Raw genomic sequence first — 104,797 nt, forward strand, 5'->3', positions numbered from 1 at the left:
GTCCTAATCGGGGCATAAGTAGCTAACTTTGATGGAAGATAAGGTTCACTTTGTCAGTTTGGTTGTTGATTAAAAGTACTCTAAATTTATTTAGCAAATCTAAAGGATGGCAGTGGCATCCTTGCTTGCCAGGGTTCGGCAAGCAAGATATAGCGGACAGCGGGACGACTCGTGTGGTGGGCAGGTCACGGGTGCTCCTTATCACGAAACTGCTTGTTAGAATTACCCTCTTCAAACAAAAAACCCACTCGCTAGGAATGGGTTTTGTGGGATTATTTTAAAAGATACTCTTGCATAAATCGGATAACGGCCAGTCGTTGATAATCGACATTGGCTTTTTTCTTGAAGCCGTGACCTTCGTCTTTGGCCTCGAGGTACCAAACCGTATTGCCTTGTGCTTTGAGTTTGTCGCGCATTTGAAGGGCTTCGGTCACGGGAACGCGAGGGTCGTTGGTGCCTTGAATGATGAATAACGGTTTTTTGATTTTATCTGTATTGTTTAAAGGCGCCATTTTATCAAAAAAAGCGGCCATTTCTGGGATGCGTTCATCGCCATATTCTACTCTTCGCAAGTCGCGACGGTATTCCTCGGTGTTTTTTAGGAAGGTATTAAAGTTGGAAATCCCTACAATATCTACCGAGCATCGGATTTTGTCGGCATAGTGAAAGGCCGTAGCCAAGGTCATATAACCGCCATAACTTCCGCCCATAATCATAATGCGGTCTTTGTCGAGTTCGGGTTGTTGGGCAATCCAATCCAATAGCGCGCCGATGTCTTTTACAGAATCTTCACGTAACATCCCGTTGTCTTTGGCCAAATAGGTTTTACCAAAACCCGCAGAGCCTCGCACGTTCGGGAAAATCATCGCTACGCCCATTTCGTTGGTGTAAAAATTGCTTGCACCCAGGAAAGACGCTTGCGATTGTGCCTCTGGTCCACCGTGAATCTGAATCAGAACGGGTCTTTTTCCTGTGAATTTTGAAGCGGCAGGATAATAAAATCCTGAAATACCCAAGCCATCAAAACTTTTCCATTCGATAAATTTTGGCAATGCCATATCAGATGCTTGCATTTCGCCCAATTCGCTTGCCGTCCATTGTTCGATTTTGCCATTTTTTAGCGAAAGGCGGTACACATCCGAAGCGGTTTGTGCTGTCGATTGCGTAAAAAACAAACTTTGGTTGTCCTTGGTAAATTCTGCTCCGCCAATCAATCCCGTTGGAATATTTTTGACTTCGCTATAGGATTGGTCTTTGGTATTCATCAAATACATTTTGTTGCGACCCGCTTCGTTGGTGATGAACACCAGTTGTTTTTTGTCTTCCGAAAAAGAAAAACTTTCTACATTCCAATTGATTTTAGAGGTTAGATAGTTCACTTTTTTGGTCTTCACATCCAAAATAGCCAAACGCTCAAACTCATTGTCTTTATCAGTCAAAAACCAAATTTCGTTGGTCGAATTTCCAAATTTGGCACTGGTTTGAATCACGCCTTTGGTTGCTCTATCGGTTACTTCGGATAATTTGCCAGAAGCGATATCCAAAGACCAAATATGAGATTCGTTAGCCGAAATGTATTCGCCAATCAACAGTTGTGAATTGTCTTTTGAAAGGTCCAAAATACCCCATCCGCCGCCTTTTACTTGCAGCACCATTTTGACTGCCGAAGGATTTTTGGGGTCCATATAATAAATATCGCGGTCTCCGCCGTTGCGTTTGGTCGAGGAGAAATAAAACCCTTTCCCATCGGCTCTCCAAGTAATTCCTCCGTTTTGTGAACGGCCGCCATCAGTCAGTAAAGTCGATTGCAGCGTTTTAAGGTCTAATTGGTACAATTGCCCAAACTCATTACCGCCCACGTCTTTGGAATAAATCAGATATTCGCCTTTGGTAGGCTCGTAGCTCACGCCACTAACAGGTTCGTCGAAAAAAGTGATTTGCGTTCTCGCGCCCAAAGGTTGCACCACACGATGCAATTGTGCTGTAGAACCAAAACGCGTCGTAATGATAATATCGTTTTTTACGGGATGAATTTCTGCCAAAGAAGCACCACGAGCCTCAGAGTATTTTTTTACCTGAACGGCTAAGTCTTTGGGAATGGCAGCAATGTTCTCGGTAATCAAATTTTCGTTTGGTAAAATACCCGTGTTTTTTTGCTGCGCTTGCACTAAAGTCAAGCCGAGCAACGTCGGGATTAAAATAAATGCATTGAACTTCATATTATTTTAGTTTTTGATTAGTATTCGCTTTCGTTGGCGTTGCATCGCAAAATTAATGATGTACAAGCCCGTTAATGTGACCGTTCCGCCAATAATGATGGCAGCGGTGAGGATTTCGTCAAACAAAAAAGCGCCCAAAAGCACCGCCACAATCGGATTGATATAGGCATAAACGCTACTCAATTCGGTAGGTAAATGTTGCAAGGCATAAATGAAAGCAATAAATGTCAACACCGAACCAACGCCTACCAAATAGGCAATCGCCCACCAAGAAGCGGCAGGAATTTGTGTCAGCGGAATATTTGTGCCTGTAGCTCCAGTGAAAGCAAAAAGGCATATACTTGAAATCAACATTTGTAATCCTAAACTAAAATAAGGATTAAAACTCGCGGCTTTTTTCTTGGTGTACAAGGTACCAAAAGCCCAAGTTATTGTAGCTGCTATGGAAAGGACAATCCCAAACTGAAAATCGGGTCGGATAAAATCGGCCAAATGTTCATAGAAAATAACGCATACCCCAGCAAAAGCAATCAGAATTCCAAAAACCGCCAAGCGAGTGATACGCTCCCCTTTGAAAAAACTGATTATTGCAATCCAAATAGGCACCATAGCACCGATAATGGCCCCTAGCCCACTCGGAATGAATTTCACGCCCCACGTACTTAGCCCATTGCTCAGCGCAAAATTAAGCATACTCAAAATCAAGATGGATTTCCATTGTTTGCCTTTGGGCCAAGTTGTTTTCTTAACTAAAAAGAAACCCACATACAAAGCACCGCCCAAAAACTGACGGATGGCAGCCAACTGAAGTGCAGGCATATGTTTTACGCCTTCTTTAGACGCCAACCAAGTCGTGCCCCAAGCAATACTTACCCAAGCCAAGGCCAACATAGGTAGCCCCAACGTAGTAAAGGGAGCCGTAACGGTATTTTTAATTTTTGTTCTCAAGATAACTAAGGAGTTTCTACAAAAGTATACTTTAAAATCGTTTGTAGTTTATCACTACTAATCCTTTTTCCGGTTCCCGAAGAAGTTGGGTCAAAAGTGGGCGCTATCAATTGCCATTCAAGCGCTTTCTTAGTATAATACTCTTCTCTGGTAGGATGATAAGGCGAGACAGCGTTGAAGGTTTCGTTCCAACACTTCAACTCTAAAATTTTTTGAATGATGCCGATGCAATCCGTTTGGTGAATGAAATTAATAGGCGCCTTGGCATTGGGTAGATTTTCTTTGCCTGCCAAAAATCGAACAGGATTACGGTCAGTTCCTACGAGTCCGCCAAAACGAAGGATAGTGGTTTTAAAATGAGGATTGCTTTGCAAAAGTTGCTCTGCGATTACCAATTGGCGACCGCCTTCGCTATCGGGATTCAAAGGCGTAGTTTCGGTGACCACATCATTATCTTCTCCGTAGACTGAGGTAGAACTTACAAATAATACTTTTTGAACATCTGATTGTTCGATAAACGGAATCAAGGTTTGCATTTTACCCACAAAATCCTCGCTGTTGTTGCTTCTTAATTTGGGCGGAATATCAATAATCAAAATTTCGCTTCCTTTTAGAAATGTAGTGATATCGCCATCAATTGCATTGGGTTGCAATTCCATCAAATACGGAAGAATCCCTAGCTTTTCTAATTGAGTTAGTTTTGAAGAAGATGTCGTCGAACCTTTCACCGAAAAACCGTTTTTTATCAAGGCTTCCGCCAAAGGCAAACCTAGCCAACCGCAACCAAGAATACTAATTTGTGTCATTGTTACCCCTCTTTTTAGGATAACAAAGTTGAGCGAAATTTAATTCATAAACAAATAACCTGCTCTTGAAAAATCTCCCCCAATTTTTAAAACATAGAAATAACTGCTTTAAATAAAATATAAAATTAAACTTACAATATAAACCAAGCATTTTTTCAAAACGACCTGCAATTATTATTATAACCAATTTATTTTTAGCTATTTGCACAAAAAATAATTATATTTGATAGTAGGTCTTTTAAAAATATAAACCCCATTTTGCTATTTTTCTTTCAACAGAATTATGTAGAAGGTACCATAAATGACACTTAATTTTTACAGGTTTAGATAATCCAGTGGTTTTCCTTTGGAGCAAATGCCCAATACATTATACCTATGGTAAAGGATAATCAAAATGCTTTGTTTTTAGGAATAAGAAGCAGTATACACTTATAAAACAATTAGAATGATTTTATAATTACTATTACAATCCATATAAATAATTTAATGAAATACCCTTATTAGCTATTTGTAGTACCATAAATCCGATCAATTATGAAAAACAATCTTAAGTACTTTTTAACGATTCTTGCCTTATCATTCTTTGCTTGTAAGCAAGAAAACACAAACAGTGACAGTGAAAATAAAAGGTATAGTATCTTTTACAACGGAGACATTATTACTATGGCTGGAAAACAACCAGAATATGCTGAAGCCGTTGTAGAAAGTGAAGGCAAAATTGTATTTGTTGGAAATTTTAAAGAGGCTCAAAATCGATTTGGTAAAGAAACCACCCTTGTTGATTTAAAAGGAAAAACGTTACTTCCTGGCTTCATTGATGGACACGGCCATATGTACAATACTGGATTATTAGGAATGGCAGCCAATGTATTGCCTGCTCCGGATGGACCGGGTACTGATTTCGATAACTTAGTAAAAGCTATAAAAGAGTGGACAACAACAGAAGATGGAAAATTTTTGAGCAACAAAATGGGTTGGATTATGGCCAATGGCTATGATGACTCCCAGCTCAAAGAAAAAACTCACCCTACTAGAGAAGTTCTTGATCGAATTTCAACGACTATGCCGGTGGTAGTAATTCATCAATCTGGTCACTTAGCCTGCGTCAACTCCAAAGCTTTGGAAATAATGGGCTACAATAAGGACACAAAAGCTATAGAGGGTGGTCTAATTCGTCGTGATCAAAATGGCAACCCAAATGGAGTGCTGGAAGAAGCAGCATTTTTTAATGGCTTGCTTCCTGTAGTTGCAAAAAAGACAGACGAAGAATTGCAATTAATGTGTGTACAAAAAGGGCAAGAATCTTATGCCAAATATGGTTACACCACCGCTCAAGAAGGCAGAAGTACAGTAGACGCAACAGGAGCCCTTGCAACAGCGTCTAAAAAAAATAAACTTTTTATTGATGTAGTGTCCTATCCTGACATCATTTGGAACAAAGCTGCTGTAACCCCCGAATTTTATAAACCAGAGAGAAGCTATACGAATCATTATCGAATCGGCGGAGTAAAACTCACCCTAGATGGTTCCCCACAAGGAAAAACGGCTTGGTTGACTAAGTGTTACCACGTTAATCCTGATGGCCAGAAAGGATGTTACAAAGGCTACCCGATTATGCCCGATGAAAAAGTTATAGAATATGTAACCACCGCTTTTAAAAACAAATGGCAAATTATGGCTCATACCAACGGAGATGCCGCCATAGATCAATTCATCAAAGCAATTGATGCTGCCATAAAAACCAACGGTTATGATGATCACCGAAGCGTAATGATACATGGTCAGACCCTCCGAAAAGATCAAATACCTGATTTAGTTCGCCTGAAAATACTACCTTCATTGTTTCCTATGCATACTTTTTATTGGGGAGATTGGCACAGAGAGTCGGTTTTGGGTCCAGAACGTGCCGCTTACATTTCTCCTACTCGTGATGTTGTAGATGCAGGATTAACCATTACCTCACATCATGATGCACCCGTTACTTTTCCCAATTCGCTTCGAGTATTAGACGCCACTGTTAATCGAGTGACTCGCAGTGGATTTATTCTTGGTCCTAATCAACGCTTAACGCCTTACGAAGGGTTAAAAACATTAACTGAATGGGCTGCAATCCAGCATTTTGAAGAAAAAAACAAAGGCACTTTAGGAGTTGGAAAACTAGCTGATTTTGTAATCCTCGATCAAAATCCTCTCAAAATAGAGCCGCTTCAAATTAACACCATACAAGTAATTGAAACGATTAAGGAAGGTAAAAGTGTTTACAAAAACACTGCAACTCCACCTCAACAAATTACTGGAGGTTGGGAAGAAATTCCTGTTGATAAAATGGTAACTGAAGCAGCCGTTTTTGCGGTTGGAAAAATTAATGCCACTGCCAAACTCCAACGAGTGATTCTTGCAAAAAGACAAATTGTAAAAGGTTTAAATATGGACCTAACCTTTGCATTGGAAAATGGTTCAATTTGGCAAGCCATTGTTTATCGTGACTTACAAGGAAATTATAGTCTTAAACAACCTCCTGAAAAAAAACAAAAATCATTAGCGGGAGGATGGAATGAAACTGAAATAGATCAAACCTCATTCGATGCGGTAAATTTTATGCTGAGCCGAATGAATACGAATGCTAAACTAGATAAAATTTTGAGTGTCAAAAAACAAGTAGTCAATGGTATAAACTATGACCTCACCTTCAGATTAAAAAACAATAGTGTTTGGAGAGGAACAATTTATCGTGATTTAAAAGGTAATTTTTCAATACTAAAAAAGGCTACTCAGCAATAGAAAGTAGTAAAACACAACTTTCAAACCATCATTAACAACACTATAATTCATAAAAAATAAATCCTTTATGTTCTTGATAACAAGTTTATCATTGACAATTCATTACAAATGATTAGCCGTTGGTTTTATAATCAAGAACATAAAGCATTCTTACAATACATTTAAAAATAAAATCTTATGAACATCAAACATTTTTCCTTCGCAATCGTGCTGTTTTATTTAGTTTTATCCAACAATGTGTTATTTGCCCAATCTAGCCAATGGATAAAAATTGCTGAAAAAACAGTAAACTACAAAGCAGACAAAGATGAAGTGACCCCAACCGGTCAAGAAAAAAAGGTAGATAAAATTAGACTCCGTTGTACCCAAGGAACTGTCAAGATAAAAAAGATTACCATCATTATGGTAGATGGTTCACAAAAAGATTATAAAGCACATGGTACTGGAGTACTTACCAAAGGCAGTGTCTCATTTGATTGGAAAGTCCCTAATAGTGATGTAAACATCCGTAAAGTCATACTTGAATATGATGCCGTAGGAAATATCTTGATGACAAAACGAGGTAAAATTGTAGTTGAAGGTAGACTGAAATGAGAATAAAACATAAGAAAATTACTTTGTTTGAATCTGATTTTGATCTATAAAAGAGGGCTTTTTAAATTCAAATTGGTTGTATCGTATGGTGAAGCTTTTTTCTATTGGGCATAGCAATCAATAGCTTAATTGATAAACAAATAACCTGACTTTGAAAAGCCTTCCCCAATTTTTAAAATATAAAAGTAAGTCCCATTAGGCAACTTGGTGATTTTGGAATCTTCTAAATTACAATTTGAAATTCCAGAAAAAACATTTGATGTGCTGCCATAATTTTGTGTAGCATAGACTTTTCTACCCCAACGGTTGTATATCTCAACCGAATTAGAAAGTCCACATTCTATCAAACCATCAATTCTAAAAAAATCATTAAAACCATCTTCATTTGGCGAAACATAATTATAGATGGCCAATTTATTGCAAGGAGAAATTATGCCAGTATCATCGGTTCGACCGATGGTAAAAATGCTAAAACCAGACACCTCATAAGGCGTAGTTATGGTTAATTTATCCTTATCGACTATACCTCCTTCATCCACCCATTTTTGTGAAGGAACATCCCAACGAACAATTCGTAAGGCTTCGAGTGGTGCTCTAACAATGGCATCTGTAGAGGTAGCATTTTCAAAACTTAAGGTTAGTACCATAGGCACCGCCCCACCAACATTTGAAACTTCCCAATATTCTGTAGTACTAATTTCTTTGATAATCCCTGCACGATTGCTGTGTGGATAAAGATTATTGGAGTTAGCCTCAAAAAACTCACCACTATACATTTGATTCGTTGCTTTTAAGCTACTTATTTTCGCCGAACGATACTGTGAATTTCTTCCTATCGGATACTCAAAATCAGTGGTGCCGTTTTTAAAAGTCTTGCCTTCAATAAAACTGGTATTACTGGCATTATTGGCTAAGGCATTTTCCTCAAAAACGGGAATGCCTATAGTGGGCTGCGCCGTAATAATTCCGTCAATAAAATCTACTTTTTTAAAAAAATTAACTATAGTACTCAACTCAAAACCTTGGGGATTATCGAAAACGGTATGAAACAATCGTATCGCACTTTGACCCGAAATTTGTTGTACATTTTTTCCATTGAAATAGGTTGTTCCTTGTGAGTTGGAGGAGAAAGAAAAATCCCCTTCATTACGTAAATCGCTAGACAAATATAAACTACCATCATTCAAGAATTTTCCAGTGGCAGCATTAGTAAAAGATTCATTACTAAAAACAATAGTATTGGGTAAAATAGTCAGCTGATCATTATTGATCAATTGAGCAAATAGTGGTAATTGCCATAAAATAAGCAGCTCTAAAGTAAATAGATTTTTTTTCATTTGGATTCCATTATAATTTAATCCAACCCGCATCACCCAAAGTGCCATCGCCATTAAGATCATTTACATATACTTCTACTCTTCCTAAATCAGTATTGTAGCGCATTTGTCCAAAAGCTGGTGTTGCAGGTCTTTCTCCCGTAGTACCTGATGGCAGTTGAATCGCTCCCGTTGCTGGCATAATTTTCAAAATTCCTGTACTGCTAAGGGTAACCAATTTATTGGAAGGATCTCCTTCGCTCTTTGTAGCATCTGCAAGTTCCCGAATTCTAACTTTACCCACACCAATATCCAATCTCTCACTGGGTTTGTGTAGGGTGTTGGGATCCAAACCAATGCCCACTTTACCGTTCTTTAAAATGGTTAAGGCGTTTCTTCTTTGCAAAGATCCTGCACCAGTACCATTTCCCACTTGCAATAACGGATCGTTATCATCAACAGCAGCTACATTACCCGTAGTACCATTAATCCCAAGATCTCCTGCTCCCTGAGTAATTGCATTATAGTACCCCAATACCGTTTCTGAATAGGAAGTAGAAAGATTGTTGTTTCCTTGTACAAAGGCATTGTTTCCATTGGCTTTATTGGATTCTCCTAGTACAAAGGCATTTAAATCATATGCAATATTGCTTTTTCCAAAAGCTACACTGGATTGCGCTTGTGCTTCATTGCCTTCTCCTGCTGTGAAAGCATTAATCCCTGTAGCTGATGTTCCAAAACCAAAAGCAGCGCTTCGAGATCCACTAGCAGTGACACCTTGTCCAAAGCCAACAGAATTTGTACCAATTGTACCAGAATTAATATTTCCTCCTCTAACAGCTCCCTCAATATCGAGAGCGACATTGTCAGTTATCGAAGTTTTATTAATCCCAACTCTTCCAGCTTGATAAATATTTTCAGTATTAGTAGAAGCTACTGCATTGCTAGTATTTACTCGCCAAGGTTCTTGTTGCAAAACCGACAAATCAAGCGTAGGATTATTATTGTTCTCATTCGTATAGGTCAGAATCTTGGTGCTACTGTCAAATGCTAAAGTGGTGTTGGTTTCTGTAGCCCCAGTGGCATTAATTACATAGGGATCTGAGACTATACCAGTTCCAGTAATCGTAACATTGGTACCTGCAGTGGTTACCCCTCCCTGACCAGCAGGACCTTGGATTCCTTGAGGACCTTGCGGACCAATAGCACCGTCTGCTCCAGCAATTCCTGGTATACCTTGGGGGCCTTGGGGACCAACAGCACCATCAATGCCATTTGTTCCAGCGGGACCTTGAGGGCCTGTGGCTCCAGTATCGCCTTTTGGACCTTGGGAACCAACTGCGCCATCTATTCCATTTGCTCCAGCAGGTCCTTGAGGGCCTGTGGCACCAGTATCGCCTTTTGGACCTTGGGGACCAACTGCGCCGTCAATACCATTTGCTCCAGCGGGACCTTGAGGACCGGTGGCTCCAGTATCGCCTTTCGGACCTTGGGGACCAGCGGCTAAATTTATAGTAACTGGATTATTCAATTCATTAATATAGGTAAAAGTCCCATTCCCATTGTCTACCATAGTAGTAATGGTTTCTGCTTTTTGTTCTCCTAAATTAATCCATCGATTTAAAAACCAATAATAAAATCCGGGTTGCAACTCCACACTAGAAGTAGTATTAAAAATCAACAACCCATTCACATTTCCCTTTTCTATAGTGGTTTGATCAGTCGCATTTTTAAGCCCTATTCTAGGTATTAATACACCTGCCTTTGATGATGTAACATCAAGTATACTAGAAGAATTAGGAGCAGTAGTGCCTATACCCACTTGAGCTTGGATAGTTCCAAAAAATAAAAAAAAGACAACTACATTTATAACTTTACTATTCATATCAACTGATTTAATCATTAAAAATCAATGTTTCGTATTCCAAATTTTACTGATCGTCAAACTCAAACCCCAAGAATTATAATAATTCCATTTGTTATCCCAAACAAATGCGCCTCCTACTTCCCAATTTCCTGGAATATGCCAACCATATTCCACTCCTAAACGGGTCAATGTTAAGGTTTTTTGATGGGCAATCTCTGCTCCTACACCTCCAATAAAAGACCAATGTTTGCCAGGTTTGTAAATACCAACAGGTACTACTGCCCAAGGATAACTACGCTCGAGCAACTCACTCCCTCCGTGTTCAATTTTAAACGACTCCAAAATGATATCGTTTTGTATTCCGACTGCCCAAGTATTGGACAACCAATAATCATAGTTCAACGTAAAGGAAGGTACAGCCAACCATTCGGTTTTACCATCAATTTTGCCTTCAGACAGATGCGTGTGACCAATACCAAAGGTTAGACGATGACTGCCTTGGCTACTATGTGCCCCATGATGTCCCTCCTCTTGACTGTGGGATATGAGAGCGCTTAATAATAGTACTAAACAAAGGGGTAGTTTTTTCATAAGATTGAAATGAAGATTATTAAATTCTTTCTAATCGCATAACTGCGATATCTCCCACAATAAGATTCAAGGTTTTACCTTGATTGGTAACTGAATAGGAATTCACTTTTTTTAAGGTCTCTAAAAACAAAGTTTCCCCCGTCATATCCAAACACATTTTTCTGGTTAGCGCCATAGCTTCGTCAATTTTGATCGAATTTCCTTCCATACTGCATTTACCATTGAAATTATTACATCCCGAGTTGCCCGCTACTGATTTTTTAGCGGAATCGAAAGTTATGGTTGGTTTTCCCTTTGGAAAAAGTTCATTTAGTTGTTTGGGTGTGTTCATGATGTAATTTACTTCCCAAAGACCATCAATTAAATTGGCTTTCATGCTGCTATTTTCTTTTATAGATGCACTTTTTTTAGTTGAATTGCACGAGGATATAATAATTGCTAGTAGGACTATTAAATATTTTACTCTCATATTTTAAGTTTTGTGTGAGTTTTATTTTCTTTTATAAACTGAATTTCCCTCTTTGATGGTTTCTAACACTTTGATATCCTTCAACTTCAGTGGATCAATCTTCAATGGATTTTGGTCTAGAATTACCAAATCCGCTAATTTACCTTCTTTAAGCGAACCCTTACGATCTTCTTCAAAGAATTGATAGGCTCCCCAAATCGTTAAAGATTTTAGTGCTTCGTAAGGTGTAAGTCGTTCTGCCTGACCCATTACAGAGCCGCTTCGGCTTAAACGATTTACGGTAGTATACATAATCATCATCAGATTCGGTAAGGCAACTGGAGCGTCGGTGTGACTTGTCACCCTAACACCTTTATTAAGAGCTGATTTAATTGGACTAATTTGATTGGCCTTCTCAGGTCCAATAATCTTTTTATACCAGTCTCCCCAATAAAAAGTATGCATCGGGAAAAAGGATCCAATAATTTTATATTTCTTGAGACTATCTATTTGATTCATTCGAATTAATTGGCCATGAATCAACGCTGTTCTTCGCTCTTTTGAGCCTAACTTTCTTTCTACTTTATCAAGCGCTCTGCACAGTTGGTCCAACGAAGCATCGGCATTACAGTGAATAGATAATTGCCAATTATTGGAGTAAGCCTCGTTCACCACTCGCTCTACTTCTTTGTCGTCAGGAAGTGCAGGATATCCTTTGTAGGTTTTAGGCTGTCCATCTGGTGGTAAAATGTAAGGAATCGTTCTCCAAGCGGTTCTTCCTTGTGGCGAGCCATCCAATGTTAGTTTAACTCCTTTAATTCTGTAATGATTTTTATAGTCTTTAGAATTCCATTCGGTAGCCATAAGTTCTTTTGCTACGGTATAATCTACATCAGAATTAACATCAAGTTTGAGCTTGCCTTTGTTAGCATAATCTACAAACGTTTTGTGATTACCGACCATAGCCCTCCCTTCATTGGCAGTAGTATAGCCATAGCTAAGCGCCAATTCTTGCCCTTTATCCATATAGAAATCACCTAACTCTGGGGTTGCGGGTGTTAATATTTTAAGCATATTGGGTATGGATGCCAATTCTTCTAAAACGCCATTGGGTTCTTTAGTACCTGCAACTCTGCGAATTAAACCTCCACTAGGATCTTTTGTATCCTTGGTAATGCCTACTTTTTCTAAACCTTTAGAATTCATCACAGAAAAATGTCCAGAAATATGCACTGCAATGACAGGAATGTCCTTAGAAACCTTATCTAAATCTTCTTTAGTAGGAAAACGATTTTCTTTTAGCGCTGCGTCATCAAAACCCATTCCTACAATCCAACCATTGGTTTTGTCGACACCATTGGCAGCATACCATTCCTTTAGCGTTGCTATTAATGTAGGGATGTCATCACACTTCCCATCTGGATTGGCCAATAAATTGGCCGTTACAGCTTGAGAACCAAAACTCGCAAAATGCGCATGTGCATCAACCATACCCGGTATTAGCGTTTTGCCTTGTAAATCAATCATAGTATGACCTTCGCCAGCAACTTTCATAGCTTCGTCTTCATTGCCTACAAAGGCAATTTTCCCGTCTTTGACTACTATTGCTTCCACATACTGAGGTTGGTCACCTTCCATGGTGATAATGTCTCCATTGTAATATACGGTCGCTGTGGAAGAAGATCTACCACCGTTTCCATTCAGAACACTATCCTTTTTTTTGCATGCCGTTAGTATCAAAACTACAAGGCAAAGAGTCATAATTTTTTTCATATCAATTCGTTTTTGTTACTTTCATTACTATACCAGTCATACCAGCTATCATTCCTATTCCATTTAAAACTATTCCTCCCCAACGCCACCCTTCCGATGGCCATAAGCTAAGCTCTTTCGTAAAGGCTCCATATACCGCAATTCCAGCCATAACAACAGCAACTGCACTAAGCAAAACGTAAGGCCATTTGAGGTTGTTTTTCAAAAAATACCAAAATAGAAAGGCTAAGACTGCACAAAGTCCTGCTCCTAAAGCACTTGCTGTAGGCCCTATAGGTTGTTGACCAGTTGAAATCAAATACAAACCGTAAGAATTCCAGGCTATGCATCCGATGGCCCATAAAATTTGAAAAAATAAAACCATAAGTACTAAAATTTAATGATCCGCATCTTCATGAGCAGCTAGTATTTTTACTACGTGATTTAATGCGGCTTGTGCTAATCCGTCGACATCTTTAGAATAGTTCATTCCCAGAATATCTTTAGTGTTTTTTAAGCTAACAGGTTGTTTTTTGCCTTCTACTACTGTTCCCCATACTTTTATATCTCTAATTTTCATTGCCTCACAACTGATAGGATTATCATATAGAATAGTAAAGTTGGCCAACTTTCCACTGCTAATCGACCCCATTTGATCTTCAACTTTTAAAGAATAAGCCGCATCGATAGTAACTGCTTTTAGAGCACCCTCTCTAGAAACCTTTTGTTCTGGTGCAACCACTCTTCCTCCTGTTGTTAGCCTATTTACACCGCACCACATCAAATACAAAGGATCAGCTGGCGCCATAGGCATATCACTGTGAAAAGAATAGGAGACCCCTGCTCGCTCTACATCTCCCATACGTACCATACTCTCAGCTCTTTGGGGACCCAATCCATTTTTGCTGTAATTATCTGCCAGAGCCACTGGATAGTATGGATTTCCACTTACTACACAACCAAGTTTTGCTAAACGGTCTACTTGATCTTTTGCACTAACGGCAAAATGGACAATTACTGTGCGGTGATCTGTTCTAGGATTGGCTTTTAGGTTTTTCTCTAAAGTATTCAATACACGATCCAAACCGGCATCGCCATTCACATGAATATGAATTTGATAACCCGCATTCCAAAATATTTTAAAAGCTCGCTCAAAAACAGGCAAATCGGTCATCCACTCCCCGTGATGTTTGTCTAAATAAGGTTCTCTAACTTGCATCAATTGAGAATAAATTGCCCCATCCGAAAATAATTTCACTTGATTTTTTGCCAAAGAAGTTTTACCAGTATACCAACTTTCTAATTTTTTGGCTTCTTCAATAACCTGTGCATCATCTTTATATTTATCGCACAAGGTCTTTCCATCCGCCATAAAACTCCATCTAAAAGGCATATCGTTAGACGACATTACACTATTGACACCATCTTGCAAAGGCTTTACTAAGATTCCGCCTGGTTCATTACCAAACGTAATCCCTTTGGAATGCATATAATCTCTAGTGATATACAACCCTTTTTCCAGCTTTTCAGGAGTTGCTAATACGGTAGCTATTTTGGGGGCTACGGCAAACATACCTTGTTCCCAAAAACGCCCTTCGGCTAAGACGGATTGCTTTTGTGGGGTTTCACCCCAAGTCTTAATAAAATCAGCCGTAACATTATATTTTTGAAGGGCAACGGAATTGAGGACAATTTCATGGCAAGAACGTAGCCAAGCTATAATTGGGCGGGTGGTACTGATTTTATCCAAGTCCGTTTTAACCAATTTACCATAAAAATTAGGATGATATCCCCAAGTAACCAAAGGTTCCTCTGGATCCGACATTTTTTTCTCAGCTGCCGCTAGTCGCGTCATAAAATCATTTTTGTCTTTAACCGCCTTGGCTGTACCTTCTGGCAATTCCCAATCTTCAATTGAAAGCACTTCAGAAGCCATAGTCAAAGCTGCTAAAACAGGATGATCGTGTTGTGCAATAAAACCAGGTACAATGACCTTATCGTTAAACGTTTTATCCAAACGCGCTTTTCTATCCCCCAGAATTTTACTTACTTCATCCTTAGTACCTACTGCTATAATCTTTCCGTTTTGAACAGCTACTGCCTCAGCCTTGGGCTTGCTTTTATCCATTGTAAGGATTTCTTTGGCAGTGTAAATGACAATGGGAGTATCAGTTGTCATTGTTCCACTCATGTCTTGTAAGGTCTGGGATGTTACAATAGAACAAAACAAACCCATAGCGAATAGGATGATTTTTTTAGTCATGATGCTTTTAAATTAAATTAATAAATGTGATATCTTTCCTTTCTACAACTCTATGTTTAGAGTAGTATTAATTGTATCGCGAACAAAAAGTATGAGAATAAAAAATGCTGTTATTTTAGCAAAATCTTACTTGAAAACCAGTATAAAACATTGAAAACAAATGCAATACAATAAAATTAACATTTTTTTTAAACTTATAATACTTTATGTAAAATAATTTCAAAAAAAACACCCTACTCCAAATAAGTTGGAATAGGGTGTTTTTGAAAAATTTATAAAATGATTTATTTTTTTGGCAGTACCAAACTATCTTTTGCCACAACCAATGAATCCGTTACAGGAACGACTAACTCTTTTGGAATAATCTGTTGTCCTTTTCTAATTTTTTTGCGAATGACCACAGCATCGTTGAGTACAAAAGGCGTAGGCATCATCCAATTGTCTCTCGGCTTAATGTTGAACAATGGATTTTGCAATAAATCAAAAGAAGATTCCAGTAATTCCATATCGATTACTGCTGAAGCATTGATACTAAAATCGAGTACCAATGGTGCATTGTTAACCACGTAATAGCTCAATAGTTTCTTCCCTTTTCGTTCTAAGGTCGAACTGGTATCCCCTAAATTTCTAGCACCATTGGCTCTAAAATTATAAAAAGTCATCGCCTCATCGGCAAAAATATCATAGCGATTGACTTTTCGATTCGGGATAATTTTGATTTGAATGTGTCGCAAATTGCCAGCTAGACTGTCTTTTGTGAATACAATCAAAGGTTTCTTTATACCTACAACAGCTGTAGTTGCGGCATTAGTAAAACCAGAATTGTATTTGCTAAACAACGGCATATCGTTAAGCGATTTCGCACTTTTAGGATTAGCACCCAAATAGGTTTGGGTCCAATCGTCTAGATTTACATCATACGTCACCCAAAACGCTTGGTTCGTATCTGCATTGTACAAGTACAACAAACTATTGGATTTTGCTTTTCCAATTTCGTAATCAGAATTAAAATGACCTTTGGCAAAAAACAACAAGGACAACACAAACAATCCCAAAGCCCATTTCCCCTTATGTAAAAAAGCACCAAAAACAGGCAACAACAATCCAAAAGTGAGTACGGTTAGGATAGCACTACCAAATAAGATTTTTAATCCTAAACCAACTGGGAACATTTGTATGAATGGCGCCAAAAGCAAAACTGCAGGAATCCCACAGATTAAATTAATTACCCAATTTGATTTTTGTGTCAAAACAAAAGCCCCAAAAGCAATCAAACCAAAATAGACTGGGATGATCAAAAATCCAGCACCCGCGAGTGAATTAGCAATAAATCCATTAATGACCATCCAAACTAGCAATACCATTACATAATGGTTCATCGTCACTTTTTTGGCGGAGAACCAATGGTACATCAAGAAACAAATCGACAAACTCAACAGTACAAAAGCCGCTATATAATCGTGGCCATTATAGGTAAATCCGTTGAGTAAATCGTTGTACTGCGGATACGCCCAAAGCAATCCTTTCCATCCAAAATACGTCAATCCGCCCGCGATACCCAAGGCACCCAAAAGCGGAATCAGTCCTTTGAACAGTTCTCTGAAAGTAAAAATGCGTTTGGCTTTGCCAATGAACAAGAAAAACACAAAAAATACCCCCGCAATAATCGTCATCGGCAATACCCAAGAAAACGGATAACTGATAAACGCAAACGGAATCGTAAAATACACCTCATCTTCGGTAGCTTGCACGGCATCCAAATTGGCATTCGAAAAATACGTCAACAAAGGCATTAAGTAACGACCTTGGTGTGCCAAAGTATTTTTGGACAAATGCTGAGCATCATCCTGCTGGGTGTGGTAATTATAATGGTCGTCGATAAACGCAAAATTCAATCCCTGAATGTTACCTTTTTCTCTAAAAACGGTTAAGTCCGTATCGTTAGGTAACATTTTGTAAATACTGTACATCAACGAATTTGAAACAGGATAGGTCACGCTTGCATTTGAAAATTCGTTCACCAAACCTGCATTCCCCTTGTTGGTTTCCATCAACATATAACTCGGTCCCGAAGAGCCACGCGCTTCAAAATTGAGTGCCAATCCTACTTCTTTAGCCCAAGGATGTTGCGTCACGAACAAAGCAGCTCCGTTTAAGCCCAATTCTTCGGCATCCGAAAAAACAATAATGATGTCGTTTTTATGCTGTTTTTTGGATTGCAAAAAAGCACGAACGCCTTCAATAATTGTCGCTACTCCAGAAGCATCATCACTGGCTCCGTGCGAAAAAGAATGCGGCGCACTATCGTAATGCGAAAGCAACAACAACGCTTTTTTTGAATTCGTTCCCTTAATGCGTCCAATAATATTTTTAGACTGTACCAGATTTCCCCAATCGCTCATCGTGTAGCCTTCTTGCACTTGAGTAGCAATACCCATCGTTTTCAATTCTTGCACCAACATTTGTGCGACCACATCGTGATTGGCAGAACCTACATAATGCGGTTCCTTCGTCAACTTTTCCACCATTTTGAAAGCTCGTTTGGTCGAAAAACTGGCTAGATTTTGATCTTCATATTCAATGGTTTGCGGCATTTGCAAAAAGTAACCTGCTGCCAAAACGAGCAACAGCACAAAAACCGAAAGTAAAGAGGCGTATTTTTTCATAATATTGGGGATGTGGTATTTAAATATCTTTTTTGACTAGCATATAATAGTCATTCTCTAAAATCATATAACCTTGGTCGTACAAAAAATAGTAGGTATTTCCTGTTTTGGTATTCAAAATCGAAGTAAAAAATTCAAAGTCAAAACCCTTGCTCATCAACTTGGCTCGAGTCGTTTTCGTTTTACCTTCTACATTCAATTCTGACAAAATTCGGTAATTTTTGCGCAACTTATTGTTAATATTCCGCATATAATTCGTACTATCCTTATTTATTTTATTGTTGTAGGCATTTCGGCAGCTATCGCTACAAAATTTCTTGTCCTCGCGACCTACAATTTTTTCACCACATTCTAGGCAGGTTTTCATACGCTATTTATTTTATCAATTGACACTTTTTTATTCGAAGCCCAGCAAAAGGCATTATTGGTTATCATTGGTTCCTGCTGTCCTCCCTATCTTTTTTGCCCCGAGAAAAATCGGGCCAAAAAAGGATATTCCCTCCCATCAGGGCTAGTTAGGGAACAGGGTTTTGTGTTTGTTTTGGTTTCTCTATTTATACCTACAAGGTTTGAAAAAAACCTTGCAGGAAATCCAGTGACAAAAACATGCTCCAGCACTACTCGACCTGCGAGGTTTTCAAAACCTTGTAGGTCTTAGAATACAAGCAAACTCCTCATCCCAAAAAATCCCCCTTGTTACTCTCTAACCCCGATAGGAGCGGCATCCTTTTTTTCTAGACCTGACAGGTTTCAAAAACCTGTCAGGTCTAGAAAAAAAGATATAGCGGATAGCGGGACGATGTTTCCTGATAAGCCTTTTGTGCCTGTTCCTAAATAGTCCCCTTCACTATTTCTCTCCGTTTTTTATCTTTTTTATTTCGTACAAATCGGTTCTTCGGTCTTTGAGGATGCGCACGCTTCCGTGTTCGTGCAGTTCTTTGAGCAAATCCAAATCGACGTCGACAATTAGTGTCATCTCGGTGTTGGGCGTGGCTTCGGCTTTGATGCCGTTGCTCGGAAACGCAAAATCCGAGGGCGTAAACACCGCCGATTGCGCATACTGAATATCCATATTGTTGACCTTGGGCAAATTGCCCACACATCCCGCGATGGCGACAAAACACTCGTTTTCGATGGCTCGAGCTTGGGAACAATGTTTGACTCTGGTGTAGGCGTTTTGCGTATCGGTCAGGAAGGGGACAAACAAGATATTCATTCCTTCATCGGCCATTAATCGGGAGAGTTCTGGGAATTCGACATCGTAGCAAATCATCACGCCTATTTTCCCGCAATCGGTATCAAAGGTTTTGATTTCGGAGCCGCCTTTCATTCCCCAATGTTGCACCTCGTTGGGCGTAACGTGAATTTTGGCATACATTTCTGAAGTCCCGTCACGCTTGCACAAAAAACCAACATTATACAAATTCCCGCCTTCTAAATACGGCATACTTCCGGTGATGATGTTGATGTTGTACGAAATGGCAAACTCCTGAAACCGCTTGCGAATTGGGTCTGAATATTTGGCCAATTCGCGAATGGCTTCGGCCTCGGTGAGGTGATTGTAATCGGCCATCAAAGGCGCGGTGAACAGTTCTGGAAACAACGCAAAATCGCAACCATAACCCGAGACCACATCGATAAAAAATTCGGATTGTTCAAACAAGGCGTCGAGATTGGCCAGCGAGCGCATTTGCCACTGAATAAGCCCTAACCGAATCACCGATTTTTCGGTATTGATGAGCTTGGGACTTTCGTCATAATAAATGTTATTCCACTCGAGCAAAACGGCGAATTCCTTCGAATCTTCGTCGCCTACTAAATAATTTTTGATGACGCGCAACACGTGAAAATCGTTGCTCAACTGAAACGACAATACGGGGTCGTGTAGTTGTTTGCTTTTGATTTTGTCGATGTATTTTTTGGGCGACATTTTATCGGCATACTGTCCATAATTGGGAATTCGTCCCGCAAAAACAATTGATTTGAGATTGAGTTGTTCGCACAATTCTTTACGAGCGTCATACAAACGGCGTCCCAAGCGCAGGCCGCGATAATTGGGATGAATAAACACATCGATGCCATACAAAATCTCCCCAAACGGATTGTGGGTCGAAAACGAATAATTGCCCACGATCTCCAAATAATTATGGCGTTTGTCGACCAATTTTTCGTCTACAATCAACGACAAGGCCGAACCCACCACTTTGCCATCGGCCAAAATCACCAACTGTCCCTCGGGAAAAATAGTCAATAAGCGCTCGATGTCCTCGGCACGCCAATAGGAATCGGCCATTTCGGGATAGGATTCCACCATAGAGTTCTTGAGTTGCTTATAATCCTCAAACGCCAAATTGCGCAATTCTACTTTTTTGATTTTCGTTTGCATAGGGTGTGGGGTTTTAAGGGGTTAGTGAATTGGTTTTTTATGACACGGAGTTTAATTTTGATTCGCTTCCACAACGATTGTCTTAGCCCAAAAATTTACTAATTTTTAATTGTATCTATTTTTAGGATACTTAATTTTTCAGATAGATTACTTAAATCAGATGGGAAAATTGAAATCAGTTTTAGATTAAGACTATCAACTAATAATAATTTTTCTTGTGTTTTTTTATCGTAAGCTTCTTCTCCTTTTAAACCAAAATATTCTATAAAATAATCATTAACTTTCCAATCTGCTCTTCTTCTTCCCAATACATTGTATATTGGATGACTAGGGTACATTGGTTCTTTTATGGATATAATATTATTTTCAAATAACCAATTATCAACAAATAATTCATCGAGAGAATTACATTCATTACCACTTTTAGATATACATCTAATACCTCTAGTAGATTTTAAATGGCCATTAGGTAAAACGTTTGATTCGACAAGAGCCTTAAACCAACTTCCGAATTTTTTCTTGAAAATTGAATCAGCCCCTAAAAATTCATTTCCACTAAGGCCAATTTGTAATATCATTTTACTGACTTCAATCCAGTTTTCTTTTTTTACCCTCGAACTAAAGTTATAATTAATTAGGTTAAAATCTGCATTTGGAATGAAGTTTAATAAGCTAACAAGTTGTCTAATTAATACTTTAATTTCTGTTTTATTTTGAGTTTTTTTAGTTGGACATTCAAAACATATTGTATCATTACCATTTGACCCATAATAGACCCAATCAGGAAGATTTATTGGTTTATAAGACTTATCACAAATAGCACATTTTCTAGGTTTGGATTTTTCTAACACTGATTCTACAATTTTCTTATAAATAATATCGTTTTTTAAACGAATAATAGAAATTTTTAGAAAATCATTTTTTATTCTATCAATTAACTTGTTTCTACTTTCTGTCTTTTTATAATATTTTTTGCAACTATTAAGCAAACGATTCGAATTTTCTTCATCATAAAAAAAAGGATGTATTCTAGTTCTAAATATTGCAGAAAGAAATTTTTCGAAAAAAACACCATGTTTATTTACTAAATCTTCAATTAATTCTAAATCGGACTTATTGTGAAACTGTTTAAAAATTTCTTCTCCGTATTTACTCTCCGACAGATCTATGTAATGTGTTTGAATTCCAACTTGATTTTTTTCAATTGTTGGTTTTAAATATTCAGGTATTTTAAAATCTATATTGTTATAATATTCTAATTCTAAATATTTCTTCATAATTCAAGCCATTTAGTAGAATACCAAATATACTCAAAAATTTCCATTTACAAACGGTTACAAACAATTACAACCGAAAGTAAATGGGATGCAACCGACTAATTATCAATCGGCACCGCATCTTTGCCCTGTCGAAATGAAACAACGACCTTGTTGCTCATCCAACACGAACATTTTAATTATATGCCTAACTTTTAAATTTACACGCCATGAATGCAATGAAAAACAGAGTACAATTAATCGGTCACGTAGGAAACGAACCAGAAATCAAAACCTTCGACGGAGGTAAAAAACTAGCCAACCTTACTATCGCCACCAACGACACTTATCGCAACGACAAAGGTAACAAAGTAGAACAAACCGAATGGCACAAAGTAACTGCCTGGGGGAAAACAGCCGACATCATCGAAAAATACGTGACCAAAGGCAAGGAAGTAGCCATCGAAGGCAAACTCACTCATCGCAGTTACGAAGACAAAAACGGGGAAAAACGCTACATCACCGAAGTGATAGTGAATGAAATCCTTTTGATTGGTAAATAAAATCCGAGGCTATGAATGTACAAGTATTTTCCGTTCGGGTAGATGCTCCACATTTGGCGCACGACCAGCAACAGCTTAATGATTTTATCGCCTCGGTAGAATTGGTACAATCTGATACCCATTTCATCGAATCCGATGCGAGCTATTGGTCGGTTTTGTTGCACTATAAAGAGAAAATCAATCTTGCGCCCCGTGAAAAAGAGTCGCTCACCGACTTAACCCAAGACCAAGTCGATAGGTTTCAACAATTGAAAAAATGGCGCAACGAAAAAGCCAAAACTAATGGTTTGAAACCATTTATGGTGTGTCACAACAGCCATCTGATTCAAATAGCGGTGCAACATCCCAAAACGAGTTCCGATTTTCAATGGATTAAAGGATTTGGAGAAAAACGAACACAACACTATGCGGATGAAATCATACAACTATTAGAAAACATTTATCTCAATCAGGAAGAATTAATTTAAAACATATAAGCCATTTGAGTTTTCTATAAGCAGCAGAATTCTTCAAAACCATAGAAGGCATTTAAGGACATAAAAGTTGAGTAAAAAGCTTGAATGTTCTGAATGTCTTTTTGGTTTAATATTTTGTGCTTTGTGAAATTTGTGGTTAATTATTGGTCACGGATGTCGCGGATAAAACGGATGAAACGGATTTTCAATAGAACTTAAATGATTTACTACTTTGCGAACCTTGCGATAATCTTTGCGAACTTTGCGGTTAAACTTCACCAAGGATTTCACCACAAAACTTAAATGACCTTACATCCCTTATATGGTTCAAAAAACCTTCAATCCAAAACTTCAATGACTTATATGTTTCAAATTTAAAGCAAATTAATACAACGCTCTCGCCACTCGGTATGTATTAGCGTGCGCCTCGATTATAGTTTTTATCGCTGGGGAATAACCGCCACCCATACTCACTTGTACTGGAATACCCAATGATTTACAAAGGCCTAAAACATAGCTATCTCGAGTTTTGCAGCCTTCCAAAGTACACCCTAATTTTCCCAATTTATCCGTACCCAAAATATCCACACCCGCTAAGTAAAACACAAAATCGGGACGATGGAGGCTGAGTAATTCTGGAAGGGTTTCTTGTAGAATGGCCAAATAAGTTGAATCATCCGTCTTGTCTGGCAAAGCGATATCGTAATCTGAAGTTTCTTTTCGAAAGGGATAATTACTTTGACCATGCATTGAAAAAGTAATGACATCAGCATTATTTTGAAAGATTTCTGCGGTGCCATTGCCTTGATGTACATCGAGATCTACAATGAGGATTTTATGGCACTTCTTCTGATTGATGAGATACTGAGCTGCAATCGCCTGATCGTTAAGCAAACAAAAAGCCTCTCCTATGTCCGAGAACGCGTGATGGGTTCCACCAGCAATGTTAAAAGCGATACCGTTTTCCAACGCGTGATTACAACCCACAACTGTACCTTGTGCAATGCGCAACTCTCGCTCGACCAATGCTGCTGAAAGTGGAAATCCGATACTTCGAACGGCTTTAGCGTCGAGGGTCAATTCGGTAAGAGCCTTAACATAAGTTGGTGTATGCACAGCATGAACTAAAGATAAATCAATAGGTTCAGGGGAATAAAAATCAGTCGATTCGGCTGTACCTTCGTGAAGTAACTGCTTGGGAAGCAATTCGTATTTGAGCATCGGAAAGCGATGCCCCTCAGGTAGTGGATGTTTGTAAATGGGATGGTTGGCAATAAAAAACATAAAACACACAGTTGAGTGTGCAATGTAGTAGCAATTTTAGAATTACGCTACTTTTTTAATCAAATCAAACATAGGACAACGGCCGCAACGTTTGTTTTCGCCTTTCTCGTATTTTCCGCAACATTTTGACTTGCAGTTTTCGGCAACTTTGATTTTGGCCAAAAGCGCTTTCTTCTTTTGGTCTTTCTTTTCTTTTTTGCCTTTTTTCTTGTCCTTATCTTTGTCTTTCTTACTCATAATTTTGAGTCTTATTTTCAAAGGCAAATATATGTTGTTTTTATCTATTCTAAATAAACTTTAACATAAAAAGGCATAAAAAAACCCGAATATCGTATTCGGGTTAAAAGTTATAAGGATGTATTACTTAGTTGCAGCAGCTGCGGCAGCACTTGCAACAGCAACTTGCTGAATATCGCGGTCAAATAAATACAAACCTCCTTTATCGTCACCAATCAAATTGATTTTATCCAAAATAGATTTTGCCGTAGCTTCTTCTTCAATTTGTTCAGCTACATACCATTGCAAGAAATTGTGGGTCGCATAATCTTTTTCTGCAAAAGTGATATGCACCAATTCGTTGATAGAATTTGAAACAAAAATCTCGTGTTTGTACAATTCTTCAAACATTCCTTGAAAAGTATCATAAGTTGTTTTGGGCGCTTTCAAATCAGTGATTTGTGCGTGACCACCACGCTCATTGACGTACTTAATCAGTTTCAACATATGTGCACGTTCTTCATCGGATTGCGCATACATAAACTGTGCAATACCCTCGAGTCCATTCACTTCGGCCCAACAAGCCATTGATAAATAAATCTGAGAAGACTCTGCTTCTATTCGAATTTGATTATTTAGTGCGACTTCAATATTTTTAGACAACATAGTTTTCTTTTTTAAGTTAATGACAATTTTAAAATACAGATTTGGCAAACACTAAGATACTAATTAGAACACAATAATAAAGGCAAAATATTAAAAACCATCATAAAATTTCTGCATCACAAATTGCTTCAACTTGGTATCGTAATATCCATTAATATAATAATTCTTATGCCTGAAAGTACTTTGCAAAACAGCTTGTGGGTTTTCAAAAGAAAATTGACCTATAAAATCGGTGGCCAAAGGCTCAGGTTTTGAGTTGATATGATTTCCTTTTTTGTCCAAAACACTTTCAAAATAAACATTCAATGGAATAAAATAAGAATTGGTTACAAAGTCACCCCCATTTGGTGCAAACCCTGTAGACAGTTGCTCTATTTCTTGATTACCCCCAATAGTTAGAAACAAATTCTTGGGCGTTTTATAGACCGTAACCCCCAAATCAGTACCCGATAATTGCTTCAAAAACTTGGCCGTGGTTTTCATTACTTTTGGTCGCTGATTCATAACTTGAGCGAACAAAGGTGAGTTTTTGAAAGTGATGGTATCATTTTTTGTCACACTAAATTCTTTGATTACCGCATCGGTTTGAAAGTCTTTGTAGCCAAAGTGTAATTCCTCATCATTCGCAGTTACTTGATATATTTTGTTTTCGTGGTAATAAGAATTTGACAATCCATTTAAACGTTTCAACGGAAATTGTGGAATGCTACGCTCAACGAGTTTTAAGGTCTTGAAATCCAATTGAAACAACTGTGTTTCATTTATGTTATGGTCGAAGGTGAAAAGAATATCGTTCTCTCGTACATAAAATTTGGATTTACTTGTGGCTTTAAACAAAGGATTATAGGCACGTGTTTCTATTTTTTCTAAAGGCAAAACAGACAAAATCATTGATAAACTGATGGCTTCTTTTTTACTATTGACAAACTCAAAACCACTAAAATCAAGAAGATATTGTGTTTTTTCACCTCCTTTAAAAACATAAAGTACTAAAGCTTCGGCAGTATTTTTTTTGGTGAGAACATAAAAATTATTGTTCTCATTAAAGGCGTTGAGCACGGTTTCTCGTTGTAAAGGCAACTGAAGATAATTAGCCGTCGTCGTCTTTGCAACCAAATCATAATGTACTGCAACTATGTTTCTAAAATTAGAATCGGCCCAGTAAATAGTTGGATTTTCATCTGTTCCAAAGGAGTAACCTGCCATCAATTTATAACCAATATCGGGTCTTTTGGTCACCATACTGTCTTTAAAAAACAAGAAGGGACTGTACTTTAGAATCGTTGTTTTTTCTTTATCGGTAGCAAAAACAAAGACATTATCATTTTGCCTATCAGAGGTGTTGATGATTTGATGGTACTCTTTTGCTTTTTTTAATTCTAAAGGATGAGAAGCCAATCTAATTTGACTAAAAGTCAAAAAAGTAGTCCATAGAAATAAAAGAACCCATACTTTTTTCATAATGATTTATATTAAAAATAGTACAATTTTTGCAGCAAAGAGTATACCAGAAATTGAAGACTTACTCGTTCATAATTTGCTGAAAATAATCAACAAATTGTCCCAAATGCAATCCATCCATCAAACCGTGATGTACGTGCACCGACATATTCATTCGCTTGCTTCCATCCTTTTCAACAACCATTTTTCCAAAAGAAATTTTAGGACAACTATCTGGAAAAGTAAAACTTCTAGCGTGCGATAAAGACGAAAAATCCAACCAAGGCAAAGCCGAAAAATGAATTAGATTATCCGAATCAAAAGAACGAGTAAACAAGCCAGTGGTGTTTTGAATGCGTTCGATTTCTTCTAGCGCATTTTTTTCAAAAACAGTAAAATCGGGATGAAATTCAATCAACGAAAAACCAAAAGTTCCATCAGAACGACCAATTGTAGGAGAACCATCAATTCTATCATAAACCACTATAGTGTCGTTTTCTATGCGGTATCTAAAATTTTCAATCGCATTGACCGCTTGTAACGTTTTGTGCAAATAGTAAATAAAAAAAGAAGATGAAATGGATTTGGCTTTTTCGTATGCCTTGGTGCAGTCAATAGCCACAGTAGCACCAAAAAAGGGCTCACTCATTTGTCTAAAAAAATGAAAATGCTCTTTTCTGTTCCAATTTTCAAGGTCAAACAGCTGCTTCATTAAGTTAAAAGTGGAATTATTTCGGTTAATTGTTGCAAAGTCGTAAAGTTAGGATGCTCTACATTGTGGTCTATTTTCTCATGAGCCCAAGTCGTGTGAAAAGGGATATGAGCCGCATGCCCGCCAATGGCTAACACTGGCAATACATCCGACTTAAGCGAATTACCAATCATATAAAACTCATCGGGTTGTATCTCCAAGCGTTTGATCAAATCCAAATAATCGGTTTCTTGTTTGTCTGACATCACTTCAATATGATGAAAATAAGGACCAAGACCTGAATTGTGTAATTTTCGTCTTTGGTCTAATAAATCTCCTTTGGTCGCAACTACTAATTTATATTTTCCACTCAAAGCTTCCAAGGTTTCGGTTACGCCGTCTAGTAAATCAACCGGTTTTTCAAGTAAATCTTTTCCGTATTGTACAATTTTTTCAATCGCTTCAATGGAAATAGTATTATTAGAAATTTTCATAGCTGCCTCTATCATCGATAAAATATAGCCTTTGATGCCGTAGCCATACAACTTTAAATTGGCAATTTCTATTTGAAACAATTCAGAAGAAATCCCTTGATGCGAAAGGTAATCTTCCATCAAACCGCAGAACTTTTTTTCGGTTTCATCAAAATACATTTCGTTTCCCCAAAGCGTATCATCAGCATCGAAAGCAATTACTTTTAGCTTTTTCATCTTCTTCAATTAAAATTTAAAGTTTAAAAGTACAACATTTCATTGGGGTTGCGATGCTTTTGAAAGCAAAAAAAAGCATAAAAAAACCGCCTCCAAGTGAAGCGGTTTAGGTTGTGTTGCGGGTTATAGTGTTTTAAACTAAGTTCGCTGTGATTAAGTATTCTGCAATTTGAATCGTGTTTGTTGCTGCTCCTTTTCTTAGGTTATCAGCCACAATCCACATATTCAAAGTGTTGGCTTGGCTTTCGTCACGACGAATTCTACCTACAAAAACTTCATTTTTTCCTTCAGCATAACGAGGCATTGGATAGGTAAAAGTATCCAAGTTGTCTTGAACTACCACTCCGTCTGTATGGTGTAAAATGTTACGCACCTCAGCCACATCAAAATCATTAGTAAACTCAACATTCACTGCTTCGCTATGTCCACCAACTACAGGTACACGAACAGCAGTTGCTGTTACTTTGATAGTATCATCGCTTAAGATTTTTTTGGTTTCGTTTACCAATTTCATTTCTTCTTTGGTGTAACCATTGTCTTCGAAACTATCACATTGTGGAATACAATTGCGATTGATTTTATATTTATACACCATTTCGCCTTCTATTCCTGCTACTTCATTTTCGAATTGTTGCACTGCTTTTACACCCGTACCAGTGATAGACTGATAGGTAGAAACAATTACACGTTTGATGTTGTATTTTTTATGTAAAGGTGCCAATGCCAATACCATTTGGATAGTAGAACAGTTTGGATTAGCAATGATTTTGTCTTCTTTAGTCAATTGACTAGCATTGATTTCTGGAACCACTAATTTTTTGGTTGGGTCCATTCTCCAAGCTGATGAATTATCGATTACAGTAGTCCCTGCTGCTGCAAATTTTGGAGCCCATTCTAACGAAGTTCCTCCTCCTGCAGAAAACAAAGCAATATCTGCTTTCATATCTACTGCTGTTTGTAAACCTACTACTTTATACGTCTTCCCTTTAAATTCTATTTCTCTCCCTACAGATTTTTCTGAAGCAACAGGAATTAACTCTGTAACTGGAAAATTACGTTCTGCTAATACTTTCAACATGATTTCGCCTACCATTCCGGTAGCACCTACAACTGCTATTCTCATTGTATATAAATTTATAGTGTCTTATTATTGAGCCACAAAAGTACGTAATCTGATAAAGAAAACAACATGATTCACAATTTTTAACAAATTGTTACATTTTAAACAAAAATAATTATTTTTAATTTTTAAGACAAAAAAACCGCCTCTTTTTGGGAAAAGAGACGGTTAAGTTAGACACTAGTGTAGCGGTATTATTTCTTTAATAAATCTCTAATTTGAGTCAATAATTCTTCTTGAGTTGGACCTGCTGGAGCTGCAGGGGCAGGGGCTTCTTCTTTTTTCTTCATACTGTTAATCGCTTTTACCATCAAGAAAATAACAAAAGCAATCACCAAGAAACTGATTACAGCAGCTAAAAATTTACCATACAAAATACCTCCATCGGTTTTTAGACCAGCTAAATCTTCTACTTGAGCTGCTTTTAAAGCTGGATTTAACAAAGCTGGCGTGATGACATCGGCCACCAAAGAATTAACAATAGCACCAAAAGCACCACCTATGATAACTCCTACTGCTAAATCCATTGCGTTGCCTTTCGCAATAAAATCTTTAAATTCTGAAATCATTCCCATAATAGTTCTAAATTTAGTTAATACAAACAAATGTAAATAAAATAATTTTTACTTTACTCTCTGTAAAACACCCTTTTAACGCGTTGGGAAATACTAGTTAAGATTTCGTAGGGAATCGTGTGTAGTTTCTCGGCCATTTCGATTACGGTTGGGCTTTCGCCAAAAACAATCACCGCATCGCCTTCTTGACAATCAATAGCCGTTACATCTACCATTAACATATCCATACAAACACTTCCTATAATCGTTGCTTTTTGCTGATGAATCGACACATATCCCACTCCATTTCCCCAAAGTCGTGCGATTCCATCGGCATAACCAATGGGAATGGTAGCTACTTTGGTAGGCTTTTCGGCCATAAATCGACGACCATAACCTACAGAATCTCCAGCAGGAATCGTTCGGATTTGTGAAATGACAGATTTGAGTGTACTCACATTTTCTAATTCTTTTTGTTCTTCGGCATCATTAGAAACACCATACAAACCAATGCCTAAACGAACCATATCGTATTGCGCTTTCGCAAAATTACTAATCCCCGAAGTATTCAAAATATGTCGAATAGGTTGAATATTTAACTCCGCCATCAATCGGCTGGATAAGTTTTTGAACAACTCGATTTGAGATTCAACAAAAGCTTGATGGTTTAGGTCGTCACTGGTGGCCAAATGCGACAATATACTTTTTACGGAAACCAATGTATTTCCTTTGAGTATTGCAACTAATTCATCAATAGTATCTTTTTCAAAGCCCAATCGGTGCATACCTGTATCGAGCTTGATATGAATGGGAAAGTGTTTTAGTTTCTTTTGTTCAGCAATTTTCAAAAAGGAACGCAAGCCTTTCAAACTATAAATTTCGGGTTCTAATTGATGCTGAATTATCGCAGAAAAACTCGTAGACTCAGGATTCAATACCATAATCGGCAGATGAATTCCTGCTGTTTTCAAGGCAATTCCCTCATCGGCGAAAGCCACGCCTAAATAATCTACTTGGTGGTGTTCTAATAATTTGGCAATTTCAAAACCACCATTTCCGTATCCAAATGCTTTGACCATCACCATCATTTTGGTAGACGGTTGTAACTTAGAACGGAAGAAATTAAGATTGTGACTTATAGCATTGAGGTTGATTTCTAAAACCGTTTCGTGTTTTTTCTCCTCGAGTGCCAAAACAATATCTTCGAAATGAAAACTACGTGCGCCTTTGATTAAAATCGTTTCATTGCCAAAAGTAGCATTATCCAACTGCGCTAAAAAATCGGCTGTAGTAGGATACGTGATGCAATTGACAAACTTGTGTTTAAAAGCGGTTATGGTCGTACCGATGCCAATCACACGATTGATTTTGTTCGAAATAACAAGCTGCGAAACTTTGGAATACAACTCTTCGTTCGATAATCCGCTCTGAAAAATATCGGATAAGATTACTGTTTTTTTCTTGTATTGTTTTTGACTTTCTAAGAAATCCAATGCAATTTTTAAAGACTGAAAATCGGAACTGTAACTATCGTCTATAATTGTGGTGCTGTTGATACCGTCTTTGACCTTTAGACGCATTTCGACAGGATACAACAAATACATTCGGTGTTCGATAGTTACCCTATCATAGCCCAAATGCAAGAGTACCATTAAACAATGAATCGCATTTTCGATAGAAGCATCATCTTGAAAAGGAATGATGATATCAAAAGCATACGATTCTAATTGAATATGCAGTTTGGTTTTATCTAAAATGCTTGATTTCTGAATAAAAACATCGGCAGTAGGGTCTTTGAAACTCCATGAAAAGGTTTTTAAAGAAGGTTTCAAAAATGCGTCAATGGTTTTATTTTTATTATAAATCAGCAAATCACAGTGTTTAAAAAGCTGTAATTTTTCTTTAATTTTTTCACCAATAGAAGTAAACCCTTCGTCGTGAGCCGAACCAATATTTGTCAAAATCCCAAGCGTGGGCTGAATGATTTTTTCCAAATGCACCATCTCATTTACCGTAGAAATTCCCGCTTCGAAAATTCCGAAATTATGTTGCTTGGCAATCGCCAACACAGACAAAGGAACACCTACTTGAGAGTTATAACTTTTGGGACTACGAATAATAGAATAATCGGGGCTTAGCAAGAAATTGAGCCATTCTTTTACAATAGTTTTCCCGTTGCTACCCGTAACTCCAATTACTGGAAAATGAAACAAACTACGATGATAACTCGCCAATTCTTGCAAGGCTGTTAAGGTGTTTTGCACCACCAAAAAATGAGCTTTTCCTACACAATTCTCAGGAATGTACTGCACTACAAAATGAGTAACACCTTGCTGAATCAAATCATTTATATAAGAATGCGCATCGTTATTGGGACCAATTAAAGCAAAAAACAAAGTATGTGGTCCGTTTTGTAAAGAACGACTATCAATAGAAATAGCATCAATAAGTAAGGAAGCATCACCTTCGAACGAGGCATTTATTTGTTTTGAAATCGTAGCAATTGTAAGATTCATCAGCATTGGGTTTGAAAGTAAAATTAGTAAAACACAACTAATCCGAACCGTGGTTTTAATTTTATTTAACGAAGTTCTCTCATATTTCTTGCTACGTTAAAAAAAAGAAGCAAAAAGCTATTTTAGATATATTTGTAAATGAAAACCCAAATGCTTTGAAAAAAACACTTCCTTTCTTTTCGTACCTTTTCCATCCGGTCTTTATTCCGTTGATGGCTACGTTGTTTTATTTCTATTATAACGAAACACTGTTTCAACTAAAAGAAAAAGCATTTGTAGTATTACAAATCACAATTCTAACTATTGTGGTTCCTATCCTTATTTATTTTTTACTCAAAACACTCAACAAAATAGATTCGGTGATGGCATATGACTTGGGACAACGTAAAATTCCCTTAGTTCTTCAGAGTTTTTTATTCATTTTATTGGTAAAAAGAAGTATCACCATTGATCGTTATTTTGAATTGCATTTTTTCTTTTTGGCAGCTTTGATGAGCACTTTAATTGCGCTCTTGTTGCTTTTTGCAAAAATAAAAGCGAGTATTCATATGATTGCTTTTAGTTCATTGACGGTATTTGTTACAGGATTACATTTGCATCATCCAGATCATTTTCCGCTACTTGTTCCTTTTTTAATTTTTATGAATGGCGTTATCGCTTCCTCGCGATTGGTGATGCAAGCGCACACGCCAAAGGAGTTGATTATTGGCTTTTTGTCTGGGAGTATACCTCAGTTGTTGCTCTTGGTAGTTTGGTTATAAGATATAAAATAGTAAGCCAAAATTAAGACTTCGTAGTTGTACTTTTTCAGTACCAATTTGCGCTGATTTAAATAACGAATTTGCCCCATACTGAACGTAAACGTTGAAGGTATTGTAACCTGATGCCAAGTACACTCCATAGCCTAATTTATTCAAATCGGCATTGTTTCGTATTGTTACATTGCCCAGAGCGGCATCATAGGCATTGCGGTCATACACCAAATAACTCAATTTAAAACCCGCATAAATACGCCAAAACTTAGTACTTTCAAAAGTAGAAGTACGCCATCTTAACTCAATAGGCAAATCGGCAGTAAGCGTGGTGAATCGGTTTTTGCTGTAAGTACCATCACCCAAAATAGCATAATTGGGCGATTGATTGGTGCCAGACACCCCAAAGTTGTGATTGTAATTATTGTAGGTCAATCCAAGTCCTGCAGCAATAGCATAAGTCCTGTTTTTATTTACAGGCATATCGCGCAAAAAACCACCCGTAAAACCTGTAGAAATTTTATCTCTGGAATAGTTTGCTGGTCCATTGATTAAATTATTGTATGTAATTCCAATGTAAAACTGATCTTCACGATACAAAGAATCTATTCTCATCCTAGGCCTTTCTTCATTACCAATAAAATCTTGAGCAAAAGCCAAACTCCCATTAAAAAAAACAATAAGAAAGATAAAAACGCGCATACCTTTAGAAATTAAAATGAATGACCAACACTTTTTCGTTGGCTTTGCCAAAAGACAAATATACTACTTTGCACTCAAAATGATTGCGGAGTACAACAACCAACTTCTATTGGTTTTGAAAATCATACGCAGCACCTTGAATTATATTTCGATTAGCAATCTCCTTGTCCATATAATTCTGAATCAATGTTTTCTTTAGTCCCCAATTCGGAGCAATAAGCAAATCCCAATCTGAAATACCAAACAAGCGCTGAATGATGATATCGGGTCTTAGCAACGGAATCAATTGACATACTAAATCAGTATATTCTTCTAAAGTAAAAAGCGGAAAGGGATTTCGTTTGTAATGTACCCCAAGAATGGAGCCTTCTACGATGTGCAGATGATGGAACTTGACAAATTTTATTTGAGGAAACCGGTTAATTTCGTGAATATATTGCAACATCATTTCGATTGTTTCCCCCGGAAAACCAAACACGGTATGTACACACAAATCAATCGGACTATTAGCAAAAAGCGCTACTGCATCAACAAATTCTTGATGAGAACATCCTCTGTTGATTTGCTGCAAAGTGGCATCATAAATAGACTCCATCCCCATTTCGACATCTACATCCCATTGATCACAATACGATTCTAGTAACGCAACTTTTTCCGCATCGAGACAATCTGGGCGAGTTCCTACCGACAAACCAACTATCACATCTGGCGCAACAGCTAAGGCCTCGTCATAGCATTTTTTCAAATACTCCACCGTCCCATACGTATTGGTATTGGGCTGAAAGTAAATGATAAATCGTTCGGCTTTATAGGCTTTTTTGGCTCGTTCTATGCCTTGTAGCACTTGCTCAGTAATGCTGGGTAATTTTCGGGAAAGTTCTGGCGTAAATGAATCGGTATTGCAATACGTACAACCTCCAAACCCTTTGCTTCCATCTCGGTTTGGACAACTAAAACCAGCGTCTACAATTACTTTGTATACCTTTTGTCCGTTGTATTTTTCACGTAAAAAAGTACCGTAATTGTTATAGCCTTTTCGCTCTGCTGTTCCACTTGTTCCCATATTGCAAAAATACTCATTTTTAGGAAGAGGATGCTTTTAGCAATGGAGTTAAATAAAAAAAGCCTCCTTTTTACAGGAAGCTTCAATTTCATTTTTGCAGAGAGGAAGGGATTCGAACCCTCGATACAGTTACCCATATACTAGCTTTCCAGGCTAGCTCCTTCAACCACTCGGACACCTCTCTAATTGGGATTGCAAATAACATAAAAAAAAATGAGTTAGAAAAGGAAAAAGTAATTATTATCCCATTTCTCCTCGTATCGCATTTTCGAAGGTGTTTTTAAATTCTGTGGCTGGAATATTCTGTCCCAAAAGATGCATTAACTTAGTAATGGCAGCCTCTGTGGTACAGTCCTTTCCTGAAATAACACCAATCTTTTTTAGTTCTGAACTCGTTTCGTATTTCCCCATATTGACACTTCCACCTGAACATTGTGTGACGTTTACAATATGTATCCCAGAAATGATGGCTTGTTGTAACAATTCAATAAACCATTCCTCAGTGGGCGCATTTCCAGAACCATAAGTTTCTAAAACAATACCTTTTAAATCAGGAATATGCACTAGTGTTTCCAATACTTTTTGATTGATTCCTGGGAACATTTTTAGAATCACCACTTGGGTGTCAAATACCTTATGAACGCGCAAAGGTTGGTTTTCGTCAAAAGGCAATAATAAGTCTTTGTTGACTTTTAAATGCACTCCTGATTCAATTAAGAAAGGATAATTAGGTGAAGTGAATGCATTAAAATGTTCCGCACTAATCTTTGTTGTACGATTACCACGGTACAATTTGTATTCAAAATACAAACCGACTTCTGTAATCACGGGTTTTCCGTTTTCTTGCAAGGATGCGATTTGTATAGCGGTAATCAGATTTTCTTTCGCATCGGTTCTCAAATCTCCAATAGGCAATTGAGAGCCCGTAAAAATTACGGGTTTCCCTAAATTCTCCAACATAAAACTCAATGCCGAGGCAGAATACGACATGGTATCTGAGCCGTGTAATACCACAAAACCATCAAAAGCAGTATAGTTTTGTTCAATAACTTCGGCTATTGCTACCCAACTTGCAGGACTTATATTTGATGAATCGATAGGATGTTCGAATGAAATCGTTTCTATAGCACAATCCAACAATTTCAATTCTGGTACGCGTTGCAAAAGCTTGCTAAAATTGAAGGCCTTGAGCGCTCCCGTCTCAAAATCCTTTTGCATACCAATTGTTCCGCCGGTATAAATAAGCAATATTTTTGTACTAGAGCGCATCCGTATATTTCAATTTGTTGACCACAGGATTCGCATACATAGCCAAAAACCCTTCTAAAAGTTGTGGGTTATCATGATCGATTCGCATTTCTAATCGGCGTTCGAACAACGACTTTTCATTTTCGGTATATCTATGCTCATATTGATTGGTTTTGTTCAACAAATCATAGGCTATAAAATTCGTTGGCCATAACTTGTAGTTCGTCAAAATAGCGTCATCAATGGCTTGTGCCAAGGCTAAAACTTGCTTGTTGGCGTTTTCCTCATTAGCCATAATAGCATCTATTTCAGTATCTATAATTTTTCCAATGTGGATATGGATTCGCTTTTTTTGACCTAAAACGCCACTCAAAATATTTTGAAAATCTTCGTTTTTCTCTTTGATATAAATCTCATTATTGGCCTCTGCCATCAATTGTGGCATCTTGAGTACATCGGTTGGGTCATATTCGTAGGAAATAGAAACCGGAACAATTTTAATTTTCTTAAAATAATCCATCACATTTTTTTCCTCAGAGGCCATCCCCAACATTTTCAAAACTCCTGGATTGGTGGCATCATTACCGTCTTTGGTACGTCCCTCACGTTGCGCAATCCAAACCGAACGGTTTTCGTGCAACAACAACTGCTTTATGTATTCAGAAAGTAACTTAGAACTTTGCAACATTTCTCTTGGCGAAAGCCCACGAAGTACTAAGAAATTTCGATTGAGTTTTGCTAATATTTTAAGAAAAGATTTCTTAACAAGATTATCTCCGATGGCCGAAGCCGTCATCACCAAGCCGTGTTCGAATAAAGTGGCATTAAGCAATGTTGTATCAAGAAGAATATCTCGGTGATTGGAAATAAACAAATAAGGCGTGTTTTTTTCTAAATGCTCAAAACCAGAAGTGGTTAACCCCTCGGAGCTTTTCTCTAAAATTTTGCGTGCAGAATGATAAATAAAATTGCACTGAAAATCACGAATTGAGTGCGTTTTTTTGAGTTGTTCCTTCCAGACCTCGTCTGCTACCTCAGGGAAAGAAAAATTCATTAATGCTTTCATCATCGGATGCTGAATCACATCGGATAACGCATCGTTAACTTCGGAATCATAAAATGGCCGAATGGAGTCAAATTTTTGCATTTTGATTTTCATTTTTAATGGGGACAAAAGAACAAAAAAAAACGGAAACTATCCGCACATTTCGGCTTAAATCCCAAATACTCGTTTAGAATTTTCAGTAGTAATTTGGGCTATTTCAGCTACACTACAGTTGTAAATTGTAGCCAATTTTGCAGCCACATTCACCACATAACTGCTCTCATTTCGCTTACCACGAAAGGGAATTGGGGCCAAATATGGAGAATCGGTTTCGAGGACGATGTGTTGCAAATCAATGCGGTCTAGGAATTGGTCAATTTTTCCATTCTTAAACGTTACCACACCGCCAATTCCCAACAACATATTATAAGAAATAGCCTGAAGTGCTTGCTCATAAGTTCCCGAAAAACAGTGAAAAATTCCAAATAATTCAGGGCTTTTCTCTTCTTCTAGAATTTCGAAAATTTCATCAAAAGCCTCACGACAGTGAATCACGATGGGCAATTTATACTGCTTTGCCCACTGAATCTGTTGCCTAAAAGCAATTTGTTGTTCCTTAAGATGTGTTTTGTCCCAATACAAATCGATGCCTATTTCGCCAATGGCGTAGAACTTACGCTTGGTTAGTTGGGAGGCCACGTGTGCCAATTCCGCTTCGTAATTGTCTTTCACATAAGTAGGATGCAAGCCCATCATCAAAAAAACATTTTCCGGAAAATCTTGTTCCAAATCATACATAGCTTGCGTACAAGTCGAGTCGATAGCGGGAATAAAAAAGCGAGAAACTCCAGCATTTATGGCGCGTTGCATCATTTCGCCACGGTCTTGATCAAATTCTTCAGAATATAAATGGGTATGCGTATCGGTAAGTATCATTGTATCATTTTTGCGCGACAAAGTTAACGTTTTGCCATAGTAGTTTTAAAATTTTTAGGTTACTTTTGAAAAGGCACTTTTATTATGGAAAATCTACACGCAATCTTACAAACCGAAAACTACCAAAAAATCCGATTCAAAATCATCAAAACGCAGCATTTATTGGTCAAAGCCAAAATCAATGGCATTGCGGGTAATTTCATACTCGATACAGGTGCTTCAAGTAGTTGCGTGGGTTTTGAAGGTGTCGATTTCTTTCGGTTAAAGGCCAAAAAATCCAAAACCAAAGCTGCAGGTGCAGGCGCTACTGGAATGCTAACCCAACTTTCGACCGACAACAAGCTACAATTGGGTCGCTGGAAAACAGCCAATGCTGCGCTAGTCATTTTCGACTTATCGCACGTCAACGAAGCGCTTACTCAACACAAAGCCAAAGCGGTTCATGGAATAATTGGCGCCGATATCCTTCTAAAAGGCAAAGGAATTATTGATTACTACAATCATTATTTGTATTTGAAACAGGATTTTTAGGGCAATTGCCAAGGCACCACGCTATCCGCTATAGTTTTGCAAAACCTTAAATGGAAGTTTTGCAAAAGCTGCCGCTCCTATCGTTGTTGCGGTAAGGTGAAAAAAGCCATTGTAACGGAGTTGCATTTTTTAAGTTTCTATCCGCTTTTTGTACTTCCTGCAAGGTTTCTTTTAACCTTGTAGGTATGCTGTACTTTCAAAATACCTACAAGGTCTGGAAAAAGACCTTGCAGGAGAACAAATTTTGTTTTTTGCATAAATTCAATAGGAATGGGCTTTAGCCCGTTCTTTACAATGAGTTTCCTATTGGGCTTTAGCCAAAAACTCACCCCTATTTTGGCTAAAGCCTCTAAATCTTTACAATCATATCCTCTCGCTTTAGCGAGAGGCAATTGACTTTAGTGCAACCCAATAACAATCCTTATTTTGCTGACATTATCTTAATCGAAATCGGGTTTGCTATTATAATCAATTTTCAAAAAAACACCTACAAGGTCTGGAAAAAGACCTTGCAGGTGAAGTACGATTTCCGTTTAAGAATTAGTTGATTTAGGTTTATTAAATAGATGCCTCAAAAAATGCCCCTTGTCCCTCACTAGCCCCGATAGTAGTGGAAATCCTTTTGGGGCTGGGGTTCAGCCCCAAAAGATTATAACGAAGAGCGGGACTTAGCTTCCTGAAAAAGCCCTATCTTCCTGCTCCTAAACCAACTGATTCTGTGACTTATTTCCATAAAAAAATCCCAAAAACCAGTATTGGAATTTGGGATTTTGTGTATTTAAAATGGAATTGACTACAACTCAAATGCTTTTTTAGGATTGTTATCGCAAAGCAATTCCACTGGATTTTCTAGTGCTTCTTTCACTGCTACCAAGAACCCAACTGACTCGCGTCCGTCGATGATTCGGTGGTCATAAGAAAGGGCTATGTACATCATTGGGTGAATTTCTACTTTACCATTTACAGCAATAGGACGCTCGATAATGTTGTGCATTCCTAAGATTCCAGACTGTGGAGGGTTGATAATTGGAGTTGACAACATAGAACCAAACACACCACCGTTAGTGATTGTAAAAGTTCCTCCTGTCATATCGTCTACAGTGATTTGTCCGTCGCGTGCTCTTAAGGCCAAGCGTTTGATTTCGGCTTCAATGCCGCGGAATGTCAAGTTTTCTGCATTACGAACTACTGGCACCATTAACCCTTTTGGTCCAGAAACTGCGATTGAGATATCACAGAAATCGTAAGCCACTTTGTAATCACCATCCATCATAGAGTTAACATCTGGATATAATTGCAATGCTCTAGTTACCGCTTTGGTAAAGAAAGACATATAGCCTAAACTTACCCCGCCGTGTTTTGCTTTGAAAGCATCTTTGTACTCGTTACGCAAATTGTTGATAGGCGTCATGTTTACTTCGTTGAATGTAGTCAACATTGCCGTATCGTTTTTGGCAGCAACCAATCGCTCAGATACTTTACGACGCAACATAGATAATTTGGTACGCTCTACACCACGAGAACCTCCTGTTGGAGTTCCCATAGATGGCACTGCATTAATGGCATCTTCTTTAGTGATTCTACCTGCTTTTCCAGTTCCAACAATGGTTTCTGGAGCTATATTTTTTTCGTCTAATATTTTTCTAGCGGCTGGCGATGGAGTGCCTGCTGCATAACTTGGAGCTGCTGGAGCTGCTTTTGGAGCTTCAACTTTTACCTCTGCTTTTGGAGCTTCGGCTACTGGTGCTGCTGCTGCCACAGGTGCTGCACCTGATGGTTTTGCTGCTCCAGTATCAATTAAACAAACAATAGCGCCTACTGCTACTGCATCGCCTTCTTCGGCTTTTAGGGTAATTACTCCACTTGCTTCAGCTGGTAACTCTAAGGTAGCTTTATCTGAATCTACTTCAGCAATCGCTTGATCTTTCTCTACATAATCACCATCTTTTACCAACCAAGTGGCTATTTCTACTTCTTTGATGGATTCCCCTGGTGATGGGACTTTCATTTCTAAAATCATCTTCTGTTAGTTTATTGTTTGTAGTTTAAGGCTTATGGTTTCTGGTTTGTTGTTATTAAAAACTAAAGACCACAAACGTTTTTATCTAAATAAATTTTTATCAAATACCATTCTAATTGCATCTGCGTGACGACGCTTAGCACGAGTATAGCTTCCTGATGCTGGCGCCGCATATGCTTTAAGCGATGCTAATCTCCATTTTACCAAATCGAAATTAGCTAACATGTATGTGTAAGCTCCCATATTTTTTGGCTCTTCTTGTGCCCAAACATAATCGTCTACATTTGGATATTGAGCAATAATAGCTTTTAACTGTTCGATTGGCAATGGGAATAATTGTTCGATACGAACTACCGCCACATCGTTTCTACCATTATTAGCTCTTTCTGCGGTAATATCATAATAGAATTTACCTGTACAGAATACTAATGTTTTTACCTCAGCTTTGTTAACAGCAGTATCATCGATAGTCTCTTGGAAACCACCATTGATAAAGTCTTCTAGTGGCGACACACATCTTGGGTCACGAAGTAAACTTTTTGGAGAGAACACAATTAATGGCTTACGGAAATTCGTTTTCATTTGTCTTCTCAACAAGTGAAAGAAATTCGCTGGAGTAGTACAATCGGCCACATACATATTATGGCGAGCACACAATTGTAAATAACGCTCCATTCTTGCAGAAGAATGTTCTGCACCTTGTCCTTCGTAACCGTGAGGCAATAACATCACGATTCCGTTTTGATTGTTCCATTTATCTTCACCACAAGAGATGTATTGGTCAATCATAATTTGAGCACCGTTAGAAAAATCTCCAAATTGTGCTTCCCAAATTGTCAATGACTTTGGATTGGCTAAAGCGTAACCATAATCAAATCCTAATACACCATATTCTGAAAGGAAAGAGTTGAACACATGGAAATTTCCTTTTTTGTTCTCGATATGATTTAATAATACTACTTCTTCTTCAGAATCCTCTACTTTCACTACTGCGTGACGGTGTGAAAAAGTACCACGTTCTACGTCTTGACCTGAGATTCTCACATCAAAACCTTCGGTTAATAATGTACCATAAGCTAACGTTTCGGCTGTACCCCAATCAATTGTATTGTTGTCATAGCCCGTTTTTCTATCGGTAACAATTTTTGTGATTTTGTTGATGAATTTTTTATCAGAAGGCAAACTAGAAACCGTTGCAATAATAGAATCTAATGTTTCTTTTGTAACTGTTGTATCTACTTTTTTCAACATAACATCATCAGAAACTTGCTCAAAACCAGCCCATTCATTTTGCATAAATGGTGTAATGATTGTCAAATCTTTTTTACGAGATTCTTCTAAATTGGTTTCTAAAACGGCTTTGTATTCTTTTTCTAATTGATTTACATAAGTAGCATCAATCACGCCTTCGGACAATAATTTTAAAGCATAAATATCTCTTGGATTTTGATGCTTAGCAATGATTTTATATAAAACTGGCTGCGTAAATCTTGGCTCGTCACCTTCGTTATGACCATATTTTCTATACCCTAATAAGTCGATGAATACGTCGCGCCCAAATTCCATTCTAAAGTCTAAAGCAAAAGACATGGCATGAACCACCGCTTCGGCATCGTCTGCATTTACGTGTAAAACTGGTGAAAGGGTTACTTTGGCAATGTCTGTACAATAAGTAGAAGAACGAGCATCTAAATAGTTGGTTGTAAATCCTACTTGATTGTTAATTACAATATGAATGGTTCCTCCTGTTTTGTATCCGTCCAATTGAGCCATTTGAACGATTTCATAAAGAATTCCTTGTCCAGCAATAGCCGCATCTCCATGCACTGCAATAGGTAATACTTTTGAAAAATCTTCTGGATAATACTTATCTTGTTTGGCTCTTGTAATTCCTTCGATAACGGCTCCTACGGTTTCTAAGTGCGATGGATTAGGCGCTAAATTGATGTTGATTTTCTTTCCTGATCGAGTCACTTTGTCGGCTGTTAAGCCTAAGTGATATTTCACATCACCATCAAAATACTCTTGATCGTAATCTTTACCATCAAATTCACTAAAAATATCTTGAGTAGATTTTCCAAAAATATTGGCCAATACATTCAAACGACCACGGTGTGCCATTCCCATAACAAACTGCTCTACCCCTTTGTCAGCAGCTTTTTCGATCAAAGCGTCTAATGCTGGTATAATCGACTCACCTCCTTCTAATGAGAAACGTTTTTGCCCTACATATTTAGTATGCAAAAAGTTTTCGAAAGAAACTGCTTGATTTAATTTCTCTAAAATTGTTTTTTTCTCATCAGCAGAGAAATTCGGTTGATTGTCATTAATTCTAATTTTTTGACGAATCCATTCTACAATTTCTGGTTTACGAATATATACGTACTCAATACCGATATGTTGACAATAGATTCTATCTAAATGACCGATAATTTCACGCAAAGTACATGGAGCTACTCCAATTACTTTGGCAGCATCAAAAACCAACTCTAAATCTGAAGCGGCTAAACCAAAATTTTCGATAGCCAAAGACGGGGTGTATACACGACGATCACGCACTGGATTTGTTTTGGTAAACAAATGTCCTCTAGTACGGTAGCCTTCGATTAACTTGATAACTTTAAATTCTTTCTGTAGTTTCTCAGAAACTTCGGCATTCGAAGCAGAACAAGAATCACCTGATGCTTGAATAACAACTGGGTTCCCTTGTGCTGAGGCTTGTTCTTCATTATAAGTAGTCATCCCAAAGTCGAAACCTTGAAAGAAACTCCTCCAACTTGGCTCAACGCTATCTGGATTCTCTAAATACTGATCGTATAATTGTGCAAAAAATTCGGTATGTGCTGCGTTTAAAAATGAAAACCTATCCATAATATTGTTTGAATGTATTTTTAAAATAGTCCGACAAAAGTACAATAAACAGTTATAACTAATTCATTTTTTTGCTTACTTTTACCTCAGTTTTTGTTAAATTAAACCTAATATCATGAAAAAATATGATTTTTTTACGGCTTTCAAAGCCATTTTGGTTTTTGCCCTATTTAGTTTTACGAAATCGATGTATGCGCAACAGTCCAATTCGAATACTTTTAGCAAAAACATTCAATTTGGAGGAGGAGTGGGATTAAATTTTGGTTCAGGATTTACAGATATTTCTATTTCTCCAAGTGCTATTTATAATTTAAATCAATATGTAGCCCTAGGAGCAAGTTTACAATTTGGATATATTAAAGTCAAAAACAGTTATGAAACCTATACCTATGGTGGCAGTTTGATTGGATTAGTAAATCCCATTCCTGAAATACAGCTATCTGCAGAACTAGAGCAATTGCGATTCAATACTGACTATAGAACAATTATTGGCAACGTAGCTTCGGATAATTTTTGGAATACGGCCTTGTATCTTGGTGCGGGTTACAGAACCAACAATGTGACTTTTGGTGTTCGCTATGACGTATTGCACGATGATAACAAGAGTATTTATAGCGAAGCCTTTATGCCTTTTGTGAGGGTTTATTTCTAATACATAGAACAACTCAGACACTAAGTTTCTGATTTAAAACAAAATTGGAACTAAAAAAGTAGTTTCTGAAGTAAACTTATACTTAAACCTCAACGAAAAAAATTTCTAAACCATACCTTTTGCCATTCTCTTTTAAGAATCAAAAAAGAAACCTGTCCTGCTAATGCTACAATATCGGCACCGTCAAGCAGTTTTATCTCATTCTCAGGCACATCAATAATATAGAGCAAGTTTAAATATTCGGCAAACTTATATTGAATGAGTCGATATATTTTTTCTTGTAGTTGTATTTTGAGATCGTCAGGCAATATATTCATTGGAAAATCAATCCTTTCGTTGGCAAGATTAAAATCTTTATTGATTTGAGCTACCAATTTTACATACAAGTTTTCCTTTTCTGCTTCAGAAAGTAAATGATCTGTATTTAAAGGCGCTACATACATATAAAGATAAAATTACGATTGTATTCTTGCTTCAGATCCATTAAAAATAAGGGATTTGAAGTTTCTTACACTACACTTTTCTTCCCATCAAATTTTCTCCAAAATCTCTCAATAATGCCTTTTTATCACCATCAATATTCATTTTATCCAAAGTATCAAAGGCTTGATACGTGTACTCTTTTATAGCTTCTTGGGTAGCCAATGAAGCACCGCTTTCGTTAAAAATCTGCTTTACTTCCTCGATTTTGGCCGCCGAATCCTCGAGATGTTCTGAAAACAAATGCATCAAACGAGATTTTTGATTGGCATTAGAAAATTCCATTGCTTTTAAAAACAAAAAGGTTTTTTTGTTCTCAATAATATCTCCGCCTACTTGTTTGCCAAAAGTAGCAGGATTACCAAAAGCATCTAAATAATCGTCTTGAAGCTGAAATGCAATACCTAAATTCAATCCAAAATCATAAATCAACTTAGCGTTCGATTTAGACGTCTTAGCAATAATAGCACCCATTTTCATGGCAGCAGCAACTAAAACGGCAGTTTTGAATTCAATCATTTTTAAATATTCAGGTATCGTAACATCGGTTCTTGTTTCGAAATCAACGTCCCATTGCTGTCCTTCACAAACTTCGAGCGCCGTTTTGCTAAATAATTTGGCCAATTTACGGAACGTTTTGGGCTCGTATTTTTCAAAATATTGATAGGCTAAAATCAGCATTGCATCACCAGATAAAATTCCAGTATTAGTATCCCATTTTTCGTGAACCGTAACATTTCCTCTTCGCAAAGGAGCGGCATCCATAATATCATCATGAACTAGAGAAAAATTATGAAAAACCTCGACTGCCATTGCTGCTGGTAAAGCTTTTTGATAATTGGCATCAAAAATTTCGGCACTCATCAACGTGAGTACGGGACGCATTCGCTTTCCTCCCAAAGACAATATATATTGAATAGGCTCATAAAGATTTTTAGGTTCTTTTTGAATCACTTGATTCTCTAAGTAAGTAACAAAAAAAGACTGATACGCTGAAACTGACTGCATGACTGTATAAATTCGATTAGCAAAGCTCCAAAGATACAATTCATGAGCATAATATCACCAGAAAAAATGCTCTCAATCATTAATTTGATGTGTAACAATTGTTAAATTTTCATTACCGAAAACGTTTTAGATTGTTAAAAACGACGGAAACTCTAAATACAAAGGAAACTTTTTTGGTATCTAAAGTTTCCTTTCTATATTTGTCTCGTCAAAATGTTTACTTATTTGCATAAATACCAAAACAACAACGTTTCCAAAACCAAATTAAACCACCTCTCATGAATCCAAAATGGACCATCAATTCTAATCAATCCGACGTTTTGATAGAAGCAAGACATTCGGTTATAGCCTATTTGGGAGGCAACACAAACTCCTTCAGCGGTTATGTAGTCATGGATCAAGATACTATAGAAGATGCCGCAGTTGAATTTTCATTGGATGTGAAAAAGAACTACAATAAAATGGAGCAAATGGACTCTTATACCAAATTAAGCAACTTTTTTAACGTAGAAACTCATCCTGTAATTCGCTTCAAATCGACTTCTTTTCAAAAAGTAAACAAAAACATCAATTTCATCAAAGGTGATTTGACCATAAAAAATGTTACCAAAACAGTAGAATTAGATACCGAATTCATTGGAATACATAATTATGATGGTCAACAAAAAGGTTCACTTGAGATTACTGCCAAAATAAAACGAAGTGACTTTGATTTGTGGTATAACACCAATCATAAACAGAGCGGAATTTCTATAGGCCAAGACATTAAATTGGTAGCCAACTTAGAAATTGAAATGTCAAAAAATTAGCAATCACTGTTTTAAACAACAATCTTAACATACGTTTTTCTCAAACTATCCCAACAACATTAGAATAAAAAGGTATAATACATATGAAAGAAAAAATAATGGCTAAAGCAAGTGAACTGTTTTTGAAACTAGGTTTCAAAAGTATAACTATGGATGATATAGCCGGTGAAATGTGTATTTCAAAAAAAACAATTTATAAATATTTCTGCAACAAAGAGGTATTAATCGAAGAAAGTACCGAGGTCATGCACAAAGAAGTACATCAAAGCATTGATGCCATTGTTCAACAAAACTACAACGCCATTCGTGAAAATTTTGAAATCCGAAAAATGTTCAAAGAAATGTTCAATGCAGGTGACACTTCTCCGATGTATCAATTAAAAAAACATTATCCGGAAATCTACAACAAACTCGTTGATAGAGAAGTCAATGAATGCAATACCGTTTTTAAACAAAATATTGAAAAAGGAATTAGAGAAGGATTGTATCGATCAGACATACCTGTAGAAACGTATGTCAAATTCTATTACACCCTTGTCTTTGAAATCAACGGAAATACAATTTCTGAAAAAGAAGCACAGCAACTAGAATTAGAAGCGCTCGAATATCACATTAGAGCCATGGCGACTTTAGCTGGAATTATTGAACTAGAAAAACAACTAGAAAATCACTCCATCATATAATCATTAATCAATTACGTATCAAACAAATTTTAAACTATGAAATACCCACTTTCAATACTCACAGTCTTTTTGCTTGTGCTCAATCTACAAGCACAAGAAGTAAAGAAACTTACTTTAAAAGACGCATTGGTTTATGCTTTAGAAAATAAAGCTGATGCTAAAAAAGCAAAATTAAAAGTCGAAAACAGCGAATACCAAATTCAAGAAGTCCGCTCAAGAGCCTTGCCTCAAATATCGGCAAATGGGAGTTTAACTTACAATCCTATTTTACAAACAAACGTAATTGATGGAGGTTCTTTTGGTCAACCAGGAACAACAATACAAGCGGTTTTTGGTCAAAAATGGAATTCTGTGGGAACACTTTCATTAACTCAAGCATTGTTTGATCAATCTGTGTTTACAGGTTTGAAAGCAGCAAAATCTACAAGAGAATTTTATCAAATTAACGAGCAACTAACAGAAGAACAAGTTATTGAAGCTGTAGCCAACAACTATTACCAAATTTATGTTCTACGCCAAAAGCTTACACTTTTAGAGAACACTTTCAAAACAACCGAAAAAGCGCGTGATATTGTAAAAGGACAATTTGATAATGGTTTGGCTAAAAAAATCGACTTGGATAGAATGAATGTGAGAATTACCAATGTAACTACACAAAAACAACAAATTGAGAATTTAATCGAGTTACAAGAGAACACTCTTAAGTTTTTCATTGGAATGCCTATTTCTACAAAGTTAGAATTCCCAAACAATGATTTCAAAATAAGACCCGTTGACCTAAGTGCTGCACCAAATCCGGATAACAGAACCGAAATTATATTACTAAAAAAACAAGAAGAATTACTTAATTATCAAAAGAAAGCAGCATTAGCTGGATATTACCCAACGCTTTCATTAGCTGCAAATTACAATTATATCGGTCAAGGTCCAGAAATGCCATGGTTTAAAAAACCTGCTGATGGCGTATTTTGGTCTGATTTCTCCTCAGTAACATTAAATTTAAGAATTCCCATTTTTACGGGTTTTGGAACTAAAGCAAAAGTTAACCAGGCTGATGTTGAACTAAGAACTATTCAAGAAAGCATCAAAGACACTCAATTGGCTATGGACTTGGATTATAAAAATGCTAATACTCAAATTGAAAATAGCACAATCACCATAACCAATCAAAAAGAAAACATGCGCCTTGCAGAAGAAATCCTAAAAAATACAAACAACAATTATTTACAAGGATTGGCTTCATTAACAGATTTATTAGATGCAGAAAATGCAGCAACAGAAGCTCAAAACAATTACACATCAGCAATACTAGATTACATTCTAGCAGAAATAAAACTTATAAAATCAAAAGGAGAACTAAAATCACTATTAAATAACTAAATCATGAAAAAGAATAGTATTACCATCATAATAATCGTAGGAGCGCTAGCCTTAATTGGTTTTATTCTATCAAAAAATAAAAAAGAAAATGAAGCTAAAATTGCAATAGTTGCAGAAAAAAACGCAAGTGTTTCAGTAAAAGTAGCTCCTGTAAAAATAGAGGAAGTATCTCTAGACTTTGTGGCTAATGGTAACTTTGAGCCTACACAAGAATTGACTTTTTCAGCTGAACGCTCAGGAAAAGTAATTAGTGTACTTGCCAAAGAAGGGGACCGTGTAAGTGTTGGACAAACCTTAGCAATAATGCGTGGTGATGCAATTAATGTAAACGCACAAGCTGCTGAGGCCGCTTACATCAATGCCAAATCAGACTATAACCGTTTTGAAAATGCATTCAAAACTGGCGGAGTAACTAAACAACAATTAGACCAAGCCAAACTTGGATTAACCAATGCTGAGGCCAATTACAAACAAGCAAAAATCAATGTTGGAGACACTCGTATAAAAGCACCCATAAATGGGATTATCAATAAAAAATACATTGAACCAGGATCCATTTTATCTGCAATGCCAGCAACTGCTTTGTTCGATATCGTAAATGTTAGCAAACTAAAACTTAAAGTTACGGTTAGCGAAGCTCAAGTAGCAAGTTTAAAAGTAGGAAACACTATCAGCGTAAAAACAAGTGTTTATCCAGACAAAGAATTTAGTGGTCGTATCACTTTTATTGCTGCAAAAGCAGATAGCAATTTGAACTTCCCTGTTGAAATCGAAATTGCAAATAATGCTACAAATGATATCAAGGCTGGTATGTACGGAACGGCAATTTTCAAATCAGCTCAGCAAAAACAAACGATGACTATTGTGCCTAGAGCTGCATTCGTAGGAAGTGTTAGCAGTAACCAAGTATTTGTTGTTGAAAACGGTTTTGCAAAACTGAAAAATGTAACTGCTGGACGCATATTGGGTGACAAAGTTGAAATCTTAAACGGATTAACAACTGGTGAAACCGTAATCGTTACTGGGCAAATCAACTTGCAAGACGGAAATACAGTAGAAATAATAAAATAATTGATTGTAACGAGCACCTAGACAACTATGAAATTAGCAGAAATATCAATAAAACGTCCCTCATTAGTGATTGTATTGTTTACAATCCTATTGTTAGGTGGAATCTTCAGTTACAGCCAATTGGGCTATGAATTAATCCCAAAATTTGAAACCAACGTAATCACCGTTTCAACAGTTTATCCAGGAGCTTCTCCTAGCGAAATCGAAAATACGGTAACTAAGAAAATAGAGGATGCTATCGCTTCTTTAGAGAATATTAAAAAAATTGACTCTAAATCTTACGAGAGTCTTTCTATCGTATCCATTACGCTTACATCAAATGCGGATGTAGACATCTCTATGAATGATGCGCAACGAAAAATCAATGCAATTTTGAGTGATTTACCAGACGACGCAGACCCACCATCATTGACCAAATTCTCACTTAGTGACTTACCAATTATGACGATTGGTGCTAATGGAAAAATGGATGAGGCCGCCTTTTACGACTTAATCGATAAAAAAATTGCTCCAATATTATCTCGTGTTCAAGGTGTAGCACAAGTAAACATCATTGGAGGACAAGAACGTGAAATACAAGTTAATCTTGATGCGACTAAAATTCAAGGCTACGGACTCTCTGTTCCTCAAATTCAACAAGCAATCTTGAGCTCAAACCTAGACTTCCCTACAGGAAACATACAAACTAGAGAGCAAAAAATTCTAATCCGTTTAGCGGGTAAATTCAAAAATGTCGAAGAACTTAGAAACCTTGTAGTTGCTTCTCAAAACGGTATTCAAATTCGTTTGAATGATGTTGCAGATGTTCAAGACACACAAAAAATAGCCGAGAAAATTGCTCGTGTAAATCAAAAAAGTGCAATTGTACTTCAAATAGTAAAACAATCCGATGCCAACGCTGTTGCTGTTAGTGAGCTTTTAATTAAAACTATTGCCAAATTAGAAAAAGACTATGCAGGTAATGAGCTACAATTAGAAGTAGCAAAAGATAGTACTGTATTTACCCTTGAAGCTGCAGACTCTGTTGTTCACGATTTATTAATAGCCGTAATATTAGTGGCTTTAGTAATGTTGTTTTTCTTGCATAGTGTCCGAAACTCTTTGATTGTAATGGTTTCGATTCCAGCGTCTTTGATTGCCACATTTATTGGAATTTTCCTTTTAGGCTATACCTTAAACTTAATGAGTTTGTTAGGATTGTCATTAGTAGTCGGAATCCTTGTGGATGATGCTATTGTGGTCCTCGAGAACATTTACAGGCACATGGAAATGGGCAAGAATAAAGTCCGTGCAGCCTTTGATGGTACAGCCGAAATTGGTGGCACTGTAACTTCCATTACTTTAGTAATTGTGGTTGTGTTTTTACCAATCGCTATGAGTACAGGTTTGGTATCTAATATCATTACACAATTTTGTATGACAGTTGTAATTTCAACATTACTTTCACTGTTAGCATCGTTTACCATTATTCCTTGGTTATCATCTCGTTTTGGAAAACTTGAACACATTGAAGGAAAAAATGCATTTGGGAGAATCATTCTTGGTTTTGAAAATATGCTAACTCGTTTTACAAACTGGGTAACAGAAATTTTAGAATGGTGTTTAGATCATTACATAAAAACTATTGGAATTGTACTCGTTTTGTTCTTTTCGTCAATTGCCTTGCTACCCCTTGGTTTCATAGGTGGTGAATTCTTTGCCTCTTCGGATAGTGGTGAGTTCTTGGTTCAAATTGAAATGCCAAAAGATGCTTCTTTGGAACAAACTAATTTTATGACTCAAAAAGCAGAAGCTTATTTGAAGAAAGAGCCTTATGTTTTTAGCCAAATTACCACTGTAGGACAAACGAGTGAAGGTATGGGTGCTGCGCAATCGACGGCATACAAAGCTGAAATTAACGTAAAAATGATCGACCAAAAAGATCGAACAGATGATGCTACAGTATATGCTGCCAAAATTAAAAGAAAGCTAGAAAAAGTATTAGTTGGTTCAAAAGTAAAAACCGTTCCTGTTGGTATTTTAGGTACAGCCGAAGATGCAAAATTGGGATTGATTGTTACTGGACCAAATGTAGAAAGCGCCATGAAGTTTGCCAAATTAGCTGAAGCTGAATTGCGTAAAATACCGGGAACAACAGAAATTAAATTAACCGTTGAAGACGGAAACCCAGAAATTAACGTTAAGGTGGATCGCGATAAAATGGCTGCACTTGGACTTACACTTCAAACGGTGGGTATGACAATGCAAACGGCATACAGCGGAAATACCGACGGTAAATTTAGAGCTGGTGAATACGAATATGACATCAACATCAAGTACAATGCTTTTGATAGAAAAAATAGTACCGATGTTAGTAATTTGATATTTGTAAATAGTGCTGGACAACAAATTAAGCTTTCTCAGTTTGCTACCATTACTGAAGGTTCAGGACCTAGTAAGTTAGAAAGACGTGATAAAACTGCATCAGTTACCGTACAAGGACAAAATGTTGGTGTACCAGCAGGGACCATCGTTAATCAATGGCAGGCAAGATTAGACAAATTACCTAAACCAGCAGGTGTAGACTATATTTGGGGTGGAGATCAAGAAAACCAAAGTGAAGGTTTTGGTACTTTGGGAATAGCACTTTTAGCAGCAATCATTCTGGTGTATCTTGTAATGGTTGGTCTATATGATAGTTTTGTTCACCCATTTGTCGTTCTTTTCGCCATTCCATTATCATTCATTGGTGCATTGCTTGCATTGGCGCTAACAAACAACTCTTTAAATATATTTACCATTTTAGGTATTATCATGCTTATTGGTCTGGTTTGTAAAAATGCTATTATGCTTGTAGATTACACCAATCAAAGAAGAGCTGCTGGAGAGACCATACGTACAGCATTGATTCAAGCAAATCATGCTCGTTTGCGTCCGATTTTGATGACTACTATTGCGATGGTTTTTGGTATGTTCCCAATTGCATTGGCTTCTGGTGCAGGTGCTGAATGGAAAAACGGCTTAGCTTGGGTAATTATTGGTGGATTGATTTCGTCATTATTCCTAACCTTAATTATTGTTCCAGTAATCTATGAGATTATGGAAAAAATCATTGCAAAATTCTCTAAAGGAGAAAAGATGGATTATGAAGCTGAAATGGTTGCCGATTACGACCACAAAGAATTAAGTGAAGATGGATTTAATCCAAAGCATACCCTTTAATTTTTGAATATTTGTTTTGTTTAACAAAAAGGCCGTCTAATTTGATTTAGACGGCCTTTTTAATTAACTAAAAAAAAGAATTAATTTTTTACTGCAATAGCTTCTTGTTTCCAATTTTTAACCATTGCTATTGCATTATTAGAATAATCAACTTCGCTTAAATTTACATCTTTCCAAAAGAACCATTTTCCAACTTTTGCACCTTCTTTATAAAATCCAGATGCTCTTTTGGTTCCATCTTCATTATAAGAAACCCAATATCCTTCTAACTTTCCATTTTCAAAATAACCTTCTTGTTGCACTTGCCCGTTATCATAGAAATAGGTAGCTTTTACTTTTTTTCCAAAAGGTTCTAAAACTGGTTTAGAATCTTGTGCATATATCATTCCTGAGAACACCAATGCTACTGCTATTAAATATCTTTTCATATCGCTAGTTTTTAATGATTTATATCTTACTCTTATCAAAATTAGAGAATACTTTACATTAAAAAAACTTTTTGGTAACAATTTCGTAACCTAGAGTGAAAACTTAACATTGGAAAAATTTAAAAACAAAAAAAATCAGCCGTAAACAGCTGATTTATATGTACTTATCATATGTTTTTAACTAGTTTAGTAAAGAATCCAATAATGTAGGTAATTCTGCAGAAGATGGTCTTGGCGCATCAGCTTTCACAATATTTCCATTAGGGTCTACTAATATAAACCTTGGAATTCCAGTAATCTTATAATCCTGTACAAACTTAGAATTCCAATCATTGTCAGCAAAAACCTGAACACCGCCCAATTCTTTTTCTTTCACCATAGTTCTCCATTTTTCAACATCTTTTACTTTATCAATAGACATACTCAAGAATACGATATTTTTACCATGATATTTTTCTTCAGTTTTTTTCAAAAATGGAATCTCCTGACGACAAGGTCCGCACCAAGTAGCCCAAACATCAATATAAACATACTTTCCTCTAAAATCCTCTAGCTTCGTTTTTCCACCTTTATAATTGTCATATTCAAAAGTTGGTGAAACACTACCATTCATTTTATTACTTTCAACAATTTGCTGATGATATTGTTTTAAGGAAGCTAAATTCATTTCGATACTCTGTTTTTGAAGAGCAACAAATTCAGGATCTAATTTTTTACCTTCTAAACTAGCCAAATCGGCAGCTTTTTTCTCTTCAATGCGTTTAGCAAAATTAGCTTCGTCTGCTGCCAAAAGAGAATTGTAATCAAATTTAGATTCTGAAACAGTGTTTTGAGCCAAGAAATTATTCTCCACTGCTCCCACTCCTGTGTAAACAATTGATTCATCAAATTGTTTGGCATCCATTTTTAATTTCAAGTTGAAATTGTTTTTCAAATACAATTGTGTGTATTCCTTACCATCATACAACATATAGAAACCTTTTTCAACAGCAGCACTTCCTTTAAAAAGGCCTTTTTTATCAACACCAATTTTCAAAAGTTCTTTCCCGTTAGTTCTATTCAAAATTCGAATGGTATCACTATTTCGATTAGCAATTTCGGCCTGAAGTGTAAAAACTTCTTTTTTTTGTGCCTGAGTTCCTTGTATTCCTAGAGCCAAAAGAGCCACAATACATAGTTTTTTCATAAAGTTGTTTTTTGTGTTAATGCACCTCAAACATAGGAGTAAAAATCATGTAAAAAGAAAAATTAACATATTTTTAAAAATGAAAAGGATGTTGCAAACTTTTGACGTTAATTTAATTTTTGTGTTTACTTTTGCAGTCTAAAATTTGGAACATGTATAGAAGTCATAATTGTGGTGAATTGAACGCCTCACATATTAATCAAGAAGTAACGTTAGCGGGATGGGTACAAAAATCTCGCGATAAAGGATTCATGAATTGGGTGGACCTAAGAGACCGCTACGGAATTACACAATTGATATTTGACGAAAGTCGTACTGACAAAACGGTATTTGAATTAGCCAAAACCTTAGGAAGAGAATTTGTAATTCAGGTGAAAGGAACCGTTATTGAACGCGAAGCCAAAAACAACAATATTCCAACTGGAGCCATTGAAATTCTAGTAACAGAATTAACAATTTTGAATGCGGCTTTAACTCCTCCATTTACTATCGAAGATGAAACAGATGGTGGCGAAGACATTCGAATGAAATACCGCTACTTAGACATTCGAAGAAATCCAGTAAAAAACAGTTTGCTTTTCCGTCACAAAGTGGCTATGGAAGTGCGCAAATACCTTTCTGATTTAGATTTTTGTGAAGTTGAGACTCCTTATTTAATAAAATCGACTCCAGAAGGCGCTAGAGATTTCGTAGTTCCTTCTCGAATGAATGAAGGACAATTTTATGCGTTACCACAATCACCACAAACCTTCAAACAATTATTGATGGTGGGTGGTATGGATAAATATTTTCAGATTGTAAAATGTTTCCGTGACGAAGACTTACGTGCCGACAGACAACCTGAGTTTACACAAATCGATTGTGAAATGGCTTTTGTAGAACAAGAAGATATTTTGAATGTTTTTGAAGGGCTTACTCGTCATTTACTAAAAGAATTAAAAGGCATCGAAGTAGACAAATTCCCAAGAATGACTTACGAACATGCGATGAAAACCTACGGAAACGACAAACCAGACATTCGTTTTGGAATGGAGTTTGGAGAATTGAATGCTTTTGCACAACACAAAGAATTCTCTGTTTTCAATTCAGCAGAACTAGTGATAGGTATTGCTGTTCCGGGCGCAGGCAATTATACACGTAAAGAAATTGACGCTTTGATTGACTGGGTAAAACGTCCACAAGTGGGTGCAAGCGGAATGGTTTATGTAAAATGTAATGAAGACGGTACTTATAAATCATCTGTAGATAAATTTTACGATCAAGAGGATTTAACCAACTGGGCAAAAACTACGGGTGCTAAATCCGGAGATATGATTTTTGTGTTGTCTGGTCCTGCTGACAAAACAAGAGCACAACTTTCTACTTTGCGTATGGAATTGGCAACACGCTTAGGCTTAAGAAAACCTGACGAATTTGCACCTTTATGGGTAGTTGATTTTCCTTTATTAGAATTTGATGAAGAAAGCGGACGCTATCACGCCATGCACCACCCATTTACTTCACCAAAACCAGAAGACTTGCATTTGCTTGAAACCAACCCAGGAAAAGTAAGAGCCAATGCTTATGATATGGTTTTGAACGGAAACGAAATTGGAGGAGGTTCTATTCGTATTCACGATAAAGCAACACAGCAATTAATGTTCAAATACTTAGGTTTCACAGAAGAAGAAGCCAAAGCACAATTCGGATTCTTAATGGATGCTTTTCAATTTGGAGCGCCACCTCACGGCGGTTTAGCTTTTGGATTGGATCGATTAGTAGCTATTTTAGGTGGACAAGAAACTATTCGCGATTTTATTGCCTTCCCAAAAAATAACTCGGGTCGTGATGTAATGATCGATGCACCATCAACAATTGATGATTCTCAATTAAACGAATTACACATTCAATTAAATTCAAAATAATCACTGAATAGTCTGTATATCAATATTTTTGAAAAAAAAGTATGACACGAATCATTTTTGTATTGTATTAAAGATTACATTTGTCGCATTATAAATTATTATTATTATTACAATGCGTACAGGTACAGTTAAATTTTTCAATGAATCTAAAGGTTATGGATTCATTACAGACGAAGAAACAGGAAAAGACATTTTTGTTCATGCATCAGGAATCAAAGCGGAAGAATTACGCGAAGGAGACCGTGTGAGCTATGAAGAAGAAGAAGGAAGAAAAGGTAAAGTTGCTGCTCAAGTTGTAGTACTTTAAGCACAAAATATTATAGTATTTTTTGCAGAAAAGGTTAAGCGCCTCGATAATAATCGAGGCGTTTTTTTTTGCTTTAAACAAAAATTAAGAAATATTTATAATTTTTATTTATAATCATTAAAAATTAGGACGGATTAACAAACGTTTAGAAGTGAATTCGGGCATTTAACTTGTGTTTTAAATCCTTGCAACCTATCTTTGTGGCTCGTTTAAGCAAGAAAAAAAACTACTATGCAAACCGAACAAATCAACTTCATTCCAATCTTAATGCAATTGCTTCTTGCAGTTGGATTTGTAGCTGGAATTATTTTTATTTCAGGAAAATTAGGTCCAAAAAGAAATTCTGCAAACAAAGACAAAAACTTCGAATGTGGGATCGAATCTGTAGGTAATGCTCGAATTCCTTTTTCAGTAAAATACTTTTTGGTTGCCATCCTTTTCGTTTTATTTGATGTTGAGGTTATCTTTTTATACCCTTGGGCCATCAATTTCAAGGAGTTAGGTATCGAAGGTATGATAAAAATGATTATTTTTATGCTTTTGTTACTAGTTGGTTTTTTCTATATCATCAAGAAAAAAGCCCTTGAATGGGAATAAATACAAGACAATAGAAATTGAATACTATATCAATTATGACAGACTCTAAAACAAAAATGGTTGCTCCTCCAGAAGGAGTTGTTGGCGAAGGTTTTTTCGCTACCAAATTGAACGATGTTGTAGGACTAGCTAGAGCCAATTCGTTGTGGCCACTACCTTTTGCAACTTCATGTTGCGGTATCGAGTTCATGGCAACTATGGCTTCCCACTACGACTTAGCGCGTTTTGGATCCGAAAGGGTAAGTTTTTCTCCAAGACAAGCCGATATGTTGATGGTTATGGGAACTATTTCCAAAAAAATGGGCCCAATTTTACGTCAAGTATACGAGCAAATGTCAGAACCAAGATGGGTAATTGCAGTTGGAGCTTGTGCCTCTTCTGGTGGAATATTCGATACATATTCTGTACTTCAAGGAATTGACAAAGTAATCCCAGTTGATGTTTACGTTCCTGGATGTCCTCCAAGACCAGAACAAATCGTTGAAGGAGTGATGAAATTACAAGAGATTGTGAAAAACGAATCGGTTAGAAGACGAAGCTCTCCAGAATACCAAGAATTATTAGCTTCTTATAATATCAAATAAAAGATGGCATTAGAAACAACCGAAATAGAAGAAAAATTAGTAGCTACTTTTGGAACTGCTGTTTTTCAATTTAATCAAGATAGAGACATTTTTTCATTTGAAGTTTCAGCTGATGTAATAACTGCTGTTATTCTTTTCTTAAAAAATGATCCACAATTACGTTTTCACTTCTTAACCGATCTATGCGGGGTTCATTATCCAGACAATGAAGAAGAAAGACAATTTGCTGTAGTCTATCACATGCACAATTGGTATGAAAACAAACGCATCCGAATTAAAACCTTTTTGAACGGATCACAACCAGAAGTAAAATCAATAGCCAACATATTTCTTTGTGCCAATTGGATGGAACGTGAAACCTATGATTTCTTCGGGATCAACTTCATCGGTCATCCTCAATTGAAACGAATTTTGAACATGGACGAAATGGTTTCTTTCCCTATGCGTAAAGAATTCCCTATGGAAGACAGCGGAAGAACAGACAAAGATGATCGATTCTTCGGAAGAACACCTTCGAATTGCTAAAAAGAACTTATAATTTTTCACATTAGATAAATGTCAGAACTATTATTACCACCAGAGCATCGTTATGCTAAAATAATCAAAGAGCGTCATAATGAAGACGGAAGTGAACTTTCGATTCTGAATTTAGGACCTACTCACCCAGCTACTCACGGTATTTTTCAAAACATCTTATTGATGGATGGAGAAAAAATATTAGAAGCTGAACCTACCATTGGATACATCCATAGAGCATTCGAAAAAATAGCCGAGAACCGTCCGTTTTATCAAATTACTCCACTTACAGACCGTATGAACTATTGCTCATCACCTATCAACAATTTGGGATGGTGGATGACATTAGAAAAATTATTAGGTGTTGAAGTTCCCAAAAGAGCACAATATTTAAGAGTTATAGTAATGGAATTGGCACGTATTGCCGATCACTTAATTTGCAACTCTATTCTAGGAGTAGATACAGGAGCCTATACAGGTTTCTTGTATGTATTTCAATTCCGTGAAAAAATATATGAAATCTACGAAGAAATTTGTGGAGCTCGTTTAACTACCAATATGGGAAGAATTGGCGGTTTCGAAAGAGACTGGTCTCCTGAAGCTTTCCGTAAACTAGATGTCTTCTTAGAAGAATTTCCAGTTGCTTGGAAAGAATTTGAAAACTTATTCGAAAGAAATAGAATCTTTATTGATAGAACTGTAAACGTAGGTGCCATTTCAGCTGAAAAAGCTTTAGCTTATGGATTTACGGGTCCAAATTTACGTGCTGCAGGTGTAGATTATGATGTTCGTGTGGCACAACCTTATTCTTCTTACGAAGACTTTGACTTTATCGTACCAGTAGGTAAATCAGGTGATACGTATGACCGTTTTTGTGTACGTAATGCCGAAGTTTGGGAAAGTTTAAGCATTATCAAACAAGCCTTAGCTAAAATGCCAGCTGGTAATGAATACCACGCTGATGTTCCTGAGTATTACTTACCTCCAAAAGAAGATGTATACACCACAATGGAATCTTTAATCTACCATTTCAAAATTGTTATGGGAGAAGTTCCTGTTCCTGTTGGCGAAGTATATCATCCAGTTGAAGGAGCTAATGGAGAAGTTGGATTCTATTTAGTGTCCGACGGTAGTAGAACACCATATCGTTTGCATTTCCGTAGGCCTTGTTTTATTTATTATCAAGCCTATCCAGAAATGATTAAAGGCGCTATGCTTTCAGATGCGATAGTAATATTATCAAGTTTAAATGTTATCGCAGGAGAATTAGATGCTTAACGATTTTAAAGCAGTGCTTTTTTAGATTTAAGATTTAAAAAAACTTTGTGACTTTGAGCCTTTGCGGCAAACAATATAAAAATGGAAAGAAAACATTACAATCAAGAAATAAACATGACTGAAGCATTGATGGAACGCATCAATGAACTAATCAGTCATTATCCTGAAGACAAAAGAAAATCAGCACTATTGCCTGTTTTGCATGAGGTTCAAGATGCTCATGACAACTGGTTAAGCATTGAACTACAAAATAAAGTAGCTGAAATTCTTCACATCAAACCCATCGAAGTCTATGAAGTGGTTACTTTTTATACCATGTTCAACCAAAGACCTGTTGGGAAATACATGTTTGAATTTTGCCAAACTTCCCCTTGTTGCTTGAATGGTGTAGAAAATTTAATGGACTACACTTGTGATAAATTAGGTGTTAAAGTTGGAGAACCAACTGCTGATGGATTGTTTGAAGTAAGAGGTGTAGAATGTTTGGGAGCTTGTGGTTATGCGCCAATGATGCAACTAGGTGACTTCTACAAAGAACATTTGACTGAAGAAAAAATCGATCAAATCATTACTGATTGCCGAGATAATAAAATAATATTACACGATAAATAAGATGTCACAAAAGATATTATTAGACAAAATCAATATTCCAGGAATAAAAACCTACGAAGTCTATCGTGCGAATGGAGGCTACGCTTCTGTGGAGAAAGCTTTAAAAACATTAACACCTGACGAAGTAGTTGAAGAAGTAAAAACTTCTGGACTTAGAGGCCGTGGTGGAGCGGGATTCCCAGCAGGTATGAAGTGGAGTTTTATTGATAAAAAATCAGGAAAACCACGCCATTTAGTTTGTAATGCCGACGAATCTGAGCCAGGAACCTTCAAAGATCGTTTCTTAATGGAATATATCCCACATTTATTGATTGAAGGGATGATTACTTCTAGTTATGCACTAGGCGCTAATCGTTCTTACATCTATATTCGTGGTGAATACATGTGGGTTTTCAAGATTTTAGAAAGAGCCATTGCTGAAGCAAAAGCTGCAGGATGGTTAGGAAAAAACATATTAGGAACAGGTTACGATTTAGAGTTACATGTTCACTGTGGCGGTGGAGCTTATATTTGTGGAGAAGAAACTGCTCTTATTGAATCTTTAGAAGGAAAACGTGGTAATCCACGTATCAAACCACCTTTCCCTGCTGTTTCTGGTCTTTGGGCTAATCCAACCGTAGTTAACAATGTAGAAACTATTGCTGCAGTGCCTTGGATTGTAAATAATTCTGGAGCTGATTATGCTAAAATAGGTGTAGGAAGATCTACAGGAACCAAATTAATCTCCGCATCTGGACATATCAAAAACCCAGGAGTTTATGAAATAGAACTAGGATTAAGCGTATACGAATTCATGAATTCTGATGAATATTTAGGAGGAATGAGCTCAGACCGTCCTTTGAAAGCATTTGTACCAGGAGGAAGTTCGGTGCCAATTTTGCCAGCTAACTTAATCTACAAAACTGCCGCAGGCGAAGACCGATTGATGACGTATGAGTCATTGAGTGATGGTGGTTTTGCTACGGGTTCTATGTTGGGTTCTGGTGGATTCATCGTGTATAATGACACTAGTTGTATTGTTAGAAATACTTGGAATTTTTCTCGTTTCTACCACCATGAAAGTTGTGGACAATGTACACCTTGCCGTGAAGGTACTGGTTGGTTAGAAAAAGTATTGCACCGTATCGAAAACGGACACGGACGTGAAGAAGATATTGATTTGTTGTTGAGTATTCAGAGCAAAATCGAAGGAAACACTATTTGTCCATTAGGTGATGCTGCTTCATGGCCAGTAGCTGCGGCTATTCGTCATTTTAGAGACGAATTTGAATACCACATTCGTTTCCCAGAAAAAATAAAAAACAGAGATCATTTTGTTGCTGAACCATTCGAACAGGTTAAGCACTTAGTTGGTAAAGTAACAGTTTAAGTTAGAAGTCAGAAGTTAGAAGGTAAAAGTGCATGACACTTGAACTTTAAACTTTTAAACATAAAAAAAATGAAAGTAACAATAGACGGTCAGTCCATAGAAGTAGAACCAGGAACAACCATCCTACAAGCCGCTCGTATGATTGGTGGAGATGTAGTTCCACCAGCGATGTGTTATTATTCTAAACTAAAAGGAAGCGGTGGTAAATGCCGTTGTTGTTTAGTTGAAGTATCCAAAGGAAGTGAAGCTGACCCAAGACCAATGCCAAAATTAATGGCATCTTGTGTAACAGGCTGTATGGACGGAATGGAAGTAAACAGCAAATCTTCTGAAAGGGTTACCGAAGCAAGAAAAGCGGTAACGGAGTTTTTACTCATCAACCATCCCTTAGATTGCCCAATATGTGACCAAGCTGGAGAGTGTGATTTACAGAACTTAAGCTTTGAACACGGGAAGTCTCAAACTCGTTATATTGAAGAAAAAAGAACATTTGAACCCGAAGATATTGGTCCAAATATTCAACTACATATGAATCGTTGCATTTTGTGCCAAAGATGCGTACAAGTTGCCGACCAACTAACAGACAATCGCGTACACGGTGTATTAGACAGAGGTGACCATGCTAATATCTCTACTTGTATTTCTAAAGCGATTGACAATGAATTCTCAGGAAACATGATTGATGTGTGTCCTGTTGGAGCATTGACAGACAAAACCTTCCGTTTCAAATCGAGAGTTTGGTTTAACAAACCTTATAATGCACACAGAGAATGTACTACACCTGGATGTTGTGGTAAAACTACCGTTTGGATGTTTGGTGGAGAAATTCAACGTGTGACAGGAAGAAAAGACGAGTATCACGAAGTAGAAGACTTCATTTGTAACACTTGTCGTTTTGATAAGAAAAATGTAAATGATTGGGTAATTGAAGGACCAAGAGTGTTTGAAAAAGATTCTGTTATCAACCAAAACAATTACACCAAAACAGAAAAAGTAATCATCAATACAGAAGAAAATATTTTGTTAGGTAGAGCTCAAGACCGTAAAAAAATCAGTATGGCTGAGATAGATTACAATGAAAAAATTGATGGCAACTTAATAGATTCGAACAAAAATGGATAGTACTTTTATAATAGAAAAAAGTGTTGTAATCGTAGTTGTATTTGCAATTACTATGCTTGTGGCTATGTATTCTACATGGGCAGAACGTAAAGTTGCAGCATTTTTACAAGACCGTGTAGGCCCAAACAGAGCTGGATGGGGTGGTTTATTTCAACCTTTGGCTGATGGTTTGAAACTTTTTGCCAAAGAAGAATTTGAACCTAACACGCCAAACCGCTTTTTGTTTTTTGTAGGGCCTGGGATTGCAATGGGAACTGCTTTAATGACAAGTGCTGTTATTCCTTGGGGCGACCGTTTACATCTTTTTGGAAAAGACATTTTACTACAAGCTACAGATATTAATATTGGCCTTTTATACTTTTTTGGAGTAGTTTCAATTGGGGTATACGGAATCATGATTGGTGGATGGGCTTCTAATAATAAATTCTCATTGATGGGAGCTGTTCGTGCAGCTTCTCAAATGGTATCATACGAGGTGGCTATGGGATTATCCATGATTGCTTTATTGATGATGACAGGAACTTTGAGTTTAAGAGAAATTTCGGCTCAACAAGCAGGAATGAACTGGAATGTATTTTATCAACCCTTATCGTTCTTAATCTTTTTGATTTGTGCTTTTGCAGAAAGTAACCGTACACCATTTGACTTACCAGAATGTGAGAGCGAATTGATTGGTGGTTACCATACGGAATATTCTTCTATGAAAATGGGATTCTATTTATTTGCTGAATATGCTAATATGTTTATCTCATCGACTATATTGTCTATTTTGTTCTTTGGTGGGTATAATTATCCAGGAATGGCGTATGCTGTTGAAAACTGGGGAGTGAATATTGGTAATATTATCGGAATAGTTGTTTTATTTGCAAAAATATTCGGATTCATCTTTTTCTATATGTGGGTAAGATGGACAATCCCAAGATTTAGATACGATCAATTGATGAACTTAGGATGGAGAATTTTGATTCCGCTTTCGATTATCAATATTATCATTACTGGAATTGTTATTTTGAGAGCAGATATTGCTGCTTATTTAGGATTCTAATTTAATTACGAAGAGCCCTAGCCCTGATAGTAGCGGCATCCTTTTGTTTTTTTCTTTAAAAAACAAAAGATATAGCGGATAGCAGGATTAGCTTTAAATAAAAAGAAAAAATGTCAATAGAAACTATATCATTATCGGGTAGAAAAAAGATGGTTTCCAATAAGGAGATGACCTTTTTGGAGCGTATGTATCTTGTGGCGATTGTAAAAGGTTTAATCATTACAATCCAACACTTCTTTAAAAAGAAAGCCACAATTCATTACCCAGAACAAGTGCGTACTATGAGTCCAGTTTACAGAGGACAGCACATGTTGAAAAGAGATGAACAAGGTAGAGAAAACTGTACTGCGTGTGGATTATGTGCGTTGTCATGTCCTGCTGAAGCCATCACGATGAAAGCTGCAGAACGCAAACCAGATGAAAAACACTTGTATCGCGAAGAAAAATATGCCGAAATCTACGAAATCAATATGTTGCGTTGTATTTTCTGTGGTTTGTGCGAAGAGGCTTGTCCCAAAGATGCTATTTATTTAACTATTTCAAAAGAATTAGTTCCTGCTAATTACGACAGAGAAGACTTTATTTTTGGAAAAGATAAATTGGTAATGCCTTTAGAAATGGCGATTAAAAATACTCAACTTCAAAACGCTAACTAATGTCTACAGTACTCATCGTTTTTTGCCTGTTAGGCTTTATTACATTGGCCAGTGCCTTTCTAACGGTTTTTAGCCGAAATCCAATACACAGTGCTATTTACTTAGTGATTTGTTTCTTCTCGATTGCAGGTCATTATTTATTATTGAATGCTCAATTTTTAGCCATAGTTCATATCATTGTTTACTCTGGTGCGATTATGATTTTGTTCTTATTTACAATCATGTTAATGAATTTGAATAAGGAGGATGAAGTACATAAACCAAGAATTACGCGCTTAGGTGCCATTGTTTCGTTTTGTTTAGTATGCTTGGTATTGATTGCCATTTTTACCAATTCAAAACCTATTGTTGGAGAATATGTAGCTACTGGAGAAGATTACCAATCCATCAATGTTTTGGGTAAAATTCTATTAAACGAATATATGGTTCCGTTTGAATTCGCCTCTATTTTGTTATTGACAGCTATGATAGGAACGGTTCTATTGTCTAAAAAAGAAAAATTAGAAAAGTAAGATGAATAATATTTTAAACCAGATTGGTATCGAAAACTACATCTTTTTGAGTGTCATACTTTTTTGTATCGGCATCTTTGGAGTTTTATACAGACGAAATGCCATCATTGTTTTCATGTCGATTGAGATTATGTTGAATGCCGTGAATTTACTTTTTGTAGCTTTCTCCACTTATCACCAAGACGCGCAAGGACAAGTTTTTGTGTTTTTCTCAATGGCGGTAGCAGCAGCAGAAGTAGCTGTTGGACTTGCGATTTTAGTTTCTATTTTTAGAAATCTAGGGTCGATTAGTATCGATAATTTAAAAAACTTAAAAGGATAAATGGAAATGAATACCAACATAGCATTAGTCTTAGTTCTAGCTCCATTAGTAGGCTTTTTAATCAATGTGTTTTTTGGAAAAAATTTAGGAAAAACAGTTTCGGGAGCTCTTGGAACTTTGACCGTTTTAGTATCGTTTATCGCTACTTGCTTTTTCTTCAGTACAGTCTCTTCATCAAAAGAAGCAATACAAATTTCATTATTTGATTGGATTCAGATAGGAACATTTAAAATTGATTTAGGTTTTTTAATTGACCAACTTTCGGTATTGTGGCTGCTTTTTGTAACGGGTATTGGTTCGTTGATTCACTTATACTCTATTAGTTATATGCACGATGATGAAAATATGCACAAGTTTTTTGCGTATTTGAATCTGTTTGTGTTTTTCATGATTACTCTTGTTATTGGAAGTAACTTATTGGTTTTATTCATCGGATGGGAAGGCGTTGGACTTTGCTCTTACTTACTTATTGGTTTTTGGTATAAAAATCAAGACTATAATGATGCTGCCAAAAAAGCTTTCATTATGAACAGAATTGGTGATTTAGGTTTATTGATTGGAATCTTTATTTTAGGAAGGCAATTCAATACTTTAGATTACACTTCTTTAAAAACTATAATTTCTGGTGCTTCAGAGCTTAACTTATATGCTGTTGCAGTAGCTGCATTTGCTTTATTTATTGGAGCTTGTGGTAAATCGGCACAGATTCCGTTGTACACTTGGTTACCAGACGCGATGGCTGGACCAACACCAGTTTCGGCTTTGATTCACGCTGCAACGATGGTTACTGCGGGTATCTTTATGATTACTCGTTTGAATTTTATCTTTGATTTAGCTCCAGACGTTCAAAACATCATTGCTATAGTGGGTGCTATAACTTCTCTTGTAGCCGCAACTATTGGATTAGCACAAAATGATATCAAAAAAGTATTGGCCTATTCTACCGTTTCTCAATTGGGATTAATGTTCTTGGCTTTAGGATTAGGTGCTTATGAAGTAGCCGTTTTCCATGTTATCACTCATGCTTTTTTCAAAGCTTGTTTGTTCTTAGGTTCTGGTTCTGTAATTCATGCTTTACACGGAGAACAAGATATGCGCAATATGGGTGGTTTACGTAAAGTTATGCCAGTAACTTTCATCACGATGTTGGTGTCTTCTCTAGCAATTTCAGGTGTGCCTTTGTTTTCAGGTTTTTTCTCTAAAGATGAGATTTTGTTAACTGCTTTTCACCACAACATTCCTTTATGGATAATTGGTTCTGTGGCATCTATTATTACTGCTTTTTATATGTTCCGTTTGCTTTTCCTAACTTTCTTCAAGGAATTTAGAGGAACCGAAGAACAAAAACATCACTTACACGAAAGTCCGGGCTTAATTACTGTTCCGTTAATTATTTTAGCTATTTTGGCAACTTTTGGTGGATTGATAAGTTTACCCGGAGATAGCTGGTTGAACCATTATTTAATTCCGATACTACCAAAGTTAGCTACTGCTGAACATCATTTAGGCACAACAGAATATACTTTAATGGCTATTGCAGTAATTGGAGGATTAGTAGGTATTGCAATTGCTTACTTCAAATACATCAAAAATGACACAGTTCCGCCAGCAGATGCTGAAATCACTGGGTTTACAAAAGTCGTATACAACAAATATTATGTTGATGAATTGTATGATACGCTTTTTGTAAAAACAACTAATGCTTTGTCTCGCTTCTTTAGAGATTATGTTGAAACAGGTATTTCTAGCTTTGTTTTTGGTCTTGGAAAAGTAACTAACGAATTAGGATTTTATGGAAGAAAAGTACAAAATGGAAGTGTAGGTTTATATCTTTTCGCTTTTGTTTTGGGACTTTGCGCGATTATTTCCTTTTTATTTTTAGCACAATAATACACACATACTATGAACGTATCTCTTATATTACTATTACTTTTAATTGGCGCTTTAGTCACTTATTTGGCTGGTGACAAACTCGCTTCAAAGGTAGCCTTGTTGTTTGGACTAGGTACATTTGGAGCTTCTATTGTGCTTTTGAATCAGTATAATGCAGGTGAAAACATTAGTTTAATAGCTAATTGGATTAATCAACCTAAAGTGGTTTTTGCTCTAAAAGCAGATGGATTATCATTAGCAATGCTATTGTTAACTACAGCATTAACTCCTATAATTATTTATTCTTCTTTTGGAAATGACCTAAAAAATGCTAAATCATTTTATGCCTTAGTTTTATTTATGGCTTTTGCAATGGTGGGTACGTTTTTAGCCTCAGACGGACTTTTATACTACATTTTCTGGGAATTAGCTTTATTACCTATTTACTTTATTGCTTTAGTTTGGGGTAATGGTGATGCTGAGGAACGCAAAAAAGCAGTAGTTAAATTCTTTATCTATACACTTGCAGGTTCCTTGTTTATGTTGGTTGCTTTTGTTTATATGTACCAACAAGCAGGAAGCTTTTTACTAGAAGACTTATACAAATTAAACTTAACTGCTTCTGAACAAAAATGGATTTTCCTTGCTTTCTTCGGAGCTTATGCTATCAAAATACCATTAATTCCATTCCACACTTGGCAAGCTAATGTGTACCAAAAAGCACCAACAGTTGGTACGATGTTGCTTTCAGGTATTATGCTAAAAATGGGATTGTACAGCGTACTGCGTTGGCAATTACCTTTATCTAGAATTGCAGCTAAAGAATATATGCCAATTTTTATCGCTATCGGTATTGCTGGTGTTGTGTATGGTTCAATTGTAGCGCTAAGACAAAAGGATTTAAAAAAATTATTGGCTTATTCTTCCTTAGCTCACGTTGGGTTAATCGCTGCTGGAGCTTACACTTTAACCATCGATGGATTTAGAGGAGCTGTTTTGCAAATGATTGCTCACGGATTTGTAGTGGTAGGTCTTTTCTTTGCTGCTGAAATCATTTACAGAAGATATGAAACAAGAGCCATTTCAGAAATGGGAGGTATTCGGGCTTTAGCACCAAAATTTACTTCTTTGTTTTTAATCTTAGTTTTGGCCTCTGTTGCTTTACCAACTACTTTCAACTTTGTTGGGGAATTCACCGTTTTGTATAGCTTATCTCAAATCAACATTTGGTTTGCCATCTTGGGTGGTACAACCATAATTTTTGGAGCTTATTATATGCTTAAAATGTTTCAATATGTTATGCTTGGTGAAACAAATACCAAAACGTTTTATCCACTTTCATTAAGCGAAACCATAACGTTACTAAGTATAGTTGCTGTACTGTTCTTTTTTGGATTGTATCCAAAACCAATTACAGACTTAATCACACCAAGTCTAGAAGAAATTTTAACACAAATCAATCGAATTAACTAGTCAAATAAAAAAATGAATACATTAATAGCTATAATAGGATTAGGTGTTTTATGCCTTTTATTTGAAATTCTTGATTTCAGAAAAGCAATTATTCCTGTAACCATCATTGGATTATTAGGTGTACTTGGCTTAACCGTTGCCGATTACAATGCACCTGCTTCTTATTACAACAATATGATTTCGGTCAATAATTTCTCTGTTACTTTTTCGAGTTTATTTATTGTGCTTACCATATTTTTAGTGGCATTAAGCCATAATTTTTACGAAAATCATCAGTCAAAATTATCTGATTTTATTGCCATAAAAATATTCTTATTATCAGGAGCTGTTGCGATGGTTTCTTTTGGAAACTTGGCTATGTTCTTCTTAGGAATTGAAATTTTATCTATTTCATTATACATTCTTGCTGCAAGTAATCGTATGAACTTGAAAAGTAATGAAGCTGGTATGAAATACTTTTTGATGGGTTCTTTTGCTTCGGGTATCATTCTTTTTGGGATTTGTCTTGTTTACGGTGCTATGGGAAGTTTTGATGTTTCAGAAATCAGTCAAATGTCTCAATCTGCTGAATTACCTATATGGTTCCCAATTGGTATCATTTTATTGAGCATTGGTATGTTATTTAAAATTGCAGCTGTACCTTTCCATTTTTGGGCACCAGATGTTTACGAAGGTTCTCCATCAATGACTACTGCGACGATGAGTACGTTAGCAAAAGTGGTGGCAATGGCTACATTTTTCAAATTACTAACAGCTTTGAATGCCGATTTAAATTATAACTTCCAATTGGTGATTGTTATTATTTCTATTGCTTCAATGACAGTGGGTAACATTATGGCATTAAAACAAAGCAACGTAAAACGTATGTTGGCCTTTTCAGGGATATCTCACGCTGGTTTTATGATTATGACTTTGTTAAGCATCGGAACTTCTGCTGGAAGTTTATTGTACTATGCTACTGCTTACTCTTTGGCTGGTATTGGTGCTTTTAGCGTGCTACTTTACGTATGCAAAAATCAAAACAACGAAGACATTACCAATTTCCACGGCTTAGGTAAAACAAATCCGCTATTGGCAGCAGTTTTAACGGGTTCATTATTGTCTATGGCAGGTATTCCTATCTTTTCTGGTTTCTTCGCTAAATTGGCTTTATTCAACCAAACTATTGATGCTGGTTACTTAGTTGTCGTAATTGTTGCCGTAATCAACTCTATCATAAGTGTGGGGTATTATTTCAAATTAATTTTGGCGATGTACAGCAAAGAGCCAAACGAAACAAGAACTGGAAAACCATTCTTGATTTATGCTGTGGCCATTCTTTCATTGTTATTGAACATAGCGTTAGGACTTTTCCCTTCCCTAGTAATGGATTTGATTTAAAAACCAATTCAATATAAATTGCAACCGTCTCCAATGTACTTTTGAGACGGTTTTTTTATAATATAAAGTTTAAAAACGAAGCTTTGCTTTGAAATCAGTTATTTTTGTATCACTAAATAAAATAAGATGTCATCAATGATAACCATACAAATTTGGTCTGATATAATGTGTCCGTTTTGCTACATTGGAAAACGAAGACTAGAATCAGCCATTGCACAATTCGAATATAAAAATGCCGTAACTATCGAGTGGAAAAGTTTCCAATTAGATACCAACTTCGTCGCCACTAAAGAAGATAGTTTGGTTGAACATTTAGCAGAAAAATATAGAAAAGATACCGATTGGGCACAACAGATGCTCGACGATATGACACAGAATGCTAAAAACGTTGGTCTGGATTTTCACTTTGAAAAAGCTAAAATGGCGAATTCGTATAATGCACATCGTTTGTTGCATTTGGCCAAAGAAAAAGAAGTCGCGGATTCGTTAAAAGAGCTGTTATTCAAGGCCTATCTTACCGACGGATTGGACATCAACAACATTGCCGTACTAACTGCTTTAGGCAAAGAAGTTGGATTGGAAGAAGAAAGTATAAATTCGGTACTTTCATCAGATAAGTTTGGTGATGCCGTTAGAAAAGACCAACAAGAAGCACAAGCTATAGGCGTACAAGGAGTTCCCTTTTTTGTTTTGAATAATAAATATGCCATTTCTGGAGCGCAATATCCCGAAACATTTTTGAATGCTTTGAAACAAATTTGGGAAGAAGTAGAAAACACAAGCATCAACACAGAAGCAGATAACTCTTGTTGTGGCATAGACGGCTGCAATTAAAGATTCAACAGTAACTATGATTGAAAACGAAGAATCAAAAATACCGTTTTTCCCAGATATCGAAAAATTGTTCTCAGAGTATGTCGAGTTCTATGGAGGTACAGTAATAGAAAAATTAGCTGAGAACAAAGTAGATAGACAAAATGCTGATTATCTCTTTGAGCATCCTCAAATTATTGCTGAACTAAAAACATTTGAGAAAGACATCTTTTCAGGTCAAGAAGAGTTTACAAGACTTGAAGAACTATTTAAAAAGTGGTTAGAAAATGGAATGATAACTGAAAAGGATTTTACAGATTATGCATTCAGAAGAAAACCACTCCCAAAAAAATGCAACGAAGATTTAATCGAAAGAGCATCAAGAACAATTGAACGAGCAATTCATAAAGCAAATAATCAAATTGCTGAAACTAAAAAGACTTTTGATAAAGAAAATGCCAATGGAATAGTTTTTCTAATAAATGATGGAAATTACTTTTTTTCGACTGAAGGTTTTTTGGCAGTAATTGCAAATTTAATTTATAGAAAATTCAAAGGGTCTTCATTTGATGTTGTAATATATCTAACAATAAACCAAGCAACAAAAAAAGAAAATTCAGAATTAGATTATAATGTTTGGACTCCAATTTATACAAAAATAGATAACATAGGTAAAACTGTTGTTTCAGATGAACTTCATATGTTTGTTAATGATTTTGGCCAAAAATTACAAACTAAATTCTTGCCTTTAAAAACTGGCTATGAGCTAAAAGAAAACATACAAATTGAATCCTTTGAAGAATCTATAATAGAATTAAAGAAACACAGATTTATACCAAAAAATGTAATATTCAAAAAATAAATTCTAATGCTAACTGCTAAAATGAATCGTGCAATTAATTTAATACATAATCAGTTTTTCTTTAGTTTACAATACCGCTTAGTTGGCAAATACTATAAATCTTAACTTAGTATGAAAACCGCTCTATAACCAAAAACAAAATGGATATAAATGAGAAAACAATCCGCTGGGGAATCATTGGTTGCGGCAATGTAACCGAAATTAAAAGTGGACCCGCCTATCAAAAAACAGAAGGATTTACCATCGGAGCTGTGATGCGTCGTGATGAAGAAAAAGCCGCTGATTATGCCAAAAGACACGGCATAGCCAAATACTACACCGATGCTGATGCCCTAATCAACGACCCTGAAATAGATGCGGTTTATATTGCAACGCCTCCAGATGTTCACAAATATTATGGATTAAAAGTAGCCGAAGCCGGAAAACCCTGTTGCATAGAAAAACCATTAGCACCCAACTATAAAGATTGTGTCTCCATCACTGAAGCATTTGCCTCTAAAAACATTCCTCTATTTGTTGCCTATTACAGACGAACTTTGCCTAGATTTGAGCAAATAAGAGAATGGATTAACACAAATAAAATTGGCACGATTAGACACCTTCATTGGCATTTGAGTAAACCCACCTCAGCACAAGACCTTTCTGGAGATTACAATTGGAGAACCGATAGTAAAATTGCTACAGGAGGCTATTTTGATGATTTGGCCAGTCACGGATTGGATTTGTTTGTGCATTATTTTGGAACTATAACCAATGTTTCGGGCATCAGTCTCAACCAACAAGGGTTATACTCTGCAAAAGATGCTGCAACCGCTTGCTGGCTACACGAATCAGGAATCACTGGAAGTGGTTGTTGGAATTTTGGCACTTTAAAACGAGAAGACAAAGTTACTATTTATGGTAGCGAGGGTACTATTACTTTTTCCGTTTTTGAAAACGAACCTATTCTACTCACAACAACAGAAGGCACAACAGCACACGAAATAGCACACCCAGAAAACATTCAATTGTATCACGTACAACAAATGAGAGAGCACTTATTAGGTCACTCGCAACATCCCTCAACGGGAGCAACAGCTACTCATACCAACTGGGTTATGGATCAAATTGTTGGAAATGAATTATAAAAATATTTTTTGAGTATTTTTATATCGCTCTAATCCTATCTATTAACCAAACCAACCACAATGGCAAAAGTAAACGGATCAAAAATGCCAGCCTCAAGAAAAAAGGCTTTTGAAAAACTCAACATCAACCCCAACAAAAGAGTCATTTTATGCTTAGATGGTGGCGGGATGAGAGGAATTTTAACCCTTCAACTGCTCAAAAAACTAGAAGAAACCGCTGGGATTCCTTGTTTTGAATTGTTTGATATGGTTTCAGGAACTTCTACTGGAGGCATCATCGCGGGACTCATAGCTTCTGGCTATACCGCAGCAGCGATAGAAGAGAAATACAGTACACTAATCGAAGAAGTATTTGACAAAAAACCCTTGGGCGACCGTTTTGTAAATCCTCCAAAATACCTAAAAGGCAATTATCGAAAATTACTTTTTAAAGAAATCCAAAACACTACATTAGCCGAAAGTTGTGCCAAAACCGATATTGATTTGATGATTACGGCTCACGATATGACCGCTTCTGAAGAAACTTTTTTTAGTTGTTTCAAACAAAAAGACGGTAGCTTTTATGGCACCTACAAAGACGTATTACTTCGTGCCGTACTCGAAGCCACGATGAGTGCTCCTACTTATTTCAATCCACTTGAACGTTTTGTAGATGGAGGAACGACTACCTACAACAATCCTGTTCTTGCTGGATTTATGGAAGCCATTTCCTATAGCTTTCCCAAAGGCAAGGAAGAAGATTCTGCTTATGATATCACCAAATTATGCATTTTCAGTTTTGGTACCGGAATCTCCAGACAATTTGTACAACCCGATGCTACGATCAAAATCAAAGGACTGGATATTAAGTTTTGGTTGGAATGGCTGATGACACAAATGGGTCAAGATTCTAGCGCTATGCAAGTAAACACCTTGCGCTCTCCGATGATTAATAAAATTATTGATTTTCGCCGATTCCAAATTTCATTAGACCCTCTCTCTATCAAAAAAATACCGAATACCGACGGATTAGACCCCAAAAAATATCCTTCAAAGTGGTTACACGATGTAGATTATTCGATCTTGAACTCAATTGACATGGCCGACATCAATCGCTTTGATTTGATGCAAGTCATTGGTCAGCAAATGGCCGAATACATCATCCAAAAAGGCGGCGCTTTTCAAAAAGATTTGGTCGACAGCAACAACAACGACGCTTTGGTGACTACGTTTGGCGACATTGAAAGGATTCAAAAACAAATGAGCGACCCCAATTGGTTGGATAATTTTCACGCCTAAAAAAATTGGTGGTTATCTTTTATTTAGTAAAATCCCACACTATTTTACTTTCAAATCAGAGAAAAGCTGAATCCTTCTTTTTATGTTAAAAGAAATTTGTGTGTAACAAATTCATCTAAAATCGCTTAAATTTGCTTAACTTTCTCATTTAAATAAGAACATAAAGCAGTTGTAAAACGCTATAAATCATATTTCAACTATGGCTACAACCACTTATAAACAAGTCAATACCAAACTTAAGAATCTACCCGATTCTGTTTTAGAGGAAGTAGAAAACTTTATTGACTTTCTAGCTTACAAACACGCTCAAAGCGCTCTAGAAATTCCGCAATGGCATAAAGAAATTGTCTCCAAACGTATTCAAGACAATAAAAAGCCAGTTGACGCATTTGAAATGCTTGACAATCTAGACGTTTAAATGACGAAATATACCATTACTGCTGATCCAAGAGTAGCGGACGATTTAATTGAAGCTCGAGATTTTTTGAACTCAAGAAGAAAAGGATACGGCAAAAAATTTTTAAATGAATATCGTAGTTTTTTAAAAAGTTTACAACACAATCCCTTCTTTGAAATACGATACAAACAAGTACATTGTGTACCTCTTAAAACCTTTAAGTATATGATACATTTTAGCATCGATACACAAACCAAGGTTGTCCATATTTATGCGGTGCTATCAACCTATCAAGACCCCAACCAACACTGGATTAAATAAATGTTAATTTTATTTTACGAATAAATATAATTTTTATTCGGTGTTAATAAGATAATATAAATGACAATCCGTTACTTGCACTAATAATAAAAATGGCACGCGGATGACGCAGATTTAAACGGATTTTTGATATACAAATCAGCGAAAATCTGCACCATCCGTATCATCCGTGTTCCATAGTTGAATTGCTGGTACACATCGCGGACAGTCATATAATTTAATACTGTGTTAACTTATCAACAGCTACAAAAAATTAACTATCGTTAGCTACTTACAGCAGTTCGAATGCTGTAAATTTGTGCTATGTATGCTTTAGTCGATTGTAATAATTTCTATGCTTCTTGCGAACGTGTTTTTCAACCGAAACTCAACGGAAAACCCGTTGCGATATTATCCAATAACGATGGTTGTGTGATTTCAAGAAGCAATGAAGCCAAAGCGGTTGGCATTCCTATGGGCGCACCTGCCTTTCAAATCAAAGACTTAATAAAAGAAAAAGAAGTCGCTATCTTTTCTTCCAATTATCCTTTGTACGGCGATTTGAGTAATCGAGTGATGAACATATTGAATCAGTTCACCCCAAATATAGAAATTTACAGTATAGACGAAGCCTTCCTAAATTTTGATGGCCTTTCGATTGAGGACTACCACAGCTACGGACTTCAGATGAAAACCCGAGTGCAAAAATGGGTGGGAATTCCGGTTTGCATTGGCTTTGCCGAAACCAAAGCACTCTCTAAAGTTGCCAATAAAATTGCTAAAAAATTCCAAGATCGCACCCAAGGGGTTTATGTTATTGACTCCGAAGAAAAACGCATCAAAGCCCTAAAATGGACTAAGATTGAAGACGTTTGGGGCATTGGGTATCGCACGACTAAAAAAGCCAAACTGCGCAACATACAAACCGCACTAGATTTTATACAACCGCAACACGAAGCTTGGATAAAAAGAGAAATGGGCGTTGTTGGCCTTAGATTGAAACAGGAATTAGAAGGCAAATCCGTATTAGATTTAGAACCTGTTGTGCTTCAAAAAAAGAGCATTGCCACTACTAGAAGCTTTCCAAAACAAATCGCAGAATTTGATTTACTTAGAGAACGCATCGCTACTTTTGCCGCAGTTTGTGCCGAAAAATTACGCAAACAACATTCCTGTTGCCATACTATTATCGTGATGTTGGTCATTGACAAACACTCGGTCAACGCTTCAAAATACTATTTCAATAAAGCCATAACATTACCTTACGCAAGCAATTCGACACTAACCATTTCCAACGCTGCCATCGCTTTACTGAAAGAATTGCACCAAGGCAACGAAGGCATTAAGTTCAAAAAAGCGGGGGTAATTGTGACCGAACTGATTGACGAGAACAAAAAACAATTGCATTTGTTCGAAGAAGAAAACCCAAAACATTTGGCTTTGATGCAAACCATCGATCAGCTCAATCGCAAAATTGGAATGACAAAAGTAAAATTGGCTACCCAAAATTTGAGTCTGACTTGGAACATGAATCAAAATCATTTGTCACCAAAATACACCACAAAGTTTAAAGAAATACTCGAAATACAATGTCTGTAAACAAAGAACAAAAGCTCACTTTCTTCCGTCCAGACTTCGAAAGCGAACTTCGAATACCGTATATCAATGAGGGCGTTTCGGCAGGATTTCCTTCGCCGGCAGCAGATTTTATGGAAACCAACATTGATTTGAACAAAGAATTGAGCGAAAATCCATTGGCTACATTTTACATCAAAGTAAAAGGCAATTCTATGATTGATGCCGGTATCAATGACAAAGATGTATTGGTCGTTGACCGAAGTTTGGAACCCAAAAACAATAAAATTGCAATTTGTTGCATTGACGGCGAATTTACCGTAAAACGCATTCAAGTCGAGAAAGATTGTATGTATTTACTCCCCGAAAATCCAAGTTACAAACCCATTTTAGTTACCGAAGAAAACCAATTAATCATTTGGGGAATGGTAACTTATGTGATTAAAAAAGTATAGGCTACAAACCCATTTTAAAAATTACAATGTAATGCTGTTACCAAATAAAAAAGGTGAAACCGTACATATGGCTTCACCTTTTTTAAAATAACTGATGTTTACTTCTACCAAAAAATAGCATACAGCGCCACTAATAAACCAACAATTATGAGCGTACCAACTGCAAAACTATTGGAGACTTTAAACATTTTGGTATCAACTTCTAAACCTTTAACCACAACACCTCGTTTCTCATCCCACAAACTAATTACTACCATCATCAAAACACATAGTACAAATACAAATCCCATTCTATCTAGAAAAGGAATTTCAAATGCCATCGTTTTGTCTTTTTGTTCTACTAAAGTTGCAAATCCGTATTGGGATAGAAATTCTAAATTCATCAATTGAGGCAAAAACTTAAAAATCACTGACAATACAAAACCGCCTATCGTCGCAAACAAAGCGGCATTAGAACTTGTTTTTTTCCAAAAGAAACCTAAGATAAACATGGCAAAAATACCTGGACTCACAAAACCGGTGTATTCTTGAATGAACTCAAAGCCTCCTTTTTTATCAATACCTAAAAAGGGAGCGATTACTGCGGCTACAAGCATCGCTACAACAACCGTGATTTTCCCCACACGAACCAATTGCTTTTCAGAAGCCTCCGTGTTTATTTTTTTCTTAAAAATATCCAAGGTAAAAATGGTAGAAATACTATTTACTTTTCCTGCCAATGAAGCAACCACAGCAGCAGTCAAAGCCGCAAAGGACAATCCCTTAAGGCCTACAGGCAACAAATTCAACAATACAGGATATGATTTGTCTGGATTCAAAATGCCGTCAGCATCGAGCATCTCCGTTTGTAATCCCCCTTTCATATGAATAACATAAGCTGCTATCCCAGGAAGCACTACAATAATAGGCATTAACAATTTTAAGAAACCCGCGAATAAAATTCCGCTTCGAGCCGTTTCCAAATCTGCACCCAAAGCACGTTGGGTGATATATTGATTACAACCCCAATAATTCAAATTCACAATCCACATGCCACCCAAAAGTACGGTTAGACCTGGCAAACTTGGATAATTTGTATTACTACGATCCAAAATCATATGAAAATGATCTCCAGATTGATCGAACATATAATTGAAACCTTCGACCATACCCGTTTGTCCATTGAGTTCTGCAACTTTATTCAAAGCTAAATAAGTAGTTACTAATCCTCCAAAAATCAAAAAAACTACTTGAATTACATCGGTATACCCAATAACTTTCATTCCTCCTAAAGCAATAACGATTGCGAAAAAAGCCAAACCATACATACACAAATCCAATTGAATACCTGAGATTCCATTAATTGCCAAAGCTCCTAAATATAAAATGGAAGTAAGGTTTACAATCACATACAAGAGCAACCAAAAAACAGCCATAATCATGGCCACATTACCATTATAACGTTGACTCAGAAATTGAGGCATCGTATAAATTTTATTCTTGAGATACACTGGAATGAAAAACACGGCCACAATAATTAAGGTCAAGGCAGACATCCATTCATAGGTAGCAATAGCCAAACCCATTTTGAAACCATTACCAGACATGGCAATGAATTGTTCCGAAGAAATATTAGAAGCAATTAAAGACGTACCAATTGCCCACCAAGTAAGAGAACCTTCGGCTAAAAAGTAATCGTGTGATGCAGATACTGATTGAACCTGTTTACGTTTGTAAACATAGTAGCCATAGCCTGCAACGATAAAAAAATAAAATAGAAAAACTAGGTAATCATATATTTGTAATGCATTCATTGGGTAATTTATTATTTGTTTATTATTTTCTTTTTGGCAATTGTAAAAGATTATTTTCTAACCTTTTGTTCCCATTTCCAAGCACTATCAATGGCTTCTTCAAGAGTTGCTGCTGTTTTCCAGCCTAGTACAGTATTGGCTTTTTCGGTATTGGCATAGGCTTCGGTTACATCGCCTTCTCGTCGTGGTACGATGGTATACGGTAGCTTTTGCCCACTCACTTTTTCAAAAGCCGTAATCACTTCGAGTACAGAACTTCCTTTACCTGTTCCTAAATTGAAGACCTCTAATGCCGTTTCATTTTTCTTATCCAACAAGCGTTGCAAAGCCACTACATGCGCCTTGGCCAAATCTACTACGTGGATGTAATCTCGCACACAAGTCCCATCAACCGTAGGATAATCATTCCCATAGACGGACAATTCTTTGCGTAAGCCCATTCCGGTTTGTGTAATAAAAGGAACTAAATTTTGAGGAACCCCAATAGGCAATTCTCCAATTTCAGCAGAAGGATGCGCGCCAATTGGGTTAAAATAACGCAGCAAAATAGCATTGAGTCCACTTACTTTAGTCACATCGGCAATGATTTCTTCTCCTATTTGTTTGGTGTTTCCATAAGGAGACATCGCAGCTTGAATAGGCGTAGTTTCTGCAATTGGCATCATTTCGGCTTGACCATAAACCGTGCAAGAGGAACTAAAAATGAAATGAGCTTCTGGCTTTTTTTGCAATTCTTGCAAAAGATAAACCAAAGAAGCAATGTTGTTCTCGTAATACAATAAAGGATTTTGAACACTCTCGCCCACCGCCTTAGAGGCAGCGAAATGAATCACTCCTGTAACTTCAGTATATTTGGTAAAAAAAGCTTGTACTGCCGCTTTTTCTCTTAAATCAATCTGTTCAAAAATAGGCTGCTTTCCTGTGATTCTTTCAATTCCACCCAAAACATCAATAGACGAATTCGATAAATTATCAATCACGATTACCTCATAACCAACATTTTGTAATTCAACAACCGTATGCGAACCTATAAATCCTAAACCTCCTGTGACAACTATTTGCATCTTATTTGTTTTTATAATGAACTACTGACAATCCTCTCAAAACCTCAGCACTTTTCTCTGGAGTAATATCACGCTGTGACTCGCCCATCATTTCATAACCTACCATAAATTTCTTTACCGAAGCTGAGCGCAACAACGGCGGATAAAAATGCATATGAAAATGCCATTCTGGATGTTCTTGACCATCTGTTGGCGCCTGATGAATCCCCGAAGAATACGGAAAGGAAGTCTCAAAAAGATTATCGTATTTGGTGGTTAATTGTTTTAAAATAATCGCAAAAGCAGTAACCTCAGCTGAACTAAAGTCTGTGATTTTGGACACGTTGCGTTTGCTTACAATCATGGTCTCATAAGGCCAAATCGCCCAAAAAGGCACCAAGGCTACAAAATGCTCATTCTCGATAACGATGCGCTCTTGTGCCTTCAATTCTGCTTCAACATAATCTTGCAATAAGGTTCGGCCTTGTTGTTCATAATACTGTTTCAAGCTATTATGTGTTTTTTCTACCTGCGTAGGTAAAGACGATTGTGCCCAAATTTGACCGTGCGGATGCGGATTACTACAGCCCATCACACTGCCTTTGTTTTCAAAAATTTGAACATGATTAATATAATCTATAGCGCCCAAAGTGGTGTATTCATTTTGCCAAGTCGCTACAATATTCTCGATATTCTCAACCTCCATTTGAGGTAAAGTCAAATCGTGTCTTGGTGAAAAACAAACCACTCTAGAAATGCCTCGTTCTGGTTTTGCCTTAAAAAAAGTAGGCGTATTGTTTTCTTCAAAAGCAATAGGTTCTTGTTTTAGCGCAGCAAAATCATTCTCGAAAACATAACAAGAATCATAAGCAGGATTCACTTCGCCATTGGCACGCACATTCCCTGGACATAAGTAACATTCAGGGTCGTACTCTGGCAATGGCACACCTGATATGGTTTCTTTTTGACCTTGCCAAGGTCTTTTGGAACGGTGAGGAGAAACCAAAACCCATTCGTTGATTAAGGGATTAAAACGTCTATGTGGGTCTTCGTTGATATCAAAATTTTTCATGCTATTCATTTTATGCTTTTTGACACAGATTTAACGAATTATCACAGATTAATTTTGTGCTTAAAAATTTGTGCAAATCTGTGGAATCAGCGTTAAGTTTTTTATTTGTTATGATGGCTCATATAAGGATGTACCGTTTCCGATTTTAACATCGTAGATTTTCAACTCAATGTTCCATTTTTCTTGGTACAATTGAGCGAATTTTTGTTTAACGACTTCTTCCTTTCCTTTTTTAATCAAAGTAATGGTGCAGCCACCAAAACCACCGCCCATCAATCGGGAACCTATTACCGCCTCATCGGCTAAGGCCAATTCGACCAAGTAATCCAACTCAGGACAGCTCACTTCGTATTCTCTAGACAAACCATCGTGCGTTTCAAAAAGTAATTGCCCCAAAAGTTCAATATTTCCAGCATCCAAAGCTTCGCAGGCTTTAGACACACGAGCAATTTCTTTTACTACATAATGCACACGTGTAAAAACAACCGCATCCATTTTGTCTTTCAAAGTCAACAATTGCGCTTCGGTACAATTTCTGAAACTTTTGATGTCAGGAAAATTAGCTTTGATAATTGCCAAACCTTCTTCGCATTCTTCTCTTCTTTTGTTATACGCCGACGTAAACAAGGAATGCTTCACGTTGCTATCAAATAACACCAAAGCATAGTCTTTAAAATCAGCGTTGTGGTACTCAAATTCCAGCGTATTACAATCCAATTTGATGACCTTATTTTCTAGCCCATGCACACTAGCAAATTGGTCCATAATACCACAATTGATTCCCACCCAATGTTCTGCCTTTTGGCTCATCAATGCGCGATTTTGTTGGCTAATGTCTAGATTAAAAAGCGATTGCATTCCGAAAAGAAAACCACATTCTAAAGCAGCCGAAGAAGACAATCCAGAACCTACGGGAATGTTGCTACTAAAAACACAATTAACTCCACTAAAATCAAAGCCATTGTCTTGCAATTGTTTCAAAACTCCTAAAATATAATTATGCCAAACGGTTGAACTGAGTTGAATCTCTTTCGACAAATCGATTTCGAATTCTTGATTCAAATCAATAGCCACAATTCGAGAAGTAGTCGTCTTACTTTTTTCGAAAGCAAAGCAAATAATCTTATCTATAGCAGCAGGCAATACATAGCCATCGTTATAATCTACATGTTCTCCAATGATGTTAATTCTTCCTGGAGAAAGCACTATTTTTTCAGGTGCATTACCAAATGCATCCTGAAAAAAAGCCGTCGTTTTTTGTATTAATGAATCATTCATTATTTTGAATATTATCCTCACCCCCAGCCCCTCTCCAAAGGAAAGAGGAGTTTGTTCGGTTTAATTTATAGTTACTCTTTGTGTTTTTATTTCTCAGATACTAGGTTCAGTTTACCACTCTTCAGGCCATCACCAGTTACTTCCAATTTGATATCGCCTTTGATAGTTTTCGATTTCACCAATACAACCAATTTTCCGCTAAACAATTTCATGGTGTCCTTATGGAACATTTCGAGTGAAGTCGCATCACCATTACAAGCGGCGCGGTACGTACCTGCTCCTGACACTTTAAATTTTAATTGGTTTGTGGCTGTTGGACAAGGCACTCCATTTTTATCCACTACAGAAACCGTCACAAACGAAATATCCTCGCCATCGGCTGTGATCGTTTTTCGGTCGGCATCCAAAACAATTTGGTACGGTTGACCAGCGGTTTGAATTTCCTTCTCTTCAGCCACTTTGCCATTGTCATCATAAGCCACCACTTTTACCGTTCCTGGTTCATATTTTACATCCATCCACATCAAGCGGTAACGGTTTTGCGGAGTGTTTTTATTTTTGGTTTGCACGCCCATACTTTTGCCATTGACAAAAAGTTCGGCACTGTTGTAACTGGTGTACACAAAAACAGGAGTTGTTTGGCCTTCGCGACCTTCCCAGTTCCAATGCGGTAAGATGTGTAGCGTAGTGACCTTGGTATTCCAACGGCTTCGGTACAAATAATAACGGTCTTTCGGTAAGCCTGCTAAATCGTTAATTCCGAAATAAGAACTACGAGACGGCCAGCTTTCGTCATAAGGTGTCGGTTCGCCCAAATAATCAAAACCTGTCCAAACGAATTCACCAATTACCCAAGGTTTATCATCCTGAAGTACAAAATCTTCATCGGGAACATTGGACCAACTACAGGCTTCCAAATCATACGATGAAGATTGAAAGTCTGGATATTGCTTCATTTTTTCTTGTACTACAGGAAATTTGTAAATCCCTCTAGAACTCACGGTTGATGCCGTTTCGGAACCCAAAATGAATCCTTGCGGGAATTTTTTGAATGCCTCATCATACAAATGCACGCGATAATTCAATCCTGGAATATCCAACAAAGCTCCAAAACCAGACTCCATAGTCGCTTTCACTTGATCCATTCCTACGGTTACAGGACGCGTTGGATCTTCTCTATGAAAAATCTCCTGCAACCATTTTGCTCGTTTTACACCCGCTTCTCCCCACTGATCTGGAACTTCATTCCCTGAACTCCACATCACAATTGAGGGATGATTTCTTGTGGCTTGTACCAAATTCACTATGTCTTTTTCAGCATATTCGTCAAAAAAGCGATGGTAGCCGTTTTCTACTTTTGGTAAAACCCATTCGTCGAAACTCTCTGCCAAAAACAAAAAGCCCATTTCGTCTGCCAACTCCAATTGCTCGAAAGAAGGCATATTATGCGAACTGCGAATGGCATTGCATCCCATATCTTTTAAAATGGTCAACTGTCTACGCAAAGCGGCTTTGTTTACCGCAGCACCAAGTGGCCCCAAATCGTGATGCAAACAAACGCCTTTGAATTTGGTCACCTTACCATTAAGACTAAATCCTTTATTGGCTTCATATTTAATTTCACGAATTCCAAAACGAGTGGCCACCTCATCTTTTAGTTCATTGCCAACATACAATTGAGTAACCGCTTTGTACAAATACGGTGTTTCTGGACTCCACAATTTTGGATTCTCTACTTTTAAATTCTGATCAAACTCTTTTCCGAAGCGTAAAGAAGATTCCTCAGTACTTACTTTGCGTCCTTCGGCATCAAAAATGGTGGTCACCAAACGCGTATTTTCGCCAGAGGCTTTGGTCTTAATATTGACTTTGGCCACGGCATCACTAATAAAAGGTGTCGTTATAAATTGCCCCCATTGGTCAATGCTTTCATTGTTCTTAATAATAACACTTACTTTTCGATACAAACCAGCTCCGGGATACCAACGGGAGGCAAATTCTTTATTGGATAATTTTACTGCTACAGTATTAGCGTCTTCTTGAATGAATTGAGAAACATCAAAATAAAAATAACTATAGCCATACGCCCATTCTCCTACTTTTTTTCCATTCAAATATACTTGAGGTTCGCTCATCGCGCCTTCAAAAAGGAGTAGTACTTTTTTTCCTTTGGTTTCTTTAGGCAAAGTAAATGTATTGCGATACCACGCCGTACCCATATGTGGTAAGGCTCCGGTTCTACCTGTTTTTACGGTAGGAGTATTTTCGCCATTTTGAGAAATAGCAACTGTTTGCCTGTCATTTTTTTTGTCAAAAGGACCATATATTGCCCAATCGTGCGGAACAGTAACCGATTCCCATTTCGAGTCGTTGAAGTTCGTTTTGAAAGCGTCTTCAACATTTCCTTTTTGAAATTTCCACTGGGTATCCAATACCTTTACCACTCGTGCTTGAGAGAAAACTATTGTGGTGAAGGTTATAAAAACCAACAAAAAAAAGGGTGTTTTTTTCATTTGTACAACATATTTTTGAACCATATAAGGCATTTAAGGCCATATAAGGTTTTTATTTTAATCTATAGCGTTTCCTCATTTCTAACATTCAGAAATATGGTTTACGTATTTCGTCTTTATTCTGAATCCAATTCATTATTCTTTAAAAGCATCCAATGCAGGTGAAGGTTTTCCGTCTTGTTGCCAAGCACTCAAGCCATAACCACTCCAAGATTTGGCTCCTTGCGGCTCCCAATACAAAACGCCCAAGCCTTTATGATTAGGAACAGCTTTTACGGCTTTGATTGTAGCTGCTAGGAGTTCTCTGGTGTTTTGTACTTGTTCATCAACACCTCCGACTTCGACCACCATTACTTCTTTCTGATAACGTGAAGCCATATCGTTCAGATTCTTTTGTAAATCGGCTATGGTTTCTGAATAGTCTTTTTTGATCCAAAATGGATAGAAAGACAGACCAATAACGTCATACTTTACTTGATGCTCGGTCGCTTTATCGAAAAACCATCGGAATTTTTCGTTGTTGTTTCCTTCGTCTACGTGCACAATTACTTTGATTTTGGCGTTCACGGCTTTGGTTGCTTCGTATCCTTTATTCAATAATTGCGCTAGTTGAGCCCAATTGTTCGTGCTCCCATCAGGCCAAAGCATTCCGCCAGGAATTTCATTCCCCACCTGAACCCATTCTGGAGTAATACCTGCTTTTTTTAAAGCGGTCAACACATCAAATGTATGTTCATAGACTTTATCTTGTAACGCATCGAACGATAAGTTCGCCCAAGCAGCAGGTTTGGCTTGTTTGGCGGGATCGGCCCAAGTATCGCTATAATGAAAATCGATCATAATGCGCATTTTGGCTTTTTGAGCACGTTTGGCCATAGCTACTGTTTCTTCCTTACTGCAATGACCGCTTGCTTTGTCTTGACTTGGATTGACAAATACACGCAAACGAATGGTATTCATCCCGCGTTCTTTTAGCAATTGCAAACAATCTTTTTCCTTTCCGTCGGTATCATAAAAACGATAGCCCGTAGCTTCCATTTGCGGCAACCAACTCACGTCGGCCCCTTTGGCGAAAGCCGATGTATTTTTCTTTTGTCCAAAAACAGGCATACTTAAAGCAACAAAAAGTAGAATAAATATGCTGAATTTGATATACTTACATTTTTTCATAACTAATTAGTAAACGCCTGTAAAACGGGCAATGATTTGTTCGAAAAATCGTAGAAAGCTTGGTTTTCAAAAGTAGAACCATTGGTAGCTTGATTGCCTTTGAAAGCTACCCATTCGCCTCCCCAGTACGCAAAACCTTGTCCGTAGGTAGACGATTTAACGATGTCTTTTATCGCCAACACGAAACTTTTTTGTCCTTCGGGAGTAGCAGGATAACCTATTACTAATTGGTCTGTTTGTCCCATAATATTATTGGTCCAATCATTATAGCCCAATGTAAAAGGATAAGCAGTTTCTGCAATCAATACTTTTTTAGAAAAGTTTTTTCCTAAGGCATCAATAGTCGTTTTAACTGTTGATAAATCTTTCCCGTGCCAGATCGGGTAATACGATAAACCGATATAATCATAATCAACACTTTTTACTTTAGTAAAAAACCAATTAGTATCTGAAGCCGAAACACCTGCATAGTGAATCATAATTTTGGTATTTGGTGCTTTACTTCGAATGGTAGCGCTAGCGGTTTTTAACAAATCTATACATTGTGCTTCTTGATTGATTAAATTACCTTGTGGCCAAAGCAATCCGCTATTGATTTCGTTCCCGATTTGAAAAATATCTGGATTGATTTCGGTCAAAATAGTTGTGGTATATGTGGCTACTGCCGCTTTCAAATCCGTAAACGATAAGTTTTTCCAAGCAGCTGGAGTGGTTTGAACCGCAGGATCTGCCCAATCGTCAGAATAGTGAACCGTTAACCAAACTTTTAAGCCTGCTTGTTTCACTCGTTGTGCTAGAGCCTTTACTTCGGTCAACCCAGAATGTACGTTGGCTGGATCTTTCCACAAACGAATTCGGATGGTATTACAACCAACACTTTTTAGGGTAGTCAACATGTCTTCATTTTTTCCGCTGTGGGAAAACACTACGCCCGCCGCTTCTATTTCTGGCAAAAAAGAAATATCTGCCGCTTTGATAAAATCGCTTGTTACAACAGGTGGTATAACTGTCCCGCCATCGCTTTTTTCGCTATCGCTCGAACATGCTGTTTGCAACAAAACGCTTAATAAAAAAACTATTGTTAAGAATGTTTTTTTCATAATTAGGTAATTAAATTGATTTGGATTGGAATTTATAGATGGTTTTGTGGTAATAATTTTCACCTTTTTTTAATTCTGCCGATGGAAAATGAGGATGATTAGGTGCATCTGGAAAATTTTGTGTTTCAAAACAAATTCCGCTCAAAGGATGGTAATTGACTCCCTCTTTTCCTGGAATGACATCAAAACAATTGCCTCCCACATACACATGCACTCCGGGTTGATTGGTATAAACCGACAGTTGTAAGTTGTTTTTGGAACTGTAAAGCGAAGCCGCCATTTCTTCTTGGCTTCCTATAACAAAAGTATCATCAATAGACTTCGGACAGTTTTTAGCTTCCAAAAAATCGAAGGCACTTTCGGCTACAGCCAAAACCCTACCAGTTGGTATGTTTTGATGATTTTTCTCTATTACTTTATTGGCATTAACAAATAAATCTTGATGCGTTACCTCATGTTGATGACCATCGAGATTAAAATAACTGTGATGGGTCAAGTTCAATACAGTGTCCTCGGTCGTACTAGCATTGTATTCTACCAACAATTCATTCGACTCTGTCAAACTATATGTTACCGTTACGGTCAACTCACCAGGAAAATTCTCTTCGCCAGCAGGACTCTTATATGACAAAGTAACTGCTGAATTGATACCTTTTTTTACTTTCTCAATTCTCCAGTTTTTTTGATGAAAACCAGTGGCTCCACCATGCAACAAATGCGCACCATGATTGGGATTTAACTTAATGGTTTGACCGTTCAAGTCAAAGCTACTATCCTTAATTCTCCCAGCATATCTGCCTATTATTGCTCCAAAATAAGGAGGACTTGGCAACTCAAAGGATTGGATATAATCATTTAAGGTTTCGAATCCCAAAACCACATCTACTTTTTTATGATTTGCTATTGGAATTTTTACAGATGTTACTGTTGCCCCATAACTTATCACATGAACTTGCATGCCGTTTTTATTGGTTAATAGAACCTCTTGGACTTCCTCACCGTTAGGCAATATACCATATGATTTGTTGATGGAGAGTGTCATAATTTGAGAAATTTATTTTATTTGAGCTTATTTTTTATCAAATGTGAAATTCAAATGTAGAGAAAAAAAGAAGAAAAACATACCAGTACCTACCAGTTTTTTGTACAGTAAGAAAAAAGTTAGAATAACAAAAATCAACCTACTAAAATGCTCTGTATTATTACAAAAAAATTAAAACGTCTGTAAAAAAACAACCCCCGATAGCAACTGCCACCGAGGATTGAAAAGTATAAAAAAACCAAAATTTATTACTGTGCTACAATGAACGTGTAACGCCCATCTAAATCATTGAACCAGATATCGTATTTACCAGCTGTTACGATAATATCACCTCCATTATCTCCCCAATTCACATCCCAACTGTTGTTGGCTCTGAATTTCATCTTACCATCTTTTAATGTTTGAGTAATTTTCCACATATGCGCATCAAAAGTAGATTGAACCATTGGCACACTCACATCCCAACCAGAAGGTAAGACATCCCCAACAATTCCTACTGTTGCATAGGTAGTCATAGGTCCTGTATAAGGCGTTAATGTATAGGTTAATGATTCTAAATTCAATTCAAAATAATAGTATCCTGCTTTATCTGTAGGGAAAACAGCTGGATCTGGGGCACTGTCATTGGCTCTGTATTTTACTTTGTCCCCATCGACACCATACATAGAAGCCCAGAAACCTAATTGCTCAATTAATTTGAATCCGCCAGCATTGAAGTATCCTGTGTAATAAAATTTAGCATTGTCTTTTGTATCTCTAAAAATAGGCATATTCCCTTTATTCACATCCCAACCAGCAGATGTTCCAGGTCCCACTTGATATAAATCTACTTTAGGAAAAACGCCTCTGTAAGGTGTTACCACAATACTTATTGCCTTAGAATACTTAGGTTGAGAGCCAGTAGTACCCACGGTAGATTTGATACGAATATCAATCGTTCCCTCTACTTCAGGAGTTAATCCAAAATCCAACGCTTTGGTGTTTAGCTCCGACACTTTAATCGTAGCAAATGAATTTGATGTTGCATTGATTTCGACTGGTGCAGCAAAATCAGTTCCGCTTTTGGCAAACTCAACCGTATAGGTTACGATAGTTGGGGTGCCATAAGATACTTTTTCCCAAGTTAAAGTAAGAGCCGTATTATCTGGTGTGGCTTTGTTCAGAATTACTTTCGAACCCGCATCAGGAGTAATAATAGCAAAATCAGCTTCTTGTGGTTCAAGAATCATCAAATCAGTTTCGTTATCACAGGACCAAAATCCTAAAATAGCTACAAAAGCAACTAATAGTTTATATGTGTTTTTCATTTCTTTAGTGTAAAGTGGTTATTTTTTTAGTATCCAAGGTTTTGAGTTAGGTTGCTATTTGATCCCAAAGAACCCGCAGGAATTGGAAACAAATCCATAAAAGCCGGAATAGAAACTCCCGTAGAAGCATTGCCTTTCCAAGCCCAATTGTAAGAACCGCCAGAGAATTTCCCAAAACGGATTAAGTCCTGTCTGCGGTGAGCTTCCCAGTGTAATTCACGAGCTCTTTCGTCTAAAACAAAATCAAGAGTCAAATCAGCAGGGACGATATTACCAACAGTGGTATTGTTATTGGCTCTTCTTCTAAGGGCATTCACATAATCTAATGCTTTGGTAACATCTCCGCCAGCTCCTCCACGTAAAGTAGCTTCGGCATACATTAAGTAAACATCGGCCAAACGAAATAATGGAAAATCAGTATCGGCATATGTAGAACTTGTTCCATTTTGCCCAGTAGCCGTTTTATTGGAATATTTAGACAAGATGTACCCTTGAGTTTTAACTCCAATATCTGCAATATCAATCGTTCTTTGTTTGGAAGCACTTCCTGCTACGCCAGTTCCTATTGTTTTACGTGTATCTTGATTGAATTTGGTACCATCAAATTTTTGAGCAAATTCTTTTCTAATTCTCAAGGCGCCACTCCATCCACCTATTCCAAAATCAGCGCCGTTGTTTTCCCATACACCAATTTGTCCATTGGTCAATACTGTAGTAGCTCCCCAGTTTTGAGTTTTGGCACCATCAGATTGAATGGTAAAAATCATTTCAGGTGAAGTATGATTATCAGCTTTGAAATTGTCTAAATAATTTGCTTTCAAAGAATAACCCGCAGCGATAAGATCATTACACATGGTAATACAATCGCCGTAACGCTTAGTTTTGGTATATACTTCGGCATTCAAGTAAATTTTAGCTAAAATCATTTTTGCCATTCCTTGATCAACGCGTCCGTATTCATTGGTTCTTGCGGCTTTCAAGTTAGGAAGCGCGGCTTTTAATTCTGTTTCTACAAAATCAAACAATTGTTGTCTTGTAAACTCAGGTCCTTTGAAATTGATAGGATCTGCTTCTGTATACATAGCTGCTTTCCCAAACAAATCCATCATATTATAGTAGGCATACGCACGCAAAACCTTCACTTCATTTCGGTACAATTCGATTGCAGCCAAATCTTCAGCGCTAGTAATGTTACGAGATTTCAATTTTTCAGGAGTACTTTGGCGCAAAAATTCATTGGCATACGCCACAGAAGCCATAGTTCGTGAATACATTCCCAAAAGAATTGGATTGGCTGGTGTCCAAATATTGCGTTGCAACTCGGCTGTTCCTCCGTCATTTTCATAACTCCACACCAACTCGTCGGTAGTAAGCTCTTGTAAATACAACAAACATCTACTAAACTGACTTGTTCCTGCATCTACTCCTTCAAGAGAAGAAGCATCTGGTCCCCAAGTACTCGTAAGCGATAAATTTCCGTAAACACCTGCCAAGGCATTTTTGTATCCTGCTGCATCTTTATAGACAGCATCCGAAGCCAATACATCGTCATCTTCTGACACTACATTCAAATCATCGGTACACGATTGAAATAAAGTAGCCAAAGCTAAAAAGGATATAATTATATATTTCTTCATCGTTTATTAAAATTTAAGATTAAGACCAAATAGAATAGTACGCTGTCTAGGATAAATGGTTTTATCGACGCCATTATTAGTAATCTCAGGGTCTAAACCACTGTATTTTGTCAAGACAAAAACATTTTGAACTCCCGTAAACATTCTCAAGCTAGTATTTTCGTTCATTATTTTTCTGAAAGTATAGCCTAAGGTTACGTTATCCATTTTCAGGTAGGAAGCATTTTCGATATAAATATCAGACAACAACACATTTGAAGTGGTTTGGAAATTTGTGTCTAAAATAGAAGAAGGAACATTGCTTAAAATCCCACCATTTTCCATCGCCTCATATTGCGCTCTCGATGCGTCTACAGCATTGAAAATTCGGTTTCCGATACTCGCTCTTAAGTTGAAAGAGAAATCAATGTCTTTGTAATTCATTGTAGAAGCAAAACCTAAGGTAAGATCTGGATCTGGATTGTTATAGATGTAGCGGTCTGAATCATTTTTGATGTTATCTCCATTCAAATCAGCAAAAGCCCCTTCAATAGCTTTTCCGTTAGTATCATACAATTGTTTGTACACATAAAACGAATAAGGCGTATATCCTTCTCTAAAAATCTGACCTGGCGTTCCCGTTCCTGCAATGTTATCGCCTACATAAATATCTGTTCCGTACACTAAATCTTTGATTCTTCGCTCGAATTTACTTGCATTGAAATTGATGTTCCAATTGAAATTTTCTGTTTTAATTGGATTCGCGTTCAAGGTAAACTCAATTCCTTTGGTCGTAAAAGAACCTACGTTTTGGTACACACGGTTAGAGAAATTACTTCCGTCAGAGATAGCCGCATTTACCAATAAATCTTTGGCTTCTTTATAAAACACATCTACCGCACCCGTAATTACATTATTGAATACGCCAAAATCAAGACCCGCGTTGTACGAAACGGTTTCCTCCCATTTTAAGTTCTTGGTACGCTTGCTCGGCAAGGCAATTGGGAAATAAGCATTCCCAAATTGGTATTGTGAGTTACCTCCACCTAAATCGTATTTCTCTAAATAACCATTCGGGTCAGGAATATCTTGTTGTCCTGTTATACCATAGCTCAAACGCAATTTCAAATCGGAAACCACATTACTGTCTTTAAAGAAATCTTCTTTTACTTTCCAAGCAAAAGCGGCAGAAGGGAAATTCCCCCAACGGCTTTCTTTTTCAAATCGAGAAGAACCGTCACGACGATAAGACAAAGTCAATAAATATTTGTTTTTGAAATTAATGTTGGATCTTCCAAAAAAGCCTAACAGTACGACATCCGTATTCAAGGTAGTTTCAGGGAAAGTCGAGGGTAGATCTGGGTTTAAGATGTTACCGGTATCGAATCGATTGGATTCGAATTTTTGATACGAATGTCCGCCTGTTAGTTCAACATTAAAATCATTAAAAGTCTTGTTATATACAAAATAAGCATCGATCAACTTATTTCTTCTTGTAGATTCTGAGTACTCATCTGTTCCGTAAGGAATATTGTTATTGGATGGAGCCGAACCAGCATTGGCACCTACCAAACGACGTCTTTCTCCATTCGATTCATCAAAACCAAGATTCACCACAGCTCTTAAAGAAGGCAAGAAGTGAAATTTATAATCGATTTCAAAATTTCCAAAAAGTCTATTGCTCTTTCCACGATCATTAGTTTGAAGCAACTGTGCCACAGGGTTTCTTGCTGCGATAGCGATTAACGGATAATTTCCGTTGGCATCTACACCAGAAGTATACTCAAAAAATCCACCATAAGGAGCACCTTCTACACGAATAGGTTGTGTTGGATCAAAACCAATGGCAGCACCTTCAACAGCATCTGTAAAACGGTTTCTTTCATTGGCATAATTAGCAGAAAGTTTCACCTTCAAATGGTTTTCAAAAAATGACGGATTCATCACCAAACCTACCGTGTTTCTTTTGAACTCATTCGTAATTCGTAACCCTTGTTGATCGGTATTTCCTAAAGTTAAACTTGTTGGAATCAAACCAAAAAGACTTCCTCTAACCGCTAAATTTTGATCTACCAATCCTGTATTGCGGTAAATTGCCTCTTGCCAATTGGTGTTGGCTGTGCCTAATTTATCTACATCCTGTGGACGTACTTGAGCAATGGTATTTCTAAAAGCAGTTGGGCTCAATACATCAACCGTATTCACCAACTCTCCCGCTCCAAACTGTACATTGTATTCTACCGAAAGGGTTTTACTTCCCTTTTTGGTCGTGATGATAATTACCCCGTTCGACGCACGTGAACCGTAAATAGCAGTTGCCGAAGCATCTTTCAAAACCGTCATCGACTCAACTGTGCTTGGATTCAAAGAAGCCAAAAACGAAGCTGAACCCGTGTTGGTCGTGTTTTCAAGAGGCAAACCATCAATAACAATCAACGGATCATTACTTGCAAATAACGAACTTCCCCCTCTAATTCTAATTTCGGATAAAGAACCCGGTGCTCCTGAAGAATTGATAGATAAACCTGCAACTCTACCGGTAAGCATATTTTCGGTTGAGACATTTACCCCTTTGTTAAAATCTTTGGTAGCCAAAGTAGTTACAGAACCAGTAGCATCTTTTCTTTTTACAGAACCATATCCTACTTGCACTACTACCTCCTTAAGTTCATTGTCTTGTTCTTGCAATAGAACAGTTAGCGAACTTTGTCCAGAATAAATCACGGTTTGTGATTTAAAACCCACAAACGACACTACGATTTGATCTCCTTTACTCACACCAGACAGCTGAAAAGCCCCAGAAAAATCAGTAGACGTACTAACTTTAGAACCCTTAACAACTAGATTAGCTCCAGGAATTGGTTGTTTGGTTGTATTATCAACCACCGTTCCAGACAATTTGTTTTGTGCCTGAACAAAAAACGGAACAAGGAGCAGTAAAAAGAACAATCTGAAATGAATTGTTTTCAAACTTTTTGTTTTCATTAAATTGATTTTGTTAGTTATTATTTTTTTGAATATTCCAAAAAAGCAACAGAAGTGTTTCCAAATCAAAAATTAGTTTCTCATCGTTTTGGTTGCTAAAAAATGATAATCCTAATTTTTTCTGTTTTTTGTAACAAAAACGTTTTATTTTTCTATTTTTTTTGTGAAATATTAAAATCCAAAATTATACGAAGGATTATATTTTACATACCAGTACCTACCAGTTTTTTTGTATATTGCCAAAAATAAATTACCACCTTATGAAATACATTACTGTCCAAAACAACCAAGGCGTACCCAAATACAAACAAATAATTCAATCGATTGAGAAAGCCATCGAATCGGAAAAATTAGTCAAAGGCGACCAACTGCCTTCTGTGAATAAAGTCTGTTTAGCACACGATTTGTCTCGAGACACTGTATTACAAGCTTACGATGAATTAAAGAAGCGAGGTATTGTATTTGCTATACCTGGCAAAGGTTACTACATAAAAAGTGTGGAAATAAATATCAAACAAAAAATATTTTTGCTCTTTGACGAGTTGAATATTTTCAAGGAAGATTTGTACAATTCATTTTTAGAAAACATCGGAAAAAACGTTCAGGTTGACATTTTTTTTCATCATTTCAATTTTCAGTTTTTTCAAAAACTCATTGCGGAAAATAATGGCAACTACACCAAATATATTATCATGCCTACCGCTTTTGAGGAAGCACATAACACAATAAAAAACCTACCAGTACAAGATGTCTATATATTAGACCAAACCAATTCCGAATTATTTTCCTACCCTTCCATTCATCAAAACTTTATTCAAAACATTTACGATGGTCTTTTGGAGGGAAAATCTAGGTTGGATAAATACAAAAAACTAATTATAATCTTCCCTGGCTTTAGAGAACCACTCGGTATGAAAATAGGTTTTCTAAACTTTTGCAAGGACTTTGGATATGATCACGAAGTAATAACCGAATTTAAAAATCGAACCATCACACCCGGCGAAGTCTATATTATTCCAAGTGATCGCGACTTAGTAAGTGTAATCGAAAAGGCAAAATCACAGCAATTGACTATAGGTCTAGACTACGGAATTGTATCCTATAATGAAACGCCATTAAAGAAGATTGTAGAAAATGGCATCACAACCATCTCTACTGATTTTGAACAAATGGGAAAAATTTTAGCCGAAATGATTTTGAAAGGTCGAAAAGAACAAATAGAAAACAAATGCCAACTAATTTTAAGAAGTTCTTTATAAGAAGAGTATAAAAACAAAAAAACCGCTTCTTTCGAAGCGGTTTTGTACCCGGAGCCGGAGTCGAACCGGCACGGTTTCCCACAGGTGTTTGAGACCAGCGCGTCTACCAATTCCGCCATCCGGGCTTAGCAGACTGAAATAACAACAGTTATTTCTCGCAATAAAGAGATAATTAGTGGTAGCTAAATATCTTTTTTCTTTAACACGGTGCAAATGTAAAAAATAAAATTAAATGTTCAACTAAAAATACTTAATTTTTTCCTTTCAGTGTTGAATAAATTTTATAAATTTGCACCTCGTTAAAACGACACACACTAACTAACTACACCCGAGGCAAATACAAGGATTATACTTTTATCAATTAATAAAGTACAATTGTAAGCGCATCGGAATAAAACAACGAATTACATGTCACACCTAGAACCTGAAGCTAAAATTTTTGCTTGTTCACAAAGTGTATATCTTGCAGAGCAAATTGCAAAAAATTACGGAATTCCTTTAGGAAAAGTTACCCTAGCTAAATACAGCGACGGAGAATTTCAACCTTCTTACGAAGAGTCAATTAGAGGATTACGTGTTTTTATCGTATGTTCTACATTCCCAACGGCAGACAATTTGATGGAATTATTAATGATGATTGATGCAGCCAAAAGAGCTTCAGCAAGACACATTACCGCTGTAATTCCTTATTTTGGTTGGGCTAGACAAGACCGAAAAGACAAACCAAGAGTTCCAATTGGAGCTAAGTTAGTAGCTAATTTATTAGATGCTGCAGGGGCAACCCGAATCATGACCATGGATTTGCACGCAGATCAAATTCAAGGGTTCTTTGAAAAACCGGTAGATCATTTATTCGCTTCTACAATCTTTTTACCATATGTAAAAAGTCTAGGATTAGAAAACTTGACTATCGCTTCTCCAGACATGGGAGGTTCAAAAAGAGCTTATGCCTATTCTAAATTCCTAGAATCTGACGTAGTTATTTGTTACAAACAAAGAAAAATGGCTAACGTAATTGATACCATGGAATTGATTGGTGAAGTAAAAGGAAGAAACGTAATCTTGGTAGACGACATGATCGATACCGGAGGAACATTAGCAAAAGCAGCCGATTTGATGATTGAAAAAGGTGCTTTGAGCGTAAGAGCCATTTGTACACACGCAATTTTGTCTGGTAGCGCTTACGAAAAAATAGAAAATTCAAAATTAAGCGAGTTGATCGTTTCGGATTCTATTCCATTAAGAAAAGAATCTAATAAAATAAAAGTGTTGAGTTGTGCGCCACTTTTTGCCGAAGTAATGCACATGGTGCACCACAACAATTCCATTAGTGGGAAATTTATAATGTAGCATTAGTGAATAGCACTTAGTCATTAGTAATTAGCAAAAAAAGCTAATCACTAATAACCAATTACTAATCACTACAAAAGAAGAGTTTAATTAATAACTATATAAATATTTACAATGAAATCGATTACAATTAAAGGATCAGAAAGAGAAAGCGTGGGCAAAGTGTCAACTAAAGCCTTACGTAATGCTGGATTGGTTCCTTGCGTATTATACGGAGGAAATCAGGCAGTGCATTTCTCAGCAGAAGAAAAAGCTTTCAAAAACTTGGTTTACACTCCAAACGCTCACACAGTTGTGATCGACCTTGGTAACGGTAAAACATTCAATGCAATCTTACAAGACATCCAAGTACACCCTGTAAGTGACAAAATTTTACACATCGACTTCTTCCAACTTTATGACGATAAAGAAATCACTATGGAAGTTCCTGTTAAAATTGTAGGTACTTCAAAAGGTGTTCTTGCTGGAGGTGTTTTACGTTTGAACCAACGTAAACTTAAAGTAAAAGCATTACCTAAAAACCTTCCTGATTTTGTTGAAGCAGACATCACTCCTCTTGAAATGGGTAACAAATTGTACGTTACTAAAGTTGGTGCTCCAGAATACAAAATCATGCACCCAGAAAACACTGTGGTTTGCCAAGTAAGAATTTCTCGTGCAGCTATGAAAGCAGCTCAAGAAGCAGCAAAAGCAGCAAAAGCTCCTGCAAAAGGAAAGAAAAAATAATTTTTTTCAATCATTATATCAAAGCGTCAGTTACACAACTGGCGCTTTTTTTTTAATCTGAACTTGTTTTAATCTGAACTTGTTTCAGATTCTATGATACATAATTTTAATTAGAAGCACACCTTCCATCTGCTATTCACGAATCCTCCTGCTGTACGCTATATCTTTACTGCCGAACACCGGCAGCAAAGGATGCCGCTCCCATCAGGGCTATACCACACGACTCCTTTTCATAACAATTATAGACTTTCAATTTAACTTATATACTAAATACACTATTTTTGCAACATGATAAAATGGATTCAAAATTTATTTTTTTTACAAAAAAAGTAGAAAAAATAAACCCCATAAAACCAGAGATTCACGAACACCAAAAAAAAGACAAAGAAGTGAGTAAAAAATTCCTAATCGTTGGTTTAGGCAACATCGGTGCCGAGTATGTAAATACCCGCCACAATATCGGTTTTAAAATACTTGATTTTTTAGCTAAAAAAGAAGGTCTCGATTTTCAAACCGTAAAACTAGGCACTTTAGCCGAATACAAGTTTAAAGGCAGAACATTCCTGCTTTTAAAACCTAATACCTACATGAACTTAAGCGGAAAAGCTGTAAAATACTGGATGGATCAAGAAAACATCCCACTAGAAAACATTATGATCATTACAGACGACCTTAATCTTTCTTTTGGCACCATTCGAATAAAAGGCAAAGGAAGCGATGGAGGTCATAACGGATTAAAAAACATCAATCTAGTTTTGAATACTCAAAATTATACTCGTTTCCGTTTTGGTATAAGTGACCAATTCAAAAAAGGACAGCAGGTAGATTATGTCTTAGGTGAATGGAACGAACAAGAAAAAACAGCACTTCCCGAACGATTAGAAATGAGTACCGAAATCATCAAATCTTTTGGCACCGCCGGACTTAACAACACAATGAATAGCTTCAACGGGAAATAAAAAAAGGGAAACAATTTATCTTGTTTCCCTTTTTTTTTTATAATGAAGACCAAAAAAACAGCTATTGAATAACTATTTTTTTCACTTCTTTTCTTTGACCATCTTCAACATTTACCATATAAACTCCAGCTGTATTATTTTTTAAATCAATTGTCTCACTAAAATTAGCTGACTTTTCATATTGTTTTTGATAAACTTTTCGCCCCAACAAATCTACCACCGAAACTACAACAGGAGAATCCGACACACTAGTAAATTCGACTTTAAAAACACCAGTAGAAGGATTAGGAAATAATTTAAAATCAGCAATTCCCAAGTCTTCTGTTCCCAAGGTCGCCTTTTGTGTACAAATCGTTACCGAAGCGGAGTTAATAGTTCCGCTATCGTTAGTATAAGCATCTCTTACCCGTAAAGTCCAAGTACCTGCTGGATTTTGAGTATTAAAACCGCTCAACAAATCAGCAGGCGTAATGATTTGAAAAGAGTTATTGGCGCAATCTATAACGTTCCCGCCATCATCAATTTTTAAAGTCAGTGGAATTGTTGAACTACCACAAACTCTTTGTAGCAATCGAACCGTAGTATTTTGTGGACTTACAATCTCTAACTCTACATCAGACATGTAAGTATGCGACAAAGCAACCTCAACATCCACATCAGTAATATTCCCCAAATCAGCAGGTACCACAATTTGTCTTGTGGTATAGCTACTTACTCCATCAGGAATAGTAATAGGAGCTGAAAAAGTATACGTATTACAAGCCGAAACAGTAGTATATCCAATAGCAAATGGAGTAGGATTCATCGAATAAAAAATAGAATTCGTAGGCTCTACCAAAACCCTACATCTCAAAGCAGCTACATCAGGAACAACTATAGATTGTGAGCCATCATTGGGCGTATTACTAACCAAAGTGATTGGAAAAGTGAGACCGCCATCTGTAGACAATTTGATATTTACATTAGCTGCACCTGATAATAAACTAGTACCATTTACATTCCAAGTAATAGTTTGAGTAGATCCTTGAGTCCAACTCAAATCAGTACTAGCTTGAGAAGTGACTTCGAATGGCCCCGCCGTACCACTTACAGTTACTAATACCTCATCAGAAGCTGTTTGCCCTAATCCTGGCGCAGCATTATCTCTAGCTGTAAGCACAAACGTCATAGTCCTTGCAATACTACTTAATGATTCCCAATTACTGTTAAACCTATTGATTAAAACATTATTATAGGCAGGGAAATAACGAGTCAATGAAGCCGTAGGAGGAAAAGAACGAAATAAAGGCCCGTCAGCCTTATCAGGAATGGCTATACTATTAGCTCCTGCTGTAGTTACAGCAGAATCATTTTGTTCCCAAACATAGGTAAAAGAACCATTAACAGTTCCGCTTGTAGTTCCTTTCAACACGAATGGAGTGCTTTTTGGTATAGTATAATCAGGGCCAGCATTGACACCAAATACAGCTGTAGTTATAGTTGTTTTAACTGGACAATTTTTTGGTGCTAAATTTTGCTGAATTTGATTAATACTAGCAAAAGCAAAATAATCATCTGAATTGGATTGAACATTATAATCGGTAATACCTGCGTATCCCATTATCGTAGAACCACTTCCCGGCTCTACACTTGTTCCCGTGTCTTCAATATCATAAGAAAAAGTATGAGTAGCCCCCAATTGATGTCCAAACTCATGTGCAACAAAATCAATATCAAAAGTATCGCCCTCAGGCTTATTATTAGAAGGAGAAGTATAGGCACTTCCTTTACCAGAATCACATACACAACCGATACATCCTGCATTTCCTCCACCTCCTGAAGCACCAAACAAATGACCTATATCATAATTGCTTTCACCAATAGTATTAGTCAAAGTTGTTTGCAATTCTTGATTCCATGCCGCTGGTGCTTTTCCTCCAGTTACCGCTGTGTAAGGATCTGTTGATGCATTGGTATAAATAACCTTGTTATTATCTGCAATAATAACTAACCTCAAGGCCAAATCCCTATTAAAAACACCATTCACTCTTGTCATTGTAGCATTCATAGCCGCCAATGCTCCTTGAACAGTTCCTCCGTGATAAGTAGCGTACTCACCAGTACAAGATAAAGCCAAGCGCATCGTACGAAAAACACGATCACTAATTTTTGTCTTTGCCGTTTTAGACAATAAACTTGAGGTTAAATCTTTTTCATCGGTGGTGCAATTCAAAGGCAATTCTCCTTTGGCTTTCTTATCCGATCGATACAATACGTATTTTTGAGTCTCCCCTTTTATTGGCTCCATAAACTCAGCTGGCTGACCATTACTTCGCAAAACCATGGTTTGTATACCTTTATCCGAGGTACTAAAATAAACTGTGGCATTTGTATCGGTAATACCTTTTCCACTAAACGATTGAATGTTTGGAAATTGAGCCTGCAATGCGGGATCAAAATTAGAAGATTCCCATACTAAAAAATGTTCCATTTTTCCATTAGCATTTGGGAGGCTTATCACCTCTGTAGCTTTTTCACTAGTCTTCCCTTTAGTTAAAGCTAAAGTTGACTTGAGAATTTGAGGATTCAATTCATACAAACCTTGATTTTGTCTTTCCTCATCAAGCAGACTTCGGCTAGCAAGAGAAGCTTTCGAAACTGGTTTCCAAAATACTTTATCTTGTGCTTGAGCAAGAACAGAGACACAAGATAAAACTAAAAAAAGTACCTTTTTTTTCATTAATTAGTGATTTTGAGTCATTAAAGTTACTACATTTATCTTGATAGACTCTAGATTTTTTTTTGAAAAAGATAAAATTGTTGGATTTTATTAAGAAAAAAATAAACAAAAATATCCTTTCCTAAGTATTTCTTCCATAGCTATTAGCAACATTGAAACAAAAAAACAGGGAGATCAACAAAAGAAACCAAAATATCTACTAAAAATAAAAAGCCCTATCTGCTCTTCACCTAAATTAACTTATGATTTGGTTATTTTGAAAATGATACTTTTTATCTTGTTTCATTTAAAATAGATAGTATAAATTTGCAACTTTATAAATTAGTCATTTTGAAGATTTTTCACTCCATAAACGAATTTGTTGCAACCAAAAAAACGATTCTTACCTTAGGCACTTTTGACGGAGTTCATTTTGGTCACAAAACCATTTTGAATAAAGTAACACAAAGCACAAAAAATAGAACATACGAAAGTGTGGTTCTAACATTTTTCCCACACCCCAGAATGGTTCTTCAGGAAAAATCAGACATAAAACTACTTAATACTATTGACGAAAAAATCGAATTATTAGAGCAATTAGGCATCGAAAATTTGGTCATTCATCCCTTTGATACCACCTTTTCAAAACTTAGTGCCGAAGAATTCGTTCGAGATGTTTTAGTTAATCGCTTCAATATCCAAAAAATAATTATTGGCTACGATCATCGTTTTGGAAAAAACAGAACGGCTGATATCAACGATTTAATTACCTTCGGCAAAACCTACAACTTTGAAGTGGAACAAATCACAGCTCAAGAAATTAACACAATTTCTGTAAGTTCTACCAAAATAAGAAAGGCAATTTTGGAAGGTGACTTAGCCTTGGCCAACACCTATTTAGAATATCCTTATCCTATCTCAGGACAAGTAATCCACGGTAAACAATTAGGAAGAACAATCGGATATCCTACGGCGAACCTTTCCATTGCAGAGGATTTTAAACTCATTCCAAAAAACGGAGTATATGTTGTGTCAAGCATTATAAACAATCAAACCGTTTATGGAATGATGAACATTGGCACTAATCCGACAGTGGGAGGAGAAAAGCAAAGTATAGAAGTACACTTTTTGGACTTCAATAAAGATTTATATCACCAATCGCTTAAAATTTCTATTTTGCATCGTTTGCGTTCAGAGCAAAAGTTCCAAAACATTGATTTTCTAAAAGCACAATTAGCACTTGACGAAAACAGCACAAGATATTATATCTCTACCTATCAGGCGATTAACAAAAGTTAATCTTTCATAAAATATAATTGTAGTTGTTTTTTTTAGTAATTTTATACGTATTGAATTCATTTTCAATACACTATAACTTAACTCAAAAAACTACACTATGAAACTTTCAAGAGAATTTCAGAACGGCTTTCTTATCTTTCTAGGAATTGCCATTTACTTTTTGTTCATGAACATTATCGGTTTATCGGATGTGTTTTATCTCCGTTTGTTTAACACTCTTTTTGTATTATATGGTGTAAACAGAAGCATTGTGATGAATATTCATGATGGTGAGGTATTCTTGGCTAACAATGCCAAATCAGCCATGAAAACCTCATTAATTGGTGTCTTCTTGAGCATTATCGGATTAATTGTTTACAGCTATATGCAAGGTGGAGACGAATATGTTCAATCACTTTCACAAACTTTTCTTTTTGGCGGAAATCCATCTGTAATGACCTATAGTATTTGTTTGCTATTTGAAGGAATTGCCTCAACCGTTGTAGTAACCATGCTTCTTTTATTGTATTGGAATAATCGATTAGTGACTGATTAACTTTACCAAATAAATACCGCTTTTACTAAGGCTAGATTGCTACTTCAAAACAAATTGATTACTTTTGTTGCTCTAAAAAATGCACCTATGAGCAGTACAAAACACAATTGGACAAAAGAAGAAATCATTGCGATATATAATAAACCACTTATGGATTTGCTTTATGAAGCAGCATCTATACACAGAACCAATCATGACCCTAATGTAGTACAAGTTTCCACTTTACTATCTATAAAAACTGGAGGATGCCCTGAAGATTGCGGCTATTGCCCGCAAGCCGCAAGGTACCATACAGAAATCGAAGGAAATGATTTGATGTCAGTAAGCCAAGTAAAAGCACAAGCCTTAAGAGCAAAATCGGGAGGTTCTTCTAGAGTTTGTATGGGAGCCGCATGGCGAAATGTTAAAGACGGACCAGAATTTGATCAGGTACTAGAAATGGTACGCACTATCAACAAACTTGACATGGAAGTATGTTGCACCTTAGGAATGCTTACTGAAAATCAAGCCAAAAGACTAGCCGAAGCAGGATTATATGCCTACAATCACAATTTAGACACTTCTGAAGAATACTATAAGGAAGTAATTTCAACACGTGGTTTTGAAGACCGTTTACAAACTATAGAAAATGTTCGTAAAACCAATGTAACGGTTTGTAGCGGTGGAATTATTGGAATGGGAGAAAGCATCGAAGATCGCGCAGGAATGCTTGTGGCACTTTCTACATTGAATCCTCAACCAGAATCAGTGCCAATTAATGCTTTAGTTGCTGTTGAAGGAACCCCATTGGAAGAAGAAAAACCAGTTGAAATTTGGGAAATGATTCGAATGGTTGCCACCACCAGAATCGTAATGCCAGAAACCCAAGTTCGTTTATCCGCTGGAAGAATGAATATGAGTAGAGAAGGACAAGCCTTATGTTTCTTTGCTGGAGCGAACTCTATCTTTGCAGGAGATAAACTGTTAACAACACCTAATCCTGATGTAAATGAGGACATGAAAATGTTTGAAATTCTAGGTTTAGAACCTCAAAAACCTTTTATTAAAATTATGCAGCCCGAAACTGTTGAAGCAGAAGACTCTCAATACAATGCGCTTGGAGAAAAACCAAAGTGGTCTAGACCTGGTCATACTATCGAAAGAAATATTGAAGCTGCTGTTAAGAATAAGTAAAAAAATTTTATCATAAATTAAAGCTTTATTAACTTTGCTCTTAGTCTAAAAAACTAAGAGCATTTTTTTTAATTTTTAATTTCCTTTTATGAAGCTGAATCTTACTGAAATTGAACGAGTTGAAACCATTTCAAAAGAGGATTTTTATAACCACTACATTAAAAAACAAAAGCCCTTAGTTATTCAAAAGTTGACCAAAGACTGGCCCGCTTACGAAAAGTGGAACCTCAATTACATCAAAGGTATCGCAGGAGATAAAATAGTTCCTTTGTATGACGACCGTCCTGTGTCCCACAAAGATGGTTTTAATGCCGCACATGCTAGCATGAAAATGGCAGACTACATTGATTTGTTACAATCAAAACCTACAAATTATCGTATTTTTTTATACGATTTAATGAAAGAAGTGCCTATACTACAAAAGGATTTTAAATGGCCTAAAATAGGACTCCGATTAGTAAAACAATTACCAATGTTGTTTTTTGGAGGTGAAAACTCTAAGGTTTTTATGCATTACGATATTGACTATTCCAATATATTACATTTTCATTTTCATGGAAAAAAACAATGTATGCTTTTTGCACCTGACCAAACCCCTTTCCTGTACAAAGTCCCACATGCCTTAATCTCAAGAGAAGATATCGATTTTGACAATCCTGATTTTGATAAATTTCCTGCTTTACAAAAAGCAAAAGGATTAATTACAACTTTAGAACACGGAGAAATGTTATATATGCCAGAAGGTTATTGGCATTATATGAAGTATCTTACCCCAGGATTTTCAATGAGTTTAAGGGCCTTTCCAAGAACAATTCCCAATTTATCAAAAGCAGTATACAATGTTTTCTTTATGCGTTATTTTGACAATGCTATGCGTAAACTAAAAGGACAAGCATGGATTGATTATAAAAACGAAAAAGCCATAAAAGACACCGAAAAAAATTTAGCCTAATTCAACTCCACAATCTCATTGAGAATATCATTGATGGGCAAAAAATCTCTAAAACAAATTCATACGTATTTCTTTTGAATCTACTTGTATTCTTCGTTTTGCTTTGTGCTAAAAAACTTTGCCACAAAAGGATATAATAAAAAACAGGTAAGCCATTGAAGTTTTTTTTGGGAATAAGCTGCAAGTTTTAAACCCTGTAAGGCAAATAAGGACATAGAAGTTTTTAGCTGATTTCCATAAAATAAAAATCTTTTACTTGGTGTTGCTTTTTGGTAAAAAATTGAACCACAAAGTCCACAAAGAATTACCCAAGCCACGCAAACTTGTAACCGATTTACCAATTTATCTGCAAAAGAAAAACCCTTTCAAAGCACTTGTCTCTGAAAGGGTTTTAGTT

Annotated in this window: 90 protein-coding genes and 2 tRNA genes; 44 read left to right on the forward strand and 48 right to left on the reverse strand. The window is 36.7% G+C overall.

Annotated elements, in window-relative coordinates; genetic code table 11:
- Positions 1 to 272 precede the first annotated feature (272 nt).
- Genes ACZ1AQ_RS13410 through ACZ1AQ_RS13420 form a run of 3 tightly spaced genes read right to left on the reverse strand, consistent with a single transcriptional unit; the run spans position 273 to position 3,973 of the window.
- A complete protein-coding gene (locus ACZ1AQ_RS13410; protein WP_489633381.1) occupies positions 273 to 2,219 on the reverse strand; it encodes a S9 family peptidase in 1,947 nt (648 codons plus the stop codon).
- 6 nt (positions 2,220 to 2,225) lie between these two features.
- Positions 2,226 to 3,167, reverse strand: a complete 942-nt coding sequence (locus ACZ1AQ_RS13415) for a DMT family transporter (protein WP_489633382.1) — start codon at positions 3,165 to 3,167, stop codon at positions 2,226 to 2,228.
- A 5-nt stretch (positions 3,168 to 3,172) separates the two neighbouring features.
- Positions 3,173 to 3,973 carry an SDR family oxidoreductase gene (locus ACZ1AQ_RS13420; RefSeq protein ID WP_489633383.1) on the reverse strand — a complete coding sequence of 267 codons (801 nt, stop codon included), beginning with the start codon at positions 3,971 to 3,973 and terminating at the stop codon, positions 3,173 to 3,175.
- Between the two features lie 534 nt (positions 3,974 to 4,507).
- Here ACZ1AQ_RS13420 and ACZ1AQ_RS13425 point away from each other — a divergent pair.
- Positions 4,508 to 6,754: an amidohydrolase family protein gene (locus ACZ1AQ_RS13425; RefSeq protein WP_489633384.1), complete on the forward strand. Its 2,247-nt coding sequence runs from the start codon at positions 4,508 to 4,510 to the stop codon at positions 6,752 to 6,754.
- Between the two features lie 177 nt (positions 6,755 to 6,931).
- Positions 6,932 to 7,348 carry a DUF2541 family protein gene (locus tag ACZ1AQ_RS13430; protein WP_489633385.1) on the forward strand — a complete coding sequence of 139 codons (417 nt, stop codon included), beginning with the start codon at positions 6,932 to 6,934 and terminating at the stop codon, positions 7,346 to 7,348.
- A 125-nt stretch (positions 7,349 to 7,473) separates the two neighbouring features.
- Here the strand turns inward: ACZ1AQ_RS13430 and ACZ1AQ_RS13435 are convergent, their stop codons facing one another.
- From ACZ1AQ_RS13435 to ACZ1AQ_RS13485, 11 genes are all read right to left on the reverse strand, one after another.
- Positions 7,474 to 8,685: a T9SS type B sorting domain-containing protein gene (locus ACZ1AQ_RS13435; RefSeq protein WP_489633386.1), complete on the reverse strand. Its 1,212-nt coding sequence runs from the start codon at positions 8,683 to 8,685 to the stop codon at positions 7,474 to 7,476.
- Positions 8,686 to 8,695: 10 nt separating this feature from the next.
- Complete coding sequence (locus tag ACZ1AQ_RS13440; RefSeq protein ID WP_489633387.1) at positions 8,696 to 10,549, reverse strand: hypothetical protein; 1,854 nt, start codon at positions 10,547 to 10,549, stop codon at positions 8,696 to 8,698.
- A 24-nt stretch (positions 10,550 to 10,573) separates the two neighbouring features.
- Entirely contained in the window at positions 10,574 to 11,122 is a 549-nt protein-coding gene (locus ACZ1AQ_RS13445; protein ID WP_489633388.1) for a hypothetical protein, read from the reverse strand.
- Positions 11,123 to 11,141: 19 nt separating this feature from the next.
- Positions 11,142 to 11,498, reverse strand: a complete 357-nt coding sequence (locus tag ACZ1AQ_RS13450; RefSeq protein WP_489633389.1) for an META domain-containing protein — start codon at positions 11,496 to 11,498, stop codon at positions 11,142 to 11,144.
- 114 nt (positions 11,499 to 11,612) lie between these two features.
- Positions 11,613 to 13,343: an amidohydrolase gene (locus tag ACZ1AQ_RS13455; RefSeq protein WP_489633390.1), complete on the reverse strand. Its 1,731-nt coding sequence runs from the start codon at positions 13,341 to 13,343 to the stop codon at positions 11,613 to 11,615.
- 1 nt (position 13,344) lies between these two features.
- Positions 13,345 to 13,707 carry a hypothetical protein gene (locus tag ACZ1AQ_RS13460; protein ID WP_489633391.1) on the reverse strand — a complete coding sequence of 121 codons (363 nt, stop codon included), beginning with the start codon at positions 13,705 to 13,707 and terminating at the stop codon, positions 13,345 to 13,347.
- 12 nt (positions 13,708 to 13,719) lie between these two features.
- Positions 13,720 to 15,585: an amidohydrolase gene (locus ACZ1AQ_RS13465; protein ID WP_489633392.1), complete on the reverse strand. Its 1,866-nt coding sequence runs from the start codon at positions 15,583 to 15,585 to the stop codon at positions 13,720 to 13,722.
- A gap of 284 nt (positions 15,586 to 15,869) precedes the next feature.
- Positions 15,870 to 18,251 (reverse strand): M28 family peptidase, encoded by a 2,382-nt coding sequence (locus ACZ1AQ_RS13470; protein WP_489633393.1) that lies wholly within the window; start codon positions 18,249 to 18,251, stop codon positions 15,870 to 15,872.
- A gap of 19 nt (positions 18,252 to 18,270) precedes the next feature.
- Positions 18,271 to 18,618: a hypothetical protein gene (locus ACZ1AQ_RS13475; protein ID WP_438061272.1), complete on the reverse strand. Its 348-nt coding sequence runs from the start codon at positions 18,616 to 18,618 to the stop codon at positions 18,271 to 18,273.
- A gap of 480 nt (positions 18,619 to 19,098) precedes the next feature.
- Positions 19,099 to 20,637, reverse strand: a complete 1,539-nt coding sequence (locus tag ACZ1AQ_RS13480) for a GNAT family N-acetyltransferase (RefSeq protein WP_489633394.1) — start codon at positions 20,635 to 20,637, stop codon at positions 19,099 to 19,101.
- A 98-nt stretch (positions 20,638 to 20,735) separates the two neighbouring features.
- A complete protein-coding gene (locus tag ACZ1AQ_RS13485; protein ID WP_489633395.1) occupies positions 20,736 to 21,914 on the reverse strand; it encodes a hypothetical protein in 1,179 nt (392 codons plus the stop codon).
- 209 nt (positions 21,915 to 22,123) lie between these two features.
- Between ACZ1AQ_RS13485 and ACZ1AQ_RS13490 the strand changes: the two genes are divergently transcribed.
- Both ACZ1AQ_RS13490 and ACZ1AQ_RS13495 read left to right on the forward strand, forming a co-directional pair.
- A complete protein-coding gene (locus ACZ1AQ_RS13490; protein WP_489633396.1) occupies positions 22,124 to 22,456 on the forward strand; it encodes a single-stranded DNA-binding protein in 333 nt (110 codons plus the stop codon).
- Positions 22,457 to 22,467: 11 nt separating this feature from the next.
- Complete coding sequence (locus ACZ1AQ_RS13495) at positions 22,468 to 22,923, forward strand: HRDC domain-containing protein (protein ID WP_489633397.1); 456 nt, start codon at positions 22,468 to 22,470, stop codon at positions 22,921 to 22,923.
- 372 nt (positions 22,924 to 23,295) lie between these two features.
- On the opposite strand, the gene ACZ1AQ_RS13500 is transcribed toward ACZ1AQ_RS13495, so the two are convergent.
- The 9 genes from ACZ1AQ_RS13500 to ACZ1AQ_RS13540 form a co-directional block, all read right to left on the reverse strand.
- The gene (locus tag ACZ1AQ_RS13500; RefSeq protein ID WP_489633398.1) at positions 23,296 to 24,195 is read right to left on the reverse strand and encodes a histone deacetylase family protein; all 900 of its coding nucleotides are present in this window, start codon (positions 24,193 to 24,195) and stop codon (positions 23,296 to 23,298) included.
- 42 nt (positions 24,196 to 24,237) lie between these two features.
- Positions 24,238 to 24,432, reverse strand: coding sequence for a hypothetical protein (locus ACZ1AQ_RS13505; protein WP_489633399.1), 195 nt, complete (start codon positions 24,430 to 24,432; stop codon positions 24,238 to 24,240).
- Positions 24,433 to 24,555: 123 nt separating this feature from the next.
- Positions 24,556 to 25,077, reverse strand: a complete 522-nt coding sequence (locus tag ACZ1AQ_RS13510; protein ID WP_489633400.1) for a ferritin — start codon at positions 25,075 to 25,077, stop codon at positions 24,556 to 24,558.
- A 90-nt stretch (positions 25,078 to 25,167) separates the two neighbouring features.
- A complete protein-coding gene (locus ACZ1AQ_RS13515) occupies positions 25,168 to 26,538 on the reverse strand; it encodes a hypothetical protein (protein WP_489633401.1) in 1,371 nt (456 codons plus the stop codon).
- 61 nt (positions 26,539 to 26,599) lie between these two features.
- Positions 26,600 to 27,229, reverse strand: coding sequence for a CatA-like O-acetyltransferase (locus ACZ1AQ_RS13520; protein WP_489633402.1), 630 nt, complete (start codon positions 27,227 to 27,229; stop codon positions 26,600 to 26,602).
- Positions 27,229 to 27,918 (reverse strand): HAD family hydrolase, encoded by a 690-nt coding sequence (locus tag ACZ1AQ_RS13525; RefSeq protein ID WP_489633403.1) that lies wholly within the window; start codon positions 27,916 to 27,918, stop codon positions 27,229 to 27,231. The genes ACZ1AQ_RS13520 and ACZ1AQ_RS13525 overlap by 1 nt, the downstream gene beginning before the upstream one ends.
- A 133-nt stretch (positions 27,919 to 28,051) precedes the next feature.
- Positions 28,052 to 29,041, reverse strand: a complete 990-nt coding sequence (locus tag ACZ1AQ_RS13530; RefSeq protein ID WP_489633404.1) for an aspartate-semialdehyde dehydrogenase — start codon at positions 29,039 to 29,041, stop codon at positions 28,052 to 28,054.
- A 191-nt stretch (positions 29,042 to 29,232) separates the two neighbouring features.
- Complete coding sequence (mscL, locus tag ACZ1AQ_RS13535) at positions 29,233 to 29,613, reverse strand: large conductance mechanosensitive channel protein MscL (RefSeq protein WP_315172423.1); 381 nt, start codon at positions 29,611 to 29,613, stop codon at positions 29,233 to 29,235.
- Between the two features lie 53 nt (positions 29,614 to 29,666).
- Entirely contained in the window at positions 29,667 to 32,108 is a 2,442-nt protein-coding gene (locus ACZ1AQ_RS13540; RefSeq protein ID WP_489633405.1) for a bifunctional UDP-N-acetylmuramoyl-tripeptide:D-alanyl-D-alanine ligase/alanine racemase, read from the reverse strand.
- 155 nt (positions 32,109 to 32,263) lie between these two features.
- Between ACZ1AQ_RS13540 and ACZ1AQ_RS13545 the strand changes: the two genes are divergently transcribed.
- Positions 32,264 to 32,869, forward strand: a complete 606-nt coding sequence (locus ACZ1AQ_RS13545) for a hypothetical protein (RefSeq protein ID WP_489633406.1) — start codon at positions 32,264 to 32,266, stop codon at positions 32,867 to 32,869.
- Here ACZ1AQ_RS13545 and ACZ1AQ_RS13550 read toward each other — a convergent pair.
- From ACZ1AQ_RS13550 to ACZ1AQ_RS13575, 6 genes are all read right to left on the reverse strand, one after another.
- Positions 32,864 to 33,562, reverse strand: a complete 699-nt coding sequence (locus ACZ1AQ_RS13550) for a porin family protein (RefSeq protein WP_489633407.1) — start codon at positions 33,560 to 33,562, stop codon at positions 32,864 to 32,866. The two genes, ACZ1AQ_RS13545 and ACZ1AQ_RS13550, sit on opposite strands and share 6 nt — an antisense overlap.
- Before the next feature lie 106 nt (positions 33,563 to 33,668).
- A complete protein-coding gene (gene mnmL / locus ACZ1AQ_RS13555; RefSeq protein ID WP_489633408.1) occupies positions 33,669 to 34,625 on the reverse strand; it encodes a tRNA modification radical SAM protein MnmL/YtqA in 957 nt (318 codons plus the stop codon).
- 97 nt (positions 34,626 to 34,722) lie between these two features.
- Positions 34,723 to 34,809 (reverse strand) — tRNA-Ser (locus ACZ1AQ_RS13560).
- 56 nt (positions 34,810 to 34,865) lie between these two features.
- Positions 34,866 to 35,894, reverse strand: a complete 1,029-nt coding sequence (locus tag ACZ1AQ_RS13565) for an asparaginase (protein ID WP_489633409.1) — start codon at positions 35,892 to 35,894, stop codon at positions 34,866 to 34,868.
- Entirely contained in the window at positions 35,884 to 37,020 is a 1,137-nt protein-coding gene (locus tag ACZ1AQ_RS13570; RefSeq protein ID WP_489633410.1) for a 1-acyl-sn-glycerol-3-phosphate acyltransferase, read from the reverse strand. Before ACZ1AQ_RS13570 ends, ACZ1AQ_RS13565 begins: the two co-directional genes overlap by 11 nt.
- 66 nt (positions 37,021 to 37,086) lie before the next feature.
- Positions 37,087 to 37,854 carry a TatD family hydrolase gene (locus ACZ1AQ_RS13575; RefSeq protein WP_489633411.1) on the reverse strand — a complete coding sequence of 256 codons (768 nt, stop codon included), beginning with the start codon at positions 37,852 to 37,854 and terminating at the stop codon, positions 37,087 to 37,089.
- 84 nt (positions 37,855 to 37,938) lie between these two features.
- On the opposite strand from ACZ1AQ_RS13575, the gene ACZ1AQ_RS13580 reads away from it, so the two are divergent.
- Complete coding sequence (locus ACZ1AQ_RS13580; protein WP_489633412.1) at positions 37,939 to 38,385, forward strand: retropepsin-like aspartic protease; 447 nt, start codon at positions 37,939 to 37,941, stop codon at positions 38,383 to 38,385.
- A 793-nt stretch (positions 38,386 to 39,178) separates the two neighbouring features.
- Here ACZ1AQ_RS13580 and odhB read toward each other — a convergent pair.
- On the reverse strand, positions 39,179 to 40,405 hold the full coding sequence (gene odhB / locus ACZ1AQ_RS13585; protein ID WP_489633413.1) for a 2-oxoglutarate dehydrogenase complex dihydrolipoyllysine-residue succinyltransferase: 1,227 nt from the start codon (positions 40,403 to 40,405) through the stop codon (positions 39,179 to 39,181).
- Positions 40,406 to 40,486: 81 nt separating this feature from the next.
- Positions 40,487 to 43,276, reverse strand: a complete 2,790-nt coding sequence (locus tag ACZ1AQ_RS13590) for a 2-oxoglutarate dehydrogenase E1 component (RefSeq protein WP_489633414.1) — start codon at positions 43,274 to 43,276, stop codon at positions 40,487 to 40,489.
- A 115-nt stretch (positions 43,277 to 43,391) separates the two neighbouring features.
- Between ACZ1AQ_RS13590 and ACZ1AQ_RS13595 the strand changes: the two genes are divergently transcribed.
- On the forward strand, positions 43,392 to 43,928 hold the full coding sequence (locus tag ACZ1AQ_RS13595) for a hypothetical protein (RefSeq protein WP_489633415.1): 537 nt from the start codon (positions 43,392 to 43,394) through the stop codon (positions 43,926 to 43,928).
- An 89-nt stretch (positions 43,929 to 44,017) separates the two neighbouring features.
- Here the strand turns inward: ACZ1AQ_RS13595 and ACZ1AQ_RS13600 are convergent, their stop codons facing one another.
- On the reverse strand, positions 44,018 to 44,371 hold the full coding sequence (locus ACZ1AQ_RS13600; protein ID WP_489633416.1) for a hypothetical protein: 354 nt from the start codon (positions 44,369 to 44,371) through the stop codon (positions 44,018 to 44,020).
- 70 nt (positions 44,372 to 44,441) lie between these two features.
- Positions 44,442 to 45,416 (reverse strand): polyprenyl synthetase family protein, encoded by a 975-nt coding sequence (locus tag ACZ1AQ_RS13605; protein WP_489633417.1) that lies wholly within the window; start codon positions 45,414 to 45,416, stop codon positions 44,442 to 44,444.
- A 278-nt stretch (positions 45,417 to 45,694) separates the two neighbouring features.
- Here ACZ1AQ_RS13605 and ACZ1AQ_RS13610 point away from each other — a divergent pair, with 278 nt between their 5' ends.
- From ACZ1AQ_RS13610 to ACZ1AQ_RS13630, 5 genes are all read left to right on the forward strand, one after another.
- On the forward strand, positions 45,695 to 46,225 hold the full coding sequence (locus tag ACZ1AQ_RS13610) for a YceI family protein (RefSeq protein ID WP_489633418.1): 531 nt from the start codon (positions 45,695 to 45,697) through the stop codon (positions 46,223 to 46,225).
- Between the two features lie 83 nt (positions 46,226 to 46,308).
- On the forward strand, positions 46,309 to 46,908 hold the full coding sequence (locus ACZ1AQ_RS13615; RefSeq protein WP_489633419.1) for a TetR/AcrR family transcriptional regulator: 600 nt from the start codon (positions 46,309 to 46,311) through the stop codon (positions 46,906 to 46,908).
- A 36-nt stretch (positions 46,909 to 46,944) separates the two neighbouring features.
- Positions 46,945 to 48,288, forward strand: coding sequence for a TolC family protein (locus tag ACZ1AQ_RS13620; protein WP_489633420.1), 1,344 nt, complete (start codon positions 46,945 to 46,947; stop codon positions 48,286 to 48,288).
- Positions 48,289 to 48,291: 3 nt separating this feature from the next.
- The gene (locus ACZ1AQ_RS13625) at positions 48,292 to 49,359 is read left to right on the forward strand and encodes an efflux RND transporter periplasmic adaptor subunit (RefSeq protein ID WP_489633421.1); all 1,068 of its coding nucleotides are present in this window, start codon (positions 48,292 to 48,294) and stop codon (positions 49,357 to 49,359) included.
- 27 nt (positions 49,360 to 49,386) lie between these two features.
- The gene (locus tag ACZ1AQ_RS13630; RefSeq protein ID WP_489633422.1) at positions 49,387 to 52,560 is read left to right on the forward strand and encodes an efflux RND transporter permease subunit; all 3,174 of its coding nucleotides are present in this window, start codon (positions 49,387 to 49,389) and stop codon (positions 52,558 to 52,560) included.
- A gap of 80 nt (positions 52,561 to 52,640) precedes the next feature.
- Here the strand turns inward: ACZ1AQ_RS13630 and ACZ1AQ_RS13635 are convergent, their stop codons facing one another.
- Complete coding sequence (locus ACZ1AQ_RS13635; RefSeq protein ID WP_489633423.1) at positions 52,641 to 52,988, reverse strand: toxin-antitoxin system YwqK family antitoxin; 348 nt, start codon at positions 52,986 to 52,988, stop codon at positions 52,641 to 52,643.
- Positions 52,989 to 53,169: 181 nt separating this feature from the next.
- Positions 53,170 to 54,174, reverse strand: a complete 1,005-nt coding sequence (locus ACZ1AQ_RS13640; protein ID WP_489633424.1) for a TlpA family protein disulfide reductase — start codon at positions 54,172 to 54,174, stop codon at positions 53,170 to 53,172.
- 152 nt (positions 54,175 to 54,326) lie between these two features.
- Between ACZ1AQ_RS13640 and aspS the strand changes: the two genes are divergently transcribed.
- The 24 genes from aspS to ACZ1AQ_RS13760 all read left to right on the forward strand — a co-directional run bounded on the left by aspS (position 54,327) and on the right by ACZ1AQ_RS13760 (position 76,530).
- Positions 54,327 to 56,078, forward strand: a complete 1,752-nt coding sequence (gene aspS, locus ACZ1AQ_RS13645) for an aspartate--tRNA ligase (protein WP_489633425.1) — start codon at positions 54,327 to 54,329, stop codon at positions 56,076 to 56,078.
- A 112-nt stretch (positions 56,079 to 56,190) separates the two neighbouring features.
- Entirely contained in the window at positions 56,191 to 56,385 is a 195-nt protein-coding gene (locus ACZ1AQ_RS13650; RefSeq protein WP_024979890.1) for a cold-shock protein, read from the forward strand.
- 231 nt (positions 56,386 to 56,616) lie between these two features.
- Positions 56,617 to 56,982 (forward strand): NADH-quinone oxidoreductase subunit A, encoded by a 366-nt coding sequence (locus tag ACZ1AQ_RS13655; RefSeq protein ID WP_342691649.1) that lies wholly within the window; start codon positions 56,617 to 56,619, stop codon positions 56,980 to 56,982.
- A 35-nt stretch (positions 56,983 to 57,017) separates the two neighbouring features.
- The gene (locus ACZ1AQ_RS13660; RefSeq protein WP_489633426.1) at positions 57,018 to 57,566 is read left to right on the forward strand and encodes an NADH-quinone oxidoreductase subunit B; all 549 of its coding nucleotides are present in this window, start codon (positions 57,018 to 57,020) and stop codon (positions 57,564 to 57,566) included.
- Between the two features lie 3 nt (positions 57,567 to 57,569).
- Positions 57,570 to 58,091 (forward strand): NADH-quinone oxidoreductase subunit C, encoded by a 522-nt coding sequence (locus ACZ1AQ_RS13665; protein WP_489633427.1) that lies wholly within the window; start codon positions 57,570 to 57,572, stop codon positions 58,089 to 58,091.
- Positions 58,092 to 58,121: 30 nt separating this feature from the next.
- Complete coding sequence (locus tag ACZ1AQ_RS13670) at positions 58,122 to 59,360, forward strand: NADH-quinone oxidoreductase subunit D (protein WP_489633428.1); 1,239 nt, start codon at positions 58,122 to 58,124, stop codon at positions 59,358 to 59,360.
- A gap of 81 nt (positions 59,361 to 59,441) precedes the next feature.
- Positions 59,442 to 59,972: a complex I 24 kDa subunit family protein gene (locus tag ACZ1AQ_RS13675; protein WP_298298597.1), complete on the forward strand. Its 531-nt coding sequence runs from the start codon at positions 59,442 to 59,444 to the stop codon at positions 59,970 to 59,972.
- Position 59,973: 1 nt separating this feature from the next.
- Positions 59,974 to 61,341 (forward strand): NADH-quinone oxidoreductase subunit NuoF, encoded by a 1,368-nt coding sequence (gene nuoF, locus ACZ1AQ_RS13680; RefSeq protein WP_489633429.1) that lies wholly within the window; start codon positions 59,974 to 59,976, stop codon positions 61,339 to 61,341.
- Between the two features lie 69 nt (positions 61,342 to 61,410).
- On the forward strand, positions 61,411 to 62,463 hold the full coding sequence (locus tag ACZ1AQ_RS13685; protein WP_489633430.1) for an NADH-quinone oxidoreductase subunit G: 1,053 nt from the start codon (positions 61,411 to 61,413) through the stop codon (positions 62,461 to 62,463).
- Positions 62,456 to 63,508, forward strand: coding sequence for an NADH-quinone oxidoreductase subunit NuoH (gene nuoH / locus ACZ1AQ_RS13690; protein ID WP_489633431.1), 1,053 nt, complete (start codon positions 62,456 to 62,458; stop codon positions 63,506 to 63,508). Before ACZ1AQ_RS13685 ends, nuoH begins: the two co-directional genes overlap by 8 nt.
- A 110-nt stretch (positions 63,509 to 63,618) precedes the next feature.
- The gene (locus ACZ1AQ_RS13695) at positions 63,619 to 64,164 is read left to right on the forward strand and encodes a NuoI/complex I 23 kDa subunit family protein (RefSeq protein ID WP_489633432.1); all 546 of its coding nucleotides are present in this window, start codon (positions 63,619 to 63,621) and stop codon (positions 64,162 to 64,164) included.
- Entirely contained in the window at positions 64,164 to 64,676 is a 513-nt protein-coding gene (locus ACZ1AQ_RS13700; protein ID WP_159688408.1) for an NADH-quinone oxidoreductase subunit J family protein, read from the forward strand. Before ACZ1AQ_RS13695 ends, ACZ1AQ_RS13700 begins: the two co-directional genes overlap by 1 nt.
- Before the next feature lies 1 nt (position 64,677).
- A complete protein-coding gene (nuoK, locus tag ACZ1AQ_RS13705) occupies positions 64,678 to 64,998 on the forward strand; it encodes an NADH-quinone oxidoreductase subunit NuoK (RefSeq protein WP_064715342.1) in 321 nt (106 codons plus the stop codon).
- A 6-nt stretch (positions 64,999 to 65,004) separates the two neighbouring features.
- Positions 65,005 to 66,888 (forward strand): NADH-quinone oxidoreductase subunit L, encoded by a 1,884-nt coding sequence (gene nuoL / locus ACZ1AQ_RS13710; protein WP_489633433.1) that lies wholly within the window; start codon positions 65,005 to 65,007, stop codon positions 66,886 to 66,888.
- Between the two features lie 12 nt (positions 66,889 to 66,900).
- Positions 66,901 to 68,343: a complex I subunit 4 family protein gene (locus ACZ1AQ_RS13715; protein ID WP_489633434.1), complete on the forward strand. Its 1,443-nt coding sequence runs from the start codon at positions 66,901 to 66,903 to the stop codon at positions 68,341 to 68,343.
- 12 nt (positions 68,344 to 68,355) lie between these two features.
- The gene (locus ACZ1AQ_RS13720; RefSeq protein ID WP_489633435.1) at positions 68,356 to 69,723 is read left to right on the forward strand and encodes an NADH-quinone oxidoreductase subunit N; all 1,368 of its coding nucleotides are present in this window, start codon (positions 68,356 to 68,358) and stop codon (positions 69,721 to 69,723) included.
- 126 nt (positions 69,724 to 69,849) lie between these two features.
- Positions 69,850 to 70,557: a DsbA family oxidoreductase gene (locus ACZ1AQ_RS13725; RefSeq protein ID WP_489633436.1), complete on the forward strand. Its 708-nt coding sequence runs from the start codon at positions 69,850 to 69,852 to the stop codon at positions 70,555 to 70,557.
- A gap of 16 nt (positions 70,558 to 70,573) precedes the next feature.
- Complete coding sequence (locus tag ACZ1AQ_RS13730; protein WP_489633437.1) at positions 70,574 to 71,398, forward strand: hypothetical protein; 825 nt, start codon at positions 70,574 to 70,576, stop codon at positions 71,396 to 71,398.
- 140 nt (positions 71,399 to 71,538) lie between these two features.
- Complete coding sequence (locus ACZ1AQ_RS13735; protein WP_489633438.1) at positions 71,539 to 72,525, forward strand: Gfo/Idh/MocA family protein; 987 nt, start codon at positions 71,539 to 71,541, stop codon at positions 72,523 to 72,525.
- 60 nt (positions 72,526 to 72,585) lie between these two features.
- Positions 72,586 to 73,803 (forward strand): patatin-like phospholipase family protein, encoded by a 1,218-nt coding sequence (locus ACZ1AQ_RS13740; protein WP_489633439.1) that lies wholly within the window; start codon positions 72,586 to 72,588, stop codon positions 73,801 to 73,803.
- A 199-nt stretch (positions 73,804 to 74,002) separates the two neighbouring features.
- Positions 74,003 to 74,221, forward strand: coding sequence for a hypothetical protein (locus ACZ1AQ_RS13745; protein ID WP_489633440.1), 219 nt, complete (start codon positions 74,003 to 74,005; stop codon positions 74,219 to 74,221).
- Positions 74,222 to 74,521: a hypothetical protein gene (locus ACZ1AQ_RS13750; protein ID WP_489633441.1), complete on the forward strand. Its 300-nt coding sequence runs from the start codon at positions 74,222 to 74,224 to the stop codon at positions 74,519 to 74,521.
- A gap of 303 nt (positions 74,522 to 74,824) precedes the next feature.
- Entirely contained in the window at positions 74,825 to 76,099 is a 1,275-nt protein-coding gene (locus ACZ1AQ_RS13755) for a Y-family DNA polymerase (RefSeq protein WP_489633442.1), read from the forward strand.
- The gene (locus tag ACZ1AQ_RS13760) at positions 76,090 to 76,530 is read left to right on the forward strand and encodes a LexA family protein (RefSeq protein ID WP_064715334.1); all 441 of its coding nucleotides are present in this window, start codon (positions 76,090 to 76,092) and stop codon (positions 76,528 to 76,530) included. The genes ACZ1AQ_RS13755 and ACZ1AQ_RS13760 overlap by 10 nt, the downstream gene beginning before the upstream one ends.
- 104 nt (positions 76,531 to 76,634) lie before the next feature.
- Here the strand turns inward: ACZ1AQ_RS13760 and ACZ1AQ_RS13765 are convergent, their stop codons facing one another.
- The 11 genes from ACZ1AQ_RS13765 to ACZ1AQ_RS13815 all read right to left on the reverse strand — a co-directional run bounded on the left by ACZ1AQ_RS13765 (position 76,635) and on the right by ACZ1AQ_RS13815 (position 93,449).
- Positions 76,635 to 78,323, reverse strand: a complete 1,689-nt coding sequence (locus ACZ1AQ_RS13765; RefSeq protein WP_489633443.1) for a sodium:solute symporter family transporter — start codon at positions 78,321 to 78,323, stop codon at positions 76,635 to 76,637.
- A gap of 50 nt (positions 78,324 to 78,373) precedes the next feature.
- Entirely contained in the window at positions 78,374 to 79,387 is a 1,014-nt protein-coding gene (galE, locus tag ACZ1AQ_RS13770) for a UDP-glucose 4-epimerase GalE (protein ID WP_489633444.1), read from the reverse strand.
- Between the two features lies 1 nt (position 79,388).
- Positions 79,389 to 80,438 (reverse strand): UDP-glucose--hexose-1-phosphate uridylyltransferase, encoded by a 1,050-nt coding sequence (locus tag ACZ1AQ_RS13775; RefSeq protein ID WP_489633445.1) that lies wholly within the window; start codon positions 80,436 to 80,438, stop codon positions 79,389 to 79,391.
- A gap of 108 nt (positions 80,439 to 80,546) precedes the next feature.
- Positions 80,547 to 81,716: a galactokinase gene (gene galK / locus ACZ1AQ_RS13780; protein ID WP_489633446.1), complete on the reverse strand. Its 1,170-nt coding sequence runs from the start codon at positions 81,714 to 81,716 to the stop codon at positions 80,547 to 80,549.
- Positions 81,717 to 81,802: 86 nt separating this feature from the next.
- On the reverse strand, positions 81,803 to 84,229 hold the full coding sequence (locus ACZ1AQ_RS13785; protein ID WP_489633447.1) for a DUF4982 domain-containing protein: 2,427 nt from the start codon (positions 84,227 to 84,229) through the stop codon (positions 81,803 to 81,805).
- 135 nt (positions 84,230 to 84,364) lie between these two features.
- Positions 84,365 to 85,399: a glycoside hydrolase family 53 protein gene (locus ACZ1AQ_RS13790; protein WP_489633448.1), complete on the reverse strand. Its 1,035-nt coding sequence runs from the start codon at positions 85,397 to 85,399 to the stop codon at positions 84,365 to 84,367.
- Between the two features lie 2 nt (positions 85,400 to 85,401).
- Positions 85,402 to 86,499 carry a glycoside hydrolase family 53 protein gene (locus ACZ1AQ_RS13795; protein ID WP_489633449.1) on the reverse strand — a complete coding sequence of 366 codons (1,098 nt, stop codon included), beginning with the start codon at positions 86,497 to 86,499 and terminating at the stop codon, positions 85,402 to 85,404.
- 10 nt (positions 86,500 to 86,509) lie between these two features.
- Positions 86,510 to 87,541 (reverse strand): aldose epimerase family protein, encoded by a 1,032-nt coding sequence (locus tag ACZ1AQ_RS13800; RefSeq protein ID WP_489633450.1) that lies wholly within the window; start codon positions 87,539 to 87,541, stop codon positions 86,510 to 86,512.
- A gap of 248 nt (positions 87,542 to 87,789) precedes the next feature.
- Positions 87,790 to 88,848, reverse strand: a complete 1,059-nt coding sequence (locus tag ACZ1AQ_RS13805; protein WP_489633451.1) for a SusE domain-containing protein — start codon at positions 88,846 to 88,848, stop codon at positions 87,790 to 87,792.
- Between the two features lie 26 nt (positions 88,849 to 88,874).
- Complete coding sequence (locus ACZ1AQ_RS13810) at positions 88,875 to 90,485, reverse strand: RagB/SusD family nutrient uptake outer membrane protein (RefSeq protein WP_489633452.1); 1,611 nt, start codon at positions 90,483 to 90,485, stop codon at positions 88,875 to 88,877.
- Positions 90,486 to 90,491: 6 nt separating this feature from the next.
- Positions 90,492 to 93,449 (reverse strand): SusC/RagA family TonB-linked outer membrane protein, encoded by a 2,958-nt coding sequence (locus tag ACZ1AQ_RS13815; RefSeq protein WP_489633453.1) that lies wholly within the window; start codon positions 93,447 to 93,449, stop codon positions 90,492 to 90,494.
- Between the two features lie 260 nt (positions 93,450 to 93,709).
- Between ACZ1AQ_RS13815 and ACZ1AQ_RS13820 the strand changes: the two genes are divergently transcribed.
- Positions 93,710 to 94,708 (forward strand): GntR family transcriptional regulator, encoded by a 999-nt coding sequence (locus ACZ1AQ_RS13820; RefSeq protein ID WP_489633454.1) that lies wholly within the window; start codon positions 93,710 to 93,712, stop codon positions 94,706 to 94,708.
- A 45-nt stretch (positions 94,709 to 94,753) separates the two neighbouring features.
- Here the strand turns inward: ACZ1AQ_RS13820 and ACZ1AQ_RS13825 are convergent.
- Positions 94,754 to 94,833, reverse strand: a tRNA-Leu gene (locus ACZ1AQ_RS13825).
- A gap of 283 nt (positions 94,834 to 95,116) precedes the next feature.
- Here ACZ1AQ_RS13825 and ACZ1AQ_RS13830 point away from each other — a divergent pair.
- From ACZ1AQ_RS13830 to pth, 3 genes are all read left to right on the forward strand, one after another.
- On the forward strand, positions 95,117 to 96,058 hold the full coding sequence (locus tag ACZ1AQ_RS13830) for a ribose-phosphate pyrophosphokinase (protein WP_064715323.1): 942 nt from the start codon (positions 95,117 to 95,119) through the stop codon (positions 96,056 to 96,058).
- Positions 96,059 to 96,172: 114 nt separating this feature from the next.
- A complete protein-coding gene (locus ACZ1AQ_RS13835; protein ID WP_489633455.1) occupies positions 96,173 to 96,784 on the forward strand; it encodes a 50S ribosomal protein L25/general stress protein Ctc in 612 nt (203 codons plus the stop codon).
- A 296-nt stretch (positions 96,785 to 97,080) separates the two neighbouring features.
- The gene (gene pth / locus ACZ1AQ_RS13840; RefSeq protein WP_489633456.1) at positions 97,081 to 97,743 is read left to right on the forward strand and encodes an aminoacyl-tRNA hydrolase; all 663 of its coding nucleotides are present in this window, start codon (positions 97,081 to 97,083) and stop codon (positions 97,741 to 97,743) included.
- 61 nt (positions 97,744 to 97,804) lie between these two features.
- On the opposite strand, the gene ACZ1AQ_RS13845 is transcribed toward pth, so the two are convergent.
- Positions 97,805 to 100,462: a zinc-dependent metalloprotease gene (locus ACZ1AQ_RS13845; protein WP_489633457.1), complete on the reverse strand. Its 2,658-nt coding sequence runs from the start codon at positions 100,460 to 100,462 to the stop codon at positions 97,805 to 97,807.
- 330 nt (positions 100,463 to 100,792) lie between these two features.
- Between ACZ1AQ_RS13845 and ACZ1AQ_RS13850 the strand changes: the two genes are divergently transcribed.
- The 4 genes from ACZ1AQ_RS13850 to ACZ1AQ_RS13865 all read left to right on the forward strand — a co-directional run bounded on the left by ACZ1AQ_RS13850 (position 100,793) and on the right by ACZ1AQ_RS13865 (position 104,400).
- Positions 100,793 to 101,740 (forward strand): bifunctional riboflavin kinase/FAD synthetase, encoded by a 948-nt coding sequence (locus tag ACZ1AQ_RS13850; protein WP_489633458.1) that lies wholly within the window; start codon positions 100,793 to 100,795, stop codon positions 101,738 to 101,740.
- A gap of 97 nt (positions 101,741 to 101,837) precedes the next feature.
- Positions 101,838 to 102,275: a hypothetical protein gene (locus tag ACZ1AQ_RS13855; RefSeq protein WP_489633459.1), complete on the forward strand. Its 438-nt coding sequence runs from the start codon at positions 101,838 to 101,840 to the stop codon at positions 102,273 to 102,275.
- Between the two features lie 87 nt (positions 102,276 to 102,362).
- Positions 102,363 to 103,448 carry a biotin synthase BioB gene (bioB, locus tag ACZ1AQ_RS13860; RefSeq protein ID WP_489633460.1) on the forward strand — a complete coding sequence of 362 codons (1,086 nt, stop codon included), beginning with the start codon at positions 102,363 to 102,365 and terminating at the stop codon, positions 103,446 to 103,448.
- 88 nt (positions 103,449 to 103,536) lie between these two features.
- Positions 103,537 to 104,400, forward strand: a complete 864-nt coding sequence (locus ACZ1AQ_RS13865) for a cupin-like domain-containing protein (protein WP_489633461.1) — start codon at positions 103,537 to 103,539, stop codon at positions 104,398 to 104,400.
- Positions 104,401 to 104,797 lie beyond the last annotated feature (397 nt).

The organism is Flavobacterium sp. UM26 (genome assembly GCF_057922445.1).

Bases quoted from the DNA above. Each gene is read 5' to 3' on its own strand.
- ACZ1AQ_RS13815 (WP_489633453.1), bottom strand. From the start codon at position 93,449: ATGAAAACAAAAAGTTTGAAAACAATTCATTTCAGATTGTTCTTTTTA.
- ACZ1AQ_RS13475 (WP_438061272.1), bottom strand. From the start codon at position 18,618: ATGAAAACCTGCCTAGAATGTGGTGAAAAAATTGTAGGTCGCGAGGAC.
- ACZ1AQ_RS13735 (WP_489633438.1), top strand. From the start codon at position 71,539: ATGGATATAAATGAGAAAACAATCCGCTGGGGAATCATTGGTTGCGGC.
- ACZ1AQ_RS13665 (WP_489633427.1), top strand. From the start codon at position 57,570: ATGGCATTAGAAACAACCGAAATAGAAGAAAAATTAGTAGCTACTTTT.
- ACZ1AQ_RS13575 (WP_489633411.1), bottom strand. From the start codon at position 37,854: ATGATACTTACCGATACGCATACCCATTTATATTCTGAAGAATTTGAT.
- nuoF (WP_489633429.1), top strand. From the start codon at position 59,974: ATGTCACAAAAGATATTATTAGACAAAATCAATATTCCAGGAATAAAA.
- ACZ1AQ_RS13630 (WP_489633422.1), top strand. From the start codon at position 49,387: ATGAAATTAGCAGAAATATCAATAAAACGTCCCTCATTAGTGATTGTA.
- ACZ1AQ_RS13605 (WP_489633417.1), bottom strand. From the start codon at position 45,416: ATGCAGTCAGTTTCAGCGTATCAGTCTTTTTTTGTTACTTACTTAGAG.
- ACZ1AQ_RS13800 (WP_489633450.1), bottom strand. From the start codon at position 87,541: ATGACACTCTCCATCAACAAATCATATGGTATATTGCCTAACGGTGAG.
- ACZ1AQ_RS13565 (WP_489633409.1), bottom strand. From the start codon at position 35,894: ATGCGCTCTAGTACAAAAATATTGCTTATTTATACCGGCGGAACAATT.
- ACZ1AQ_RS13640 (WP_489633424.1), bottom strand. From the start codon at position 54,174: ATGAAAAAACTATGTATTGTGGCTCTTTTGGCTCTAGGAATACAAGGA.
- ACZ1AQ_RS13445 (WP_489633388.1), bottom strand. From the start codon at position 11,122: ATGAAAAAACTACCCCTTTGTTTAGTACTATTATTAAGCGCTCTCATA.
- ACZ1AQ_RS13820 (WP_489633454.1), top strand. From the start codon at position 93,710: ATGAAATACATTACTGTCCAAAACAACCAAGGCGTACCCAAATACAAA.
- ACZ1AQ_RS13855 (WP_489633459.1), top strand. From the start codon at position 101,838: ATGAAACTTTCAAGAGAATTTCAGAACGGCTTTCTTATCTTTCTAGGA.
- ACZ1AQ_RS13720 (WP_489633435.1), top strand. From the start codon at position 68,356: ATGAATACATTAATAGCTATAATAGGATTAGGTGTTTTATGCCTTTTA.
- ACZ1AQ_RS13530 (WP_489633404.1), bottom strand. From the start codon at position 29,041: ATGAGAATAGCAGTTGTAGGTGCTACCGGAATGGTAGGCGAAATCATG.
- ACZ1AQ_RS13615 (WP_489633419.1), top strand. From the start codon at position 46,309: ATGAAAGAAAAAATAATGGCTAAAGCAAGTGAACTGTTTTTGAAACTA.
- ACZ1AQ_RS13835 (WP_489633455.1), top strand. From the start codon at position 96,173: ATGAAATCGATTACAATTAAAGGATCAGAAAGAGAAAGCGTGGGCAAA.
- nuoK (WP_064715342.1), top strand. From the start codon at position 64,678: ATGAATAATATTTTAAACCAGATTGGTATCGAAAACTACATCTTTTTG.
- ACZ1AQ_RS13495 (WP_489633397.1), top strand. From the start codon at position 22,468: ATGAATGTACAAGTATTTTCCGTTCGGGTAGATGCTCCACATTTGGCG.
- ACZ1AQ_RS13480 (WP_489633394.1), bottom strand. From the start codon at position 20,637: ATGCAAACGAAAATCAAAAAAGTAGAATTGCGCAATTTGGCGTTTGAG.
- nuoL (WP_489633433.1), top strand. From the start codon at position 65,005: ATGAATACCAACATAGCATTAGTCTTAGTTCTAGCTCCATTAGTAGGC.
- ACZ1AQ_RS13750 (WP_489633441.1), top strand. From the start codon at position 74,222: ATGACGAAATATACCATTACTGCTGATCCAAGAGTAGCGGACGATTTA.
- ACZ1AQ_RS13550 (WP_489633407.1), bottom strand. From the start codon at position 33,562: ATGCGCGTTTTTATCTTTCTTATTGTTTTTTTTAATGGGAGTTTGGCT.
- ACZ1AQ_RS13600 (WP_489633416.1), bottom strand. From the start codon at position 44,371: ATGTATGTAGCGCCTTTAAATACAGATCATTTACTTTCTGAAGCAGAA.
- ACZ1AQ_RS13465 (WP_489633392.1), bottom strand. From the start codon at position 15,585: ATGACTAAAAAAATCATCCTATTCGCTATGGGTTTGTTTTGTTCTATT.
- ACZ1AQ_RS13790 (WP_489633448.1), bottom strand. From the start codon at position 85,399: ATGAAAAAATGTAAGTATATCAAATTCAGCATATTTATTCTACTTTTT.
- ACZ1AQ_RS13505 (WP_489633399.1), bottom strand. From the start codon at position 24,432: ATGAGTAAGAAAGACAAAGATAAGGACAAGAAAAAAGGCAAAAAAGAA.
- ACZ1AQ_RS13845 (WP_489633457.1), bottom strand. From the start codon at position 100,462: ATGAAAAAAAAGGTACTTTTTTTAGTTTTATCTTGTGTCTCTGTTCTT.
- ACZ1AQ_RS13540 (WP_489633405.1), bottom strand. From the start codon at position 32,108: ATGAATCTTACAATTGCTACGATTTCAAAACAAATAAATGCCTCGTTC.
- ACZ1AQ_RS13725 (WP_489633436.1), top strand. From the start codon at position 69,850: ATGTCATCAATGATAACCATACAAATTTGGTCTGATATAATGTGTCCG.
- ACZ1AQ_RS13455 (WP_489633390.1), bottom strand. From the start codon at position 13,343: ATGAAAAAAATTATGACTCTTTGCCTTGTAGTTTTGATACTAACGGCA.
- ACZ1AQ_RS13410 (WP_489633381.1), bottom strand. From the start codon at position 2,219: ATGAAGTTCAATGCATTTATTTTAATCCCGACGTTGCTCGGCTTGACT.
- ACZ1AQ_RS13805 (WP_489633451.1), bottom strand. From the start codon at position 88,848: ATGAAAAACACATATAAACTATTAGTTGCTTTTGTAGCTATTTTAGGA.
- ACZ1AQ_RS13420 (WP_489633383.1), bottom strand. From the start codon at position 3,973: ATGACACAAATTAGTATTCTTGGTTGCGGTTGGCTAGGTTTGCCTTTG.
- ACZ1AQ_RS13620 (WP_489633420.1), top strand. From the start codon at position 46,945: ATGAAATACCCACTTTCAATACTCACAGTCTTTTTGCTTGTGCTCAAT.
- ACZ1AQ_RS13740 (WP_489633439.1), top strand. From the start codon at position 72,586: ATGGCAAAAGTAAACGGATCAAAAATGCCAGCCTCAAGAAAAAAGGCT.
- ACZ1AQ_RS13625 (WP_489633421.1), top strand. From the start codon at position 48,292: ATGAAAAAGAATAGTATTACCATCATAATAATCGTAGGAGCGCTAGCC.
- ACZ1AQ_RS13485 (WP_489633395.1), bottom strand. From the start codon at position 21,914: ATGAAGAAATATTTAGAATTAGAATATTATAACAATATAGATTTTAAA.
- ACZ1AQ_RS13785 (WP_489633447.1), bottom strand. From the start codon at position 84,229: ATGAAAAAAACACCCTTTTTTTTGTTGGTTTTTATAACCTTCACCACA.
- ACZ1AQ_RS13510 (WP_489633400.1), bottom strand. From the start codon at position 25,077: ATGTTGTCTAAAAATATTGAAGTCGCACTAAATAATCAAATTCGAATA.
- ACZ1AQ_RS13695 (WP_489633432.1), top strand. From the start codon at position 63,619: ATGTCAATAGAAACTATATCATTATCGGGTAGAAAAAAGATGGTTTCC.
- galK (WP_489633446.1), bottom strand. From the start codon at position 81,716: ATGAATGATTCATTAATACAAAAAACGACGGCTTTTTTTCAGGATGCA.
- ACZ1AQ_RS13745 (WP_489633440.1), top strand. From the start codon at position 74,003: ATGGCTACAACCACTTATAAACAAGTCAATACCAAACTTAAGAATCTA.
- ACZ1AQ_RS13595 (WP_489633415.1), top strand. From the start codon at position 43,392: ATGAAAAAATATGATTTTTTTACGGCTTTCAAAGCCATTTTGGTTTTT.
- ACZ1AQ_RS13635 (WP_489633423.1), bottom strand. From the start codon at position 52,988: ATGAAAAGATATTTAATAGCAGTAGCATTGGTGTTCTCAGGAATGATA.
- ACZ1AQ_RS13650 (WP_024979890.1), top strand. From the start codon at position 56,191: ATGCGTACAGGTACAGTTAAATTTTTCAATGAATCTAAAGGTTATGGA.
- ACZ1AQ_RS13430 (WP_489633385.1), top strand. From the start codon at position 6,932: ATGAACATCAAACATTTTTCCTTCGCAATCGTGCTGTTTTATTTAGTT.
- ACZ1AQ_RS13520 (WP_489633402.1), bottom strand. From the start codon at position 27,229: ATGAAGCAGCTGTTTGACCTTGAAAATTGGAACAGAAAAGAGCATTTT.
- ACZ1AQ_RS13655 (WP_342691649.1), top strand. From the start codon at position 56,617: ATGCAAACCGAACAAATCAACTTCATTCCAATCTTAATGCAATTGCTT.
- ACZ1AQ_RS13500 (WP_489633398.1), bottom strand. From the start codon at position 24,195: ATGTTTTTTATTGCCAACCATCCCATTTACAAACATCCACTACCTGAG.
- ACZ1AQ_RS13490 (WP_489633396.1), top strand. From the start codon at position 22,124: ATGAATGCAATGAAAAACAGAGTACAATTAATCGGTCACGTAGGAAAC.
- ACZ1AQ_RS13580 (WP_489633412.1), top strand. From the start codon at position 37,939: ATGGAAAATCTACACGCAATCTTACAAACCGAAAACTACCAAAAAATC.
- ACZ1AQ_RS13670 (WP_489633428.1), top strand. From the start codon at position 58,122: ATGTCAGAACTATTATTACCACCAGAGCATCGTTATGCTAAAATAATC.
- ACZ1AQ_RS13590 (WP_489633414.1), bottom strand. From the start codon at position 43,276: ATGGATAGGTTTTCATTTTTAAACGCAGCACATACCGAATTTTTTGCA.
- ACZ1AQ_RS13700 (WP_159688408.1), top strand. From the start codon at position 64,164: ATGTCTACAGTACTCATCGTTTTTTGCCTGTTAGGCTTTATTACATTG.
- ACZ1AQ_RS13675 (WP_298298597.1), top strand. From the start codon at position 59,442: ATGGAAAGAAAACATTACAATCAAGAAATAAACATGACTGAAGCATTG.
- odhB (WP_489633413.1), bottom strand. From the start codon at position 40,405: ATGATTTTAGAAATGAAAGTCCCATCACCAGGGGAATCCATCAAAGAA.
- ACZ1AQ_RS13760 (WP_064715334.1), top strand. From the start codon at position 76,090: ATGTCTGTAAACAAAGAACAAAAGCTCACTTTCTTCCGTCCAGACTTC.
- ACZ1AQ_RS13795 (WP_489633449.1), bottom strand. From the start codon at position 86,499: ATGAAAAAAACATTCTTAACAATAGTTTTTTTATTAAGCGTTTTGTTG.
- aspS (WP_489633425.1), top strand. From the start codon at position 54,327: ATGTATAGAAGTCATAATTGTGGTGAATTGAACGCCTCACATATTAAT.
- ACZ1AQ_RS13810 (WP_489633452.1), bottom strand. From the start codon at position 90,485: ATGAAGAAATATATAATTATATCCTTTTTAGCTTTGGCTACTTTATTT.
- ACZ1AQ_RS13460 (WP_489633391.1), bottom strand. From the start codon at position 13,707: ATGGTTTTATTTTTTCAAATTTTATGGGCCATCGGATGCATAGCCTGG.
- ACZ1AQ_RS13775 (WP_489633445.1), bottom strand. From the start codon at position 80,438: ATGAAAAATTTTGATATCAACGAAGACCCACATAGACGTTTTAATCCC.
- ACZ1AQ_RS13450 (WP_489633389.1), bottom strand. From the start codon at position 11,498: ATGAAAGCCAATTTAATTGATGGTCTTTGGGAAGTAAATTACATCATG.
- ACZ1AQ_RS13525 (WP_489633403.1), bottom strand. From the start codon at position 27,918: ATGAAAAAGCTAAAAGTAATTGCTTTCGATGCTGATGATACGCTTTGG.
- ACZ1AQ_RS13730 (WP_489633437.1), top strand. From the start codon at position 70,574: ATGATTGAAAACGAAGAATCAAAAATACCGTTTTTCCCAGATATCGAA.
- mnmL (WP_489633408.1), bottom strand. From the start codon at position 34,625: ATGGGAACAAGTGGAACAGCAGAGCGAAAAGGCTATAACAATTACGGT.
- ACZ1AQ_RS13425 (WP_489633384.1), top strand. From the start codon at position 4,508: ATGAAAAACAATCTTAAGTACTTTTTAACGATTCTTGCCTTATCATTC.
- bioB (WP_489633460.1), top strand. From the start codon at position 102,363: ATGAGCAGTACAAAACACAATTGGACAAAAGAAGAAATCATTGCGATA.
- ACZ1AQ_RS13765 (WP_489633443.1), bottom strand. From the start codon at position 78,323: ATGAATGCATTACAAATATATGATTACCTAGTTTTTCTATTTTATTTT.
- ACZ1AQ_RS13685 (WP_489633430.1), top strand. From the start codon at position 61,411: ATGAAAGTAACAATAGACGGTCAGTCCATAGAAGTAGAACCAGGAACA.
- ACZ1AQ_RS13470 (WP_489633393.1), bottom strand. From the start codon at position 18,251: ATGAAAAAATACGCCTCTTTACTTTCGGTTTTTGTGCTGTTGCTCGTT.
- ACZ1AQ_RS13660 (WP_489633426.1), top strand. From the start codon at position 57,018: ATGACAGACTCTAAAACAAAAATGGTTGCTCCTCCAGAAGGAGTTGTT.
- ACZ1AQ_RS13865 (WP_489633461.1), top strand. From the start codon at position 103,537: ATGAAGCTGAATCTTACTGAAATTGAACGAGTTGAAACCATTTCAAAA.
- pth (WP_489633456.1), top strand. From the start codon at position 97,081: ATGGATTCAAAATTTATTTTTTTTACAAAAAAAGTAGAAAAAATAAAC.
- nuoH (WP_489633431.1), top strand. From the start codon at position 62,456: ATGGATAGTACTTTTATAATAGAAAAAAGTGTTGTAATCGTAGTTGTA.
- ACZ1AQ_RS13715 (WP_489633434.1), top strand. From the start codon at position 66,901: ATGAACGTATCTCTTATATTACTATTACTTTTAATTGGCGCTTTAGTC.
- ACZ1AQ_RS13435 (WP_489633386.1), bottom strand. From the start codon at position 8,685: ATGAAAAAAAATCTATTTACTTTAGAGCTGCTTATTTTATGGCAATTA.
- ACZ1AQ_RS13570 (WP_489633410.1), bottom strand. From the start codon at position 37,020: ATGCAAAAATTTGACTCCATTCGGCCATTTTATGATTCCGAAGTTAAC.
- ACZ1AQ_RS13440 (WP_489633387.1), bottom strand. From the start codon at position 10,549: ATGAATAGTAAAGTTATAAATGTAGTTGTCTTTTTTTTATTTTTTGGA.
- mscL (WP_315172423.1), bottom strand. From the start codon at position 29,613: ATGGGAATGATTTCAGAATTTAAAGATTTTATTGCGAAAGGCAACGCA.
- ACZ1AQ_RS13610 (WP_489633418.1), top strand. From the start codon at position 45,695: ATGAATCCAAAATGGACCATCAATTCTAATCAATCCGACGTTTTGATA.
- galE (WP_489633444.1), bottom strand. From the start codon at position 79,387: ATGCAAATAGTTGTCACAGGAGGTTTAGGATTTATAGGTTCGCATACG.
- ACZ1AQ_RS13755 (WP_489633442.1), top strand. From the start codon at position 74,825: ATGTATGCTTTAGTCGATTGTAATAATTTCTATGCTTCTTGCGAACGT.
- ACZ1AQ_RS13515 (WP_489633401.1), bottom strand. From the start codon at position 26,538: ATGAAAAAAGTATGGGTTCTTTTATTTCTATGGACTACTTTTTTGACT.
- ACZ1AQ_RS13830 (WP_064715323.1), top strand. From the start codon at position 95,117: ATGTCACACCTAGAACCTGAAGCTAAAATTTTTGCTTGTTCACAAAGT.